75 protein-coding genes (2 of these 75 cut by a window edge) are annotated in these 115343 nt (G+C 70.9%); 32 read left to right on the forward strand and 43 right to left on the reverse strand.

Annotated elements, in window-relative coordinates; all coding sequences use genetic code 11:
• Positions 1-289, reverse strand: partial view of a streptophobe family protein gene (locus OOK40_RS30210; protein WP_266487841.1) — the start only. 980 nt of this gene lie to the left of the window's left edge; the window shows 289 of its 1269 coding nt (coding positions 1-289); it begins with the start codon at positions 287-289; its stop codon lies off the left edge, out of view.
• A gap of 215 nt (positions 290-504) precedes the next feature.
• Here OOK40_RS30210 and OOK40_RS30215 point away from each other — a divergent pair, with 215 nt between their 5' ends.
• Positions 505-1731 (forward strand): DUF6777 domain-containing protein, encoded by a 1227-nt coding sequence (locus tag OOK40_RS30215; protein ID WP_266487843.1) that lies wholly within the window; start codon positions 505-507, stop codon positions 1729-1731.
• A gap of 20 nt (positions 1732-1751) precedes the next feature.
• Here the strand turns inward: OOK40_RS30215 and OOK40_RS30220 are convergent, their stop codons facing one another.
• The 4 genes from OOK40_RS30220 to OOK40_RS30235 all read right to left on the reverse strand — a co-directional run bounded on the left by OOK40_RS30220 (position 1752) and on the right by OOK40_RS30235 (position 6505).
• Positions 1752-2669 (reverse strand): GNAT family N-acetyltransferase, encoded by a 918-nt coding sequence (locus OOK40_RS30220; protein WP_266487846.1) that lies wholly within the window; start codon positions 2667-2669, stop codon positions 1752-1754.
• Positions 2670-2741: 72 nt separating this feature from the next.
• Positions 2742-4280, reverse strand: a complete 1539-nt coding sequence (locus OOK40_RS30225) for an amino acid permease (protein WP_266487848.1) — start codon at positions 4278-4280, stop codon at positions 2742-2744.
• Positions 4281-4351: 71 nt separating this feature from the next.
• Positions 4352-5308: a hypothetical protein gene (locus OOK40_RS30230; protein WP_266487849.1), complete on the reverse strand. Its 957-nt coding sequence runs from the start codon at positions 5306-5308 to the stop codon at positions 4352-4354.
• A gap of 375 nt (positions 5309-5683) precedes the next feature.
• The gene (locus tag OOK40_RS30235; protein ID WP_266487850.1) at positions 5684-6505 is read right to left on the reverse strand and encodes an alpha/beta fold hydrolase; all 822 of its coding nucleotides are present in this window, start codon (positions 6503-6505) and stop codon (positions 5684-5686) included.
• A 379-nt stretch (positions 6506-6884) separates the two neighbouring features.
• On the opposite strand from OOK40_RS30235, the gene OOK40_RS30240 reads away from it, so the two are divergent.
• Both OOK40_RS30240 and OOK40_RS30245 read left to right on the forward strand, forming a co-directional pair.
• Positions 6885-7781, forward strand: a complete 897-nt coding sequence (locus OOK40_RS30240) for a permease (protein WP_266488521.1) — start codon at positions 6885-6887, stop codon at positions 7779-7781.
• The gene (locus OOK40_RS30245) at positions 7778-8560 is read left to right on the forward strand and encodes a TIGR03943 family protein (RefSeq protein WP_266487852.1); all 783 of its coding nucleotides are present in this window, start codon (positions 7778-7780) and stop codon (positions 8558-8560) included. Before OOK40_RS30240 ends, OOK40_RS30245 begins: the two co-directional genes overlap by 4 nt.
• Positions 8561-8614: 54 nt before the next feature.
• On the opposite strand, the gene OOK40_RS30250 is transcribed toward OOK40_RS30245, so the two are convergent.
• From OOK40_RS30250 to OOK40_RS30260, 3 genes are all read right to left on the reverse strand, one after another.
• Entirely contained in the window at positions 8615-9946 is a 1332-nt protein-coding gene (locus OOK40_RS30250) for a carboxyl transferase domain-containing protein (protein ID WP_266487855.1), read from the reverse strand.
• Entirely contained in the window at positions 9939-11348 is a 1410-nt protein-coding gene (locus OOK40_RS30255; RefSeq protein WP_266487857.1) for an acyl-CoA synthetase, read from the reverse strand. The genes OOK40_RS30250 and OOK40_RS30255 overlap by 8 nt, the downstream gene beginning before the upstream one ends.
• A gap of 97 nt (positions 11349-11445) precedes the next feature.
• Positions 11446-12417 (reverse strand): LysR family transcriptional regulator, encoded by a 972-nt coding sequence (locus tag OOK40_RS30260; protein ID WP_266487859.1) that lies wholly within the window; start codon positions 12415-12417, stop codon positions 11446-11448.
• 85 nt (positions 12418-12502) lie between these two features.
• Here OOK40_RS30260 and OOK40_RS30265 point away from each other — a divergent pair, with 85 nt between their 5' ends.
• Positions 12503-13198 (forward strand): type 1 glutamine amidotransferase domain-containing protein, encoded by a 696-nt coding sequence (locus tag OOK40_RS30265; RefSeq protein ID WP_266487861.1) that lies wholly within the window; start codon positions 12503-12505, stop codon positions 13196-13198.
• A gap of 135 nt (positions 13199-13333) precedes the next feature.
• Here the strand turns inward: OOK40_RS30265 and OOK40_RS30270 are convergent, their stop codons facing one another.
• Positions 13334-13786 (reverse strand): SPW repeat protein, encoded by a 453-nt coding sequence (locus OOK40_RS30270; protein ID WP_266487863.1) that lies wholly within the window; start codon positions 13784-13786, stop codon positions 13334-13336.
• 334 nt (positions 13787-14120) lie between these two features.
• On the opposite strand from OOK40_RS30270, the gene OOK40_RS30275 reads away from it, so the two are divergent.
• On the forward strand, positions 14121-15239 hold the full coding sequence (locus OOK40_RS30275) for a sulfite oxidase (protein WP_266487865.1): 1119 nt from the start codon (positions 14121-14123) through the stop codon (positions 15237-15239).
• A 20-nt stretch (positions 15240-15259) separates the two neighbouring features.
• On the opposite strand, the gene OOK40_RS30280 is transcribed toward OOK40_RS30275, so the two are convergent.
• From OOK40_RS30280 to OOK40_RS30305, 6 genes are all read right to left on the reverse strand, one after another.
• Positions 15260-17677, reverse strand: a complete 2418-nt coding sequence (locus OOK40_RS30280) for a SpoIIE family protein phosphatase (RefSeq protein ID WP_266487867.1) — start codon at positions 17675-17677, stop codon at positions 15260-15262.
• Positions 17674-20232: a SpoIIE family protein phosphatase gene (locus OOK40_RS30285; protein WP_266487870.1), complete on the reverse strand. Its 2559-nt coding sequence runs from the start codon at positions 20230-20232 to the stop codon at positions 17674-17676. Before OOK40_RS30285 ends, OOK40_RS30280 begins: the two co-directional genes overlap by 4 nt.
• Positions 20233-20288: 56 nt before the next feature.
• Complete coding sequence (locus tag OOK40_RS30290; RefSeq protein WP_266487872.1) at positions 20289-21104, reverse strand: maleylpyruvate isomerase family mycothiol-dependent enzyme; 816 nt, start codon at positions 21102-21104, stop codon at positions 20289-20291.
• A 109-nt stretch (positions 21105-21213) separates the two neighbouring features.
• Positions 21214-21660: an SRPBCC family protein gene (locus OOK40_RS30295; RefSeq protein WP_266487875.1), complete on the reverse strand. Its 447-nt coding sequence runs from the start codon at positions 21658-21660 to the stop codon at positions 21214-21216.
• A 136-nt stretch (positions 21661-21796) separates the two neighbouring features.
• On the reverse strand, positions 21797-22375 hold the full coding sequence (locus tag OOK40_RS30300) for a YdeI family protein (protein WP_266487877.1): 579 nt from the start codon (positions 22373-22375) through the stop codon (positions 21797-21799).
• A 320-nt stretch (positions 22376-22695) separates the two neighbouring features.
• Positions 22696-23631 carry an NAD(P)-dependent oxidoreductase gene (locus OOK40_RS30305; protein WP_266487879.1) on the reverse strand — a complete coding sequence of 312 codons (936 nt, stop codon included), beginning with the start codon at positions 23629-23631 and terminating at the stop codon, positions 22696-22698.
• Positions 23632-23803: 172 nt separating this feature from the next.
• Here OOK40_RS30305 and OOK40_RS30310 point away from each other — a divergent pair, with 172 nt between their 5' ends.
• The 4 genes from OOK40_RS30310 to OOK40_RS30325 all read left to right on the forward strand — a co-directional run bounded on the left by OOK40_RS30310 (position 23804) and on the right by OOK40_RS30325 (position 26854).
• A complete protein-coding gene (locus tag OOK40_RS30310) occupies positions 23804-24091 on the forward strand; it encodes a hypothetical protein (RefSeq protein ID WP_266487881.1) in 288 nt (95 codons plus the stop codon).
• A gap of 162 nt (positions 24092-24253) precedes the next feature.
• On the forward strand, positions 24254-25177 hold the full coding sequence (locus OOK40_RS30315; RefSeq protein WP_266487883.1) for a MurR/RpiR family transcriptional regulator: 924 nt from the start codon (positions 24254-24256) through the stop codon (positions 25175-25177).
• 427 nt (positions 25178-25604) lie between these two features.
• Entirely contained in the window at positions 25605-26000 is a 396-nt protein-coding gene (locus tag OOK40_RS30320; RefSeq protein ID WP_266487888.1) for a hypothetical protein, read from the forward strand.
• A 143-nt stretch (positions 26001-26143) separates the two neighbouring features.
• Positions 26144-26854: a YoaK family protein gene (locus tag OOK40_RS30325; protein ID WP_266487889.1), complete on the forward strand. Its 711-nt coding sequence runs from the start codon at positions 26144-26146 to the stop codon at positions 26852-26854.
• Between the two features lie 251 nt (positions 26855-27105).
• On the opposite strand, the gene OOK40_RS30330 is transcribed toward OOK40_RS30325, so the two are convergent.
• Complete coding sequence (locus OOK40_RS30330) at positions 27106-28488, reverse strand: FAD-binding oxidoreductase (RefSeq protein WP_266487891.1); 1383 nt, start codon at positions 28486-28488, stop codon at positions 27106-27108.
• Between the two features lie 354 nt (positions 28489-28842).
• On the opposite strand from OOK40_RS30330, the gene OOK40_RS30335 reads away from it, so the two are divergent.
• A complete protein-coding gene (locus OOK40_RS30335; RefSeq protein ID WP_266487893.1) occupies positions 28843-30864 on the forward strand; it encodes a translation factor GTPase family protein in 2022 nt (673 codons plus the stop codon).
• Positions 30865-30901: 37 nt separating this feature from the next.
• Here OOK40_RS30335 and OOK40_RS30340 read toward each other — a convergent pair whose 3' ends face one another.
• Both OOK40_RS30340 and OOK40_RS30345 read right to left on the reverse strand, forming a co-directional pair.
• Positions 30902-31684, reverse strand: a complete 783-nt coding sequence (locus OOK40_RS30340; RefSeq protein WP_266487894.1) for an amino acid ABC transporter ATP-binding protein — start codon at positions 31682-31684, stop codon at positions 30902-30904.
• A gap of 90 nt (positions 31685-31774) precedes the next feature.
• Entirely contained in the window at positions 31775-32128 is a 354-nt protein-coding gene (locus OOK40_RS30345) for a cupin domain-containing protein (protein ID WP_266487910.1), read from the reverse strand.
• 162 nt (positions 32129-32290) lie between these two features.
• Here OOK40_RS30345 and OOK40_RS30350 point away from each other — a divergent pair, with 162 nt between their 5' ends.
• From OOK40_RS30350 to OOK40_RS30360, 3 genes are all read left to right on the forward strand, one after another.
• Entirely contained in the window at positions 32291-33256 is a 966-nt protein-coding gene (locus OOK40_RS30350; protein ID WP_266487912.1) for a DUF3048 domain-containing protein, read from the forward strand.
• 245 nt (positions 33257-33501) lie between these two features.
• On the forward strand, positions 33502-34425 hold the full coding sequence (locus tag OOK40_RS30355; protein WP_266487914.1) for a glutamate ABC transporter substrate-binding protein: 924 nt from the start codon (positions 33502-33504) through the stop codon (positions 34423-34425).
• 100 nt (positions 34426-34525) lie between these two features.
• Entirely contained in the window at positions 34526-35149 is a 624-nt protein-coding gene (locus tag OOK40_RS30360) for an NAD(P)-dependent oxidoreductase (RefSeq protein ID WP_266487916.1), read from the forward strand.
• Between the two features lie 43 nt (positions 35150-35192).
• Here OOK40_RS30360 and OOK40_RS30365 read toward each other — a convergent pair whose 3' ends face one another.
• The 3 genes from OOK40_RS30365 to OOK40_RS30375 form a co-directional block, all read right to left on the reverse strand.
• A complete protein-coding gene (locus OOK40_RS30365; protein ID WP_266487918.1) occupies positions 35193-36212 on the reverse strand; it encodes a zinc-dependent alcohol dehydrogenase family protein in 1020 nt (339 codons plus the stop codon).
• A 155-nt stretch (positions 36213-36367) separates the two neighbouring features.
• Positions 36368-37066: a response regulator transcription factor gene (locus OOK40_RS30370; protein ID WP_266487920.1), complete on the reverse strand. Its 699-nt coding sequence runs from the start codon at positions 37064-37066 to the stop codon at positions 36368-36370.
• Positions 37063-38310, reverse strand: a complete 1248-nt coding sequence (locus OOK40_RS30375; protein WP_266487922.1) for a sensor histidine kinase — start codon at positions 38308-38310, stop codon at positions 37063-37065. The genes OOK40_RS30370 and OOK40_RS30375 overlap by 4 nt, the downstream gene beginning before the upstream one ends.
• 288 nt (positions 38311-38598) lie before the next feature.
• On the opposite strand from OOK40_RS30375, the gene OOK40_RS30380 reads away from it, so the two are divergent.
• Positions 38599-39984 (forward strand): tannase/feruloyl esterase family alpha/beta hydrolase, encoded by a 1386-nt coding sequence (locus OOK40_RS30380; RefSeq protein WP_266487924.1) that lies wholly within the window; start codon positions 38599-38601, stop codon positions 39982-39984.
• 9 nt (positions 39985-39993) lie between these two features.
• Here OOK40_RS30380 and OOK40_RS30385 read toward each other — a convergent pair whose 3' ends face one another.
• Positions 39994-41379, reverse strand: a complete 1386-nt coding sequence (locus tag OOK40_RS30385) for an FAD-binding oxidoreductase (RefSeq protein WP_266487927.1) — start codon at positions 41377-41379, stop codon at positions 39994-39996.
• A gap of 150 nt (positions 41380-41529) precedes the next feature.
• Complete coding sequence (locus OOK40_RS30390; protein ID WP_266488524.1) at positions 41530-43170, reverse strand: helix-turn-helix transcriptional regulator; 1641 nt, start codon at positions 43168-43170, stop codon at positions 41530-41532.
• A 271-nt stretch (positions 43171-43441) separates the two neighbouring features.
• Here OOK40_RS30390 and OOK40_RS30395 point away from each other — a divergent pair, with 271 nt between their 5' ends.
• Positions 43442-45889, forward strand: a complete 2448-nt coding sequence (locus OOK40_RS30395) for a SpoIIE family protein phosphatase (protein ID WP_266487929.1) — start codon at positions 43442-43444, stop codon at positions 45887-45889.
• 4 nt (positions 45890-45893) lie between these two features.
• Here the strand turns inward: OOK40_RS30395 and OOK40_RS30400 are convergent, their stop codons facing one another.
• Positions 45894-48470, reverse strand: a complete 2577-nt coding sequence (locus OOK40_RS30400) for an AMP-binding protein (protein WP_266487931.1) — start codon at positions 48468-48470, stop codon at positions 45894-45896.
• 272 nt (positions 48471-48742) lie between these two features.
• Between OOK40_RS30400 and OOK40_RS30405 the strand changes: the two genes are divergently transcribed.
• Genes OOK40_RS30405 through OOK40_RS30415 form a run of 3 tightly spaced genes read left to right on the forward strand, consistent with a single transcriptional unit; the run spans position 48743 to position 52389 of the window.
• Positions 48743-49762, forward strand: coding sequence for an iron ABC transporter substrate-binding protein (locus OOK40_RS30405; protein ID WP_266487933.1), 1020 nt, complete (start codon positions 48743-48745; stop codon positions 49760-49762).
• 6 nt (positions 49763-49768) lie between these two features.
• Entirely contained in the window at positions 49769-51358 is a 1590-nt protein-coding gene (locus tag OOK40_RS30410) for an iron ABC transporter permease (protein WP_266487935.1), read from the forward strand.
• Complete coding sequence (locus tag OOK40_RS30415; protein WP_266487937.1) at positions 51355-52389, forward strand: ABC transporter ATP-binding protein; 1035 nt, start codon at positions 51355-51357, stop codon at positions 52387-52389. The genes OOK40_RS30410 and OOK40_RS30415 overlap by 4 nt, the downstream gene beginning before the upstream one ends.
• Before the next feature lie 532 nt (positions 52390-52921).
• On the opposite strand, the gene OOK40_RS30420 is transcribed toward OOK40_RS30415, so the two are convergent.
• Positions 52922-54673, reverse strand: coding sequence for a DUF885 family protein (locus OOK40_RS30420; RefSeq protein ID WP_266487938.1), 1752 nt, complete (start codon positions 54671-54673; stop codon positions 52922-52924).
• 209 nt (positions 54674-54882) lie between these two features.
• Here OOK40_RS30420 and OOK40_RS30425 point away from each other — a divergent pair, with 209 nt between their 5' ends.
• Positions 54883-56238: an FAD-binding oxidoreductase gene (locus OOK40_RS30425; RefSeq protein ID WP_266487941.1), complete on the forward strand. Its 1356-nt coding sequence runs from the start codon at positions 54883-54885 to the stop codon at positions 56236-56238.
• A 23-nt stretch (positions 56239-56261) separates the two neighbouring features.
• Here the strand turns inward: OOK40_RS30425 and OOK40_RS30430 are convergent, their stop codons facing one another.
• The 9 genes from OOK40_RS30430 to OOK40_RS30480 all read right to left on the reverse strand — a co-directional run bounded on the left by OOK40_RS30430 (position 56262) and on the right by OOK40_RS30480 (position 88153).
• On the reverse strand, positions 56262-57074 hold the full coding sequence (locus tag OOK40_RS30430; protein WP_266487942.1) for a thioesterase II family protein: 813 nt from the start codon (positions 57072-57074) through the stop codon (positions 56262-56264).
• A 16-nt stretch (positions 57075-57090) separates the two neighbouring features.
• Complete coding sequence (locus OOK40_RS30435; RefSeq protein WP_266487943.1) at positions 57091-57267, reverse strand: hypothetical protein; 177 nt, start codon at positions 57265-57267, stop codon at positions 57091-57093.
• A gap of 35 nt (positions 57268-57302) precedes the next feature.
• Entirely contained in the window at positions 57303-58061 is a 759-nt protein-coding gene (locus OOK40_RS30440; RefSeq protein ID WP_266487944.1) for an SRPBCC domain-containing protein, read from the reverse strand.
• A 36-nt stretch (positions 58062-58097) separates the two neighbouring features.
• Entirely contained in the window at positions 58098-59387 is a 1290-nt protein-coding gene (locus OOK40_RS30445; RefSeq protein ID WP_266487945.1) for a cytochrome P450, read from the reverse strand.
• A gap of 18 nt (positions 59388-59405) precedes the next feature.
• On the reverse strand, positions 59406-59624 hold the full coding sequence (locus tag OOK40_RS30450; RefSeq protein ID WP_266487948.1) for an MbtH family protein: 219 nt from the start codon (positions 59622-59624) through the stop codon (positions 59406-59408).
• Positions 59621-83656, reverse strand: coding sequence for a non-ribosomal peptide synthase/polyketide synthase (locus tag OOK40_RS30465; RefSeq protein ID WP_323136132.1), 24036 nt, complete (start codon positions 83654-83656; stop codon positions 59621-59623). The genes OOK40_RS30450 and OOK40_RS30465 overlap by 4 nt, the downstream gene beginning before the upstream one ends.
• Positions 83657-83760: 104 nt before the next feature.
• Entirely contained in the window at positions 83761-85890 is a 2130-nt protein-coding gene (locus OOK40_RS30470; RefSeq protein ID WP_266487949.1) for an ABC transporter ATP-binding protein, read from the reverse strand.
• Positions 85891-86279: 389 nt separating this feature from the next.
• Entirely contained in the window at positions 86280-86627 is a 348-nt protein-coding gene (locus OOK40_RS30475) for a DUF5132 domain-containing protein (protein WP_266487952.1), read from the reverse strand.
• A gap of 362 nt (positions 86628-86989) precedes the next feature.
• On the reverse strand, positions 86990-88153 hold the full coding sequence (locus OOK40_RS30480; RefSeq protein ID WP_266487957.1) for an alpha/beta fold hydrolase: 1164 nt from the start codon (positions 88151-88153) through the stop codon (positions 86990-86992).
• 280 nt (positions 88154-88433) lie between these two features.
• Here OOK40_RS30480 and OOK40_RS30485 point away from each other — a divergent pair, with 280 nt between their 5' ends.
• The 5 genes from OOK40_RS30485 (at position 88434) to OOK40_RS30505 (ending at position 95745) form a co-directional block, all read left to right on the forward strand.
• Positions 88434-89987: an ABC transporter substrate-binding protein gene (locus OOK40_RS30485; RefSeq protein WP_266487960.1), complete on the forward strand. Its 1554-nt coding sequence runs from the start codon at positions 88434-88436 to the stop codon at positions 89985-89987.
• Positions 89988-90001: 14 nt separating this feature from the next.
• On the forward strand, positions 90002-90988 hold the full coding sequence (locus OOK40_RS30490; protein ID WP_266487963.1) for an ABC transporter permease: 987 nt from the start codon (positions 90002-90004) through the stop codon (positions 90986-90988).
• Between the two features lie 97 nt (positions 90989-91085).
• Positions 91086-92915: a dipeptide/oligopeptide/nickel ABC transporter permease/ATP-binding protein gene (locus tag OOK40_RS30495; protein WP_266488529.1), complete on the forward strand. Its 1830-nt coding sequence runs from the start codon at positions 91086-91088 to the stop codon at positions 92913-92915.
• Positions 92912-93898, forward strand: a complete 987-nt coding sequence (locus OOK40_RS30500) for an ABC transporter ATP-binding protein (protein ID WP_266487965.1) — start codon at positions 92912-92914, stop codon at positions 93896-93898. Before OOK40_RS30495 ends, OOK40_RS30500 begins: the two co-directional genes overlap by 4 nt.
• Positions 93899-94362: 464 nt before the next feature.
• Positions 94363-95745, forward strand: coding sequence for an MFS transporter (locus OOK40_RS30505; RefSeq protein ID WP_266487967.1), 1383 nt, complete (start codon positions 94363-94365; stop codon positions 95743-95745).
• 70 nt (positions 95746-95815) lie between these two features.
• On the opposite strand, the gene OOK40_RS30510 is transcribed toward OOK40_RS30505, so the two are convergent.
• From OOK40_RS30510 to lnt, 4 genes are all read right to left on the reverse strand, one after another.
• Positions 95816-97735 (reverse strand): GAF domain-containing protein, encoded by a 1920-nt coding sequence (locus OOK40_RS30510; RefSeq protein WP_266487969.1) that lies wholly within the window; start codon positions 97733-97735, stop codon positions 95816-95818.
• An 80-nt stretch (positions 97736-97815) separates the two neighbouring features.
• Complete coding sequence (locus OOK40_RS30515) at positions 97816-98631, reverse strand: 3-hydroxybutyrate dehydrogenase (protein WP_266487971.1); 816 nt, start codon at positions 98629-98631, stop codon at positions 97816-97818.
• Positions 98632-98686: 55 nt separating this feature from the next.
• Positions 98687-99169, reverse strand: coding sequence for an NUDIX domain-containing protein (locus OOK40_RS30520; protein ID WP_266487973.1), 483 nt, complete (start codon positions 99167-99169; stop codon positions 98687-98689).
• Between the two features lie 87 nt (positions 99170-99256).
• Positions 99257-100876: an apolipoprotein N-acyltransferase gene (gene lnt, locus OOK40_RS30525; RefSeq protein WP_266487975.1), complete on the reverse strand. Its 1620-nt coding sequence runs from the start codon at positions 100874-100876 to the stop codon at positions 99257-99259.
• Between the two features lie 290 nt (positions 100877-101166).
• On the opposite strand from lnt, the gene OOK40_RS30530 reads away from it, so the two are divergent.
• The gene (locus OOK40_RS30530; protein ID WP_266487977.1) at positions 101167-102246 is read left to right on the forward strand and encodes an O-antigen ligase; all 1080 of its coding nucleotides are present in this window, start codon (positions 101167-101169) and stop codon (positions 102244-102246) included.
• Between the two features lie 22 nt (positions 102247-102268).
• On the opposite strand, the gene OOK40_RS30535 is transcribed toward OOK40_RS30530, so the two are convergent.
• Positions 102269-102835 (reverse strand): hypothetical protein, encoded by a 567-nt coding sequence (locus tag OOK40_RS30535; RefSeq protein ID WP_266487980.1) that lies wholly within the window; start codon positions 102833-102835, stop codon positions 102269-102271.
• 112 nt (positions 102836-102947) lie between these two features.
• Positions 102948-103721, reverse strand: a complete 774-nt coding sequence (locus tag OOK40_RS30540; RefSeq protein WP_266487982.1) for a glutamate racemase — start codon at positions 103719-103721, stop codon at positions 102948-102950.
• 58 nt (positions 103722-103779) lie between these two features.
• On the opposite strand from OOK40_RS30540, the gene OOK40_RS30545 reads away from it, so the two are divergent.
• Entirely contained in the window at positions 103780-104955 is a 1176-nt protein-coding gene (locus OOK40_RS30545; protein ID WP_266487985.1) for a glycosyltransferase, read from the forward strand.
• A 4-nt stretch (positions 104956-104959) separates the two neighbouring features.
• Here OOK40_RS30545 and OOK40_RS30550 read toward each other — a convergent pair whose 3' ends face one another.
• Positions 104960-106264, reverse strand: a complete 1305-nt coding sequence (locus tag OOK40_RS30550) for a TerD family protein (protein WP_266487986.1) — start codon at positions 106262-106264, stop codon at positions 104960-104962.
• 241 nt (positions 106265-106505) lie between these two features.
• Between OOK40_RS30550 and OOK40_RS30555 the strand changes: the two genes are divergently transcribed.
• From OOK40_RS30555 to OOK40_RS30565, 3 genes are all read left to right on the forward strand, one after another.
• Positions 106506-106955: a DUF6643 family protein gene (locus OOK40_RS30555; protein ID WP_266487988.1), complete on the forward strand. Its 450-nt coding sequence runs from the start codon at positions 106506-106508 to the stop codon at positions 106953-106955.
• 435 nt (positions 106956-107390) lie between these two features.
• Positions 107391-107999, forward strand: a complete 609-nt coding sequence (locus OOK40_RS30560) for a hypothetical protein (protein ID WP_266487991.1) — start codon at positions 107391-107393, stop codon at positions 107997-107999.
• A gap of 125 nt (positions 108000-108124) precedes the next feature.
• Positions 108125-110518 carry a right-handed parallel beta-helix repeat-containing protein gene (locus tag OOK40_RS30565; protein WP_266487993.1) on the forward strand — a complete coding sequence of 798 codons (2394 nt, stop codon included), beginning with the start codon at positions 108125-108127 and terminating at the stop codon, positions 110516-110518.
• On the opposite strand, the gene OOK40_RS30570 is transcribed toward OOK40_RS30565, so the two are convergent.
• On the reverse strand, positions 110488-112851 hold the full coding sequence (locus OOK40_RS30570) for a hypothetical protein (protein WP_266487995.1): 2364 nt from the start codon (positions 112849-112851) through the stop codon (positions 110488-110490). The genes OOK40_RS30565 and OOK40_RS30570 overlap by 31 nt on opposite strands.
• 226 nt (positions 112852-113077) lie before the next feature.
• On the opposite strand from OOK40_RS30570, the gene OOK40_RS30575 reads away from it, so the two are divergent.
• From OOK40_RS30575 to OOK40_RS30585, 3 genes are all read left to right on the forward strand, one after another.
• On the forward strand, positions 113078-113941 hold the full coding sequence (locus OOK40_RS30575; RefSeq protein ID WP_266488532.1) for a DeoR/GlpR family DNA-binding transcription regulator: 864 nt from the start codon (positions 113078-113080) through the stop codon (positions 113939-113941).
• A gap of 6 nt (positions 113942-113947) precedes the next feature.
• The gene (locus tag OOK40_RS30580; protein ID WP_266488000.1) at positions 113948-114397 is read left to right on the forward strand and encodes an SRPBCC family protein; all 450 of its coding nucleotides are present in this window, start codon (positions 113948-113950) and stop codon (positions 114395-114397) included.
• Positions 114398-114474: 77 nt separating this feature from the next.
• On the forward strand, positions 114475-114957 hold the full coding sequence (locus OOK40_RS30585) for an SRPBCC family protein (RefSeq protein WP_266488003.1): 483 nt from the start codon (positions 114475-114477) through the stop codon (positions 114955-114957).
• Positions 114958-114961: 4 nt separating this feature from the next.
• On the opposite strand, the gene OOK40_RS30590 is transcribed toward OOK40_RS30585, so the two are convergent.
• Positions 114962-115343, reverse strand: partial view of a PLP-dependent cysteine synthase family protein gene (locus tag OOK40_RS30590; RefSeq protein ID WP_323136133.1) — the 3' end only. Its footprint extends 752 nt past the window's final position; 382 of the gene's 1134 nt are visible here — the last part of the coding sequence; its start codon lies off the right edge, out of view; its stop codon occupies positions 114962-114964.

A 115343-nucleotide genomic window follows, 5' to 3' on the forward strand; every position in this document is an offset into this window, starting at 1 on the left:
CGGCGAGGGTGACCGACAGCGGCAGCACACTGAGGTCGGCCTGGGTGTCGGCGATGAATCCGGCGTCGCCCGAGAGTTCCACGGAGCCGCCGACGGCCATGACGACCACGGCCGCGGCGACGCTCCCGAAGGCGTTCCCGGGAAGGTCGGCGGCGCCGGCGGCCCACAGGCCGAGTGCGGCGGTGGCGTAGAGGGCGATCACCCCTGCGAGCACCGCCACCAGGGCGTCGCCCCAGCCGGGGGAGGCACGTGTCGTACGGCTCCGGCGGCCGGTCTCCTGGAAGCTCACGCTGCCACGCTAAGCAGGGCTGCGGCGCCGCGCCCGCTGTGGTGGGCCGACCGCGTCGGCTTGCGGGCCGTCCAGGTGTGGAGCACACAATGGGCTCGGTATGCGTGATATTGAGCATTTTTCGTTTTTGCCAGCATTCACTGGCATCGCTGTGCCGAGTTTCCGGCGCTGACGCACTCCTGCGCCGGATATTCCTACGCTGGAAGGAAGGGCCTGTGAGCGCCCAACCGCCGTCGTCCGACCGCCCCACAGGACCCCCGTCCGGCCCCCTCTCGGGCCCGACGCAGCAGAGCCCGACGCCTCCGCCCGGCACTCCCCCGGGACCTCCGACGGGTGGTGGCGGCTCCGGAGGAGGCGGCGGTGGACCGGGCGGTCCCGGAGGAGGCGGGCAGGCACAGGGCCCGGGCGGGGAGCCCGAACGCCCCTGGTGGCGGTCGGTCCCCAGAATCGCGACGATCGCCGCCGCGCTGGTCGCCGTCGTGGCGCTGACCCTTGTCCTGACGCGCCCCGGAGGAGGCGGCACGGCCGCGGCCGGGGAGATCGTCAGAGACCCCGTCAACGCGGCGGGCGATGATCCGTACACGCCCCCGTCGACGGACAAGGAGCCCCCTCCCAAGGACCAGCCCGCCTCGCCGACGGGAACGCTGAGCGGCTCGGATGCCGGGGTGTACGGCGGAACACGGCAGGTGGCCAGTTGCAACGTGGAGAAACAGATCGGCTATCTCTCCGCGGCTCCGGCCAAGAACAGCGCGTTCGCCTCGGTCCTGGGCATCAGCCCCGGCCAGGTGCCCGGCTATCTGCGCTCGCTGACACCCCTTCGGCTCAGCTACGACACCCGGGTCACCAACCACGGCTACAAGGACGGAGGCCCCACCACGTATCAGTCGGTGCTGCAGGCGGGTACGGCCGTCCTCGTCGACGACCACGGCGTTCCGCGCGTGCGCTGCGCATGCGGCAATCCGCTGCAGGAGCCGAAAAAGGTGCAGGGCGACGCCCGGCTGACGGGCCCCACGTGGTCCGGCTTCCAGACCACGAAGGTGGTGCAGGTTCAGCCCTCCGTCACCGTGATCAACGTCTTTGTCGTCTTCGACCCGAACCAGGGGGACTGGTTCGTGCGGAAGTCCGGTGACCAGCACGGACGCCACGACAAGAAGGTCCCGCCGCCCGTGACCCGGCCACCCACGTCGCCGTCCCCCAACACGTCCTCGCCGTCGTCGCCCTGCCCGCCCCCCGAAGAGCCCTCGCCCGGGTCGAGCAGCCCTTGCCCCCCGACGTCGCCTTCCTCGAAGCCCCCGTCGCCCGAGTCCCCCTCGTCCTCCTCGCCTTCATCGGAGCCGCCGTCGTCGGAACAACCGGAGTCGGGCGCGTCGTCCCCTGAGTCGCCCAGCGGCTCATCGGCCTCGCAGCCCGACGCGGCCTCCTCGCCCGCGCCTGTCAGCTAGCGCGCAACCGCCAGGCGCCGCTACCCGAGTTCGAGCGTCGTGACGCCGAAGGTCCGCTCCGCGCGGATCTCGGGGACCGGCCCGGTGTACATGCGCACGGTGTGCGAGCGCACTTCGAGACCGCGCGCCGTGGCCAGGGCGCCCGCGGCGCGCTGGGGTTCGGGGATGTCGATGGAGACCTCGTCCTCGGGCCCGAGATGCGCGGTGAGGGCGTCGAAGAGCGCTTCGGCGTCCTCGGGCGTGTCGGCGAACAGCGGCCCGATGCGATGGCCGTCGCGGGCCTGGCGGATCACTCCGTAGCCAGTGATGTGTCCTTCGCGCAGGCGGGCGTAGGCGACATGTCCCGCCGCGGTGAGCCAGCGCGCGACGAAGGCACGCCGGTCGGCGGGGAAGCACTGCCGGTCGTACGCCGCGATCGCGTCGGCATGGGCAGCGGTGACGGGCACGACATCCGGCGCCGGGGCTGCAGACCGCTCGGGGCGGCCGCCGTAGCGGAGGGTGTCGTTGGCGGACTTGAACCCGGCGCGCATATAGGTGGGTTGCTGCTCGGGGACCGCGTCCAGTCCCACGGTGCGGGTCCCGGCGTGCGGGAAGGCGGCCCGCCAGGTCGCCAGGCCGAGGCCCTGCCGACGGTGGTCGGGGTGGACGAGGTAGTAGCCGAGGAAGGCGTACTGCTCCGAGTAGTTGACGATCGAGACGGCGGACAGCGTGCGGTCGCCCAGGCGGCCGATGAAGAAGCCCGCGGGATCGGTGGGGTGGAAACAGGCCACGTCGCCGCGGCCGGGATTCCACCCCTCCTCGGCGGCCCACCCCGCCACCTGGTGCCAGTCCTCCAACGAGGCTGCGGTGACGGTGAGTCCGCCCGCGCCGCCGGGAGTGCTCCCGGCGGCGCGCTCGACGGCGGCAGGTGACTGGGGGGCTTCGCCGAGGGGGTTCATACGTTCTTTCGTCCCTTCAGATGATGGCGGGTGCGGCCGCCGTGCGCGGCCTCGGGGTGGTTGTGCCGGCGCTCAGATCAGGTCCATGGCGGCCACTTCGTCGGGGCTGCCGTAGCTGACCGGCCCCTGGAAGCGTCGGCGGGCGGTGGCGAACCACCACACCGTGGCGATGAACAGCACCACTCCCAGTGCGATCGGCGCGTAGTTGAACGTCGTTCCGGTGATCGGAGAGACCTGGGGCAGCATGAACAGCACGCTGCTGAAGACGATCCAGGTCACGGCGATCACGCCCACCGGCTTGCCCCAACGGCCCAGGTTCCACGGTCCCGGCTGGAAGTCGTCGAGCCGCAGCCGCAGGAAGATCGGCACTCCGTAGGCGAGATAGAGCCCGACGACGTTGACGCTCACAATGGCGGTGAAAGCCGTGTGGGACCACCAGGCGGGAATGATCAGTGCCATGGAGCAGGCCGCGGCGAGCCACACCGCATTGACCGGTGTACGGGTCCGCAGGGACACCGAATGCCACCAACGGGAGCCGGGCATCGCCCCGTCGCGCGAGAAGGCGAAGATCTGGCGCGTATTGCTGGTCATGTTGGCGAGCCCGCAGAAGAGCATGGCGCCGATCACGATCAGCAGAAGCAACTTCGCCGTGCCCATGCCGAGCGCGTCGATGAGAATCTGCACCGGGGGCGCCGCGGCGCTCGCTTCGGCCGCGTAATCCTGGATCGCGTACACCAGGGCGAGCATGAGGATCAGCCCGGCGCCCGCGGAGTAGGAGATCGCCCGCATGATGCCCTTGGGCGTGTTGACCGTCGCCTTCACGGTCTCCTCGGACATGTGGAAACTGCCGTCGAAACCGGTGAAGGTCCAGCTGGTCACGAGCAGACCCAGCATTGCGGCGTAGATGCCATTGGTGAAACCAGTGTTGTTCGCGAAATGGGTGACGAACGAGGCCGACTGATGGTGCGCCGGTTTCACGGTCAGGGCGACGACGATCACCACCATGCCGACCAGCAGCCACCACACGGAGATCCGGTTGAGGGCGGCGACCAGTTGCACCGTGTACGTGTTGGCCAGCGCCTGGAGGACCAGGATCACCGCCGTGATGAGCACCGTGCGCTGCGCCGTGACGTCGTAGCCCGGCCACTGCATGACTATGAACGCCTGGATGAAGGTGGCCGCGGCGTAACCGGTCGCGGCGGTGCCGCCCACCTGGCCCACGAAGTTCAGCCAGCCCGTGTACCAGGACCAGGCTCCGCGGTGCCGCTTGGCGAGCTTGCCCGCGGAGAAGTACAGCGCGCCGCTCGTCGGGTAGGCGGAGGCGATTTCACCCATCGCCGCGCCGACGAACAGCACCATGACCGACACGCCGATCCAGCCGAAGACAAGGATCCGCGGCCCGCCCGCGCCCATGCCGAAGCCGAACGCCGAGAAGATCCCGGAGATGATGTTGATGATGGTGAAGGAGATGGCGAAATTGTCGAACGCCCGGAATCTGCGGGTGAGTTTCCTGGGGTAGCCCATGGCGTGCAGTGTCGCGTCGTCGTCGAGGGTGACCGACTCCGCATCCTGACGGTATTTCGAGCGAAGGACAGACGTACGCTCGGACACAATCGCAGCCTTTCTCATTGGGGGTGAGAGAACTGATCGGCTTCATTGAGGGGACAACTCGTGCGGCAATATCAGGCCGCACTGGGAATGGGGAGCCCGCAGGAGCGTCTCGCTCGGGTCAACTGGTCCGCCGGGGCACCGAATGCACTCCACGGCATACGCGAGGCATAGGGTCCCATCGCCGTGAGCACCTCCCGGGCCTCGAATTCGCGCCTCGCCATGTAGAGCGCGTGGGCCAGATACGAGAGGTCGAGTACGGGAGTGAACCGGTAGTCGGTCACCCGGGGGAACCAGTTGTTGTAACTGCCCGTCGCAGCGGCCAGCCACTGGGGCTGTTCCCAGGTGCGGTCGGCCAGCAGGGCCGAGGCGTCGTAGTCCTCGACGAGGGCGACCAGCGGCAGCAGCCTCAACGCGGATGAGGCAGGGGCCCGGTGGCTGAGGAAGGAGGCGACGTCCCAGCGCGCACTCGCCGTCCCGCCGTGGCGGGTGAAGAAGAAGGCAAGGAATCGGTGGTGCGCCTCGCGGTGCCAGGGGTCGAGCCGGAGGATGTGGGCGAACAGCTGCCAGGGTCCCGGCGGCGCGGTCAGCAAGCCGTTGGGGGCCGGATCCCTGGGGCGCCTGAGGCGGGACAGGGCCAGTTGAGCAACCCACGGAGTGGGGTCCTGCGGCAACATCTGCGCCGCCCGTTCGCTTGCCGCCTGCGCTATCCCGACGAGCGTTCCCGCCCGGCGGTCATGGGCATCGGCCATCCGTAACGCCCGGAGCATCGCCACGCGCGCCCACAGCAGGGCCGATTCCGGGCCCGGCTCCTCGTCCAGCCACCGCTCGGCAAGATCGGAGTCCGCCGCCTCGGACGCCAGCACCAGGGAGCGATGGGCCCGCACTTCGAAATCGTGGCGCGCGTCCAGGAGGGCTTCGTGCGCGCTCAGGTACCGGCCTGCCTTCACATCGATACAGGCCTGAGCCAACTGGCGGTCATCGGCAGCCGGATGCCAGACATACTGCCCCTCGAACGAGCCAGCAGCCATGAACCCCTCCCCGCTCCTGCAGACGACACCACCCATGCACAGATTCCGGCCACGCAGAATTAGCCGGATCCCTTCCATTGATCCACGGCAGCGAGCACACCCTACTCACCAACAAGTCATATCGAAAACAGCAGTCCGGTTGATCCACCGCCAACTCATTCAGGATTGCACTAACCGGACCGCAGTCTCTTTTACACCCCCAACTCGCGGGACATCCATATGGCATATGCGCTTCTCCGTGAGATCTCCGGGCGGAATCCCGGTGCCCCGCCCGACGCCCCGAAGCGCCCGTGCACACTCCCTTGACAACGATGTCCATCAGTGGTCCAGTCCTCCAGGCCGTCGGCGCGCTGCCGCTGGAGGCGGCGCCGACGACTACGCCCGGATGAAGTCGAGCAGATCGGCGTTGAAGGCCTGCTCGTAGTCGCCGGTCAGACCGTGCGGCGCACCGGGGTAGACCTTGAGCGTCGCGTCCTTGACCAGCTGTACGGACTTGTGGGCGGCAGCGACGATGGGCACGATCTGGTCGTCGTCGCCGTGGGCGACGAAGGTGGGGACGTCGATCCGCTTCAGGTCCTCGGTGAAGTCGGTCTCCGAGAACTGGGCGACGCAGTCGTACGCGGCCTTCAGCCCGCACTGCATGCTCTGCAGCCAGAACGCGTCCCGCGTGCCCTGGGAGACGGACGAGCCGGGCCGGTTCGCCCCGTAGAAGCTCGCGCTGAGGTCCTTGCAGAACTGCGACCGGTCGCCCTCGACTCCCGCCCGGATCCCGTCGAAGACGTCGATGGGCAGGCCTTCAGGATTGGCATCGGTCTTCAGCATCAGCGGAGGTACGGCGCCGAGGAGTACGGCCTTGGCCACGCGGGCCGTGCCGTGCCTGCCGATGTAGCGGGCCACTTCGCCACCGCCGGTCGAGTGTCCGACCAGGATGACCTCGTTGAGATGGAGCGACTCGATCAGCTGGGCGAGATCATCTGCGTACGTGTCCATGTCGTTGCCCTGCCAGGGCTGGCCGGAGCGGCCGTGACCGCGCCGGTCGTGGGCGACGGCACGGAAGCCGTTCTCGGCGACCAGCCGCAACTGCCCGTCCCAGGCGTCGGCGTTGAGCGGCCAGCCGTGGCTGAAGACGACGGGCTGCCCGCTGCCCCAGTCCTTGTAGTAGATCTCGATGCCGTCGGTGGTCGTGAAGCTGCTCATGAGCTGCTGTCCTCTCGGTCGGACGAAGCGGCGTACGCAGGTGAGAGCGATTTCGGCGACCTTGGCCTCCGTCCACGGGTTGAGGGCTCCTTCACCTCATCGTCGCTCACGGCGCTCGCGAGCGCGTACTGGGCGGAGACACCTGGTATCGGTCACATGTTTGCGTTTCAACGTATGCAGGACGCACCGATCGCCTGGTTATCGTGATGCCCTGTCACCGACAACCGGAGCAGTTGTGCCCAATACGGAAGAACTGGCGGACCGGCCGCTGAGCGGGCAGGCCGTCGCGCCCATCCCCCAGGCCGCGCCTGACCGCCCCGTGCCCTCTGTCGTCGTCGCCGGAGCGGTCTCGCTGTTTCTCCTCCTCGCGCTCGGCCGACTGCTCGGCGCCGACCAGTGGCTCACGCATCCCGGTTTCCGGGCCTGGCAGACGATCTGCGTGGCCATCGCCGTACAGGCGCTGCCGTTTCTCCTGCTCGGCACCCTGATCTCCGGTGCCGTCAACGCGTTCGTCCCCGCCCATGCCTTCAGCCGGATCCTGCCGCGCAACCCCGCGCTGGCGGTGCCGGTGGCGAGCGCGGCGGGCGTCGTACTGCCCGGCTGCGAGTGCGCCTCGGTGCCGGTCGCGGGCAGCCTGATCCGGCGCGGTGTCACACCGGCCGCCGCATTCGCGTTCCTCCTGTCCGCACCCGCGGTCAACCCGGTCGTGCTCGCGGCGACGGCCGTGGCCTTCCCCGGCAGTCCGCAGATGGTCGTGGCGCGGCTGATCGCCTCGCTGGCCACGTCCGCGACCATGGGCTGGCTGTGGCTCAGGCTCGGCCGCTCCGAGTGGCTGCGGATGCCGTCCCGGCACACCGGGCATCAGAGCGGCCACAGCCGCTGGGACGAGTTCCGGCTGGGCTTCCAGCACGACTTCCTGCACGCCGGAGGGTTCCTGGTGTTCGGCGCGATGGCTGCCGCAACCTTCAATGTCACCGTGCCGCGCTCGGTGCTCGAGACTTTCTCCGGCTCGGCCTGGATGTCGGTGCTGTTCCTCGCGGGCCTGGCCGTCGTCCTGGCGGTCTGCTCGGAGGCGGACGCCTTTGTGGCCGCCTCGCTGACCGGCTTCTCCCCCACGGCACGGCTGGCGTTCATGGTGGTCGGCCCGATGGTCGACCTCAAGCTGATCGCCCTGCAGGTGGGAACCTTCGGCCGGGCCTTCGCCGTACGCTTCTCGACGGCCACGGCGATCACCGCTGTCGCGTGCAGCGCGCTGACCGGGTGGTGGCTGCTGTGAAGCGCACCCTCCAGGCAGGACTGCTCCTGCTCACCGGGGCCGGGGTTCTGCGGGTCTCCCTCTTCAGCGACATCGTCCTGCGGTACGTCAAGGCGGGCCTGCAGCCGTACGTGATCGCCTCGGGCGTCTGCCTGATGGCGCTCGGCCTGATCGGCGCGGTGCGCGACAGGCCCGGACGGGACGGACCCGCCAAGGACGAGCCCGGCCATGAGCACGGGCACGAGCAGGTTCAGGAGAACGAGCACGAGCACGAGCACGGACATGATCACTCGCACGGTCCCCGCATCGCGTGGCTGCTGCTCCTGCCCGCGCTCGCCCTGCTGTTCTACGCGCCCCCCGCACTCGGCTCGTACACGGCCGCACGCGACAACGCCAAGGTCGTCGAGGACTACGACCGCTTCGACCCGCTGCCGTCCCACGGCCCCGCGCCTCTCTCGCTGACGGAGTTCATCGCCCGGGCGCAGCAGGACGACCACCAGGCCCTCAAGGACCGCACCGTGCTCCTGTCGGGCTTTGTCACACCCGGCAAGAACGGCACCTGGGACCTCACCCGGCTGCTGGTGGCCTGCTGCGCCGCCGACTCCCAGTCCCTGACGGTCACGATGCACGGCGTGCAGGCGCCGCCTGCCGACACCTGGGTGAAGGTCACCGGCACCTGGCATCACGAGGGCACTCTCGGGACACCTTCCGCGGCTCTCGCGCTGGACGTGACCTCCCTCCGGAGGATCCCGCAGCCTCCCAGCCCCTACCTGGACCGGGCCCCCGCCATCGACTCCTGAGCCGCGCGATCAGGCCCGCGAGCGCGCCAGAGCACGGCGCTTGTTTCCAAACAGTCAGTCCGTGGGCACGATGCCCCGGGCGATGCCGAGGTCCACCAAGTCCTGCGGGCGCAGCCGGAGTTGTTCGGCGGTCGCGCGCGCCTGATCCGGCCCGCGTTTGAGGATCGCCGCGGCCAGCTCCGGTGCGATGACGGAGAAGTAACTGTCCGGCGTGGCCCAGGTGTTGCCGGGTGAGGCGAGCGCGAGCGCCCCGCCCGATCCGCCCTCGCCGATCACGAGCGTGGTGACCGGAACTCGGGCGGCGGCCACGGCGGCGAAGGCGTCCGCGATCGCGGGTCCCGCTCCCGCGTGTTCCGCCGCGGCGTCATTGGCGGCGCCCGGCGTGTCGATCAGGGTGAGCACCGGTACGCCGAGGCGGCCGGCGAGCCGGATCAGCCGGGCCGCGGTCCGGTAGCCGGCGGGGAGGGTCGCGGTGCCGCACTGGGCCGCGTAGGCGATGGCCCGTCCCTCGCGGAGTCCGAAGCCGCACAGCATGCCCGGGTCTACGCCTCCGCACCTGTCTCCGCTGATGGTCTCGCGTGTCTCGAAGTACGCGTCGAGGTAGGCGGCCGCCCGCGGGCGGTCGGCGGAGCGTGCGTTCTGGACGGCTTCCCAGCCGGTGGCGGGGAGTTCGGCGCGGCCGAGGGCGCGGGGCGGCCGGGCCGGTGCGTCGGACGGGGCGGTGAGCACCGTCAGCCAGCGGCCCAGCTTCTCGCGCAGCTCCTCCTGGCGTACGACCGCGTCGACATGGCCCGCGGCCAGCTGAGCCTCCGCCGTGTACGCAGCCGGGTCGGCGTCCGCCGGGCGCACCCGCGAGCCCGCGAAGCCGATCTGGGCGCCGGGCAGCGCCATGACGACATCCGCGCCGGCGCCCAGGGTGGCCCAGCCGCCGCCCGTCGACGGGTCGCGCACCACCGCGATCTGGGGTAGTCCCGCGGCGCGTGTGAGCGTGGACTGCCGTGCCACGCGCTGGAGTTGGACCAGCGCGCGCATGCCCTCCTGCATCCGGCTGCCGCCGGTTGCGATCAGCGAGACGACGGGCAGCCGCCGCTCGCGCGCATGGGTGTACGCCGCCTCCAGCCGGTCGCCGGTGTGCTCCCCGAGCGATCCGCCGAGGAAGCCGAACTCGAAGGAGATCAGCACCACTTCGGTCTCACCGACGGTGCCGGTGCCACAGGCCACCGACTCGTTCTCGCCGGTGCGCAGCGCGGCGCGGGCGTGCTGCTCGTCGTAGCCCTGCCAGGCGATCGGACCGTCGGGCGCGGACGTGCCGTCGGGCGCGGGCAATTCGGCAAAGGCGGAGGCCACCCGGGCGATGGCTTCGCGTGCCGTGAGCCGCTCAGCCATGGAGCGCCCGCTTCATGATCTTGCCCATGTCGTTGCGGGGCAGGGTGTCGAGGAAGCGCACGTCGCGCGGGCGCTTGTGCGGGGCGAGTTGGGCCGCGACATGTGCGGAGAGCTCTTCGGGGGCGGGTGGCTCGGCGGGGTCCGCCGGCACGATCCAGGCGACGATCCGCTCGCCCAGATCCGCGTCGGGCTCGCCGGTCACGGCTGCCTCGCGGACGCCGGGATGGTCGAGCAGCGCGTTCTCGATCTCTCCCGCGCCGATCTTGTGGCCGCCGCTCTTGATGAGGTCGGTGGCCTTGCGGCCGACGATCCGCACATAGCCGTCGGCGTCTAGGCTCGCCATGTCTCCCGTACGGAACCAGCCGTCGTCGAAGGCCGCCTCGGTCGCGTCGGGCCGGTTCAGATACCGCGTGAAGAGGTTGGGCCCGCGCACCTGGATCTCGCCGATGCCGTCGCTCTCGTCGACCAGCCGGAACTCAACTCCCTTGAGGGGCAGACCGACCGTCCCCGGGCGCGGCTCGCCGTCGGCGCGTACGGAAGTGCTCATGAGCGTCTCCGTCATCCCGTAGCGCTCTATGACCCGGCGGCCGGTCGCCGCGGCGATCCGCTCATGGTCGTGCACGGGCAGCGCGGCCGATCCGGAGACCAGCAGCCTGGCCCCGGCCAATGCCTTCACCAGCTGCGGATCGCCGGGCAGTGCCTCGGCGATGCGGTGGTACATCGTCGGTACGCCGAAGAGCATCGTGGCGCCGGACGCCAGTTCGCGTGCCACGCCCTGCGTGCTGAACCGCCCCAGGTGCCGCACCTCGCCGCCGCGGCGCAGCGGCCCCAGGATGCCGAGGATCAGTCCGTGGACGTGGAACAGCGGCAACCCGTGCACCAGAACGTCGTCGGCGGTCCACTGCCAGGCGTCCTCCAGCGCGTCGAGTGTGGAGGTGATCGCCCGGCGCGGCAGGACGGCGCCCTTGGGCGGTCCGGTGGTGCCCGAGGTGTAGACGATGAGGGCGGGCGCCTCGGGTGACAGCTCGGGCGGCAGCGGTGTTTCCGGTCCGGTGAGCTCCACGTCCCTGCGCGGCAAGGCGCCCAGGGCCGCCGGCAGTTCGGCGCCCGGCTCGGCCAGCACAAGCGACGGCTCGCTGTCGGCGAGGATGTGCGCCAGTTCGCGCTCGCCGGTCTTCGGATTGAGCGGTACGGCGGGCACGCCCGCGAGCAGCGCCGCGACCACACCCACCGCGGTCTCCGGAGTGGGCGTCGCCCACACCGCGACCCTTCGCGCGCCGGCCAGCCCTGCGGCCAGTGAGCCCGCGGCCGCGGCCAGTTCGGCATGGGTCAGGGACCGGTCGCCGAAGCGGAGAGCCGGCAGCGCAGACCTCGCGGCGAGTGCGGGGAAGAGAGGGGACACGCGTCGTACTCCTTGCTGTCGTCGGACCGCTGTCACGATGATCCCTCCTTACGCCGCCCGGCGTCGAAGGAATCGTTCACCGGCCAGGGGCCTCGGCTCACCAGCCGCGCGCCTCCCGCAGCAGCCGGTCGCGCACCAGTGTGAGGTGCGGGTTGTCGGTGGCGCCGGGGCGCTGGACGAGATAGCCGGTGTTGATGGGCGGGTCCTCGGGCGCCAGCAGCGTCACCACCACGCCGGCGGTGAGTTCGCCCTGGCAGAGATAGCGCGGCAGCACGCTCATTCCGGCGCCCGCGGCGACGGCCGAGAGTACCCCGCGCAGATCGGGGACGGTCAGTGCGGCCTGCGCGTTCAGGCGCGTGCCGAAGACATGGCGCCAGTAGCGGCGGGCTATGGGCAGGTCCTCCGCGTAGGTGACCAGCGGGACGCCGCGCAGGGCGGCGGGCCCCTCGTCCGCCACCCGCTCCTGCCAGTCCCCGTCCCGGCCGATGCGTTCGGCCCACAGCGGCGATGCGACCAGCACGAATTCCTCGTCCATCAGCGGTACGGCATTGAGCGTGCGGCCGCGCGGGCGGTGGGTGGAGATCACCAGGTCGTAGTGGCCCTGGCGCAGGCCTTCGAGCAGTTCGTCGGTCAGCCCGGTCGTGACCCTGAGCCGTACGCCCTGCTCGACCAGCGGCGCGAGGGCGGGCAGGGCGCGTACGCACAGGAGCTCGGCCGGACCCGCGAGGTGCACGGGATCGGCGGGGACGGTCTCGTCGAGATGGCCGCGGTCGGCGACGGCGGCCAGGGCGTCCAGGGGCCCCGCGATCCGTGCGGCGAGGCCGTCGGCGACCGGGGTCGGAGTGACGCCGCGGGGCAGCCGCTCGAACAACTCGCGGCCCAACTGCCGCTCCAGGGAACGGATCTGGGTGGTCACCGTGGGCTGGGACAGACCGAGGAGACGTGCCGCCGCGGTGAATGAGCCCGCCCGGTGGACGGCGAGGAAGGTCCGCAGCAGGGTCAGATCGAGGGGTGCGTTCGACGCGGCCTCCCGCATTCCCGTCGATCCATTGGATTCTCTATGGCTCATGATGGTGAGCCTATTGGATCCGAATGACCCGGCGATTTAGGTTCGAAGACGTCAGCAAGAGCGAAACCCAGCGGAGAGATGTGAGATGGCGAAGATCCTGTTCGTACTGACCGGCGCGGACCACTGGACGCTGGCGGGCGGCACCCGGCACCCGTCCGGCTACTGGGCCGAGGAGGCCGTGGCCCCCTACCGGGCGCTCACCGCCGCGGGCCACGAGGTCATGGTCGCCACCCCCGGCGGCGTCGTCCCCACCGTGGACGCCGGGAGCCTGGCCCCCGAGGTGAACGGCGGCCCCGAGGGCGCCGCCGCCGTGACGGCCGCACTCGCCGAGATGTCCGCCCTGGAGCGCCCCATCAAGCTGGACGAGGTCGACCTCGCCGACTACGCGGCGGTCTTCTACCCCGGCGGGCACGGCCCGATGGAGGACCTGGCGGTCGATGCGGACTCGGGCGCCCTGCTCACGTCCGCGCTGGACTCCGGCAAGCCGCTCGGCGTGGTGTGCCACGGCCCGGCCGCGCTGCTCGCCGCCCGGCGCGAGGACGGCACGTCGCCGTTCGCGGGCTACCGGCTCACCGGCTTCACCAATGCCGAGGAGACCCAGGCCGGTCTCGCGGACAAGGCGAAGTGGCTGCTCCAGGACCGGCTCGTGGAGATCGGCGCGGACTTCCAGGAGGGCGAACCGTGGGCCCCGCATGTGGTCACCGACCGCAATCTCATCACCGGCCAGAACCCCTCGTCGTCCGCCCCGTTGGCCGTCGAGCTCCTCAAGGCGCTGGGCTGACCCGTCTCATGCCGCGCCGTCGGCCGCATAGCTGACGAGCAGTTACGCCCCCTTGGCGTAGGCACCGCGGTGGGGTGCGGCAGCCGCACCCCACCGGGCCCTTCCGTTTCGGAACGTGCGCGTCAGCGCCGGGGATCACATGGCCGCGTTCCTGCGAGCGCGGAGGCGGCTGGGACGGCGGACGTCCATGGCGGCCATTGCGAGGCCGAGCAGCAGGGCCACGGCTCCGACAATGACGTTGCTGACGATCGTGCGGGTCGTGTCGACACTGCCTGCCACGACCCACGGAGCGATGATCGTCCACGCTCCGATGGCGATGGCACACCATGCCATGGCGTGAGTCCGCTCGTAGGCCGAGCCGAACCCTCCCATGCACAGGCAGTAGGCGGCGCCGGTGATCAGGTTGCAGACGGTCAGCGTGCTCAGGTCGTTGAACCCGACTATCCAGGGCGAGGCGGCCAGGTACAGACCCGTCAGGAGGGCCAGTGTCTCGATCGCCTGGGCACGGGGGGTCGTGGTCGCCCGTTCGAACCGGGAACGCATCTCGGCCAGATCGGGGTGTTGCTCAATGCTCGGGTGGGTGGTCATTGCGGGCTGCCTCCTACTCAGAAGCCTTTATCTGCCCTTTATCTCCGATATAACGCTTGCCAGGGCATTCCAGTCAACAGGCGGCCCATGAGCAACTAGGGCCTGTCGTTTGGATCAGGCCGGATCAGTGAGCGGGGTCTGGTGCGTGCGATCGCAAGGCGGAGGAAGGAGCCGACGCGGAGCGTCGGCGACTGACGACAACGCGGCGAGCGTGCGTGCCAGGGCACGCGAACCCGGCAAGATCCGAACGACAGGCCCTAGGTCCGTCCGGCGGAGATGTGCTCACGTCCGCCCGCAAGGTGCCCGGGACCCGCCCGGAGAGCACCATGAAGTCATGGACGGACGCATCGCCGACCTCAGCACACCAGGGCGTCTCGCGGAGCCCGGCGAGGGCATCGGCCTGGACGAACTGGCCCTCGCTGCCCGCAATCACGGGCTTCCGCTGGAGGCGCTGCGCTACGACCTCACCCCCGCCGGACTGCACTACGTGCTCGTCCACTACGACATCCCCGCCGCCGATGCCGACGAGTGGAGGCTGACCGTGAGCGGCCGGGTGCGCACCCCGCTGACCCTGGACATGCCGAGGCTGCGATCGCTCCCGTCCGCCACCCACCGCGTGACGATGGAATGCGCCGGAAACGGCAGGGCACGCCTCGATCCACGGCCGGTGAGCCAGCCCTGGCTGGTCGAGGCGGTCGGAACCGCCGAGTGGACGGGGGTGCCGCTGCGCACCCTGCTCATCGAGGCAGGAGTGGAGCCGGACGCCGTCGAGGCCGTCTTCACCGGAGCCGACCACGGCGTCGAGCGCGGCATCGAGCAGGACTACCGGCGCAGCCTGCCGCTGGCACTCGCACAGGGCGAGGATCCCGAGGTGCTGGTCGCGTACGAGATGAACGGCCTTCCCCTGCCGCCGCAGCACGGCTGTCCCCTGCGGCTGATCGTCCCCGGGTGGTACGGCATGGCGCAGGTGAAGTGGCTGCGCGACATCGCGCTGACCGACACCCCGTTCACCGGATTCCAGCAGGCGGTGGCGTACCGCTTGAAGCAGTCTCCCGACGAGCCCGGCGAACCGGTCGACAAGATCGCCCCGCGTGCGCTGATGATCCCGCCCGGGTTCCCGGACTTCATGTCCCGGGCCCGTGTCGTACGCCCCGGCGAGGTGCCGCTGGAGGGCCGGGCCTGGTCCGGTCACGCCCCGGTGACCCACGTGGAGGTCAGCACGGACGACGGCGGCTCCTGGAGCGAGGCCGCTCTCGGCCCGGCGGACGGACACGGCTGGGCCTGGCGGCAGTGGCGGACGGTCTGGACCGCGACGCCCGGCAGCCACGTGCTGAGCGTCCGTGCCACCGACGCCGCCGGCCGTACGCAGCCCCTCACCCAGCCCTGGAACCGCGGCGGGTTCGCCAACAATCTGGTCCAGCGGATCCCGGTCCTGTGCCTGGACGGCGACTGAACGCCCTGCCCGCTCGGCCTCTACGGCAGTGTCTGCTCGGCCCAGATGGTCTTGCCGCTGTACGCATGGCGGGTCCCCCACCGCTGGGTCATCTGGGCGATGAGGAAGAGACCCCGGCCGCCTTCGTCGTCGTATCCCGCCCGGCGCAGGTGGGGTGAGGTGTGGCCGTTGTCCGAGACCTCGCAGATCAGCGTCCGGTCGCGGATGAGCCGCAGACGGATCGGGCCGGAGGCGTACCGCAGGGCGTTGGTGACCAGCTCGCTCACCACCAGTTCGGTGGTGAAGACGAGGTCGTCCAGTCCCCAGGCGCCTACCTGAGCGGCGGCCTCCGCACGGGCCCGGGCGACCTCCTGGGGATCGGGTGTCAGCTCCCAGGTGGCCACCTGACGGCTGTCCAGCGTGCGGGTCCGGACGAGCAGGAGCGCGACGTCGTCGTCGACGGGACCGGCAAGCAGGGTTGCCAGTGCCCGGTCGGCCAGCTCGTCCAGCGGGCGCCCGTGCTCCGCGAGGACGGCCCGCAGCCCGTCGAGACCGGCGTCGACATCCCGTTCGCGGGTCCGCACGAGGCCATCGGTGAACAGCGCGAGGAGGCTCCCCTCCGGCAGTGTCAGTTCCCGTGTCTCGAAGGGAAGGCCCCCCAGGCCGAGGGGCGGTCCCGCCGGAATGTCGGGGAACGTGACGGAGCCGTTCGTGGGATCGACGACGGCGGGCAGCAGATGCCCGGCCCGCGCCATGCGGCACAGACCGGACACCGGGTCGTAGACGGCGTACAGACACGTCACGCCGAGCGCCGCGTCGTCGGGCAGTTCGTCGCCCTCCATACGCGCGGCCTCCTGCTCGTGGGCCCCCTGCCAGAGCAGGTCGTCCAGGCGGGCGAGAAGTTCGTCGGGTGCGAGGTCGAGCCGCGCAAGCACTTGTACGCTCGTGCGCAGCCGGCCCATGGTGGCGGCGGCCCGCAGCCCGTGCCCGACCACATCTCCCACGACCAGGCCGACCCGCGCGCCGGACAGGGCGATGGCGTCGAACCAGTCGCCGCCGACTCCGGCGCTGCTGTCCGCGGGCAGATAGCGGTGGGCCAGCTCGACTCCGGTCAGCCGTGGCAGTTTCTGCGGGAGCAGACTGCGCTGAAGCATCAGCGCAGCGGCATGCTCTCGGGTGTAGTGGCGGGCGTTGTCGATGCAGACGGCGACCCGGGCCGCGAGTTCCTCGGCAACCGCCTGTTCGGCGGGGTCGAACGGGCTGGGCAGACGGTTCCGCGTGAACGTGACCACGCCCAGCGTCGCGCTTTCGACACGCAGGGGCACGGCCAGGCACGAACGCTGGGGCAGTGGCTCGTCATCGTCCTCCGAGCCCGCCGGGCCTTCCAGCACGGGGCTGCCGGAGGCGAGGCTGCGGGCCTGTGGCGAGTCGGGGGCGTAGTAGATCCGCTTCCCCGGTACGGGCATTTCACCCGCCGCGCCCGTGACTTCCTCCGCCTCCCACAACACCCGGACCACACTTCCCGCCCGCCGCGCGCCAGGCGTGGCCTGATCGCCCTCAAGGACCTCCTCCAGGAGATCGACCGTAACCTTGTCGGCGAACTCCGGTACGGCGACCGCGGAGAGCTCCCGAGCCGTGCGGGTGATGTCCAGGCTCGTGCCCAGATGCGCCCCGGCGCGGACGAGCAGATCCAGTCGCTGCTGCGCGAGATAACGATCGGTGATGTCCACCGTCTCTTCGCACACACCCAGCGAGACCGATCCGGCGTTCTGCAGCCGGTAGTAGGAGCACGACCAGACGTGATCACGCTCCGGGTCCGAGGGCGGGCGGCCCCGGTAGTGCAGGTCGACGACCGTCTCGCCGGTGGCGAGCACCCGCCGCATCATCTCTTCGAGAGTCTTCGGATACGACGCGGAGAGCACCTCGCCGTGGGTGACCATGTCGTCCGGGCCGACGCCCACGTACTGCGAAGGGCCCATCTCCTCGTACAGGGCGGCGTTCGTCCACACCACCCGCAGATCCGTGTCGTAGATGGCCAGACCGACGGGTGACTGGGTGGCGAGTCCCCGGAGCATCGACTGGAGGGCCTCCCACTGCTCGGTCTCCTCGGCGTCGGCCAGTGCCAGGAGCCGTGCTGGACCGGGGCCCGTGTGGGCGAGCGGCAGCTCTGTGGTGGTCACGCGGAGGGCGCGGCCGTCCTGGTGGCGCATACGGAGCGTCCGGGCTACGCGTCCCATGGCCGGCGCATCAGGCGCCGCGTGATCCTCTGCCGTTCCGTCCATCACCAGGGTGTCGATCGGGCGCCCGAGCACGTCCTGTGGTGCGTATCCCAGCAGCCCCTGAGCCGTCGGGCTCCAGCCGACGACCGTGCCGTCGGCGTCCAGGACTGCCGTGGCGGCCCTCGTGGCGTTGAGTGGCCCGCGCACGCTGTGGTGCTCGGCGCCGTACACGCTGCTCATGGCGGGTTCCCGGTGCCGGATTCCGTCCAGCGGGCGGCGAGCAGCAGCGCGATGTCGTCGGGCCGGTCGGTGGCCTGCCGTGCCTCGTTCATGAGGCGGTCCGCCGTTCCGGCGAGCGAGGACGAGCCGGCCTCGGCGAGCGAGGCGCGCAGCCGCTCGACGCCGAGGTCGATGTCGATTCCCGCCTGTTCCACGAGTCCGTCCGTGTACAGCGCGAGGACATCGCCGGGCCCGAGCCGCAGTTCGGTGACGGGGTACGAGGCCTCCACATCGATGCCGAGCACGACCCCGCCGGCAAGGTCCAGGACCTCGGTCCTGCCGTTGGAGTGGCGCAGGAGGGGCTGCGGATGCCCGGCCCGCACCGCCTGTACGGAGCCGGTCGCCGGGTCCAGGACTACGTAGCAGCAGCTGGCGAACTGGCCGGGATCGAGGTCGATGAGCAGCCGGTTGGTGCCGGTCATCACCTCCTCCGGGTCGTGCCCGCTCAGCGCGAAGGCGCGTACGGCGCTACGCAGTTGGCCCATGGTGGCCGCGGCGGAGACTCCGTGTCCCTGTACGTCGCCGATGACCAGGGCCAGCCCGCGGTCGGTCTCGACGACGTCGTACCAGTCGCCTCCGACCTCCATGCCCTGGGTGCCGGGCAGATACCGGCCCACGGTGTCGACCTGGTCGAGCACGGGAAGCCGGTGCGGCAGCAGGGCGTCCTGCAGTCCGCGGGCGAGCGCCGCTTCGGTGTCGTAGCGCTGTGCACGCTGGAGGGCCTGCGCGATGAGTCCGGCGAGCGCGGTCAGCACCGTGCGCTCCTCGGGGCTGAAGCCGCGCGGCCGGTCGAAGCCGAGGATGCAGGAGCCGACGGGCCTCCCGGAGGCGATCAGCGGCAGGAAGGCCCGGGCGCCGACGTTGGCGTCCAGGGGGATGCCGGGGTAGGCCTCGGCCAGGTGCTCCATGGACTCGAAGAAGATGGGACGGCCGGTGGTGAGCGTCTCGACGCCGGGCAGCCGGGCGTCGAGCGCAACACCGTCGAAGCGGTTCAGGAAACCCTGCGGGAACCCGGTCTCCCAGGCCAGATAGAGATGGCGCTCGTTGAGCAGGTAGATCGCCAGCTGACGGCCGCCGAAGGCGGGCAGCAGCTCCTCCGTGACCACGGCGGACACCTGGCGGGCCGTGACGGCCTCGGTCAGCGCGATGGCCAGGGCAACCGGGCGGTACAGGGCCGATGCCCGGTCGACCGCGGAGCCGAGCCCGGCGCCGGGCAGGGCGACGGACCCCGGCGTGTACGACGGCTGATCGGACGGGGAGACGGTGACGGTCAGGCCGTCGTGACCCGGGTAAAGGGTGACCGACAGCAAGTCCTGGCGCGAGCGGCGGGCCATGAAGTGCACGGGGTCGTGGGAGAGCAGCGCCGCCCGGTAGTGGTCCTCGTATGCCGGGTCCCCGAACCACGGCAGGACCTCCCACAGGACACGTCCGAACAGCTCCGACCGCGGCCGGCCGAGCAGGCTCTCCGCGCTGTGGTTGACATAGGAGATCCGCCCGAGCCGGTCGAGCGCGAGGAAGCCGCGCGGGAGGCGGTCGGTCGCCTCTGCCACGATCGGTCCGGTGCCGAGGTCCACCAGGAATCCGGTCAGACGGCGGCTCTGGCCGTCTCCGGGTGGTTGCGCCTGGGCGGAGAGTTCGAGCAGGTGAGGCCGTCCGTCCGGGCCGCGCAGGCGCATTCTGCGGGAGACGGTCCTGCCCGTCTCCATGGCCTGGCGGGCGATGGTCCACAGCCCGTACATGTCTTCCGGTGCCAGCCGTGCCGTCAGCGCGTCGACGGTGTCGCCGAAGTCCGCACGATTGGTACCGAGAATCGCGCACAGGTCCTCGTCGGCGGATATGGCTCCGGTGCCCAGGTCCCAGTCGAAGCGGCCGAAGCGCACGGGCGGCGTGGTGACCGCGGGCAACTGGACCGACACCGGTTCGCCGTCCCACAGGACCGGCACCCCCCGCGCGCCCAGCGTGACGAGGGTGGTGCCGAGCCGTGCCGCGGCGTTGTGCATCCGCAGCCGGTCGGCGTGCGTCACCGGTTGTCCGGGCGTGGCCGGGCGCAGCACGACCAGCACCCCGAACTTCTGGCGGCCGCTGACCACGGGCGCGTACAGCGAGCCGAAGGGGAACGGCAGACCCGCCATGAGCTGCGGATATCGCCGCATGGCTTCCTCGGCGTCGCCGAGGTGAATGGCTTGGCCCGAACGGTGCGCGTCGGCCACAGGGAACGGCCGGTTCACATGCATCCGCCACCAGGGCCTGAACAGCCGGTTGGGCAGCCCGGCCATCACGGCCAGCCGCAACAGCCCTTGCGTGCGCGAGGGCAGGTAGACGCCGCCCGCGTACCCGCCGACAGCCTCGGTCGCCCCTACGGCAGCGTGCGCGAGCACCAGGGTCAGTTCGTCCGGAACGCGGTCGGTGCCGTTCGGTCCCCCGGGTTCCGCCCCGCCCACGTTCACCGCGGCGCGGCCGGCCGCGCGGTACCAGGTCACACAGCCAGCATGCTCCCCGGCGGGCGCCCCGCGCATCTCCTTGCCACCCGGCGCCCCACCGCGGCTGCCTGCCCGGCGCGCGCCCACGTTCCTCAGAAGGCGGAGTTGGCGAACCAGCGGGCCAGCAGATCCTCGTCCCCGGTGATCTCGAAGGCATCCGCGCCGCGGTCGAGGCGTCCGTACAGGAGCAGCAGCAGATCGGCCGCGGCCGCCTGGACCGTGGCGTCCGCCGATGTGTCCGCGGAGTCCTGGTCGTCGACGCCGAAACCGTCGGGCCGCAGGCGGACGAGCCAGTCGCCGTCGGCGTCGGTGCAGCGGAAGCGCAGGGTTTCGCCGCTGCCGCGCAGCTTGGCCACGTCCGGTGCGAAGGGTGTGGCGAAGGGCAGGTTGACCAGGAACTCGTCCACTCCGTCGGCCGCGAGGTCGCGGTCGATCGCGGGCCGCAGTCCCAGGGCGAGTTCGGCGTCGACGCGGTGCACCAGGGTCTCGAACAGCATCCGCCGCTCCCAGAACCTGGCGTGGTGGTCGGCGCCCCACACCCACATCGGGGCGCCCGGATCGGTGACCGCGAAGGCAGCGGCCGCCTCGGCCGCGCTCGCGGTCAGCCAGTCGGCGAACCCGCCCTCGTCCGCGGGAAGCCGCAGCTCGACATCACGGCTGCGCGGCGGTTCCTGGACGAGCTGACGGAGCAGTACGGAGAACCAGCGCTGCACGCTCCCGGCATGACGTACCAAGTCGCGGAGCGTCCAGCCCGGACAACTGGGCACCGGGGTGGCCAGGTCGGCTCCCTTGACAACCGTCACGAATCTGGCGGTCTGCGCCGCGACGGCTTCACGATGAGCCGCGGACGTCAAGGCGGAACTCGACGGCGTCTCCGACTCCGGCCCGGAATGATCAACTATCGCCATGGGCTGCGCTTCCCGATCCGTCCGGCCCGGCGACCCTGTCCGGCCGGGCGTTCGCAGGAAGCCTGTCACAGCACTGGGTGCCGCCAAGGACCTCTGGGTCGGGCTCCCGTCAGGACGCCTCGACGGCCGCCTTGATCCGCTGCCCGAACGCGTCCGCGTCCTTGCGTGCCGCGCTCAGGGCGAGGCCCACGATGAGCTTGCCGATGCCATGGCCCTCAAGGCTGTTGAAGATACGCAGGCGGGTATTGCCCTCCGGCGTGGGCTCGAGGTCGTAGCCGCCTTCCTTGGACACGACGATGTTCTTGGAGGTCTCGGTCCAGCGGAGGGTGCTCGGCGGCACGAACTCGCTGATCCGGATCTCACGCTTGGTCGTCATCCCGGCGTCCTTGACCGTGCTTCTGAAGAGGGTGCCCACTTCCGTCGGCCCGTCCGGCGTCTTCGTCATCTCAAGGACCCTGGGGCTGAACTTGGGATCGTTCGTGCCGTCCGCCAGGAAGGCGAAGACTTCCTCGACGGGGCGGCCGATCTCGACCGTTGCCTCGAACTGACCGGCCATGCTTCCTCCAGTGATCGCTCGCGCCGGGGTGCGGCGTGCGGGCATCATCCCAGAGAGCCATGGTGTGCATACCGGCTTCGCGGCGGCCAGCGGAAGGCGCGCGGACGGCCCTCGCACGGGCCCCTTACGCGCAGGACTACCCGATGGGCTGACCCGCTTCCAGCGCGGTGATCATCTCCCGGAGCCGAGCCGCCCTGATATCGGGGGTCCTCGCCGTCAAGAGGCGATGGATCACGGCGTATCTCTTCGTTTTGTTGAGTTTCCCGAAGGCGGTATTCGCCGGCTCATTTCCGTCCAGCGCGGCTTCGAGATCGGACGGGACGGTGGCTTCCTTCTGCGATGCGTACGCCGCGGCCCAGCGTCCGTCCGCCTGGGCGGCCTCAACCTGGGCAAGGCCGGGCCCCCGCATCCGACCTGCCCGCGTCAGCGCATCGACCTTGCGGATATTGACCTGCGACCACATGCTCCGCGGCCGTCGTGGCGTGATCTTCTGCAGGAAGTACAACTCGTCCAAGGACCGGCGCTGACCATCGATCCAGCCATAGCACAGTGCGACATCGATGACCTCCGCGGCCGTCACCGAGGCGATTCCGGAATTCTTTTTGGCGAGCTTCAGCCATATGCCGGACTGCAGCCCGTGATGGCCGGCGAGCCAGGACTCCAGCTCCGCTGCGTCCTCGAAAGCGCTGACTTCCAGGCCATTGAACGATTCCATCGTGGCGCCTCCCGGCTGCGAATGCCTCACGTGATTGCCACGTTAGCCATCCTCTAGGCCAGCTCCTGTCCTAGGTCCTGTCCGGTCGATCAGGCCGGATCAGTGAGCGGCCCGCCGCGGAGCGGCTGATGTCACTGTGGTGCGTGCGATCGCAGGCCGGAGGATGGGGGTCCCCCCGCCGAAGGCAGGGTGGAGAGCCGACGCGGAGCGTCGGCGACTGACGACAACGCAGCGTGGGGGCACCTCCCGTGCCCGAAGGGCTACGGGGGAGTGCGTGCCAGGGCACGCGAACCCGGCAAGATCGGCCGGACAGGACCTAGCTAGTTGCCGCCTCCTTGAGCCGAAGGCTCCACGCCGTCGTCGAAGGAGGCGAGATAGGTGGCGGCCATGTCCCGCTCGCCCAGGCCGCGCCGCTCCAGCCGCTCGAAGCGCGCCACTCCCGCCCTCGCGAGATCGAGCCGTACGCCCGCGCGCTCCCCCGCCTCGACGATCAGCCGGGAGTCCTTGAGCGCGTTGTTGACCGCAAAGCTTGGCGTGTAGTCACCGCCGAGGATGGCCTCGGCCTTGGCGCGCAGGTATCCGCTGTCGAGCGGGCCGCCGGACACACTGTCAAGGAAGGCCTGCGGATCGACACCGAGCACTCTCGCCAGCGTGAGCGCCTCGCCGGTCGCATGGGTCAGCGCGGCGACCCAGCTGTTCAGTACGAGTTTGAGCCTGCTGGCGGCCGCGCGGGAGCCGTCGTCGTCGACCCATGTGGTGCGCCGGCCCACGGCATCGAAGACGGGCGCGAGTACGGCTCGCGCGCTGTCCGGCCCCGCCGCAAGGACCAGCAACTCCCCCGCCTCGGCGGGCTGGCGCGTGCCGAGCACGGGGGCGTCGACGAAGACCAGGGAGTTCCGCCGGGCGAAGTCGGCGAGTTCGGCCGTCGCGGCTTCCCCGACGGTGGCCGACTGGGCCCACACCGTTCCGGGGGCCAGGCCCGCGCTCGCCGCCTGCATGGCGGCGAGCACCCGCGGCCCGTCGTTGAGCATGGTCAGCACCACGTCCGCGCCCGCGACGGCGTCCTGCGGGGACTCGGCGCAGTACGCTCCGTCGGCCACGAGGGCTTCGGCCTTCTCCCGCGTACGGTTCCACGCCCGGACGGACAGACCGGAGCGGAGCAGACTGCGGGCCATCGCGGCACCCATGATGCCGGTGCCGAGCACCGCCACCACGGGAGGATTCTTCTCGCTGCTGTCTGCCGGCGATGTGGTCATGGGTGCCGCCTCTCCATGCTGGGCTGCTGACACCTCGTAGCCAACCAGCCGATCGCACCCCTCGCAGCCGGTCACCGCAGCCGCGGCGTCATCAGGGCATCGTGCGATACGGCCCGCGGGTGAGTGAGGCCGTTCGGCCGTGTCCGCCCGTCATGTCAGCCGTTGCCAGGGCATGAACAACACACGACGCGTTCTCGCCGCCGTAGCCCTTGCCACCGGCGCCACTGCGCTGGCCGCGCCCGCAGCGAGCGCCGATGTCGCCACCGACCACAAGATCCCCGTCATGAGCCAGGTCGATTCTCTCGCCGAGAGCAGCATCCCTTCGGAGCACCGGGCCGAACTGCCGTCGGTGTCCGGTCAGTTCCGGGGAGCGGACAAGGGGCTCGCCGAGTTGAACCAGCTGCACCAGCTCACCGACCTGGTCGCGCCCGTCACAGGGCTGCTTCCCTCCGTTCAGTAGCAGGTCGGGATCTCCGGCTGGAACACTCCGACGACGACGGTGGACGCACGCTGATCCGAGAAGGGGCAGCCGCCGGCGGCTGCCCGTTCTCGTTCTCGACCCCTTGCGACCACGGTGAGTGAGCTATGTTGAGCGGAAGTGGGACGAGAAGGAGTGACACCGGTGCCATCAGATCAGCAGGCACGCGCACAGGCGTCTGCGATCACGCCGGGAGGGCAGTCTCCCGAGACGGAAGCCGCCCCCACGGACAGGGTTCTGGCCCTGTTCGGCGGCCACCGGCTGTCGCCCGCGCAGCGGCGCATCGCCCAGTACCTGGTGGACCACCTCACCGAGGCCGCATTCCTTTCGATCACCGAGCTCGCGGAACGCGTGGGGGTGAGCCAGCCGTCGGTCACCCGCTTCGCGGCCTCGCTGGGTTTCAGCGGATACCCCGCGCTGCGGGAGGCACTTCAGCCCATCGCCCTCAGCGCGGTCGCCGGTTCGCCGGACACCCGGGAGGAAATCCGCCGCAACGAACTGCAGGCCGCGGTCGACGCCGAGATTGAGAACCTGGAGAGCCTGCGCCGCCTGCTCGCGGACACCAATCAGGTCCTGGACGTCGGCCGGGAACTGGCGCGGTCCGTTCCGCTGACGATTCTGGGCCTGCGGATCTCGGTGTCCCTCGCGGAGTACTTCGCGTACGCGGCGAGACGGATCCATCCCGATGTGCGCACGGTGACCCGCGGCGGCAGCGTCGCCTATGACGCGCTGTTGCAGTCGCACGAGGCGGGCGGGACCTGGGTGCTGGCCTTCGCCATGCCGCGGCACGCCAACGAGACGCTGGCGACAATGCGTACCGCCCGCCGCATCGGACTGCGCGTCGCGCTGATCACCGACCTCGCCTTCGGGCCTCTGGTGGACGAGGCCGATGTGGCGCTGATCGCCGGCACCGGCTCACGTCTCGTCTTCGACTCGTACGCGGCACCGGGCGTTCTGTCCGCGGCCCTCCTCCAGGCCATGGCGGATGCCGACCCCCAGCGCACGCAGGTCCGGCTCGAGGGCTACGAGCAGGTCGCCGATCAGCACAACTTCTTCCTCGAGGACTGAATCCCGGGGCTGGCCCCGGGGACTGGACCAGGCACTGGTCCGGTGCTTCGCCCGCCGTCCGTGCCGCGTCGCGCCCGGCGTCTGCGCCGCCGTCGAGGAATGCCGCAGACCAGGCGTTTTCACCTTTATTCATGCATGAAATTTTTCATACCCTTGCTTACTCGACGGTATATATATTTACTGCTCCGGTGGCCCCGGGTTTCCCGGAGCCGCACGCCGGAACCACGGCCCTCACGGGCCACAGAACCGGACACCATGGGACGACGCCTCCTCTCGTCGGCCCGGGGTGATCCAACAGGGCGCTCCGTTTCCCCTCGGACGCCCGTCCATCGGCGGCCCCGGTCAACCCCTGGGCCGGGGCCGCCGGAAATCCCCTCGACCAGAGCCCATGCGTACGACATCCGCACGACATCCCAAAAGGACGACGATGTCCCAGACGACCTACTCGCCGATCAACGCGGACTGGCCGTGCCAGGTCAAGGCTCCCGGCAGCGCTGACTGGGAACGAACGGCCGCCCGCTGGCTGCGAGACCTCCTGCCGGCCCGCTACGCCGGCTACTCGCCGCTCACCCGCAACCCGATCCTGCTCGCGCGCCACGCACACTTCCAGGTGCAGCACGAGATGCGGGCAGTGCGGACCGCGTTGCAGACCTGCAGGGCCGAGCTGCCGACGCTCGGAGTGGCCGAGACGATCATCGAGAGCACGATCAGGATGTACGCGATCGAGCTGGAGCAGCTGAACCGCCTGGCCCGCGGCGTCCGGCTGATCAGCGAAGCCCTTCAGGCAGCCGGCGCGGTACCGCGCAGACGGTCGCACGTGTAGGTGCACGTCCAGTTGTACGTCTCGAGGCGCCCTGGTCGCTCCGGCCGGGTTCGGCCCACGGTTGGCCCAATGGTGCGGTCGGTGGCACGCGGATGCGGACACTGGCCCGACACCCCAGCCGCGGCCGCAGCCGAGGAGCGCGCTTGCAGACGAAGCCCGGGCACGAGCTGACGTCCCTGATGGCGGCGCTGACGCTGACCACGGGCATGGTCGAAGCCGTCAGCCTTCTCGCTCTCGGTCCCGTCTTCACCGCGGTGCAGACGGGCAACACGCTCTTCCTCGGTTTCGCGCTCGTGGGCGAGGGCCCGGTGTCCGCCGTGGCAACGTCCGTGTCGCTCGGCTCGTTCGCCGTCGGAGCGCTCATCGGCTCACGGATGGAGTCCATGGCCGAGGCTCGCGGCTACCGCTGGTTCGTCCTCGCACTCTTCGTGGAATCGGCGCTCGTCGCGGGCGCCGCCTTCATCGCCTGGGGTCTTGAGCGGGCGGCCGGTTCACCGTCCGCCCGTCATATCGCGACGGCGTCCGTGGTGGCGATCGCGATGGGCATGCGCAATGTGACAGCGATGCGTGCGCGCGTACCGGACCTGCCCACCACGCTGGTGACCCGGACGATCACCGCGCTGATCAGCGGGTCGCCCCTCGGTCACGACGCGTCCCTGGGCTACGGCAGCCGTGCCTCCGTCCGCAGGAGCGTCGGCGTGCTGGCGCTGTTCGCGGGCGGCGTTCTGGGTGCGTGGCTCATCCGGCTGGAGTGGCCGCCGACGGGGGTACTGCTTCTGGTGGCCGCCCTCATCCTCGCCATCGCGACCGCGACGACAGCCGCACCCCGGCACGCCCAGCCGGTCGGGACTTAGGGCCTGTCGTTCGGATCTTGCCGGGTTCGCGTGCCCTGGCACGCACTCCCCCGTAGCCCTTCGGGCACGGGAGGTGCCCCCACGCTGCGTTGTCGTCAGTCGCCGACGCTCCGCGTCGGCTCTCCCCCTGCCTTCGGCGGGGGGACCCCCATCCTCCGGCCTGCGATCGCACGCACCACAGTGACATCAGCCGCTCCGCGGCGGGCCGCTCACTGATCCGGCCTGATCCAAAAGACAGGCCCTAGCCTGCCTCAGCCCTTGGCCGGCTCGATGTTCTGGTTCGCGCGGAAGAGGTTGTGCGGGTCGTAGGTCCGCTTGATCTCCGCGAGCCTGTCGTAGTGGTCGCGGTAGGTGGCCCTGACCCGCTCCTGGCCCTCGCCCGCGCCGATGAAGTTCACGTACGAGCCGCCCATGGAGTAGGGGTGCAGCTCTTCCCAGTAGTCCACGGCCCACTGCCTGATCGCCTCCGCGTTGTCCGGCTCGGGGTCGATGCCGCCGATCACGCCGGACCAGACGGCGTCCCGGTACGCCCACGCGGTGTCGCCGTCGGCGACCCGGCCCGCGGCGCCGTCGACCGGGTAGAGGTGCATGGTCGACAGGCCGGTGGGGAGGTTCTCGCCGTACTTGAGGTGGACGTCCATGGATTCGTCCGTGATCCGGTCGAAGAAGTCTCCGCGCCAGTACCACTGCAGTCCGGTGGGAATCAGTTCGTCGAACATGCTCTGGAGCGCGGGGTAGGGCATCGGCGTCGTGAAGTGGAAGGTGGGCCTGCCGGGCTCGTTGACTGCGGTGAGGGCCTCGTCCAGCTGGGCCAGGTCCCCTGTCCAGCACCACACCACGCCGCACATCTTGTGTCCGTGGATCTCTTCCGGGAACGGCGGGCCGGGAGGCACAGCCAGCAGTGCGAAGAAGCCATTGAGGTCATCGGGTGCCTGTGGCTGGAACTCGCGGTACCAGCGCAGGACTTCGCGTGTCTGGTCGACCGGCCAGACGGTGATCCCCACACCCACGGTGTGCACTGGGTGCAGCCCGAAGGTGAAGGAGGTGACAATGCCGAAGTTCCCGCCACCGCCGCGCAGCGCCCAGAAGAGGTCCGGGTGCTCGGTCTTGTTCGCGGTGACGAAGCTGCCGTCCGCGAGCACGACGTCGGCGGAGAGCAGATTGTCCACCGTCAAGCCGTACTTGCGGGTGAGGTAGCCCATACCGCCGCCGAGTGTGAGGCCGCCGACGCCCGTCGTCGACATGATGCCGGCGGGGGTGGCGAGACCGAAGCCGTGAGCGGCGTGGTCGAGGTCGCCGAGCTGTGAACCACCGCCGACCGTGGCGGTCCTGGTGGCGGGATCGACGCGCACCCAGCGCATGGGCGACAGGTCGATCGTGACGGCGTCGTCCACGAGACTGAGACCAGGTCCGCTGTGTCCGCCGCCCCTGACGGCGAGTTCGACACCGTGGTCGCGGACGAAGTCGACCGCGTTCATGACGTCTGCCGCGTCCGAGCAGCGCACAAAGGCCGCCGGGCGCCGATCGATCATCGCGTTGTAGATCTTGCGGGCCTCGTTGTACTCCGGGTCCGTCGAGCCGATCACCGGACCGCGCAGGGCGGACCGCATCGCTTCCAAGGTTGTGCCGTCCATCGCCGTCTCCCACGCGGGGTGCGGACCGCGGCCCACCCGGCCTCCCGGCCGTGCCGACCGCGGCATCCAACGCCTCGCCGCCGCGGTGTCCCCCGTCGGCGGAGTCTTGGCGCCCGGGCACTTCACGGGCCGCAGGCACAATCGGGCGCCGCGGGGCTGATACATCAAGCCTCACGCCGGGCCGGGGACTGCGCAAACGCGGGGCGCACCGGAGCCCGGCAAATCGGTTGCCCCTCGGTGCAGTCGTCTGCTGGACTCGCGATGACAGCTGATCGACCAAGGAGATGATTATGCGCGGAGCGTTCACGTCCATCCAGAAGGCAATTGACACCTATCTTGAGGACCTGACGCTCAGTGCGAACGTTGAACTTGGGAATTCTGGCGCATGTCGACGCCGGTAAGACAAGCCTGACCGAGCGGCTGCTGCACGCCGCCGGAGTCATCGACGAGATCGGCAGCGTCGACGACGGAAGTACGCAGACCGATTCACTGGACCTCGAACGACAGCGCGGAATCACGATCAAGTCCGCGGTCGTGTCCTTCGTCGTCGACGACATCACGGTCAATCTGATCGACACACCCGGTCACCCGGACTTCATCGCCGAGGTGGAGCGGGTGCTGAGCGTGCTCGACGGTGCCGTGCTGGTCATCTCCGCCGTGGAGGGCGTGCAGGCGCAGACGCGTGTGCTGATGCGGACGCTGCGGCGGCTGCGCATCCCGACCCTCATCTTCGTGAACAAGATCGACCGCCCTGGAGCACAGTACGAGCAAGTGCTGCGGGGCATCGCCGAGAAGCTGAGCCGGGACATCGTCCCGATGGGTTCGGCCGCCGGCCTGGGCACCCGTAGCGCGCTGCCCACGCCCTACACCGCAGCCGACGCGGGTTTTGTCTCCGCGCTGGTCGATCTGTTGTCGGGCCATGACGACGCGCTGCTCGCCGCCTATGTCGACGACGAGAGCACCCTCTCGTACGCCCAACTCCGCGGCGAACTCGCGGCGCAGACGCGAGAGGCGCTCGTGCATCCCGTGTATTTCGGCTCGGCCATCACCGGCGCGGGCGTGGACGCGCTGGTCGCCGGTGTCCGGGAGCTGCTGCCCGCGAGCGAGGGCTGCGCCGAAGGCCCGGTCTCGGGCACCGTGTTCAAGATCGAGCGCGGCCCGTCCGGCGAGAAGATCGCGTACGTACGCATGCTGTCCGGAACCGTACGAACCCGAGACCGGCTGCGGATCCGCGGCGACGGCGAGGAGAAAGTGACGGCGATCAGCGTCTTCGACCGTGGTGCGGCCGTCCGGCACACCTCGGTCACCGCCGGACGGATCGCGAAACTCTGGGGGCTTGGGGACATCCGGATCGGCGATGCGATCGGCGACGCGTCGAGGCCCGCACCCGAGCAGGCAGCCGGGCAGGGGTATTTCGCTCCGCCGACACTGGAAACAGTCGTGGTTCCCGGCCGGGCCAGCGACAAGGGGGCGCTGCATCTCGCGCTGGCCCAGCTCGCCGAACAGGACCCGCTGATCAATCTGCGGCAGGACGATGTCCGCCAGGAAGTATCCGTCTCGCTCTACGGAGAAGTGCAGAAGGAAGTCATCCAGGCGACGCTGGCGAACGACTTCGGCATTGACGTCACTTTCCGCGAGACGACGACGATCTGCTTGGAGCGGCCCATCGGCACAGGGGCTTGTGTCGAGATCATCGACAAGGAGCCCAATCCGTTTCTCGCCACGGTCGGGCTGCGTATCGAGCCCGCTCCGATCGGCAGCGGTGTGGAATTCCGGCTGGAAGTGGAGCTCGGGTCGATGCCGTACTCCTTCATCAAGGCGGTCGAAGAAACCGTGAAGGAGACGCTGCGGCAAGGGATTTACGGTTGGCAGGTCACCGACTGCACCGTCGTCATGACGCACTCCGGCTACTGGGCGCGGCAGAGCCATGCACACGGCACCTTCGACAAGAGCATGTCGAGCACGGCCGGGGACTTCCGCAATCTGACGCCGCTGGTCCTGATGAGCGCACTGCGACAGGCAGGGACCACGGTCTACGAGCCGCTGCACCGCTTCCGGTTCGAGCTTCCGGCGGACGCGCTCGGGCCGGTTCTGCCCGTGCTGGCCCGGCTGGGTGCCGTTCCGCAGACACCGGTCGTGCGGGGTTCCGCCTGCGTATTGGAGGGTGAGATTCCGGCGGATCGGATGTATGCGCTGGAGCAGCAACTGCCGGGGCTCACACACGGCGAGGGCGTACTTGAATACGCCTTCGAACGCTACCAGCCGGTCCGGGGCGCGATCCCGAGCCGGCGGCGGACGGACCACGATCCCCTCAACCGCAAGGAGTATCTGCTGCATGTCGTGCGCCGGGTCGGTGGCCACCGGGAAGGCGAGTAGTCGCACTGCGACCTTACGCAGGGTGGGTGGGCCGGGCTCAGTGGTGAAGGATCTTTGAGAGGAAGTCCTTCGCGCGGTCGCTGCTCGGATTTGTGAAGAACTCCTCCGGCGTCGTCTCCTCGACGATCCGGCCGTCCGCCATGAAGACGACACGGTTGGCGGCCGATCGGGCGAAGCCCATCTCGTGGGTGACGACGACCATCGTCATGCCGTCACGGGCGAGCTGCTGCATGACCTCGAGAACTTCGTTGATCATCTCGGGGTCGAGAGCCGACGTCGGCTCGTCGAAGAGCATGACCTTCGGATCCATCGCCAGTGCACGCGCGATCGCGACGCGCTGCTGCTGGCCGCCGGAGAGTTGCGCGGGGTACTTGTCCGCCTGTTCGGCGACCCCCACCCGGTCGAGCAGGGAGCGCGCCCGCTGCTCGGCGTCCTTCTTGTCCTTCTTGCGGACCTTGATCTGGCCCAGCATCACGTTCTCCAGCACCGTCTTGTGCGCGAAGAGGTTGAAGGACTGGAAGACCATGCCGACGTCGGCCCGCAGCCGGGCGAGCTCCTTGCCCTCGGCGGGCAGCGGCTTGCCGTCGATGGCGATCTCGCCGGAGTCGATGGTCTCCAGGCGGTTGATGGCGCGGCACAGCGTCGACTTCCCGCCGCCGGACGGCCCGATGACGACCACGACCTCCCCACGGGCGATCGTCAGGTCGATGTTCTGGAGCACATGCAGCGCGCCGAAGTGCTTGTTGACGTTGCTCAGCGCGATGAGGGCGTCGCTCCTGGCCTGCGTGGCATTTCCCATGGTCACTGTTGCTCCGCTCATCGGCTTCCTGCTCCGTGCGCCGCCGGTCCGCCGCATGCCGAGCGCCCCTAGGTCTACGCAGCAGCGTCGTACTGCTGCCAAGTTACGCCGTCAGGCCGTCGTGATCTGGTACGCCTTCCGCAGTGTCTCGTGGACGGTCCAGGTCGTCCGGTCGCCCTCGCGCAGGACGCACGCGTCGCCCGGGCCGACGTCGAACGTGGGGCCGCCCTCGACCGCGATGGTTGCCCGGCCGCTGACGACGACGAAGAGCTCGTTCGCCTCGGTGTCGGTCACCACGCCGGGGGTGATCTGCCAGATTCCCCGGATGTTCTTGCCGTCCTCCGACTCCCAGAGCACCTTGCCCGACACCTCGGGGGTGCCCCGGACGATCTGTGCGGGGTCGAGCGGGTCCGGCTCGAGGTCGGCGTCGGGGATGTGTACGGCGAAACTGTTGTACGTCGTCATGATCGCGACGTTAGGCCATACCGGGTGGCGCGGGGCAGGGACACAGTGCCGCTCTCGTCCCCGGTGCGCCGTATTCTCGGACTACAGAGAGTGCGTGCATCATGACGCCGCTGCCGACGGTTCCCCACGGGCGCCGGCGGGTGACTCGAAGGGGCGTCCGCCATGCCCGCGAAGACGAAGAAGAGATCGGCCGCCGCCGTCGCGATGCTGTTCGTGACGCTCGCCCTCGCCGCCTCCGGGTGCGAGGGCGGCGACGGCAGCAATCCCCCGGCCCGTGACCGTACGCCGTCCACGAGCGCGTCCGTCCCGCCTGCGCATGTACTCGCGGTGAAAATCGACAACGTCGCTCCCGCCCGGCCACCGACGGGACTCGACAAGGCGGACATCGTCTATGTCGAGCGGGTCGAGGCGGGCCTCAGCCGGATCCTCGCCGTCTTCTCCTCCCAGCTTCCGCCCGTCGTCGGCCCGGTACGCAGTGCCCGTGAATCCGATCTGGAACTGCTGAGGCAGTTCGACCGGCCGACCCTCGCCTTCTCCGGGGCGCAGAGCAAGCTCCTGCCGGTCATCGAGGCGGCCCCGGTGAACGCGGTTCCGCCGGGAAAGGCACCTGGGGGCGCGTACTTCCGCAGCCAGGACCGGGCCGCCCCGCACAACCTCTATCTACGGCCCGCGCGCGTTCTGCGCGACACCTCCGGCGTCAACGCGGCCACGTACGCCGGCTTCACCTTCGGTGCCGAGCCCCCGGGCGGGAAACCGACTGCCGCGTACACCGTGCGCTATCCGGCCGCACGCTTCGCCTTCACATGGTCGCCACAGAGGGCTCAGTGGCTGGTGGCCATGGACGGCACCCCTTCCCGCACACAGGCGGGGCAGCAGCTGGGGGCCGCCACCGTCGTCGTGCAGTACGTATCCGTGCGCCCGTCGAAGTTCCACGACCGGTCGGGAAACATTTCTCCGTACACCGAGACCGTGGGCTCCGGCACGGCGCTCGTCCTGCGTGACAGCAAGGCGCACAAGGCCGAGTGGAAGCGCCCGACCACCGAGTCCGGGACGACGTTCACGACACCGGACGGCAGGCCCATGGCGTTCGCCCCGGGACAGGTCTGGATCGTGTACGCAGCTCGCTGATCCGGGCACGCGACCGGTCCGGGGCCGCGACGGGTCTTCCGTGGCCGGACTGTAATGCTCAAGTTCCGCTCAGATGTGATGACGATGCGAGGACTCAGGCTTATCGTCCTCCCAGCTGTCTTCCCATCGAGAAGGCCGGAGCAATGCACCGATGACGGACATTTCGACGGCCTGAGGGCGCCGTCCCGTCATTCAGCCTCCTCGCGCACTCTGCTCAGTCTGTTGATTTTTGAGGATGTTCCACCATGAAGTCGTGCAAGTCCGCCGCGATTGCGGCGATCACTGTGCTGTCGGTCGCCCTCACCGCCACCGCCTGCAGCGGCGGGTCCGGTAATGCCTCCGGTGACGAGCCCACCAGCAGCTCGAACGGGAGTAACCCGAGGCTGCCCACGTACACGGTCGCCAAGGACGTCAAGATCGACTCCCAGACCCTGAAGAAGGCGCAGAGGGCCGGCAAGCTCATCATCGGCGCGAAGAACGATCAGCCGTTCCTCGGCTTCGAGGAGAAGGACGGCAGGCGGTCCGGCTTCGACATCGAGATCGCCAAGATGGTCGCGGCGAGTCTCGGGTTCTCGCCCGACAAGATCGAGTTCAAGACGGTCGACACGAAGAACCGCGAGGCCGCCATCTCCAGCGGCCAGGTCGACCTCTACGTCGGCACCTACACGATCAACGACGAACGCAAGAAGAAGGTGGGCTTCGCCGGGCCGTACTACAGGGCCGGCGCCGACCTCCTGGTCCGTAAGAACGACGGCACGATCGGGGGCCCGTACTCCCTGGAGGGCAAGACGGTCTGCTCGGTCAAGGGATCGACCGCCCTCCGGGAGATCAAGAAGCCCGACTACAACACGACGACGGTCGAGACGTCCAAGTACTTCGAGTGTGTCCAGAAGCTGCTCGACAAGAAGGTCGACGCCGTCACCACGGACGACGCCATCCTCATGGGCTACGCCGCCCAGCGCCCGGACAAGCTGAAGGTCGTCGGCAACCCGTTCACCGAGGAGCCCTACGGCATCGGCATGAACAAGGACGACAAGGCGCTGCGCGAAGCGGTGACGGAGGCGCTCGAGGCGCACGACGAGAACGGCGACCACAAGAGGGCGTACGCGGCGACGCTGGGCCTTTCCGGCTCGAAGTACGGCGGTGCGCCGGTGGTCGAGCGCTACTGACGCCTGGCCGGCACCGATGCCGAACCGGCTTCCGGAAGCCGGTTCGGCGCGTCACCGGGCTCTGTAGCGCCCTGCCCCCAACTGGCCCAGGCTGGAGGGCATGAGACTGCTGCTTCTCGGCGCGACCGGCCCCACCGGCCTCCAGCTGGTCGGTCAGGCCCTTGACCAGGGGCATCACGTCACCGCGCTCGTCCGCAGTCCGGAAAAGCTGCCTCGGGTCGACGGCCGTCTGACCGTGCTCGTCGGTGATGTCGCCGACGAGCAGGAGCTCGCGACTGCCGCCGTGGGCCAGGACGCCGTGCTGAGCACGATGGGAACGGGGAGGAGCCTCACGTCCGACATCGTCAGCCGCACCGTGGACGCGCTCGTCCCCGCCATGCACGATGCGGGAGTCGACCGCCTGATCTTCCTCTCGGCCTTCGGCGTCAACGAGACCTACGCCCAGGCTTCGCTGCCGCAGCGGTTCTTCTACCGCACGATGCTGAGGAAGATCTACCCCGACAAGGGGAAGGCGGACCGCAAGCTCCTCGCCGCCGACCTCGACGTGACCCTCGTCTATCCGGTGACGCTGACCAACCGGCCTTTCACCGGCACCTACCGCGTGGGTGACCATTTCGAATTCAGGGGCATGCCCAAGATCAGCCGGGCGGACGTTGCCCACTTCATGCTCACGCAGCTCACGGACCCGACCTGGTCCCGGCGCACCGCCATCCTCACCAACTGATGTGGCTCAACCTCCCCCCGGTCACCGGTTCCGGCACCTCTGATCAGTCCGTCACGAGTACGGCCACGCCCGTGATCCGTCCGACCGCCAAGTCCTCCAGGGCCCGGTCGGCCCGTCGCATCGGGTAGCGGGTGACCCGCACCGTGGGCCGCAGACGCGCCGCCTCGGCCAGGAAGGCGCGGCCGTCCTCACGGGTGTTGGCGGTGACGCTGCGCACGGTCCGATCCTGGAACAGGTGCCGGTCGTAGTCGAGCGGCGGGATCTCACTCAGATGAATCCCGGCGATCGCGAGGGTGCCGCCGCGGTCCAGCGCCGCGAGCGCGACCGGCACCAGGCTCCCGGCAGGGGCGAACAGGATCGCCGCGTCCAGAGGCTTCGGGGGCGCGTCCGCTCCGGCCGATGTCGCCCCCAGCTCCAGCGCCAGCCGCTGCGCACCCCGCGAGCGGGTGACGACGTGGACCTCGGCGCCCCGGGCGATGGCCAGCTGGGCGGTCAGATGCGCGGAAGCGCCGAATCCGTAGATGCCGAGCCGGCCGCCGGGAGGCAGGTCTGCCCGCTCCAGCGCCCGGTAGCCGATGATGCCCGCGCACAGCAGGGGCGCTGCGTCCTCGTCGCTCCACCCTTCCGGCAGGCGGTAGGCGAAGCGCGCGTCCACGAGCAGGTGGTCGGCGTAGCCGCCGTGGATGTGCCAGCCGGTGTAGCGGGAGTCGGGGCACAGATTCTCGCGCGCGCTTCGGCAGTAGCGGCACTGCCCGCAGGTCTCCGCAAGCCAGGCCGCGCCCGCCCGGTCGCCGACGCGGAAGTCCTCGGCATCCGGCCCGGTGGCGATGACCTCGCCCACGACCTCGTGACCCGGCGTACACCGTGGCTTGTGGGGTGGCAGGTCGCCCTCGGCCAAGTGCAGGTCGGTCCGGCAGACTCCGCAGGTGCGTACGCGCAGCAACAGTTCGCCCGGGCCGGGCGCAGGCGTCTCGCGCTCGACCAGCCGCAGCGGGGCGGACGTGATCGGTCCGGGGTGCTCGACCACCCACGCGGATGTGGCCGCGGGGCTCGGGGATGTCATCGGTCTCCCTCCTGTCCGCGCAACGTATTCTCTCGTAACTCCTCCCTGCCCCGCCGCATGGTGGTGACCAGGTTGGCCACCTCCAGCATGGCCAGATGCTTGCTGACGGACTGCGTCCGCCCACAGGCACCCACGCCCACGTACCGGCCGGGCGTCTAGAGGAGTCCGTGGTCGTGCGCGTAGATCGCCGCCTGGGTGCGGTCGCGAAGCCCGAGCCTGCCCAGGATCCGTGAGATGTGGTTCTTGACGGTGCCCTCGCTGACGTAGAGCCGGGACGCGATCTCACGGTTGGTGGAACCGGCGGCGATCAGCCGCAGCACCTCGACCTCACGGGCGGTCAGACCGCCGGGCGGAGCGCCGTTGGAGGACGCAGCGGCTGAGTCCCCAGCGCCCCGGCCGGGCTCGGCGGGCAGCAGCGCGCCGGTGAGAATCCGGGCCACCGAGGAGTCGAGCTGGGTGACCCCGGCATGCGCAAGACGCACCGCGTCGGCCAGTTCGGCCGCGGGCAGGTTCTTCAGCAGATAGCCCGCCGCCCCCGCGCGCAGTGCCCGCACCACGTACTCGTCGTCGTCGAAGGTCGTCAGCATGACGACCTTGCACGTCGGGGCCCGTGTGCTCAGCTGGGCCACTGCCTCGACACCGTCCATCACCGGCATACGGACGTCCATCAGGATCACGTCGGGCGAGTCCCTCACGGCAGCCTCGACGGCCTGTCGTCCGTCGGCGACCGCGCCGACCACGGTGATCCCGGGCTGCAGGGTCAGCAGGGAGGCGATCCCTTCCCACACCAGCTCCTGGTCGTCGACGACCAGCACCGCCACCGCGTCGCGGGCCCCCGGTGGTCGCGTGCTCATCGCACCGCCTTTGCCGGCGCGCCCGGCGTGCCCTGAACCTCGGGCGGCGAGGCGACGGCCCGCGGCAGCGTCACGGTCACCGCGGTCCCGGCATCCGGTGCCGAGTGGATGTCGACCGTGCCGCCGAGCAGCGCCACCCGCTCCCGCATGCCGCGCAGGCCGTATCCCTCGCAGGCACCGTCCGGAAACCCGCGTCCGTTGTCGGTGACGGCGAGCCGCGCGCCGTCACCGCCGAACGTGACGGCGACGGACACCCGGGTCGCGTGCCCGTGGCGATGGGCGTTCGTCAGCCCCTCCTGGGCCGCGCGGTACAGGGCGGTGAGCGCCCCGGTGCAAAAGCCGCGCTCGTCGCCGCTCACCTGCGCGACGATCTTCAATCGGCCCCCGTCGGCGTGCCGGGCGAGGTCGGCCAGGGCGCGGGAGAGCGAGAACGGCTCACCCTCGTCGCGCAGCGCGCGTACCGAATGGCGCACCTCGTCGAGCGCGCGCACCGCCGACCAGTGCGCATGGCCGACCGCCTTCCGCGCGATCTCGGCGTCCCGGTCGTGAAAGGCCTCGGCCTTCTCCAACTGGACGGCGATCGCCGTCAGATGGTGCCCAAGACTGTCGTGGATCTCCCTGGCCAGCCGGTTGCGTTCCTTGGCCGTCGACAGCTCCGCCACCCGCTCGGCATGGTCAGCCAGCCGCTCGTGGGAGTCGCTCAGCTCGCGCAGGGCGTGTTCCAGCCGCGCCCTGCCTTCCTGTTCGCCGACCGCCACCGCGGCCATGGACACGGCCAGCACCAGACCGATGCCGAGCATGAGCAGGTCGGAGATGTGCTCGGCCGTCGCCCACCACCGCGGCACCCACAGCACATTGCCCGTCAGCAGCAGCCCGAGGCATCCGGCGCTCGCGACCAGGGCCGCCTTGCGGCCCAGGGCGAAGTAGGCCGTGAACGGGACCAGTACGAACAGTGCCCGTGAGACGCCTGCCTCGTCGAAGACGCTCACTGCCGCGTACAACCCGAGACGGGCCGCCAGCAGGAGGACCGCGGGGCGAGTCGGCGTGTGTTCGGAGTAGCGGCCGCGCTCGAAGGCTTCGAGCGCGAAGAGCAGCAGCAGGCAGGTCACGAAGCCCGCCGTGCCCGCGAGTCGGAGGCTGCCCTCTCCGAGAGTCTCGTAGTACAGCCCGCCGGCCAGCACCGCGGCGTAGAGCGCGGACGGGACCCAGCGCAGTGGCCTGGGGGGTGTCGGTGGTGCGGCCATACCAACCCCCTGCGGAACTGCGGCACTTGCTCCCTGGCATAAGGCGAGCTGCGCTGCTGCGCTGCGCCGGTCGTGTCCCAGCAGGATACGTCGCGGTCACGACCGCGCCCCCGACTCCCGCCCGGCCCGGGGCAGATGTGGCCAAAGGTCATGTGCCGTCCGGCCGGGCGGCTGCGGCAGGGCGCGTGACCCTTCGCTCCTCGGTGTGGCCGCAGGGCACTCACCGCGCGCTCCCATGCCTTTCTACGGTCGTCCTGTTCACGTCGGACATCCCGGAAAGGACACCGCATGACTGTCTTCGGCCGTCTCGCCGCACTGACCGCGCTCGTGCTGGCGGCGACCTTGACCCCGGCCCTCGCCACCGGCGGCGGGACCGCAGGCACCGCGGCAGGAGGAGGATCGCGATGCGGCGGGCATCCGCCGCGCGTGCCGGGAGCGGAATTCATGATCTCCGCCTGCCTGCCGGATCTCACCACCGGTGGAACCGTCGCAAGCGGTCACACCGACCCGGCCGACTGGGCCGGTCTGGAACCGCCCGGCACGGTCAGCCCGCCCGCCGTTCCTGGGCTCCAGCTCGACGGCTACTTCCCCGACTCCTCCACCACCAATCGGACCCACGGCTGGAACCACGACAGCCAGTTCGTGATCAGACTCCCCGAGCGGTGGAACGGCGGCTTGATCGTCGCGGGCCCGCCCGGCATCCGCGAGCAGTACGCCAATGACCGCATCATCGGCGACTACGCGCTCTCCAGGGGATTCGCTTTCGCCGCCACCGACAAGGGCAACACCGGACCGCAGATCTACAAGGACGGCCGCCGCCCGGGCAACGCCATCCTCGAGTGGCACCGGCGCGTCACCCAACTGACCGTCGCCGCCAAGCGCGTTGCGGCCCAGCGGTACGGACACCCGCCCTCCCACACGTACGCCGCGGGGGCATCCGCGGGCGGCTACCTCGTGCGCTGGCAGCTGGAACGGCATCCGGGGCTCTACAGCGGCGGTATCGACTGGCACGGCCTGCTGTTCACCCGCGACGCGCCCAATCTGCTGACCACCCTGCCACCGGCGCTGCGCGCGTATCCCCGCTACGTGGCCGGACGGCCCGGCGCGCACGAGGAGATGCTGGCCGCCGGTTACCCGGCAGGCACCGAGCCGCTGTGGGGCCTGCACCACCGCACGCAGTGGGACACGCTCCAGCGCATCGTGCGGGAGGAACTGGACCCCGGCTACGACGGCGCGGCCGAAGGCGGTACGCCGTTCTGCCCCGAGGGCACCGGGCCCGGCTGCGACACCGACTACGACTACGCCTCGCGCCCCCGCTCGGTGCACAAAGCCGTCGAACGGGTGTCGCTGACCGGGCGCATCGGCAAGCCGCTGATCACCGTGCACGGCACGCGTGACGTGCTGCTGCCGATCAGCCGGAGCGGGGATGTCTACACCCGGATGGTGAAGGACGCCGGCCGCGGGGACCTGCACCGGTACTTCCGGATCACCGACGGATCCCACACCGACGGTCTGTACGCGGCCCATCCGGAAACGGTCCGGCCGATGCTGCCCTGCTTCCGTGCGGCGTTCGACGCGATGGTCGACTGGACGCAGCGGGGTGTCACCCCGCCCCGTAGTCGCACGGTGCCCCGGCCGGACGACGACGCAGGCGTGGACTCCTGCTCACTGTGAACCGGCGGCTCACGGCGCGATGTTGTGGTTCAGGCGGAACAGATTGCCGGGGTCGTAGCGCCGCTTGACGGCCGTCAGGCGGTCGTAGTTCTGACGGTAGTTGGCCCGGACCCGGTCCTGGTCGTCGCTGTCCATGAAGTTCACATATCCGCCCTCCAGGGAGTGAGGCGCGAGCGCCGCGGCGAAGGCCCGCGCCCAGGGGACGTTGGCCGCGCAGTCGGCGCGGGTCATGAGGGTCGGGCTGAGTGCCGTCGCGAAGTCGGCCTCCCTGTAGGTGAACGCGGTCTCCTCGGGGCCCACCCGGTGGCAGGCGCCGTCGATGGGGAAGATCACCGTCGCGCTCTGGATGGTGGGCGTCGAGGCGCCGTACTCGACGTACGCGTCGACGGCTCCGTCCGGCAGACCGCGGCTGAAGGTGCCCTTCCAGTAGTGGAAGAGACCCGCAGGGAGCAGTTCGTCGAACAGCGTGTTGATCACCGGATACGGCATGCGTTCGACGTACTGCCCCACCACCGGACCGAGGTCGCTGAGACGGGCACGGATCCGGTCGTCCTCGTCCTCGGCACCGGTCCAGCAGGTGACCACTCCGCAGAGCGGCCGCCCGTGCCAGCGCTCCGGCAGGAACGGCACGGGCGGGCCGAGCGCGACGACGAGCAGAGCACCGAGCTTCTCCTCGGAATCGGCGATCAGCTCGCGGTATCGCCGTATGACGTCGCCGTCGAGGGGATAGAAGGTCGGCCCGCCGAGAATGTCGGCCACGGGGTGCAGCCGGTACTCGAAAGACGCGACGACCCCGAAGTTCCCGCCTCCGCCGCATACCGCCCACAGCAGGTCGGCGTTCTGCTCCCGGGTACAGGTGCGGAAGGATCCGTCCGCCGTGACCAGGTCGGCCGAGAGCACGTTGTCGCAGGCCAGCCCGCAGCGCCGGGCCAGATGGCCCATGCCGCCTCCGGTGGTCAGCCCGCCGATACCAGTGCTGGACACGATTCCGCCCGTGGTGGCCAGACCGAAGGCATGCGTGGCGTGGTTGACATCGGCCCAGGTACATCCGCCCTCGGCCCGGGCGGTACCCGCCTGCGGGTCGACCCGGATCCCGCGCATGCGGCCGAGGTCGAGTACAACGCCGCCGTCGCAGGTGCCGTAGCCGGGGACGCTGTGGCTGCCGCCTCGCACGGCCAGCAGCAGATTCTGCTCCCGGGCGAAGTCCACGGTGGCGACGATGTCGCCCACGTCGACCGCCCGGACGATGATCGCCGGGCGCTTGTCGTGCATCGCGTTGTAGACCTTGCGGGCCTCGTCGTAGTCGGGGTCGGCAGGCTGGATGATCTCGCCGCGTACCGCCCCCTGCAGCCGCTCCAGCAGCTTGCCGTCGAGGGCTGGTGTGTAGGTGGTCATGACCGCCACCCGCTTTCCACGTCGTCGGGGATCAGGGGATGGGTACAGCTCTGTTGTAGGCACGGGGCCGGGCAGGGCTCATCGCCACAACCGCCCATGTCGGTTGTCCGGGCATGGGCAGAACAGCCCATGCGCCGCACCGTGCAGGGGTCACGCGAGGCCGTGTGTGCACGCGTAGGCCGTGGCAGCGGCCCTCGATGACACATCAAGCTTCGCGAAGATGTTGTTGAGGTGGCGGGCCACGGTGTGCTCGCTGATGACCAGCTCGGAGGCGATGGAGCGGTTGGTCCGGCCCGCGGCCACGAGGCGCAGGACCTGGACCTCGCGCTCGGTGAGCTCGCCGGGGAACCGATGGCGCACGGTGTTGAGCAGGGCCGCCGCCCGCCGTTCGTCGGGCACCGCGCCCAGTCGCTCGAAGACCGCCCGGGCGGCCCGGAGTTCCAGCCGTGCGCCTTCGTCGTCCCCGGCGGCGCGATCGGCGGCGGCCAGCGTCATACGGACCTGCGCGGCCTCGTACGGCACTCCCAGGTCCAGCCACAGCGAAAGCGCCCGGTGCAGCAGAGGCAGGGCGCCCTCCAGGTCACGCTCGGCGAATGCCACCGCGCCGCCCGCCGCGGCGGCGATCGCATGCAGCACCGTGGTCTCGGACTCGCGGAGCTGCTGCCACTCGCGCGCGGCCGCCTCCAGTTCGCCCGCTGCCGCACGGGCCTGGTCGAGCCGGCCGAGGGCGAGCGAGACCTCGACCTGGGCCGCGAGCAGCCGGCAATGCCCGAGGCGGCCGGGGCCACCGCCTGCGTCACCACCCTCATCGGCCGCGAGTGCGAGCCGCAGGGCAGCTGCGGCGGAGTTGGCCTTGCCCTGAGCCAGGCGCAGCAGCGCGAGCCCCGGCTGCGGGTCGCGGCCGAGCTCGTGCGCGCGGTCGTACGAGGCCTCGGCCGCGGCCGGCTCGCCACGCCGCCGCTGGATTCCGCCGGTCAGATAGAACGCCTCCGCGGCGGCCCGCGCCTCGTAGGGAAGCAGTTCCTCGCAGGTCAGGGCGGCCTCGGTCGCGGCCCGGGACCATTCGCCGGACAGCTCGAGCACCTCGACCCGGTGCACTCGGCACAGACCCCGGAAGTTGTTCTCCTCGGGCATCGACGCACACCAGGCCATGGCCGCGTCGGTCCACTCGGCGGCGCGCTCCAGGTCGGCGGAGGCCATGCACTGCTGGAGGCCGAGGCAGTAGATCCACCCGGTGAAGAAGGAGCTGAGCTCGCCCGCCATGGCCGAGCACATGGCGTCGTCGAGCAGTGCGAGCCCGCCTGCGATCCGACCCTCGGCCAGCAGCACGCTCGCCTGCGCCTGGGTGCTCATGGCGAGGAGATCCTGGCTGCCGCAGCGGCGCGCGATACCGGCCATGCGACGGGCACAGCTCATGGCCTCGTCGTACGCCCCGCGCCGCTGCGCGTCTTCTGCCTCGACCCAGGCGAGATAGCACTGCTCGACGCACTCGGGCTCGCCGCCGAGGTGCTGCCGCGCCCGGCGCAGCCAGCCGGCGGCCGCGGCCGTACGCCCTGCGAGCTGAAACTCGTAGAAGAGCATCCAGGCGCTGAATCCGGCCCGGCGGGCGGCACCGGCGGCCACATACCCGGAGTAGGCCTTGGTCCGCGCGGCGATCGATTCCTCGACGCGGCTGGTCCACCAGGCGGCGTCGGCAAGTGCGGCGAAGTCGTCCGGGCTCATGCGGTCGTGGTCGAATTCACGCAGGGCGGCGTAAGCGTCGGCCCAGGCCTCCCGCGCCACAGCGTCCATCGCCCGCTCGGTCGCATGATCGACGGCTTGATCTCTGCCGGTGATCTGCTCAGCCACGGCGGCTCCCTTCTCGCTGTCCGCGAGCCGGACCACCCCTCACCAGCATAGGAGCGCGCGGCTCCGAGGGGGCGGCAGGGACCGGACGGCTCCGCTCCGGGCAGGCCGCGCACCCGGCCCGCCTGGCCCCCACGGCTCACAGCGGCCTCTGGGGGCGCATATATAGACTTGACGCTGACCGTTTTGGTCTCAGATCACTCTTTTGGTGCTCTCTATGGCGACACAAGAGCCCGGCCCGTCGTCCGCCACGCAGCCGGACGATGCCCACCTCCTTCAGCAGGCGCTCGACGCGGTCAGGGTCGGGGCCTGGAACTGGGACATCCGCACCGGCGACCTGACCTGGGACAAAGAGATGCCACTGGTCCTCGGCATCGGCCCGGACGTCTTCGACGGGCGGATCGAGACCTGGCGGAGCCTGATCCACCCCGATGATCTGCCCGTTGTGCTGGCGCAGGCCGAGCAGGCCCTGCGGGAAGGCGCCGAGTACAACACCAAACACCGGGTGCGCCGACCGGATGGCACCGTCGGCTGGGTCGCGGTCCGCGGCCGGATCGTCCTCGGCGAGGACGGCGCACCCGCCCACATGGTGGGGCGGCTCTGGGAGACCACCGAGAGCCTGGCCGCCCTGGACTCGGTCGGCCGCGCCCTGCGGCACATGAGCGACGGATTCCTCGCCGTCGACGCCGACTGGAGGGTCCTCTACGTCAACGGCCTGGCCGAGCGACTCCTCGGCCCTTCCCGGGAACTCGTCGGCCGGACACTGTGGGACATCCCGCAAGTCAGTGCGCCCGGCCTCGAATCGGGGTGCCGCCAAGCCGTCGCCGACCGCAGGCCGGCGGGGCTGGATCTGCGGTTGCCCGCCGACGGCCGCTGGTACCACCTGCGGCTGATCCCGGTGCCCGACGGACTGACGGTCTATCTGACCGATGTCACCGAGAGACGCCAATTGGAGGAGGAGCGGCTGGCAGCGGAACACGCGGCCGCCGAACGAGCCGCACGCATTGGGGAGCTGACAGCGGCGCTCGCCGAGGCACTCACCGCGGAGGACGTGGTGGCCGCGGCCGCCGAGCGGGTGCTGCCGCTGTTCGGCGCGACCGGGCTGATCGTGCAGGCCCGTGAAGGCGGCCGGGTACAGCCCGTCGGGTCGGTCGGATACCCGCGCGCGTTTCTCGACCAACTGGCCCGGGGCGGCATCCCCGCCGGCTCCCTCAGCGAACTCGCGCTGAAGGACGGTATCCCGAGGTTCATCGCCTCGCTGGAGGAGATGGAGGCCGACTACCCGGGGATGAGCGGCATCCCGAGCATGAGCGGGAAGCAAGCCTGGGCATTCCTGCCGCTGATGGTCTCCGGCCGCGCGGTCGGCGGCTGCGTGGTCTCCTTCGACCGGCCCCGCCGGCTCACCGGGGAGGAGCGCACCCTGCTGGTCGCGCTCAGCGGACTGGTCGCCCAGGCCCTGGAACGGGCCCGGCAGTACGACGCCGAGCACGGCCGAGCGCAGGCGTTGCAACGCGGCCTGCTCCCCCGGGCGCTGCCGTCCCTGCCGGCCGTCGCCGCCGCCGCCCGCTATCTGCCGGCCAGCGAGGGCACCCTCGGCGGCGACTGGTACGACGTCATTCCGCTCTCCGCCGACCGCGTCGCGCTGGTCATCGGCGACGTGATGGGCCACGGCCTCCCCGAGGCCGCCACCATGGGCCGACTGCGCACCGCCGTACACACCCTGGCCGGTCTCGAACTGCCTCCCGACGAGTTGTTCTCCCACCTCAACGACCTGGTCAGCGAGCTCGGCGACGATTTCTACGCCACGTGCCTGTACGCGCTCTACGATCCCGCCTCCGGCCTCTGCACGTTTGCCGGCGCCGGACACCCTCCACCGGCTGTCGTCCACCCCGACGGCACGGTGCACTTTCCCGATGTCGCCGCCAACCCTCCGCTCGGCGCGGCCACGCCGCCCTTCGAAACCACGGAGCTGAAGCTGCCCGACGGAAGCCTCCTCGTGCTCTACACCGACGGTTTCGTGGAATCCGCCCGGCGCGACATCGACAGCGGCATCGAGCAGTTGGCCAAGGCACTCACCGTCGGCCTCGACGGCGCGCGGGACACGGGACCGGCCGAGGTCGGGGAGGCCTCACCGGGTCCCGAGTGGCCGGCGTCCCACCGCCACAGCGAAGCCGGGCATCTCGACCGGCTCTGCGATTCGCTCGTCTCGGCTCTCCTGCCCGCCCAGGAGGAGACCAACGACGATGCCGCTCTGCTCGTTGCCCGCACCCACACGCTCGCGGCCGAGGACATGGCCACCTGGCCCCTGCCCGAGGACCCCCTCGCGGCGGGCCTGGCCCGCGACCATGTCCGGCATCAGCTGGCCGCATGGCGGCTCGACGATCTCGTCATGACCACCGAGCTGATCGCCAGCGAGCTGGTGGGCAATGTGGTGCGCCACGCGAAAGGACCCGTCCGGCTGCGCCTGCTACGGAGCCGGACTCTCATCTGCGAGGTCTCGGACGGCAGTCTCACCACGCCCCGTATCCGCCGTGCCCTGGACACCGACGAAGGCGGCCGCGGACTCCAACTGGTGGCCGCGCTCAGTCATCGCTGGGGCACTCGTTACACCTCCGACGGCAAGTGCATCTGGACCGAGCAGCCATTGGCCGAGCCCCCGCGGTGACAGCTCAGTGCTTGCCGGCGGCCACCGTACGACCGAACCGGCGAAAGGGCCGCCACCGCATCACCCGGGTTGCCACGGCGGCGTATGCGATGCCGACGACGAGTGAGACGATCATGGACACCACCGCGAACTGGTCCTCCAGGCGCGGGAAAACCTGCCAGTGCGTCACGTAGATGTAGAGCGAACTGCCGGCCAGTACGCCTGCCACGCGGTTGACGGAGGCCAGACTCGGCAGATTCCGCACCCACACCAGGAGGGCGAGGCCGCCGATGATGACCGCCTCGCGGGCCGGCTGTCCGAAGAGGCCCGGAACCGTCGTCAAGGCTGCGGCCGTTACCAGCAGCCGCTGCCGCACAGTGATCGCCTTCGCGGCGGCCCACCCCATGGCGAAGAGCCAGAAGACGGTGACAGCCAGCGGAATGTGGCCGCGGGCGTCGAGGCCGAGGAGGTCATAGCGCCCGATCAGACCGAGCGTCATCAGGGCCACGGGAAAGGCGAAGGGGAAGCGCCTCTCGGTGCGGTCCACGAGCGGTACGGCGAGCACGGCGGTGGCCGCCGCCAGGATGTAGACCAGGGCCTCGATGAACCAGAAACCGGTGTGCGGTCCGAGGAGGCTGGTGAGCAGCAGGACGTCGGTGAGCCGATAGTCGTCGGTGACCAGCAGCATCAGTGCCAGCCAGGCCACACTCGGCGCGGCGATCCGTGTGATGCTCCGCCCGAGGTTCCGCAGGCGCTCTGGGCGGTCGGCCGAAGTGAGGTGGAAGCGGGCGAAGTTGTACCCGGCGACTCCGAGCAGCACGTGGGCGCCGCCCTTGACCATGAAGAGATGGATGTGCGAGCCGACGATCAGCACGATGGCGACGGCGCGCAGGGCGACCCCGGTCTCCAGGGTGCGGCGGCGGGTCTTCGGCCGGTCCTCGGCCGGCTGCCCCGACGACTTGCTGAGCTCACGGATCGGGAGCGTGTGCCAGTTGTCGGGCAGCCGGCCGAGCGCCTCCTCGAGGTTGAGCGACATCTCGACGTAGCTCAGCGAGTCGCCGCCCAGGCCGACGAAGCTGCTGTCCTCGGTGACCTGGTCCCGGTCGAGAATCTCCGCGTACAGCCGGCACAGGTCAACGGGTCCGGTGGGCGTCGTCCGCCCGGCCGGCCCGGATGTCGCCGCGTCTGCAAGGGACTCGGGCCGGGACAGTTCGCGTACGGCCCGGTAGTCGGCCTTTCCCGTGGCGAGCCGGGGCAGTTCGGACAGGACATGGACGCGTACGGCGCGGGCCGGCAGGCCGCATTCGCCGGTCACCATCCGCCGCACGCGTACCGGGTCGACAGCGTCCGGATCACCCGCGACGGCCACCACCAACTCGTCGTCGTCACCGGTGCAGCAGGAGGTGATGCCGTGCTTCTCGAGCATCGCCTCGACTTGTTGCGGATCGATCCGCAGGCCGAGGATCTTCGCGAACCGGCTTCGCCGCCCGCGCAGTTCGTACAGCCCCTCGGGGGTGCGTCGGGCGATGTCGCCGGTGTGCAGCTCGTCGATGGACCGGCCGAGCGCGAGGTCGTCAGGGCTTTCGGCGTAGCCGAGCATGACGTTGGGGCCCGCGTACACCAGCTCGCCGGTGTCCTGGCCGGGCCAGTCCGGCAGCGGCTCCAGCCGGAAGGAGCCGCCGGGGATGGCGACTCCGGCTGCCTCGGGATGCGAGTGAGCGAGGTCGGGTGGCAGGTACGCCATGCGGGCCGTCGCCTCGGTCTGGCCGTACATGACGAACAGGTCCCAGCCGGCGGCCCGGCCCAGGGCCGCGTAGTGCGCCACCCGGTCGGGTGCCAGCCGCCCGCCTGCCTGGGTGACGTAGCGCAGGTGCGGCAGCTCCATCGAGGCGAAGCCGACCCGGTCGAGCAGATCGAAGGTGTAGGGGACCCCGGCGAAGGTCGAACCCCGGCCTGCCTTGAACAGCTCCCAGAAGCAGGCGTCGGCGACCGAGAGGTCGGTGAGGATCACGCCGGCGCCGCGCAGCAGATGGCTGTGGATGACGGAGAGCCCGTAGCAGTAGTGCATGGGCAGGGTCGTGACCGCGCGGTCGCTGTCGCGGATGCCCAGGTATTCCGCGATGGATTCCGCGTTGGCCTGCAGGTTCTCGTGCGACAGGCGGACGAGTTTGGGTGAACCGGTGGAGCCTGAGGTGCTGAGCAGCAGCGCGAGGTCCGGGTGCAGGGTGTGCGCGGAGACCGCGCGTCGCTCGTCGAGCACCCATGCGCCGCCGTCGGGGCGCGCCACGACATCCGGGTCGTACGCGTCGGTCAGCGACTGGACGGCATCTGCATGGTCGCCGGGCACCAGCAGGACGGGGTGCCCCGCCGCCAGCGCCGCGAGGTGGACGACGAGGGCGTCGACCGTGTTGGCGCCGACGAGGAGGATCAGGCGCCGTTCCGGGCCGAGGCGGTGTGCGGTCTCGGCCACCCGTTCGGCGAGCTCACCGTAGGACACCGAGCCATCGGCGGTGATGACCGCCGTGCGGTCACCGTGGGCCGAGAGACTGCGGGCGAAGGGGACGGTCTTGGTGCCTGGGAGCAGGCCGGAAGGCGCTATCACGAGCGCATCTTAGGAAAGCCTTACTTTATTTGATAGTCACAGAGATGTCACAGCCGATCCACCGAAGATCCACAGGTCAGCGGCGGGTAGGGTCGGCTGCGCCGACAGGTCACCGGCGCTGGGGCTGTTGTGTACGTCACTCTTGACGTTTAGGTTAGCTTTACCTTATTCATAGGGCGTTCAAAGGTTCCTCCGCGGCACCGTCACGCCGCTCGCTCCCTGACGACGCGACGCGCGGCGACGGAAGTGAGCCATGCAGGAAGGCTTCCCTCATGCGACGCCCCTTGGTCCGACGTCTGACCGCGCTCGTCGCGGCAGCTCTGCTTGTGCCCGCGCTCGCGGGCTGCGGCAACGACGAGGACGACGCCGGGCTCGTCATCTACTCCGGCCGCAACGAGAAGCTGGTCAAACCCCTGCTGGACGAGCTGGAGAAGGCTGTCGGCACGAAGGTCGCCGTCCGCTACGGCGACAGCGCCGAGCTCGCTGCCCAGATCCTGGAGGAGGGCGACAAGACCAAGGCCGGGCTGTTCTTCTCCCAGGACGCCGGAGCGCTCGGAGCCCTCTCCACGAAGGGCCTTCTGCAGAAGCTGCCGCAGGCGTCGCTGGACCAGGTCGACGCGGCGTTCCGCGGCGGCGCCGGCGACTGGGTGGGCACCTCCGGGCGCGTGCGTGTCCTCGCGTACAACCCCGGCAAGGTCGCCAAGGTGCCGGACAGCGTCCACGAGCTGACCAAGCCGGAGTGGAAGGGCAAGATCGGATACGTTCCGACCAACGCCTCCTTCCAGGCCTTCGTCACCGGCATGCGCGTCCTGGAGGGCGACGAAGCCACCCGCACCTGGCTCAAGGGCCTGAAGGCCAACGACCCGAAGGTGTACGAGAACAACCTCAAGGTGCTGGAAGCAGTCGGTGAGGGCGAAGTCTCCCTCGGCCTGGTCAACCACTACTACTGGTACGAGCAGGTCGCCGAGAAGGGCGAGGACAAGGTGGGCGCAAAGATCCACTTCCTCCCCGGCGGCGACCCGGGCGCCCTGGTGAACACGGCCGGAGTCGGCATCCTCAAGGGCAGCGACCAGGCCCCGGTGGCCCAGAAGGCCGTCGACTTCCTCCTCTCGAAGAAGGCGCAGACCTACTTCGCCGAGGAGACCAAGGAGTACCCGCTGGCCGCGGGCGTCACCAGCACGGTCAAGGACCTGCCGCCGCTGAAATCCCTCGACGCCCCCAAGATCGACCTCGGCAAGCTCGATTCGCTTCAGGAGACGCTGAAGATGCTGCAGGACGTCGGGATGGTCTGAGCCGTCATGCGCACCAAGGATCCCGTCGTGCGGACGGATCCCGCAGCCCGACCGCCCGGCACTCCCGCGCCGACCGGGCGGCCGGGTGCCGGGCGCCGTCCGCCGGCCGTCCTGCTGGTTCCGGCCACTGTCGCCGCGGCGTTCGCGCTGCTGCCGCTCGGCTATCTCGCGGTGCGCTCCCTGGAGCGCGGCCCCGGCTTCGCCTGGGATGTCGTCGCCCATGAGCGCACCGCCCAGCTGCTCGGCCGCAGTCTCGGACTCGCCGCCGTCGTTGTGACGGCATGTCTGTTTCTGGGTGTCTCGCTGGCCTGGCTGACCGTGCGGACCTCGCTGCCCGGTGCACGCGCGTGGTCGGTGCTGGTGACCCTGCCGCTGGCCGTGCCCAGTTACGTCGCGGCCTTCGCCTGGCTCTCCGCCTTCCCGGAACTGGCGGGCTTCTCAGGAGCCGCGCTGGCGCTGACACTGGTCAGCTTCCCGTACGTGTACCTGCCGGTCACCGCGGCGCTGCGCGGCACCGATCCGGCGCAGGAAGAAGTGTCCCGCTCGCTCGGCCTCGGGCCGCTGCGGACCTTCCTGCGTGTCACGCTGCCCCAGATCCGTCCTGCGGCGGCGGGAGGCGCGGTGCTGGTCGCGCTGTATGTGCTGTCCGACTTCGGCGCGGTCTCCCTGATGCGCTACGACACCTTCACCCGCGGCATCTACACGTCCTACCGGGCGAGTTTCGACCGCACCCCGGCCGCCGCACTGAGCGTCGTACTGGTGGTGATGACCGTGGCACTGGTCGCCGTCGAGGCACGTACGCGCGGCCGTGCCGGGCACGCCAGGACCGGTACCGGCACGGCACGCCGCGCCGTCCGCACACCGCTGGGGCGATGGCTGTTGCCCGCGCTGGCCTGGTGCGCGACGGTCACGGCCGTCGCCGTGGTCATTCCGCTGGCCACGCTCGGATACTGGCTGGCCGTCGGCAACTCCGCGACCTGGGACCCGGCCGGACTTCTCGACATCGCAGCCACGACGCTCGGCATCGCCGCCGCGGGCGCCGCGCTCACGGCGCTGCTCGCCCTGCCCATCGGGGTGATCGCCGCCCGCCACCGGGGCCGGACCGCGCATCTGCTGGAGCAGTCCGCCTACGCGGGCCACGCCCTGCCGGGTATCACCGTCGCGCTGTCCCTGGTCTTCTTCGCCGTGCGCTACGCCGAACCGCTCTACCAGGAACTCCCGTTGCTCGTCTGCGCGTACGCCGTGCTCTTCCTGCCCGTGGCGGTGGCCGCCACCCGCGCCGCCGTGCTCCAGGCCCCACCTGTCCTGGAGGACGTCGCACGCTCACTCGGCCGCAGCCCGCTGCGCGTGCTGCGTGAGGTCACCGTGCCGCTGGCCGCACCCGGCGTCGCCGCGGGGGCAGCCCTGACCTTCGTGGTCTGCATGAAGGAACTGCCCGCCACCCTGCTGCTGCGCCCCACCGGCATGGACACCCTCGCCACCCGCCTGTGGACGGAGACGGGAAGCGGATCGTTCGCCGCGGCCGCCCCGTATGCCGCAAGCCTGATCCTGCTGGCCGCCGTCCCCTCCTACCTCCTCGGGAGGCACCGCACATGACCGCTCTGCAGATCACCGGAGTGTCCAAGGCCTACGGCCCGGACGCGGCCGTCCTCGACGGCCTCGACCTCACTGTGCCCGGCGGCGCGCTCGCGGCCGTGCTCGGCCCGTCCGGCTGCGGCAAGACCACCCTGCTCCGCATCATCGCGGGCTTCCTGCGTGCCGACTCGGGCACCATCACGGTCGCCGGACGCACGCTGACCGCCCCCGGCCTGAACCTGCCACCAGAGAGCCGCAGCATCGGCATCGTCCCGCAGGAGGGCGCGCTCTTCCCGCACTTGAGCGTCGAGCGCAACGTCGCCTTCGGCCTGTCCGGCACCGATCGCGGCACGCGCCGCAGCCGGACCGAGGAGATGCTCGAACTCGTCGGACTGGGCGGATACGGCAAGCGGATGCCCCACGAACTCTCCGGCGGTCAGCAGCAACGCGTCGCCCTGGCCCGGGCGCTGGCACCACAACCCGCGCTGGTCCTGCTCGACGAGCCGTTCAACGCCCTCGACAGCGCCCTGCGTGCGGGAGTCCGGGCAGACGTCCGCGCCGCCCTGCGCGCCACGGGCGCCACAGCCGTTCTGGTCACCCACGACCAACAGGAAGCCCTCTCGACGGCCGACCTCGTCGCCGTCGTACGGAACGGGAAGGTCGCCCAGTGCGACACGCCCCAGAAGGTCTACCAGCACCCCGTCGACCCCTGGGTGGCGCGCTTCGTCGGCGACGCCGTACTCCTGCCCGCAACCGCCGCCAACGGCACAGCCACCACCGCGCTGGGCCGGCTGCCCCTTTCCCCGCCCGCCGGGGACAGCCGCAGTGGGACCGTTCTCCTGCGACCGGAGCAACTGCAACTGACCGAACCCACCACGGCAGTCCAGGGCACCGTGACCGAGGTGAGCTTCTACGGCCACGACGCCATGGTCACCGTCGACGTCGACGGACTGGCGAGCCCGGTGGACATCCGGGTCGCCGGACCCGTTGCCGTACACCCAGGCCAGCGCACCGGCATCCACGTCACGGGCGAGGCGACCCTGCACTTCTGAGTGCACGGCCCCTCATGGGCGCTGCATGCACACTGGGCGACTTAAGTATGGTGTCCCACCACATGTGCCCGTGACCTGCGCGTTTCTACGGTGTGGCGACACAGCGACATCCCCGTCCCCGCCCGGAAGAGATGACCATGGCCTCGGCATCCGCCCCACCAGCCACCGCCCCCACCTCCCTCAAGCGCATCGTCACCGCGAGCCTCATCGGCACCACCATCGAGTGGTACGACAACTCATCGGATCAGGGCTACGACCTGCGGTTTTACCTCATCGGTGGGCCGAGAGTCAGCACCGAACCAGCACCGGAGCCGGACCGTGCTCACGGGCGATCCGAGAGCCGACCCCACCACCGTCCATGATGACGTGCTTCAAGGCCGAGCAGCTTCACTCGCCGTAGTCGACCGCGTCAGGTCGACCCTTGATCGCCTTACACGGGTGGCGTCGGCCAGGATTCCGGGCGCCGGGCAGCACGTTCGCGCCGTCCATCTCCGGACGCATCCCCCGTCTCGGCGCACCGCTCGCGGGGCGGTCACGAGGACTGTCCCGACGCTTCGGGAGCAGGGGCACCGAACCGCCGCGCGGAATGACGCGCCACACGGCGTCGCAGATCGGCAAGGGGCAGCGCGCCGCCGCTCAGAACGGTCTCGTGGAACGCGCGCACATCGAACCTGGCGCCCTCGCGCTGCTCGGCCGCCGACCGCAGCGCCTGGAATTCGATGTAGCCGGTGCGATAGGCCAACGCCTGACCGGGGAGGTCGGTCGCGTAGCGGAGCAGTTCCGTGGTGATCCGGGCCTCGGACTCCATCGAGTGGGCCCGCAGGTACTCGGTCGCCTGCTCAAGGTTCATCGTCCCGAGGTTGAGACCGGTGTCGACGACCATGCGGGCAGCGGTGAACCGTTCGCCGGCCAGCCGCCCGTACGCGTCCCACGGATCGTCGTACAGGCCCATCTCCCAGCCAAGTCCGGCCGCGTACTCCGCCCAGCCCTCAAGGAATCCGCTGCATCCGGTCAGCTCCCGCCGCAGGTCCGGAAGGGAGGCGTTCTCGGCCTGGCGGGCCAGTTGGAAGTGATGTCCGGGCACGAGCTCGTGATAGATCAGGTTGGCCGCACTCAGCAGGGAGCGGTTCGCCAGGTCCGAGGCGTTGTAGCGGTACCGGCCGACCGGTCGCACCGCAGTGGGCCCGTCGTAGTAGCCGAACGTCATGCGTGGCTCCAGCGCCGGGTCGAGGCGTGCCACGTCGTACGGGGCCCGAGGCAGGGCGGCGAACCAGCGCGGCAGCAGAGGCTCGAGCCGGTTGAGGTGATGACGGTAGCGGGCTTCGACCTCCTCGGGAGTGCGGGCGTACAGGACCGGCTCGGTCTTGAGCCGCGCGTGGAATTCGGTCTCTGACCCGGTGAAACCCATCACCGCACGGATCTCACGCATGCGCTCGGCCAATTCGCGGCAGTGCTCGCGGCCAAGGTCGTGCAGCCGTTCCGGGGACATGTCCGTCGTGGTGTGCGCTCTCACGAAGAACCTGTATGCCTCCTCTCCGCCGTCGTAATGGGCCCATCCCACGCGCTCCGGGGGGTCACCTCGGTAGGCACGGTCATCGACGGCTCCGAGCAGCTGGTCGAACGCCGGTTCAAGTTCCGCAGCGACCAGGCGTGACACCTCGTCCTCCAGACGGCCGTGGTGCGCCCGGTCGAGTGCGACGAGCCGGGCCTCGTCCAGGACGACGGCCGCCACGACCGAGGCTCGCAGCCCCCTCAGTGTGGTGCGTACGCCCTCCAGGGCCCGAGCGGGGATGCGGCAGCCTCGTGCTGCCTGGCCGGCCACCTTTTCGGCAAGGGACCCGACATGACGTGCAAGGCCGTGGACCAGTGAGGCGTAGCGCTCGGCGTCCGCCGGCCCGTCGAGGACGAAGGGGCGGAAGACGGTATCGGCGTAGAGCGACAGGGGCAGCAGCTGGTAGGGCGTCGCGCAGGGCGTCAGCCAGTAGAACCGTGCGGCCCCGATGTCCCGCTCGGCCAGTTCGGTGAGGTAGCCGAGGGTGTCTGCGTCGTCTCCGGAGAGACCGGTGGGGTGCAGCGCCCGGACCTGGTCCAGGATGCCCGTCGCAAAACGGGCGCGGTCCTCGGTCTGAGCCACAGACACGTCCGGCAGCCACTTCACGGGCATGCCGCGCCGGCTCCTGAGGAGGGGGTCGCGCTCCAGCAGGAAGGTCCAGTAGGAGTCGGCGAGGCGGCTCAGTTCCGCGGTGGCTGAAGGGCCGCCGGGATGCCTTTGAGATGTCGTCATGCCGAGAGTCTGGTCATGTGAACGCCATAGCAGACAGCCGAATGTCCGAATGGGGGAACCGTCAGGGCGGTGCATTGGCCCGTGGCAGCTCTCACGGGCACGATGAGGGTCATGCGGCGCATCGTTCCGGTCTTCCGACGGTGGCCGGCCGCGCGAGCGTCGGCCGTCGCGCCGGCGAGCGTCGCCGAGTTCATGGAGGATCCGTCCTGGTGACAGCCGGAGGAACGGAACCGGACACGGTGCCGACCGGGGCGGACGCGGTGGTCGTGGGCGCCGGCGTGATCGGAGCTGCCGTCGCGCTCGAGCTGGCACGCACCGGCCGGAGGGTCGTCGTCGTGGACAAGTCGGGCAGTGCCGGGCACGGATCGACCAGCGCCTCAAGTGCGATCGTCCGCTTCGACTTCTCCACGTGGGACGGCGTTGCCACGGCCTGGGAAGCCGCCCACATCTGGGCCGGCTGGGACACGCACTTGGGCCACGGTGGCCCCGGCGCCCTGGCGAGGTTCCGGCGGACCGGAGCGGTGCTGCTCGACTCCCCCATGTCCCGCACCTCGACCGTCGTCGACTTGTTCGACCGGATCGGTGTGCCGTACGAGCGATGGGACGCTGCGACGCTGCGGAGCCGCATCCCGGGCATCGACCCGGGCCGGTACTGGCCCCCGAAGCCGGTGCACGACGAGGCATTCTTCGCCGAACCCCGCGGCGAACTGGGTGCCTTGTTCACGCCCGACGCCGGATTCGTCGACGATCCCCAACTGGCCACACAGAACCTTGCCGACGCGGCGGCCGGACTGGGCGCACGCTTCCTTTTCCATCGCACCGTCGTCGGTGTCGACCGGCGCGCGGGGCGGGTGTCCGCCGTCCGCCTCGCCGACGGCAGCCGGATCACGACCCCGGTCGTGGTCAACGCCGCCGGTCCGTGGTCGGGCCGCTTCAACCGTATGGCAGGAGTCGGCGGCGACTTCACCGTCGGCGTGCGTCCACTGCGCCAGGAGGTCCATCAGGTCGCCTCACCCGGTGGCTCCGGCTACGGCTCCGGCTGCGCCTCCGACGAAGCCCTCGGCCCGGTGATCGCCGACCCGGACCTCGGCATCTACATGCGTCCGGCAGCAGGAAGAAACGTCCTTGTCGGCGGCACCGAACCCGAATGCGACCCACTGGGCTGGATCGTCGATCCGGACGTGGCCAGCCCCTATCCCACGCCCAGCTCCTTCGAGGCCCAAGTGACCAGAGCGGCACGCCGGTTCCCTCTGATGACGGTCCCGAACCGGCCCACCGGCATCGCCGGCGTCTACGACGTCGCCGACGACTGGACCCCCATTTACGACCGTTCCGATCTGGACGGCTTCTATGTGGCCATGGGTACCAGCGGCAACCAGTTCAAGAACGCTCCCCTGGTGGGCCGGTTTCTCGCGACTCTTGTGGACCGCGTCGAGGCCGGACACGACCACGACCGTGAGCCGTTGCGCTGCCGGGGCTCACACACCGGTCACATCGTCAACCTGGGATCGTTCCGGCGCAAACGTCCCTTCGACGGAGCTTCTTGCCACACAGTGATGGGGTGATGTCTGCTCCCTCGGAGACCGGCTCACGGCGATGAGCGGTGCTCGAGCCGCACCGGGTGTGGCGAAAGGAGTCCCACGACGTCTGCGACCACGGACGCCTCTTCGGAGGCGAGGTAGAAGTGGTCGCCTGGGAACGTCCTCCACGCGAATCCGCCCGGTGGGGCGAGGACGGCCCAGCTGTGTACGTCCTCGACACAGACGCCCGGGTCGGACTCTCCGGCATAGGCCGTGATCGGTACGCGGACGGCCGTGGGCCTGGACGGACGGTAGTTCTCCAGCATGCGGAAGTCGGCGCGCAGCGCGGGCAGCAGCAGCTCGCGCAGTTCCGGGATGTCGTAGGCCTCCGATCCGTACTCGCCGAGCCGACGGACCTCGGCGATGAGCGTCGCGTCGTCGCAGTGCGAGAGCAGCCGGCGCCGTGCCCGGTGTGGTGATGCGTGCGCGGAGACGAAGAGACGCTCCACAGCGGTCCCGCGTGCCTGGAGCCGCAGGGCGACCTCGTACGCGGCGGAAGCGCCCATGCTGTGCCCGAAGAGAGCGAGCGGCCTGTCGTCGTAGGCCCGGAGGGCGTCGGCTACCGCGGTGGCGAGCGCGGCCATGTCCGTCATGCACGGCTCGACGAGCCGATCATGGCGGCCCGGATAACGGACGGCGAGCAGTTCGATGTCCGGCGGCAGGTGGGCGGGCCAGCCGTGGAAGAGGTGGGTGGTCCCGCCGGCGTGCGGGAAGCAGACGAGCCGCAGCCGCGGCTCGTCCTCCCGCCGGTGGACGCGGAACCACTCCCCCGGGACGGCCGCCGTACGGACCGGCCCGCCAGTCGCGTGGATGGACGTCATGGTGACGGTTCTCCTGCTAGCTGCAGCCGCTGAGCTGCTTGGCGTTGAGCATGGACAGGAACATGGGCAGCTTCTCCACGGCCTTCTTGGCCACGTATGCCACCTGCACGGTGCCGTGCCGATGGTTCTTGACGACGAGCTTGTACTCGCCGTCCTCGAAGACGAGCTCTGCGCTGTACAGCACGGTTTCCATGGGTTCTTCCAGGGGGAGCGGGTGTCGAGGGGGGCTCATGCGGAGGGCCGGGAAACGGCCTCGTCCAGCCAGGTGGTCCAGGCCTGCGCGGCTGACTCCTCGTCGACACCACCGGAGAAGATGTGGTGTCCCGCCCAGATGGGCCAGTTCCAGGTGCTGCCGTTGAAGAACCGGTAGAGGGCGTCGCTGGTGCGCAGGCCGAGGAAGTCGGCGGTCAGGTAGTCGACCACCGCGCTCTGCGGCCCGCCGAGGACGTCGTCGAGGCGGATCTTCACACTGTCACCGACGGCGACGCCGTCGGGCAGCCCGAGGTGGCGGCGCAGGGAATCGAAGTCGCCCGGGTCGGAGGTCGGTTCGGGCCGGGAGGCACGGACATAGGCGGCCGTGCGGCCGGCGAAGTGGGTCAGGTACTCGGCGAGGCTGTGCTGGTAGAAGTCCACGTGCTTCTCGGCCGCGTCGGACTTGTTGTCCCAGTTGGAGTCGGGGACGCCCTCGTGCACCCAGTGGATGCTCATCCGCAGGTGGGACCTGTCGCCACCGTCCCGTTCGCCGACGAGGTAGGTGAGCGTGTTGGAGAAGCCGGTGTCGTCGGAATAGCGGCAGACGAACCGGTGCGGCGGCTCCCAGGCGAGCACCGTGGATGGCCCCCGGGACACGGTCCCGCCGACGCGGGATTCCACGTCCATGGGGTACAGCCAGCCCACGTTGCCGTCGCGGGTCGCGACGGCCTTCCAGACCTGCTCGGGGGCGGCGGGCAAGTCCTGTTCGCGTTCTACCTTGAATTCCGTGGCCATGGACGAATGTCTCCTTCTCGGAAAAGGGGTCGGGAGTCAGTAGGTGAGGGGAAGTGCCCGTAGTCGGCGCTGCAACGGGTTGGTGTGCCAGGCGAGCGGCGTGCTGTCGTCCAGGCACAGTCCCGGCAACCGGCGCAGGACTGTGCCGATGGCGATCTCGGCCTGGAGGCGCGCCAGTGGGGCGCCCAGGCAGAAGTGGGGGCCGTTGCCGAAACTCAGATGCCGGTTGCCGGGCCGCACGAGGTCGAGCCGGTCCGGGTCGGCGAACCGGTCGGGGTCCCGGTTGGCCGAGGCGAGGACCAGGTACACCAGGTCACCCGTACCGAGTGTGCGGCCGCCGACGGTGACGTCCTGCGCGACGACCCTGACGATCGACTGCGTGGGCGTGTCGTAGCGCACCAGTTCCTCGACGGCCTGCCGGATCAGTTCCGGCCGGTCGCGCAGCAGGGCGAGCTGTTCGGGGTACCGCAGCAGGGCCAGTGTCCCGTTGCCGATCAGGTGGGTGCTGGTCTCGTCACCTGCGGTGATGAGCATGAAACAGGTGGACAGCAGTTCCTCGTCGGTGAGGTGGTCGCCGCACGCCTGCCGCGCCACGAGTGCACTGATGAGGTCGTCGCCGGGGGTGGCCCGCCGCTGCCGGACGAGCCCCATCAGGTAGTCCTCGAACTGGTCCACCGCGGCTTCCGCCTGCTCGATGTCCTCGCCGAGCAGTCCCAGCCGTTGGAACCACAAGGTGACCCGCCCCCGGTCGGCTTCGGGAATGCCGAACAGTTCGCAGGTGACCGTGTGAGGCAGGGGCGCGGCGACAGCCTCGATGAGGTCCGTCGACCGGCCGTCGGCCACGGCGCGGTCGAGCAGGCCGTCGACGATCTGCTGGATCCGCTCCCTCAGGCCCTCGACGCGGCGCGCGGTGAATGCCTTGTTCACCAGCTTGCGCAGCCGGGCGTGGTCGGGCGGGTCGGTGTTGGTCATCACACGTCCCAGCCGCGCGGTCAGCCTGCTCAGGTCACGGAGCCGGCCGTCGCGGGCGGTCAGCGAACGCGTCATCCGTTCACGGTCGTTGGACAGCCGCAGGTCCCCGAGTGCCGTCTCCACCTCCGCGTGACGCGTGAGATACCAGATGCCCTGCGGGCTGCGGTGCACCGGGCACTCCCGGCGCATGCGGGCGTAGAGCGGATAGGGGTCCTGAAGGAACTCCGGGGTGCGCATCGCCGCCGTGATGTCGGGTACTGCCACAGTGCCCTGCGCCGCAGCGGCGCCGGGGGCCGCCGGGGCCCGGTCCGCTGCGCGCGGTACGGCCTCGGCGGCGTCGGTGGTGGTGCTCACTGGTCTGCGTCCGCCGTCTCAGCCACGCTCGCTCATGGCCTCGACGAGGCTCCGTGGCCGCATGTCGGTCCAGTTGTGTTCCACGTACTCCAGGCAGGCCTCCCGGCTGTCCTCCGGGTGGGCGACGCTCCAGCCGTCGGGCACCTCGGCGAAGGAAGGCCACAGGGAGTGCTGGCCCTCGTCGTTGACAAGCACCAGGTACCTGCCGTCCTTGTCCTCGAAGGGGTTGGTGGTCATCGGTTCTCCTCTTTGTCGGTGTGGATCCGCTCGTGAATCCGCTCGGTGATGTCCGCGATCCTCGCTGCCAGGACCGGACCGATCTGGACGAGTGATCCCGGCTGGGTCATGCGGTCGTGCCGGGTGGTGATGTCGTAGGACTCGACACGGCCGGTGACGTAGGGCCGCCAGACGTCGGCGTCCGGCCCGTCCTCCTGGCGGTCGATCGTGGAGTTGAACAGGAGCATGTCTCCGTCGAACAGGCCGGGGATGAAGTCGAGTGCCAGACGCGCGTTGTTGATCATGATCTGGACGACGGCCTCGATGTGGCGTTCCTGGAGGCTGGCCAGGGCGCTGCCGCGTCGCTGGAGGATGTCGGCGACCTCGGTGTAGGTCAGCGGGCCGTCGCCGAGTTCCTCCGCGTCGCAGTCCAGCATGCCGACGAGGACGTCCCGCTCGGTGGGGACGGGGGGCTCGTCGAAGGAGACGTCACCGACCGGGTAGGCGTCGAGGACCGCCAGCAGCGCGGTTCGCTCCCCCTGGCGCTGCAGCTCCGTGGCGATCGCGTGGGCGATGAGCCCGCCGGCGGACCAGCCGAGCACCTGGTACGGCCCCGCGGGCTGGACCTTGCGCATCTGCTCCACGTAGTCGGCCGCCATCTCCTCGATGGAGGTGGGCCGGGGCTCGGGCCGGCCGAGGCTGCGCGCCTGGATGGCGTACACCGGGTACTCGGGCCCGAGGTGGTTCATCAGTCCGCAGTACGACCAGCTGATGCCGCCGCCCGGGTGGACGCAGAACAGCGGGTGATACCGGCCGGTGGTCCGCAGCGGCAGCAGCACGTCGAACGCGTCGTCGGGGTCGTCCATGGCCAGGCGTCCGGTGAGCGCGGCCACGGTCGGCGCCTCGAAGAGAGTGCGCAGCCCCAGCTCGATGCCGAGGGTCTCGCGGACCCGGGACACCAGACGGGCCGCCAGCAGCGAGTGGCCACCGAGGTCGAAGAAGCTGTCGTCGATGCAGACCTGCTCCCGGCCGAGCACCTCGGCGAACAGGTCGCACAGCAGCTGCTCCCGCGGTGTCCTCGGGGACCGTCCGGTGCCGGCGGAGCCGTACTCGGGTGCGGGCAGCGCCGCGCGGTCCAGCTTGCCGTTCCTGGTGAGCGGCAGCGCCTCGAGGGTGACGAACGCGGACGGCACCATGTACTCGGGCAGGCGGCGCAGGAGCCGGTCGGACAGCTCCAGCGCCTCCCGGGCCCCTTCGGGCGCGGGTACGAGGTACGCGACGAGCCGCTTGTCCCCGGGCCGGTCCTCGCGGGCCACGACCGCCGCTTGGGCGATACCCGGGCAGTCGGCCAGCGCGGCCTCGATCTCACCGGGCTCGATGCGGAACCCGCGGAGCTTGACCTGGTCGTCGGCTCGGCCGACGAACTCGAGCTCCCCTGCGGCGTTGCGCCGCAGGAGGTCGCCCGTACGGTACATGCGGGTGCCGACGGGACCGTACGGGTCGGCGACGAAGCGTTCCGCAGTCAGGGCGGCCCGGCCGTGGTAGCCACGGGCGAGGCCCGTCCCGGCGATGTACAGCTCGCCGACGACACCGGGCGGCACGAGTCCCAGGCCGGCGTCGAGGACGTACAGCCGCATCCCGGTCATCGGCCTGCCGATCGGGACGCAGTGCGCCCCTGCCGGGAGGTCGCCCACCCGATGGCAGGCGGCGAATGTGGTCGTCTCCGTAGGCCCGTACCCGTTGACCACCTCTGTGCCCGGGCAGGCGGTCCGTACCCGGTGGACGGCGGACACGGACACGACGTCGCCGCCCGTCCAGATCTCCCGTACCCCGGCGAAGGTGTCGGGGCGTTCCTCCGCGACGAGCCGGAACAGACCGGCCGTCAGCCACAGCCCCGTCACCTCGTGCTCGGCGACGACGCGGGCGAGCGCGGCCGTGTCCAGCTGTCCCGGCGGCGCGACCACGACGCAGCCGCCATTGAGGAGCGGCACCCACATCTCGTACGTGGAGGCATCGAAGGCCGTCGGGGAGTGCAGCAGCACCCGCTCATGGGCGCCGCCGCGCCAGCACGGCGCGAGCGCCAGGCCCGCCACGTCGTGGTGGGTGACGGCGATGCCCTTGGGCCGGCCGGTGGAGCCGGAGGTGTACATGATGTACGCGAGCCCGCGGGGGTGGCAGGTGACGGCCGATGCCCCGGTCACGGACAGTCCCTGGACCAGCGCGGTGAGCACGTCGTGTGTGAGCACCAGCCCCGCACCCGTCTCCCGGACGATCAGGTCGACCCGGCTGGAAGGGAAGCGCGGGTCGAGGGGTACGTAGGCGGCGCCCGCCTTGACGACGGCAAGGATCGCCACGAGGAGCTCGGCGGAGCGCTCCAGCATCACCGCCACCGTGTCGCCGGGCCGCACGCCCTGCCCGGCCAGTGCGTGCGCGACGCGGTCGGCACGCTCGTCGAGTCGGGCGTACGTCAGGGTGGTGTCCCCGGCGACGACCGCGACGGCGTCGGGTGTGGCGCGCACCTGCCGGGCGAAAAGCTCCGGCAGCCCGGTGGCGGGGAGCTCTTCGGCGGGCTCCTGCGGGCCGGCCAGCAGCTGGTCTCGTTCCTCCGGGGACACGACGTCGATGCGGCCGACCGGCCGGCCAGGGTCGGCGACGACCGCTTGGAGCAAGCGCACCCACCGGGCGAACAGCGCCTCGACCGTGGGGCGCTCGAACAGGTCGGTCGCGTACTCCACCGCGCCGGCGATCCCGTCCGGTCCGCCGTCCGGCCGGTGCTCCTCGGCCAGGCTGAAGGTGAGGTCGACGCGTGCCGTGCCGGTGGGGGCGGAGACGAAGCCGGTCCTCAGACCCGGCAGCTCGAAGTCCCCTGTGGGCGCGTTCTGCAGAGCGAGCATGACCTGGAAGAGCGGGTGGTGTGCGAGTGAGCGTGCGGGGTTGAGAGCCTCGACAAGGTACTCGAACGGCACGTCCTGGTGGGTGTACGCGGCGAGGGCCGTCTCCCTCACGCGTGCGAGCAGTTCGGTGAAGGAGGGGTCGCCGGACGTGTCGGTGCGCAGGACGAGGGTGTTGACGAAGAAGCCGACGAGGTCGTCGAGGGCTTGGTCGTTGCGTCCGGCGATGGGGCTGCCGACCGGGATGTCGTCCCCGGCTCCGAGCCTGCTGAGCAACGCCGCGAGACTGGCCTGCAGCACCATGAACATGCTGGCGCCGTGGGCCGCGGCGAGCCCGCGCAGGCCTTGGTGGAGTGCGGCGTCGATGCGCACCGGCAGCTGGTCGCCGCGCTGGGAGGCCGCTGCGGGGCGTGGCCGGTCGGCGGGAAGCTGGATCTGCTCCGGAAGGCCGGCCAGGGCGTCCGTCCAGTACGCCAGCTGGGCGGCGAACAGACTGTCCGGATCGGAGGCATCCCCGAGGAGCTCGCGCTGCCACAGGGTGTAGTCGGCGTACTGCACCGCCGGCGGCAACCCCCGCGGCTCCTCGCTCCGGCAGCGGGCCGCGTAGGCAGTCGCCAGGTCCCGCGACAACGGCCCCATCGACCAGCCGTCCCCCGCAATGTGGTGCACGACGACCAGCAGCACGTGGTCGTCCGGGGCGATCGCGAACAGCTCGGCGCGCACGGGCGTTTCGGAGGCGAGGTCGAAGCCGCGGCGGGAGGACTCCGCCAGCCGGTCCGCGAGGCCGGACTCGTCCGTCTCGACGACGGGCAGGGCAGGGCGCGCCTCTTCGGGCGTGAGCACGTGCTGGTACGGGGTGCCGCCGAAGGCGCGGAACACGGTGCGCAGGCTCTCGTGGCGCGTGACCACGTCGCCGAGCGCGTCACGCAGCGCACACCGATCGAGCGGGCCGGTCAGCCGAAGTGCCAGCGGCATGTTGTACGTGGCCCCGGGACCGTCCATCTGGTGCAGGAACCACAGGCGGCGTTGGGCGAACGACAGTGGCATCCGCTGCGGGCGCTCCCGGGCCGTCAGGGCGGGCCGGGCGCGGCCGGCCGCGTCCAGCCGGGCCGCGAGCGCGGCCACCGTCGGTGCCTCGAACAGACTCCTGACATCGAGCTCCGCTCCGAAGACGGCGCGGATCCGGGACACCAGCCGGATGGCGAGCAGCGAGTGCCCGCCCAGGTCGAAGAAGCTGTCGTCGACACCAGCCTCGGCGAGGCCGAGGACCTCGGCGAACAGATCGGCGAGGAGCTGTTCCTGCGGGGTGCGCGGGGCGTGGCCGCGTCCTGCCGTTCCGAGGTCGGGGGCGGGCAGGGCGCGCCGGTCCAGCTTTCCGGCTGCGGTCAGCGGCAGGGCCTCCAGCGCCACGAACGCCGACGGAACGAGGTGTTCGGGCAAGCGGGCGCGCAGCCATTCGCGCAGCTCGGCGGCCGGGGCCCCGGTGACGTGAACACCGGTCGGGCGGTTGGTGAGCCCGGACAGCGGCGTGTCCGTCGTCCGCCGCGGACGGTAGAGACCGTCGGGCACGGCGGTGGAGGCGTCCGTGGACGCGGCGAAGACGACGTCGAGGGCGTCGTCCGCGGTGGGCGACCAGGTGACGCCGACCCATCGCCCGTACGCCTCGCCGAGGGCGTGGAACTCCTCCGGGTCGACAAGGCCCTTGTCCTCGGGGCCGTGCAGCCGGGCGAGCAGGTCCGGCAGGGTGGCGTCACCGCGGCGCACGGCCTCGGCGACGGCCGCCTCCCGCACGACGCGGCCGTTCGGCACCCCGGTGACGCGGAGCGCGGCCGCCGGGGGCAGATCGTTGAGCAGCCCGCGCAGCGCGTCGAGGCCGGAGATCTGCCGACCCCATGCCACTTCGGCGGGTGCGTCCAGCGCGCGTGGGGTGACGGGCGGCTTGCGCAGGGTGACGTCGTAACGGTAGCGGGTGAGCTCGTTGTGGTGGCCGCCTCGCTTGACGTGGACGGCCACCGCGCCGATGTCGTTGCTCGTGTCGCGCAGGGTGGTGAAGAAGTCGGGGTCGACGAGGAGTTCCTTCTCGACCAGCAGGGCCTGCTCCACCGCGCGCCGCACGGTCACCAGGTCGGTGTCCTCGCCCGCCTTGTGCAGCTGTACCGCGGTGGCGAACGGGCGCAGCAGCCGCAGGTTGCGTACGTCGCCGAGGAAGAGGGTGCCGCCGGGCGCAAGCAGGGCCATGAGCCGTCCCACGACGTCGGCGAGGTAGTCGGCGCCCGGGAAGTACTGGACGACCGAGTTCACGACGACCGTGTCGAAAGTGCCGGCGGGCAGCCCGTCGGTGTCGTGCGCGGGCTGGTTCCGCAGGACGACCCTTCCGCCGAGGTCCGGTCGGTCGCCGAGCCGTTCCGCCAGCGCGTCGATGGCCGTGGCGGAGAAGTCGGTCGCCCAGTAGGTCTCGCAGTGGGGCGCGACCCGGGAGAGCAGCAGTCCGGTGCCGACGCCGACCTCCAGCACCCGCCGGGGACGCAGTGACAGGATGCGGTCCACGGTCGCGTCGCGCCACTCCCGCATCTGCTCCACGGGGATGGGCTCGCCGTCGTAACTGCTGTTCCAGCCGGTGAAGTTCTGGCCGAAACCGGCCGGGGACGCCGTGATGGGCAGCGCGTCATAGATCTCCCGCCACTCCCCGACGTGATCCTCTTCGAGCCGGTGGTCCCGTCCGGTCCCGGCGTCGTTGCTCGCGACGACGTACGCGACGAGCTGCCGGCCTTCGGGCGTGTCGGTACGGTCCTGCCGGGCGACCACCGCGGCCTGGCCCACCCCCGGGTGGGTGGCGAGGACCGCCTCGATCTCGCCGGGTTCGATGCGGAAGCCGCGCACCTTCACCTGGTCGTCGGCCCGGCCGACGTACTCCAGGCACCCGTTCGCGTTCCACCGCACCAGGTCGCCGGTGCGGTACATCCGCGCACCGGCGGGCCCGTACGGATTCGCCACGAAACGCTCGGCGGTCAGACCGGGCCGGTTCAGGTAGCCGCGGGCGAGGCCGCCGCCGGCGACGTACAGTTCCCCGCTCACGCCTTCCGGCACCGGGCGCAGGGCACTGTCCAGCACGTACACGCGGGTGTTGGCGATGGGGCGGCCGATCGGCGGGACTCCGGCGCCGGAAGTGAGCGGGTCGCTCATGGTCGCGCAGACCGTGGTTTCGGTGGGACCGTAGGCGTTGATCATCCGCCGCCCGGGCGCCCACCGTGCCACCAGCTCGGGCGGACACGCCTCGCCCGCCACCACCAGCGTCGACACCGACAGTCCGGCGTCGTCCGGCAGGGCCGCCAGCACCGACGGAACCAGCGTCACATGGGTCACGCCGAGGGCGTCGCCCCTCAGGGCGTCGAGCGGCGGTCCGGGGGGCGGCAGCACCAGCGTCGCGCCTGTCAGCAGTGCCGTGTACAGCTCGGAGACGGAGGCGTCGAAGCTCGGTGAGGCGAACTGCAGGACTCGGCTGCGGCAGTCGATCGCGAACCGGTCGACCTGGGCGGCCACCAGACCGGCGATCCCGGCGTGGCTCACCACCACGCCCTTGGGCCGTCCGGTCGAGCCCGAGGTGTAGATGACGTACGCGGGGTTGCGCACGTCGGTCGCGACGACCGGATCGGTCTCCGGGAAACCGTCCGTCCCTGTGACCATCGCCGGGTCGTCGACCACGAGGACCGGCCGGGCGTCGTCGAGCATGAACGCGATCCGGGACTGCGGGTACTCCGGGTCGACGGGGAGGTAGGCCGCGCCCGCCTTCATCGTCCCGAGGACCGCCACGACCAGCTCCACCGAGCGGGGCAGGGCGAGGGCCACGATCTGCTCGCCGCCCACTCCGCGCCCGATCAGGGCGTGCGCAAACCGGTTGGCACGCGCGTCGAGTTCCGCGTAGGTGAGGGTGGTGCCGCCGCAGACGAGGGCCACAGCGTCCGGCGTCGCCCGCACCTGCGCGGCAAAGGAGACGGGGAGCGGGACGGCGTCCACGGGGACGTCGGTGTCGTTGTAGGTGGCCAGCAGGCGGTTCTGCTCATCGGCGGACAGCACGTCGGCCTGGCCGACCGGCCGTCCGGGGTCGGCGACGACGGCCTGCAGTAGCCGTGTCCAGCGGGCGACGAGGGTTTCGACCGTGGCACGGTCGTAGAGGTCGGTGGCGTACTCGACGGTACCGATGACCCCCTGTGGCGTGCCGTCCTCGCCGTACCGCTCGGACAGGCTGAAGCCCAGGTCGAACTTGGCGGTGCCGGTGGGGGCCGGGGCGGGCGACACACGCAGCCCGGGGAGCTCGAAGTCACCGGCGGGTGCGTTCTGCAGGGCGAACATCACCTGGAACAGCGGGTGGTGGGACAGCGACCGCGCCGGGTTGAGCTCCTCCACCAGGTGCTCGAACGGCAGGTCCTGGTGGGCGTAGGCGGTCAGGGCGTTCTCCCGCACCCTCCGCACTAGCTCGTCGAAGGTGGGGTCACCGGAGGTGTCGGTGCGCAGGACCAGCGTATTGACGAAGAAGCCCACGAGGTCGTCGAGCGCGTCGTCGGTGCGCCCGGCGATGGGGCTGCCTACGGCGATGTCGGTGCCCGCGCCGAGCCGCGTGAACAGGGCGGCCAGCCCGGCCTGGAGCACCATGAAAAGGCTGGCACCGCACCGGCGGGCCAGTGCCGCCAGTCCGGCGTGCAGCTCGGGGCTCAGTTCCGCGATGAGGCGCTCGCCCCGGTACGAGGCCACGGCCGGACGTGGCCTGTCCGTCGGCAGCTGGACCTGCTCGGGCAGGTCCGCCAGCCGCTCTGCCCAGTACGCGAGTTGACGGGTGAAGAGGCTGTCCGGGTCGTCGGCGTCACCGAGGAGGTCACGCTGCCAGAGGGTGTAGTCGGCGTACTGCACCACGAGCGGCGACAACTCCGGCTTACCTCCCCCTGCGCGCGCCGCGTAGGCAGTGGTCAGGTCACGGGAGAGCGGACCCATGGACCAGCCGTCACCCGCGATGTGATGCACCACCACCAGCAGGACGTGCTCGGTGGGAGTGAGGGCGAAGAGCTCCGCCCGCAGCGGGGCCTCGGCCGACAGGTCGAACGCGTACCGCGCCGCCTCCGCCAGCCGTTGCGGCAGTTCCGCCTCCTCCGTGTCGGTCACCCGCAGCCGGGGGCACGCCTCCTCGGGGTCGAGAACGCTCTGGCAGGGCACACCGTCGACGTCGGTGAAGACCGTCCGCAGGCTCTCGTGCCGCGCCACCACGTCGACGAGCGCCGACCGGAGGGCCGTACCGTCCAGCTCCCCCGACAACCGCAGCGCCAGCGGGATGTTGTACGTCGCGCTCGGGCCCTCCAGCTGGTGCAGGAACCACAGCCGCCGCTGCGCGAACGACAACGGAACGACGTCGGGACGCGGGTACGCCCGGAGCGCGCGGCGTGGGCGTCCGAGGCCGTCGAGCCTCGCGGCGAGTCCGGCGACGGTCGGTGCCTCGAAGAGGGTCCGTAGTCCCACTTCCACGCCGAAGGACGTACGGATGCGGGCGATGAGGCGGGTGGCGAGGAGGGAGTGTCCGCCCAGGTCGAAGAAGCTGTCGTCGATGCCGATGCCGGGCACCCCCAGCACCTCGGCGAACAGCTCCGCCAGCACCTGCTCGCGCGGGGTACGAGGCACCCTGCTCCGCTCCCCGGTGCCGAACTCCGGGTCCGGCAGCGCCGCCCGGTCCAGCTTCCCGCTCGGCGTCAGCGGCAGCCCTTCCAGCACCACGAACGCCGCCGGAACCATGTACTGCGGCAACCGCTCACGGACATGTGCCCGCACCCCCTCCGAATCCACAGCAGCGCCCACGCAGGCCGGCACGAGGTAACCGACAAGACGCTCCTCGCGGACCACAACCGCACACCGCCCGACATCCCGATGGGCGCACAGCACCGCCTCGACCTCACCAGGCTCGATACGGAAACCACGCACCTTCACCTGCTCGTCGACACGCCCCACGAACTCCAGACAACCGTCCCCACGCCACCGCACCAGATCACCCGTGCGGTACATCCGCGAACCCACCGGCCCGAACGGATCCGCCACGAACCGCTCCGCCGTCAACCCAGGACGATTCAGATACCCACGCGCCAAACCCCCACCGGCAACGTACAACTCACCCGCAACACCCGCCGGAACCAGCCGCAGACCACCGTCCAGCACATACACCCGCGTATTCACCACCGGACGCCCGATCGGCGGCACCCCCGACCCCGGCGACAACGCATCACTCATCGTCGCGCACACCGTCGCCTCGGTCGGACCATACGCATTGATCATCCGACGGCCCCCCGCCCAACGATCCACCAACTCCGCCGAACACGCCTCACCGCCGACCACGAGGGTGGTCGCCGACGGCACTTCGCTTGCTGCCAACGCCGCCAGGGCGGACGGCGGGAGCACCGCGTGGGTCACGCCGTTGCGGCAGTCGGCCAGGCCGGACAGCGGCTCGTCGGCCGGGGCCAGGACGAGGGCGGCTCCCGAGAGCAGCGCGTTCGACAGATCCCAGAAGGAGGCGTCGAAGCTCGGCGACGTGAACTGCAGAATGCGGCTGCCGGTGCCGATCCCGAAGCGCTCGACGGTCGCGGCGTGGAGCCCGGCGATACCGGCGTGGCTGACCACCACGCCCTTCGGCCGTCCCGTCGAACCCGACGTGTAGATCACATACGCCGGATGACGCGGATCCAGCCCCACCCCCGGATCCGACTCCGGATACCCGGCCGTCTCCGACACGAAAGCCGCATCCTCCACGACCAGCACCGGCCGGGCATCATCCAGCATGAACGCGATCCGCGACGCCGGATACCCCGGGTCCACCGGCAAGTACGCCGCGCCCGCCTTCATCACGCCCAGCATCGCCACGACCAGCTCCACCGACCGCGGCAGAACCAGCGCCACCACACGCTCCGGCCCCACCCCACGCTCCACCAGCACATGCGCAAACCGATTCGCCCGAGCGTCAAGCTCGGCATACGTCAACGACGTGTCCCCCGCCACGAGGGCCACCGCACCCGGCGCCGCCCGCACCCGCCCCGCGAAGAGCGCGGGGAAGTTCGCCTCGGAGACGGGAAGGGAGGTGTCGTCGTGGTCGGCGAGCAGGCGGCGGTGTTCCTCGGCGGAAAGGATGTCGATGTGCCCGATCCGCTGTCGCGGGTCGGCGGCCATCGCGTCCAGGAGCCGTGTCCACCGTGCGACGAGCGACTTGACCGTGGCCGGGTCGTACAGGTCCGTGCTGTACTCGACGACGCCATGGAGTCCGCCCGGGGTGCCGTCGTCGCCGCGCCGCTCGGCGAGGCTGAACGTCAGATCCACCCGCGAGGTGCCGGTGGGCACCGTCAGTCCCGAGACACGCAGGCCGGGCAGCTCGAAGTCGCCGGTGGGCGCGTTCTGCAAGGCGAGCATCACCTGGAACAGCGGGTGGTGGGACAACGACCGCGCCGGGTTGAGATCCTCCACCAGGTGCTCGAACGGCACGTCCTGGTGGACGTACGCGGCCAGCGCGCCGTCCCGCACACGCCCGAGCAGCTCGGCGAACGTCGGATCGCCGGAGGTGTCCGTCCGCAGGACGAGGGTGTTGACGAAGAAACCCACGAGGTCGTCGAGCGCCTGATCGGTGCGCCCGGCGACCGGGGCGCCGACGGCAATGTCGGTGCCCGCGCCGAGCCGGGTGAACAGCGCGGCCAGCCCCGCCTGCATGACCATGAACAGACTGCTGCCGGTGCTCCGGGCCAGGCCCGTCAGACGGGCGTGCAGCTCGGCTCCCATGTCCACGGTGAGCAGGGCACCCCGGTGGGACATGGCCGGGGGCCTGGGCCGGTCGGCCGGCAGCTGGATCCGCTCGGGCAGGCCGGCCAGCCGCTCGGTCCAGTGGGCGAGCTGCCGCGCGAAGAGACTGCCCGGGTCAGAGGCGTCGCCGAGGAGCTCGCGTTGCCACAGCGCGTAGTCGGCGTACTGCACGGGCAGCGCGGTCCAGGACGGCTCGTCGCCGCGACGGCGGGCGGCGTAGGCCGTCGTCAGGTCGCGGGCGAGGGGTTCGAGGGACCAGCCGTCGCCGGCGATGTGGTGGACGACCACCAGCAGCACGTGTTCCTCGGGTGAGACAGCGAGGAGCTCGGCCCGCAACGGCGCTTCGGCGGCCAGGTCGAAGCGGTGTGCGGCCGTCGCAGCCAGCCGGTCGGCGAGGTTCTCTTCGGCGACCCGTGTCACGGCCAGCCCCGGGCAGGCCTCCACCGCGGTGACGATCCGCTGGTACGGCTCGCCGTCGTCGGTGTCGCCGATGAGCGTGCGCAGGCTCTCGTGCCGGTGCACGACATCGCGCAGCGCGGACCGAAGCGCCTCCTGGTCCAGTGAGCCCGACAATCGGAGGGCCAGGGGCATGTTGTAGGTGGCGCTGGGGCCCTCCAGCCGGTGCAGGAACCACAGGCGGCGCTGGGCGTACGACAGCGGCACGCGCTCGGGGCGCGGGAGGCGGGCCAGGGCCGGGCGGGCCTGTTCCGCCTCACCGAGCCGGGCGGCGAGTCCGCCGACGGTGGGCGTCTCGAAGAGGCTGCGCAGGTCGAGCTCCACGCCGAGCGTGGCGCGGGCCCGGGAGACGAGACGCGTGGCGAGGAGTGAGTGTCCGCCGAGGTCGAAGAAGCTGTCGTCGATGCCGACCCGCTCCACCCCGAGGACTTCGGCGAACAGTTCGCACAGCACGTGCTCGTGCGGGGTGCGCGGTGCCCGGCCGGAGGCGGCGGGTGCGAGGTCGGGGGCGGGCAGGGCGCCGCGGTCGAGTTTGCCGTTGGAGGTCAGCGGCAGTGCGTCGAGGGTCACGAAGGCTGCGGGCACCATGTACTCGGGGATGCGGTCACCGAGGTGGGCGCGCAGCCGGCGGTACCACTCCCCGTCGGGTGCGCCGTCGGCACGGTCCACGGGACCGTCACCGGTGGGCACGACGTAGGCGACGATCTGCCTCTCGCCGGGGCGGAACTCGTGGGCGAGCACGGCACACTGCGCCACTTCGGGGCCTTCGCTGAGCGCGGCCTCGATCTCGCCCAGTTCGACGCGGAAGCCACGGACCTTGACTTGGTGGTCGACGCGGCCCAGGAACTCCAGGGGGCCGTCGGCGGTCCACCGCACGAGGTCGCCCGTGCGGTACATCCGGGTCCCGGCCGGGCCGTACGGGTCGGCCACGAACCGTACGCCGGTGAGGCCCGGCCGATGCAGATAGCCGCGTGCCAGGGCGACGCCGGCGATGTACAGCTCGCCCGGCACACCGGCGGGCACGGGGCGCAGCGCGGCGTCCAGGACGTAGACCCGGGTGTTCGCGACGGGGCGGCCGATCGGTGGGGTCCTGGGGCAGCCGGCGAGGTCGGCGGGGAGGGTGCAGGCGGTGACGACATGGGTCTCGGCAGGCCCGTAGTGGTTGTGCAGCACCCTTCCAGGGCTGCTCGTGTGGAACGCGCGGACCTGCCCGCCGAGCCGCAGTGCCTCGCCTGCCTGGGCAACGGACCGCAGCGACGGAAGGGTACGTCCGCTCTCGAGCGCCGCCTCGGCGACCGCCTCGACGACCAGGTTCGGTGCGAACAGTTCCGTCACCTCGTGCCGGTCCAGCCAGGAGACCAGGAGTTCGGCGCTGCGCCGCTCGTCCTCCGTCGGTACGACGAGGGTCTTGCCGAAGGCCAGCGCGGACAGAATCTCCTGCACAGAGACGTCGAAGCTGATCGCGGTGAACTGGGCGGTGCGAGCGGGCGCGGCGGCCGGTGCGGTCGCGTCGCCGCCGAGGGCATGGTGGTGCCACAGCAGCAGGTTGTGCACGGCCCGCGCCGGCATGGTGACGGCCTTGGGCCGGCCGGTGGAGCCGGAGGTGTAGATCACGTAGAGCGGGTGCTGCGGGAGCAGCGGCGTGGTGCGGTCGGCGTCGACGGGATCGGTCGTGGGGAACGTGTCCGGGACTCCGGCGGGCCGTGCCGGGTCCAGTTCGAGCCGGGGGGTGGCGAGATCCGCGGGGACCAGGGTGTCGGTGTCCGGGGTGGTCAGCAGCAGCGCCGCCCGTGCGTCGTGGAGCATGAAGGCGATCCGGGCCTTCGGGTACTCGGTGTCCACCGGCAGGTATGCGGCGCCGGTCTTGAGTACGGCGAGCATCGCGGTGACGAACCGGGCGGAGCGGGGCAGGGCGAGTGCCACGACGCTCTCGGGCCCGACGCCCCGCCGGATGAGAGCGTGGGCGAGCCTGTTGGCGTGTGCGTTGAGCTCGCCATAGGTGAGGGTGGCGTCCTCCGCGACGACGGCGACCGCGTCAGGTGTGGCCCGGACCCGGGCCTCGAAGAGTTCCGGCACGCTGATGTCCGGGAGCTCGACAGTCGTGTCGTTGCGGGCCTGAAGGAGCTCGTGCCGTTCCGCTGCCGTCAGGATCTCGATGGCGCCGATGGGGCGCTCCGGGTCCGTGGCGGCCGCCTCCAGCAGCCGTGCCCAGCGCGCAACGAGTGACTCGACGGTGGCCGCGTCGAACAGGTCGGTGGCGTACTCCACAGCTCCGGTGAGACCGCCCGGGACGCCGTCCGGCCCGTGCCGTTCGGACACGGCGAAGAACAGGTCGAACTTGGCGGTGCCGGTGGCGACCGGGACCGTGGACAGCCTCAGATCAGGCAGGTCGAACTCGGCCAGCGGCGCGTTCTGCAGGGCCAGCATGACCTGGAACAGCGGGTGGTGGGACAGGGACCGCGCAGGGTTGAGCTCCTCGACGAGGTGTTCGAAGGGCAGGTCCTGGTGGGCGTAGGCGGCGAGGGCGTTGTCCCGTACGCGTCCGAGCAGTTCGGCGAAGGTGGGGTCGCCGGAGGTGTCCGTCCGCAGGACGAGGGTGTTGACGAAGAACCCGACGAGGTCGTCGAGGGCCTCGTCGGTGCGCCCGGCGATGGGCGTGCCGAGCGGGATGTCGGTGCCTGCACCATGGCGGCTGAGCAGGGCGGCCAGCCCTGCCTGGAGCACCATGAACAGACTGGTGCCGTGCCGGCGGGCCAGACCGGTCAGCGCCGCGTGCAGCTCGGGGCTCAGGTCCACGCCGACGTGGCCGCCCCGGTACGAGGCGAAGGCGGGCCTGGGCCTGTCGGTGGGCAGCTGGATCCGCTCGGGCAGCCCGGCGAGGTTGTCCGACCAGTGGGCGAGCTGCCGTGCGAACGCGCTGTCCGGGTCCGACTCGTCGCCGAGGAGCTCGCGCTGCCACAGCGTGTAGTCGGTGTACTGGACCGGCAGGGGGCGCCATGACGGCTTCTCACCGCGGCGGCGCGCGGTGTAGGCCGTGGCGACGTCGCGTGCCAGCGGGCCCGCGGACCACCCGTCGCCGGCGATGTGGTGCAGGAGGAGCAGCAGTACGTGCTCCTCCGGGCCGACTGCGAACAGTTCGGTGCGCAGCGGCTGCTCGGAGACGAGGTCGAAGCAGTACGCGGCGGCCTCGGCGAGCATGCCGGGCAGGGAGTCCTCGTCGGCCGGGGTGACCGTCAGTCCTACGGGCAGGGCGTCGCCGTGCGCGATGTGCTGGTAGGGCGTCCCTTCGTGCTCTCGGAACACCGTGCGCAGGGTCTCGTGCCGTTCCGTGACATCGCGGAGGGCCGCCTCGAGCGCCTCGCGGTCGAGGTCCCCAAAGAGGCGGAGCGCCACGGGAATGCTGTAGGTGGCGCTGGGGCCTTCGAGCTGGTGCAGGAACCACAGGCGGCGCTGTGCGTGGGACAGCGGCACCCGGTCGGGGCGCTGCCGTGGGGTGAGGGCGAGCCTGGCCTGCTCGGCTCCGGCGAGCCGGTGCGCGAGGGCGGCGACGGTCGGAGTCTCGAAGAGCGCGCGCAGTTCGATCTCCACGCCCAGAGCCGCCCTGATACGGGCGACGAGGCGGGTGGCGAGGAGGGAGTGCCCGCCGAGGTCGAAGAAGCTGTCGTCGGCGGCGATTGCGGGCAGCCCGAGGACGTCGGCGAACAGTTCGGCGAGGAGCTGTTCCTGCGGTGTGCGCGGAGCCCGGCCGGGCTCCGCGGGGAGGTGCTGCGGGGCGGGCAGCGCGGCGCGGTCCACCTTGCCGTTCGGGGTGACCGGCAGGTCGTCGAGGGGCACGAGCACCGAGGGGACCATGTGCCCGGGGAGCCGCTGCTGGAGGTGGTGGCGCAGCTCCGCGGGGCGGGGCGTACGACCGGTGACGGGCACCACGTAGCCGACCAGCCGGTCGTCCCGGACGGTCACCACGCTGCGGTCGACATCGGGATGGGCGCAGAGCGTGGCCTCGATCTCGCCGGGCTCGATGCGGAACCCGCGGACCTTGACCTGGTCGTCGGCGCGGCCGACGAACTCCAGGTATCCGTGGGCGGGTCGGCGGACCAGGTCGCCGGTGCGGTACATGCGGCGGCCGGCCGGGCCGAAGGGGTCCGCGGTGAACCGTTCGGAGGTGAGGCCCGGCCGCCCCAGGTATCCGTTGGCGAGTCCGGCGCCCGAGATGTAGAGCTCGCCCGTGACTCCCGGGGGCACCGGTCGCAGGTTCGCGTCGAGCACGTGGACACAGGTGTTGGTGACCGGCCGTCCGATCACCGGCCGGGGTGACCAGTCGGTGCGTGCGGTCACGGCGTCGACCGTGCATTCCGTCGGTCCGTAGAAGTTGAAGCCGACGGTCCCCTCCGTGGACCTCAGGCGCCGCCAGAGCGGCTCGGGGACGGCTTCGCCGCCGACCACGATGCGGGCCGGACGCCACCTCGGGTCGTCGAGCAGCCCATGGGAGACGAGGACCTGGAGGTAGGACGGGGTCACGTCGACGACGTCGATGCGGTCCCGGATCAGGTGTTCCACCAGCGCGTCGGGGTCGGTCCACGTCTCGCCTTCCACGACGTGCAGTTCGTGGCCGGCGAACAGGCACAGCAGCTGGTCCCAGGAGGCGTCGAAGGATACTGACGCGGTGAGGGCGACGCGCAGCGGCCGGCCGGCAGACGTCCCCGTGCCGGGGGCGAACAGTGTCGTGCGGTGGTGTTCGAGGAGGTTGACCAGGCTGCCGTGGCCGACCACGACACCCTTGGACCGCCCGGTTGAGCCGGAGGTGTACACGACATAGGCCGGCTGCTGAGGCAGCGGAACATGAGTGGGCCGTGCAGCGGGCTGCTGCTCCGTGCCGCGGACGGTGTCCGGGTCGTCCACGACGAGAACCGGCCGCGCGTCGTCGAGCATGAACGCCTTGCGAGCGTCGGGGTAGTCGGGGTCCACCGGAAGGTAGGCCGCACCGCTCTTCAGGACGCCGAGGATCGCGATCACGAGCTCCGCCGACCGGGGCAGCGACAGCGCCACCACGGTTCCGGGCCCCGCCCCGCGCTCGATCAGGAAGTGGGCGAAGCGGTCGGCGCGCACGTCCAGTTCGGCGTATTTCAGCCTGGCGTCCCCGGCGACGACGGCCACGGCATCCGGCGTCGCCTCCGCCTGAGCCTCGAACAGCTGCGTCACGCAGGAATCACTGCGGTCCGCAACGGGTCCGCATCCGGCGGCCGTGAGCTCACGCCGCTCCTGCGGGGAGAGCACATCGATCCGGCCGATCGGCCTGTCCGGGTCGGCGGCCACAGACTCCAGCAGCCGGAGCCACCACGCGACGACGGACTCCACGGTCGACGGATCGAACACGTCGGCCGCGTACTCGACGCTTCCGCCGAGCCCGTCCGGGCCACCGTCGGAGGTGCGGTGTTCGACGACGTTGAAGGTCACGTCGCACTTGGCCGTACCGAGATCGACGGAAAGGGGGCACACCTGCAGTTCCGGCAGCACGAGGTCGTCGCCGACGGCGTTCTGCATCGCCAGCATGACCTGGAAGAGCGGGTGGTGTGCCAAGGAGCGGGTGGGCTTCAGCACCTCAACCAGGTGCTCGAACGGGACGTCCTGGTGGGCGTACGCGGCCAGTGCGTTCTCCCGTACCCGCCCGAGCAGGTCGAGGAAGCCGGGGTCGCCGGAGAGGTCCGTCCGCAGCACCAGCGTGTTCACGAAGAAACCGACCAGGTCGTCCGCGGCCTCGTCGGTACGCCCCGCCACCGGCGTGCCCAGCGGGATGTCCGTGCCGGCTCCGAGCTTCCCGAGCAGTGCCGCGAGTCCCGCCTGCAGGACCATGAAGAGGCTGGTACCGGTGCGGTTGGCCAGCTCGGCCAGAGCCGTGTGCAGCTCCGCGCCGACCCGCAGAGGCACCCGGCCCCCGCGGGAGGAGGCCACGGCGGGCCGCGGCCGGTCGAACGGGAGCTCCAGCGATTCCGGGACACCTGTCAGTGCCCGGCTCCAGTAGGCGCTCTGTCGCGCGAGGACGCTGTCCGGGTCGGAGACATCGCCCAGCAGCTGACGCTGCCACAGCGCGTAGTCGGCGTACTGCACCGGCAGCGACGGCCACTGGGGCTCCTCACCCCGGCGTCGAGCGGCGTACGCGGCCGCCAGGTCACGGGAGAGCGGACCCATCGACCAGCCGTCGGCGGCGATGTGGTGGACCAGGAGCAGCAGCACATGCTCGTCGGGGGCGAGCGCGAAGAGCCGCGCCCGCATCGGCGGTTCGCCCGCCAGATCGAAGGCATACCGCGAGGCTTCCCCCAGCAGCTCCGGCAGTTCCGTCTCCGCGGCCTCGGTGACGTCGAGCCGTGGCCGGGCCTGTGCCGGGTCGAGGACGTGCTGCTCGGGAATGCCGTCGACGACGGGGAAGACCGTGCGCAGGCTTTCGTGCCGGGTGACGACGTCGCCCAGGGCCGCCGCGAGCGCCGCCCGGTCCAGGGGGCCGGACAGCCTGAGCGCCCAGGGGATGTTGTACGTCGCGCCGGGGCCCTCCATCTGGTCCAGGAACCAGAGCCGCTGCTGCGCGAAGGACAGCGGCACCCGCCCGGGACGTGCCACGGCGGTGAGCTTCCGCTGCGCCCGGGCGGCGTCGCCGAGGCGGCCCGCCAGGGAGGCCACCGTTGGCGCCTCGAACAGGGTCCGCAGCTCCATCTCGACGCCCAGCCGACCCCGGACACGGGCGGCCAGCCGGGTGGCCAGCAGAGAGTGCCCGCCCAGGTCGAAGAAACTGTCGTCGACGCCCACTGCGGGCAGCCCGAGGACGTCGGCGAACAGGCCGGCGAGCACCCCCTCCTGCGGAGTCCGTGGCTCCCGGCCGCCGCCCGGGGTGAACTCCGGGACGGGAAGCGCGCGCCTGTCCAGCTTGCCGTTCGTCGTGAGCGGCAGCGTGCCGAGGACGACGAAGGCGGCCGGGACCATGTACTCCGGCAGCCTTTCGCGTAGCCGTTCGCGTAGCTCCTCCGCCGCGAGGGTCCACCCGGCCGCGGGCACCACGTACGCGACGAGCCGGGTGTCGTCGGCGCGGTCCCGGCGTGCGACGACCGCGGCCTGGGCGACGTCCGGGTGCTCCGCGAGCACGGCCTCGATCTCACCCGGTTCGATGCGGAAACCGCGGACCTTGACCTGGTCGTCGGCACGGCCGACGAACTCCAGGCCGCCGGCCGCGTTCCGACGCACCACGTCGCCCGTGCGGTACATCCGCTCTCCGGCCGGCCCGTGGGGGTCGGCCACGAACCGCGCAGCGGTCAGACCCGGTCGGTGCAGATACCCGCGGGCCAGGCCCGCCCCGGCGACGTACAGCTCTCCCGGCACACAGGGCGGGACCGGCTGCAGGGCCGCGTCGAGAACGTAGGTGCGCAGGTCGGGGATCGGCTCGCCGATCACACTGGCCGTGGCTTCGGCGGCGGTGCGCCGATCCAGGGAGACGTGGGTGACGTGCACCGTCGTCTCGGTGATGCCGTACATGTTCACCAGGACCGGCACGTCGTCGGCGTGGCGCTCGTACCAGTCGGCGAGGCGTCCGAGGTCCAGTGCCTCGCCGCCGAAGACGACGGTGCGCAGGGCCAGGCAGGCCCCTGTCTCCGGCTGCTCCCGGTCCGCCTGCATCAGCTGGTGGAACGCGGACGGCGTCTGGTTGAGCACGGTGACGCCTTCCCGTACGAGCAGCTCCAGGAACCCGCGCGGGGAGCGGCTCACGTCGTGGGGCACGACGACCAGGCGGCCGCCGTGGAGAAGCGCGCCCCAGAGTTCCCAGACGGAGAAGTCGAAGGCGTACGAATGGAACAGCGTCCACACGTCGTCGGCGCCGAACCCGAACCACTCACGGGTGGCCGAGAAGAGCCGTACGACGTTCCGGTGCGGGACAACAACGCCCTTGGGCTGTCCCGTCGAGCCGGAGGTGTAGATGACGTAGGCGGTGTTCTGCGGCGCAACGGCGGTGACCGGGTCGGTGTCCGGGCAGGCGGCCAGGGCGGTGACCGTCGCGGGGTCGTCGAGCAGCAGCCGCCCCGTTCCTTCCCCGCCGGGCAGGGCATCGGCGGTCGAGGACGTGGTGACGAGCAGCGCCGGGCCGGCGTCGTCGAGCACGGCTGCGATGCGGGCGGGCGGATACTCCGGGTCCACCGGCAGGTACGCCGCTCCGGACTTGAGGACGCCGAGGACGGCGACGACGAGGTCGGCGGAGCGCGGCAGGGCCAGCGCCACCAGCTTCTCGGGGCCCGCGCCGCGCGCGATCAGGGCGTGCGCGAGCCGGTTCGCCCGGCTGTTGAGTTCCGCGTACGTGAGGGTGGTGTCGCCGCTGACGACGGCCACGGCGTCCGGCGTCGCCGCCGCCCGGGTCTCGAACAGTGCCGTGACGGTGGTGTCGGCAGCCTCGGCAGGCGCGGTGCGGGCGGGGGCCAGGAGCTGCCGCCGCTCCTGCGCGGACATGACGGCGACCTCACGGAGGGGCCGGTCCGGTTCGGCCGTGACGGCCTCCAGAACCCTCACCCAGCGTGCCACGAGCGACTCGACCGTCCGGGCGTCGAACACGTCGGCCGCGTAGTCGACGATGCAGTCGAGGCCGCCCGGGCCGCCGTCGGCAGTGTGCCGTTCGGTCGCTGCGAAGAACAGGTCGAACTTGGCGGTCCCTGTGGAGACGGGCACGGAGGACAACCGGAGCCCGGGGAGTTCGAAGTCGCCGGCGGGTGCGTTCTGCAGGGCGAACATCACCTGGAACAGGGGGTGGTGGGCCAGTGACCGGACCGGGCTGAGTGCCTCGACGAGGTGCTCGAACGGCAGGTCCTGGTGGGCGTAGGCGGCGAGCGCGTTCTCCCGGACCCGCTCCAGCAGGTCGCGGAAGTTCGGATCTCCCGAAAGGTCCGTCCGCAGCACGAGTGTGTTGACGAAGAAACCGACGACGTCGTCCGCGGCCGCGTCGGTCCGCCCCGCCACCGGCGTACCCACCGTGATGTCGGTGCCGGCACCGTGCTTGCCGAGGAGCGTGGCGAGTCCCGCCTGGAGCACCATGAAGAGGCTGGAGCCGGTGTCCCGTGCCAGCGCGCCCAGGGCCTGCTGCAGCCGCGGCTCGATCCGCACCGTCACCCTGCCACCGCGGTGGGACGCGACCGCGGGCCGCGGCCGGTCGAACGGCAGCTCCAGCTGATCCGGCGCCCCGGCCAGTGCCTCGGTCCAGTAGGCGAGTTGACGGACGAGGAGGCTGTCCGGGTCGTCGGCGTCACCGAGGAGGTCACGCTGCCAGAGGGTGTAGTCGGCGTACTGCACCGCGAGCGGCGCCCACTGCGGCTTACCTCCCCCTGCGCGTGCCGCGTAGGCAGTGGTCAGGTCACGGGAGAGCGGACCCATGGACCAGCCGTCACCCGCGATGTGATGCACCACCACCAGCAGGACGTGCTCCTCCGGGGCGATCGCGAACAGCTCCGCCCGCAGCGGGGCCTCGGCCGACAGGTCGAACGCGTACCGCGCCGCCTCCGCCAGCCGAGCATCGAGCTCCCGCTCGCATGTCTCGGTCACCCGCAGCCGCGGCCACGCCGCCTCCGCGTCCAGCACCCACTGGCACGGCACACCGTCCACCTCGGCGAACACCGTCCGCAGGCTCTCGTGCCGCGCCACCACGTCCACCAGCGCCGCCTGCAGCGCCGCCCGGTCCAGCTCCCCCGACAACCGCAGCGCCAGCGGGATGTTGTACGTCGCGCTCGGGCCCTCCAGCTGGTGCAGGAACCACAGCCGCCGCTGCGCGAACGACAACGGAACGACGTCGGGACGCTCGCGGACCGCCAGAGCGGGCCTGGCCGTGTCGGCACCTTCCATGCAGGCCGTCAGCGAGGCGACCGTCGGTGCCTCGAAGAGGGTCCGTAGTCCCACTTCCACGCCGAAGGACGTACGGATGCGGGCGATGAGGCGGGTGGCGAGGAGGGAGTGTCCGCCCAGGTCGAAGAAGCTGTCGTCGATGCCGATGCCGGGCACCCCCAGCACCTCGGCGAACAGCTCCGCCAGCACCTGCTCGCGCGGGGTACGAGGCACCCTGCTCCGCTCCCCGGTGCCGAACTCCGGGTCCGGCAGCGCCGCCCGGTCCAGCTTCCCGCTCGGCGTCAGCGGCAGCCCTTCCAGCACCACGAACGCCGCCGGAACCATGTACTGCGGCAACCGCTCACGGACATGTGCCCGCACCCCCTCCGAATCCACAGCAGCGCCCACGCAGGCCGGCACGAGGTAACCGACAAGACGCTCCTCGCGGACCACAACCGCACACCGCCCGACATCCCGATGGGCGCACAGCACCGCCTCGACCTCACCAGGCTCGATACGGAAACCACGCACCTTCACCTGCTCGTCGACACGCCCCACGAACTCCAGACAACCGTCCCCACGCCACCGCACCAGATCACCCGTGCGGTACATCCGCGAACCCACCGGCCCGAACGGATCCGCCACGAACCGCTCCGCCGTCAACCCAGGACGATTCAGATACCCACGCGCCAAACCCCCACCGGCAACGTACAACTCACCCGCAACACCCGCCGGAACCAGCCGCAGACCACCGTCCAGCACATACACCCGCGTATTCACCACCGGACGCCCGATCGGCGGCACCCCCGACCCCGGCGACAACGCATCACTCATCGTCGCGCACACCGTCGCCTCGGTCGGACCATACGCATTGATCATCCGACGGCCCCCCGCCCAACGATCCACCAACTCCGCCGAACACGCCTCACCCGCGACGACCAGGGTGCGTGCGTTCAGCCCGCCCTCCGGCACGGCCGCCAGCACCGACGGCACTACGGTGACATGCGTGATCCCGGCCGACGGGTCGGTGAGTGCCTCGAGCGGAGACCCCGGCGGCGGCAGTACCACCGCGGCGCCGGCCAGCAGCGCGGTGTACAGCTCGGACACCGAGGCGTCGAAGCTCGGCGACGCGAACTGCAGCACCCGGCTGTCGGAATCGACGGCGAACCGCTCCACCTGCGCCGCCACCAGCCCGGCGATACCGGCGTGGCTGACCACCACGCCCTTCGGCCGTCCCGTCGAACCCGACGTGTAGATCACATACGCCGGATGACGCGGATCCAGCCCCACCCCCGGATCCGACTCCGGATACCCGGCCGTCTCCGACACGAAAGCCGCATCCTCCACGACCAGCACCGGCCGGGCATCATCCAGCATGAACGCGATCCGCGACGCCGGATACCCCGGGTCCACCGGCAAGTACGCCGCGCCCGCCTTCATCACGCCCAGCATCGCCACGACCAGCTCCACCGACCGCGGCAGAACCAGCGCCACCACACGCTCCGGCCCCACCCCACGCTCCACCAGCACATGCGCAAACCGATTCGCCCGAGCGTCAAGCTCGGCATACGTCAACGACGTGTCCCCCGCCACGAGGGCCACCGCACCCGGCGCCGCCCGCACCCGCCCCGCGAAGAGCGCGGGCAACGGAACGGCATCCACGGACAGCGACGTGTCGTTGTACTCCTCCAGCAGCCGATGCCTCTCCTCTGCCGACAGCACCTCGATCGCGCCGACCGACAGCTCCGGGGCGACAGCCGCGAGACCCTCGAGGAGCCTCATCAGCCGCTCCTGGTGGGCCTTGAGGGTCGCGTCGTCGTACCGGGTGCTGTCGCCCCTCAGTGCGATGCGGGGCGCGGACCCGTCACGCCTGTCCCATGCAACGACCGCCAGGTCGGAGACGGCGAGGGCCGAGAGGTTGTGCGCGGTGGCGTGGTGGCCGGCGAACCGCAGGTCGTAGTCGAAGGACATGATGTTGACGACTGGCGAGAAGGCCGTGCCGATGGTGCCGGGCAGCGACAGATCCCGGTGGAGGTCCTCGCCGCGGTACCGCTGGTGTGCGACGGCATCGCGGACCTCGTCGACGACGTGGGCAACCAGTTCTGCCACCGTCATGTCCGGCCGGACGGACAGCCGCAGCGGCACCACGTTGGAGACCGCACCGGGCACGCGGGTGAGGACGGGATCCCGGCGCGCGGAGACGGCGAGTCCCAGCACAACGTCCGGCGAGCCCGTGAGGCGGTGCACGTACAGGGCCGTCGCCGCGATGAGGAGCCGGGACCAGCGCACCCCGGCCCGCTCGGCCGCCGCCGTCAGGTTGTCCGGCCGCTCCGGTGCCACCGGTTCGGTCCCGCGTACCGTGCCGTTGGCCAGCATTTCGGGTGTCCGGCCCGAAAACGTGGTGACCTCCGGCAGGTCGGCGAAACGCGACGTCCAGTAGGAACGATCGGCTGCGAACCGTTCGGAGGCGCGGTAGGCGGAATCGCTTTCCAGCAGGTCCCGGAAGGGTCCGAATACGGCCTGTTCGGCCGGCCGTCCCTCCATCAGCGCCGTGTACGTGTCCGCGACCGCGCGGGCGATGAGGGAATAGCCGTACCCATCCATCACGATGTGGTGATAGGCGTGGTACCACAGATATAGATCCGTCCGGAGTTTCAGAAGTGTGTGACGGAACAACGGCCCACGGGCGAGATCCATCGGACGGGACATGTCGGCGGCCATCCATCGGCGCGCCGCCGCGCCCGGGTTGTCGTCCGCGCTGACATCGACGACCGGGAATTCCCAGTCCCCCGGCGAGTGGACGACCTGCACCGGCCCGTCCTCCCCGAACCGTCCCTCCTGGTCGTCCGGGAAGCGGACATGCAGGGCTTCGGCCTGCGCGACGACCGCGCGCAGCGCGGTGGAGAAGACATCCACGTCGACAGGTCCGTGGATTTCCAGGTACTCGCCGATACGATAGGCCGCATTATCCCCACCGGCGCATTGTTCAGCGAACCAGATTTCACGCTGAGCGGCCGTCAGAGGACGTGCGACCTCGTCGCGACGAGACATGGGGGTACCTTCCGGAGAATTACTGCCGTGGGCACTGCACGTCCCGGCCGCGGCCGCCTCGGAGTGCCTTGCAATGTGGTGAACTGCGGCTCGGCCCGGTGCGTTTATGCGACCTTGTCGCCGGCCTGAAGCTGCCAGAGGGATGCATACAAGCCGTCACGTCCAAGGAGATCGGCATGGGTGCCCTCCTCCGCCACCACACCGCCCTTGTCGAGGACGTGGATCCAGTCGGCCTGACGGATCGTGGACAGACGGTGCGCGATGACGACCAGGGTGCGGTCGGCGGCAAAGACCTTGAGGGCGCGCTGGATGGCCGCCTCGGTCTCGTTGTCAACCGCGGAGGTGGCCTCGTCGAGGATGACGACAGGGGAGTCCTTGAGGATGGCCCGGGCCAGGGCGATGCGTTGCCTCTGCCCGCCGGACAGTGCGGCGCCGCGCTCGCCGATGGGAGTGTCGTACCGCATCGGCATGGCCTCGATGAAGCCGTGGGCCTCGGCCATGCGTGCGGCCTCGACCACGCGGTCGTGGGTCGCGTCGAAGGTGCCGTAGCGGATGTTCTCCTCGACGGTCCCGTCGAAGAGGAACGGGTCCTGGGCCACGAACCCGACCGCTCTGCGTACGTCCTTGCGAGGCAGATCGCAGATGTCCTGCCCGTCGATCAGCACCCGGCCGGATCCTGCGTCCTGGAAACGCATGATCAGCTTGGCGACGGTGGTCTTGCCGGACCCCGTGGCGCCCACGATGCCGGTGACCCTGCCCGGCGCGATGCGCAGGGAGAGGTTCTCCAGGGCGGGCGGGCGTCCGGGGTAGGCGAATGTCACCTGGTCGAGGACGATGTCGCCCGAGACGTCGCGGGGGTCGAGCCGCTTGCCGTTGCCGTCCGGTTCCACGGGGAGACCGCGAAGGCGCTCCACCCGATCGAAGGCCACGAGAGTGCGCTGGTACTGGTCGACCGTGCCCCCGAGCCGGGTGAGCCGCCACAGCACCTGCTGGGGCAGCCCGATCAGCGGGCTGAACACCTCGAAGCACAGTGTGCCGTTCAGCACGGCACGGCCGCCCAGCAGCATCATGCCCGCCATGGAAGCGGTGGTGCACACGCGCACGTTCTCCGTGTGCTGCACGGTGCTGCGGTCGGTGCGGTGGTTGCTGCGCCGGTAGGTCTCGCTGAGGTCCCGGATGCGCTCCGCCTCGTAGTCCTCCGCGCAGAAGCTCTTGACCGTGGCGCTCGCCTCCAGGCTGTTGACCAGCCGGCTGTGCAGCTTCGTGCGGTTCTCGTTGGAGACGGCGTAGTCGGCGGCGACGCGGTCGTGGTAGTGGAAGGAGAGCCAGGCCACGATCGGTACGGGCAGGAAGGCGATCCAGGCGATCTGCGGGGCGAGCGTCAGGAAGACGGGTACCAGGACCAGGAAGCTGGTGACGATCTGGACCACTTCGTTCGCCGAGTGGGCGAAGAAGTTGCCAAGCTGGTTGACGTCGTCGGTCAGCGCGCCGGCGATCCGGGTCGTCCGTTCGCCTTCCAGGTGGCGCAGTTCCAAGTGCTGGACGTGCGCGTAGGTCTCGTTGCGCCAGTCGTGCTGGACGGCCTGGCCGAGCCCGCGCCACTCCATGCCCGAGGCGTACGACAGGCCGGCCACGGCGAGGCAGACGAGGGCCGTCACTCCGGCGAGGAACCACAGCTGAGTCGCCGCGCCGACGAGGCCCATCCGCGTCAGCAAGGCACTCTCGCCCTTGATGAGGACGACGGCGATCCAGCCGATGAAAAGGCTCAGCGCCATCTCGGTGATCTGGCATACCGCGGACAGCACGGACGCCAGGACGAGCCGCGGTCGGTGTCGTCCCACGATGCGGAGCAGCGGGTGGGAGGCGCGCTCGTGTTCACCGTCGTCGGCGTGTTCCCTGGCGGGAACGGACCGGCGCCAGGCGCGCCGGATGATCAGGGCCGTCGCCGTGACCACGCCCCCGAAGGCCAGCAGCGACTTGTTCAGCACCGTCCTGGCTCCGACGGCGAGCACGGCCGCCGCCCCGCCGGCCACAGCGATCCCTGAAGCTGTACCACGGGACACCGCTGGTGCGTCGGCCTTGGGAGGACGCGTGCTCCCGTCGGTCACAGTGTCCGTGCCGACCACGAGTTTCCCAACGCTCTCGGCGACGAGAGCGACGGCCCTTCGCACCAGGTGCGCAACGTCCGCCGAACTCACCGTCGCGTCGTGGAGGACGAGGACTCCCCCGGTCACCGGATTCACCTGGGCCCTCGTAACGCCCCTGCTTCTGCTGAGTGCCGCCTCCAGAATTCTCGCCAGACGGGGTCGCCTCAAGACCAGCCCGGCCTCCCAGCGCTGACGGCCGGGAATGACCGATCGCGCCTTGACACCGGCGTAAATGGGCGGGCGCACTACCGCGTCCGTGAGAGTTGCCATAAGAGACAGTCACCTGTTTGTCAGCGGTTCGCCTTCGCCACCGAGGAGAACCATGGAGAAATGGGAGATTGAAAAAGAAACGCTCTGCTCCGACATAAGAAGCCCGCCGCAGCCACGGTCGTCTGCACGGCGGGGGCACCCCTTCCGGGCGTTCCCCCAACCGGCAGCCCGTGGAGGGTGCGGCCGCGACACCGGGGTGACCCGGCTCAGTTCCCCTTGGCGGCGATGGTGGCCGCACGCGGCTTTGCGCTGCCCTTGGCCTCACGCGCTCCGTGGGGCGCGGCGTCCCCATCGCCGCCGGCGTCATCGTGGCCCTCGACCTCGCCGTCGGAGTGGAGGCGCGCGTCCCTCGCCATCTGCGCGGCGATCACCTCGGCGCTCACCTCGGCGGCGAGGTCCTGGATGCCCTCATTGGCTTCACTGGCGGCGCGCTTGACTTCCAGCACCAGGCCGACCGAGGTCTTGACGATCCCTCGCAGCAGCGGCTTGGCAACGCGCCTGGCCAGGGGGGCTGCGATGAGACCGATCAGGAAAGGCGGTACTACAGGCGGCATGTGTGAACCTCTCTTTTTGTGCGCCGGGCAGCTGCCCACCGCTGTACGCATCTGAAAAGGCGCAGGGGTCAGCGGCAGGGGGCACCCTGCCGGAATTCGCGCCGCACGTGCGATGGACGGCTGTCACCGGCACGGATCACGGAAGAACTCACCGCTTCTCCCTGTGGATTCCTGGCCGGCGCGGCACCACCGTCGACTACGTCACGACTGTGCTTTTCCCACGCCGGAAAGCTACCACCGCTGAACACACACAGTAGCCGGGGCGTTACAGCCGAACCCAAATGGAAGCGGGTGCTTTCATCCGTTTCGAGTAGCCGGGCCGCGGAATTCCGCGACTTCCTTGCCAGGGCCCGGCGCGCATATCACCGCGCCGAAGGCGGTCCCGCGTCCTGTCCGTCGGCCATGGAGCGCACCACGTCGACGACGAACTCGGGAACCTCATCGGGGAAATCGTGGCCGGTGCCCTCCGGGGTCAGGACCCTCCATGCCCTGCTGGAAGTGGTGAGATACCGGCCCCGGACCGTCGTGTAGAAGCGGCGCAGCCTGATGGACTCATCGGGGTTCCCCGTCGCGGTGAGCGCCTCCTCGGCCGTCGTCAGATCACGGGGAGTCACGACCACCACCGGCAGAGTTCCGAGGTCCCCGTCGTGCAGCGCGGTCTGCCAGCCCACCCTGGCCATCCCTTGGGGTGACAGCTCACGGAAGATGGACGCAGCGGCGCACGCCGCCCTGGTACGGCGCTCGATGGCGTCCAGCACACCGACTGCGCCGTCCGTCCCCGTCGAGCCTTCCCCCTGGAGGGGTGCCGTCGCACGGGCCTGGCTCTTCCCGTGGACGCCGAACAGATGGCGTACGGCCTTCCACCATTGACCGGACGCGGTGCGCCGAAGGGCAGGGACCGGCGGGCCGAAGGCGATGACGTCGGGGGGCGTGGGGTCGAGCAGGACGAGCCCGGCCACGAGGTCCGGCCGGCGTCGGGCAGCGTTTGCAACGAGCAGCCCGCCGAAGGAGTGCCCCACGAGCACGAACGGGGGCCTCTCACCGGACCTCTCCAGGGCGGTCAGCAATTCGACGGCCTCGGTCGCCGTTGTGCGGGGGAAAGGGCCCGGATCGCTCCACCCGGTGCCGGGCCGGTCGACGAGGACGGAACGTACCTCCTGTTTCATGAGGACGTGCAGGTGGTGCATGGCGTAGCCGCCGACGTGCCCACCGGGCATCCACACCACCGTGGCCCCCGCGGCGCGGTCACCCTCGGCCAGGACGTGCATGCGGTGGCCGCCGACGTCGACCATTCGCCCCGGGGGCGGATAACGCCTCGCGACCCTGCCAACATCCACGAGGTGGTGCACCGATCCCGCGCAGAGCGCGGCGGCGACGACAAGAAGGAGGGCTCCCACCACGGGAAGCCCGCCGAGGGCGACGCACCACGCCCCGGCCGTCGCGAGCGGCAGGACGACAAGGACTCCGGCCCAGTCGCGGCTGAGCAAGGTGAGCGCCAGATGGACGGCGCGGGAACTGGGACGCATCCGTTCCTCCCTCAGCACGTTGCTGTTCCGGGTGGCGCCCGTACGGGCGGCCCGGACGACCACGCGGCGTCGGCAGGGGCATCGTCGCGCGCGAAGGGCGCGACCGCCATACGACGGACGGCTTTGAGGAACGGTCCCCCACCCAAAGAGGTGAACCGGCGGCGACTTCCTGCTGGTGTGCGCCGTGGAGGGGGATCGGTGACCGGCAGCCGATGGCACGATGAGCGTCATGCAGCGTCGGCCCGCGTCGTTCCCCCCGCCGAGGAGACGGAGGCCGACGTTGGCTTTTCTTGCCGCGGCGTCGGTCCTCCTGAGCGGGTGCAGTGGCGACGCCCGGCCGACAGCGCGCTCCCCCGTCGTCGTGGACGGAACGGTCAGGGTCGCCGCCGTCTTCGAGATCCCGGACTTCCATCCGTACTCCCAGTTCGGATCGGGCGCCGCGCAGTACGCGTACGACCCGCTGGTGCACGTGACCTCGGGCGGTGAGGTGGTGCCGGGTCTGGCCACAAGCTGGCGGGCCACCTCCCGGACCGCGGACTTCACGCTTCGCCGGGGCGTGACGTGTTCGGACGGTACGGTGCTGAAGGCGTCCGACGTGGCGCGGTCGCTGACCCACGCGGCCGACCCCCGCAGCCGGTTCGTCGGCGCACGGTCAATACTGCCGAGTGTGCCGTTCACCGTGACCGCGGACGACAGAGCCGGCACGGTGTCGGTGCGAATGTCGTCCCCGTACAGCTTCGTCGTCCGGAGCGTCGGGACGCTTCCCGTGGTCTGTCCCGCAGGGCTCAGGGACCCTCATTCGCTGGCGCGGGGCACGAACGGTACGGGCCCTTACGTTCTCAGCTCCTACGCGTCCGGAGGTCCGTACGTGTTCGTGCGGCGGAAGGGCTACGCGTGGGGGCCGGGCGGCGCACGGACCGGGGTGCGGGGACAGCCGCAGAGAATCGTCCTGTCGGTGGTGTCCCAGGAGTCCACCGCGGCGAACCTGCTCCTCACCGGTGGGGTGAACATCGCACGGTTGACCGGGCCCGACCGGGCACGGCTCGCCGGGCACGGTCTGACCGCGGCGGACGTGCCCGCCGTGGTGGGGCTGACCTTCTTCAACCAGCGCCGCGGCCGCCCGCTCGGCGATCCGGCGGTCCGGCGGGCCCTCGTGGCCGCACTCGACCGCCAGGGGCTGGCCAACGTGGCCGTCGGCGGCAGCGGCCGGCCGGCGGCCGACCTCACGGCGGCCGACGCCGTCTGCCACGCGGACCTGGCCGCCGCCCACCTGCCGTCGGGCGCTGCCGCGCGGACACTGCGCGACGCGGGCTGGACGAAGGGCGCAGACGGCACGCTCGTGAAGGACGGCCGCCCGCTGCGGCTTCGCGTGATCAGCAGCCCCGACCTCGGCTCCACACTGCCGGCGGTGGGGGAGCTCATGGCCGCCACCTGGGAGGGGCTCGGCGTGCGCGTCGAGCTCGTCAGCGAGAGCCTCAACGCGCTGGTGAGCGCGATGTACCAGGACGGCAACTTCGACGTGGTGGTCGGCACCTCGCCCGGCCCCGCCCTGCCCGCAGGGCTGATCCCCTACCTCTCCGGCCCTCCCCCGGCGCGCGGGCTGAACTTCGCCCGCATCGCCAACCCGACCTACGCCCGATTGGTGGCGCAGGCCCTCCGTGAGCCCGAGGAGGCCTCGTGCCCGACCTGGAAACGGGCCACGGCGGAGGTGTTCCGGGCCGCGGACGCCCTGCCTGTCGCGGACGGCACCAGCACTGTGTACGGATACCGGACCACGTTCTCCACGGGTTCCGGCGGCGATGTCGTGCCCACCAGCATCCGACTTCACCGCTAGCCGGAGGTTCACGCATGTCCACCGTGTCCCGGCGGCTCGCCGCCATGAGGAGGCGTCACCCCTGGCCGGTGTTCTGCTGCCGGCGCGCAGCGCGACTGGCCGTCTCGCTCTTCCTCGTCGTCACCGGGTCGTTCGTGATGATCCGGATGGTCCCGGGCGACCCGGTGCGCGCTGCGCTCGGCGTGGACGCGGCAGCTGACCTCGTGGCGGCGCGGCGGCACGAACTGGGCCTGGACCAGGACCTGACGAACCAGTACGTCCGCTATCTGAGCGACCTGGCCCAGGGACGGCTGGGGGTGTCACTGGTGACCGGCGAGCCCGTCGCCGAGCTGGTCCGGTCGCGGCTGCCGGCGACACTGGAGATCGCGTTCCTGGCGTTCGGCTGTGCGCTGGCCGTCGCTCTGCCGTTGGGGCTGGCCGCGGCGGTCCTCACGCGGGACGGTCGGCGTCCCCGCGCGGAGACGGGGTTCACCGCCGCGACGGGCCTGGTGGCGGCACTGCCCGATTTCGTCCTCGCCGCGGGACTGACGGCCGCGTTCGCGGTGGGGCTGCGGCTGTTCCCCGTCGCTGGTGACGCCACGGCGGCCTCGTACGTCCTCCCCGTGCTGGCACTCGCGCTCGCCCCGGCCGCCGCCCTGACGCGGCTCGTGCGCGCGGAGACACTGAAGGTGCTGGGTGAGGAGTATGTGCGGACAGCGCGGGCCAAGCGCCTGCCCGCGGCGTACGTTCATGTGCGCCACGTGGCGCCGAACATGCTGACCGCGACCCTGACCGTCGCGGGCAGCCTGCTGCCGGCCATGATCGCCGGTACCGTCCTCGTCGAGAAGGTGTTCGCGTGGCCGGGCATCGGGTCAGCGGTCGCCCAGTCGATCGTCGCCCAGGACTACGCGGTCGTACAAGCGGCCGTGCTCATCCTCGGTTCGTCCGTGCTCGTCGCCGGCTTCGCGGTCGACGTACTACTGGCGCTGCTCGATCCCCGCTCCGCCATCCGGGAGACCTGAAGACATGACATCCCCGCCCCGGACGCGTTGCCCGGCCGTGCCGCCGGCCTCATATGCGTCGCCGCGTCTGCCCCCCACAGCCTTTCTGGCCGTGTTGATGCTGGGGACACTGGTCGTGGCGGCCGCCCTGGGGCCGATGATCTGGGGGCCCCCGGCGGAACATGTCAACCCGTCGGACGTGCTTCGTGGGCCCTCCCCCGCCCATCCCCTCGGCACCGACCACTTGGGGCGCGACCTGCTCGCCCGGGTGCTCGCCGCGACGCGGCTCTCGCTGCTGCTCGCGCTGGCGGCGACGCTGCTGGGGGCGGTGGCGGGCATCGGTCTCGGCGCCTTCACCGCCGTCGTCGGCCGCCGTGCCCGGCGGCGGCTCGGCGCGCTCATCAGCCTCCTGCTGGCCCTCCCCGCCCTGCTCGTCGCGGTCTTCCTCGCCGTCGTCCTCGGGGCGGGGCCGGTCGGGGCCGTGTGCGCCCTGGCTGTCGCCTCGGTGCCCGGGTTCGCCCGGCTCGCACAGACACTGGCGGCCGGGGTCGCCGGCACCGACCATCTGGCGGCGGCCCGCGTGCTGGGCCTGCGCGGCCACCGGTTGCTGCTGCGGCACGTGCTGCCCAACATGGCCGAACCACTGGCACTCAACGTGACGACGGCGGCAGGCGCGGCGCTCGTCGCCCTGTCCGGGCTGAGCTTCCTGGGGCTCGGTGTCCAGGCGCCGGCCTACGACTGGGGGCTCCTGCTCAGCCAGGGGCTGGACCGCATCTATGTCGACCCCGTGCCGGCGGTGGCGCCGGGCGTCGCCATCGTGTACGCGGGGCTGACCTTCCAATTGCTCGGTGAGGCGCTGGCCGCACGACTGGCCCGGCGGCCCGGCGGCCCGATGCCGGCGGGCACCCCCGAAGAGTCGGCGCCCGCACAGGATGTGCCGCCCGTCGACGACGAGGTTCTTCGCGTCCAGAACCTACGGATCCGCATCCCGACGGCGGACGGGGCTCTGCACCCCGTAAAGGATGTCAGTCTGACACTGGGACGCGGCGAGATCGTCGGCATCGTCGGAGAGTCCGGCTCCGGAAAGTCGCTGACCGCGATGGCGATCGCGGACCTGCTGCCGTCGCAGGCACACGCCACGTGGGGCACCCACCGGTTCCTCGGCGACGACGTCGCCGCACTGACGCAGAAGCAGCGTCGCGCGCAGCTGGCCACCGGCATGGCGGTGGTCTTCCAGAACCCTGCCTCCGCCCTCAACCCTTCACTGCGCATCTCGACACAGCTCACCGAGGCGGTAAGGACCCACCTCGGTGTGTCCCGGGCAGAGGCACTCGATCGCGCCGTGGAGATGCTGCGCCGGGTCTCGCTGCCATGCACGCACAGGTTCCTGGGGTCCCGCCCTCACCAACTGTCGGGCGGACAGCGACAACGAATTCTGATCGCGGCCGCGTTGATGACGGACCCCGATCTGATCATCGCGGACGAGCCGACGACAGCACTCGACGTCACCGTACAGCGGCACATCGTCGGTCTCCTCTCGGACATCCGGCACAACGCCGGCACCGCGATCCTGTTCGTCAGCCATGACATCGCCCTGGTGGCGGAGCTGTGTGACCGGGTGCTGGTGATGCACGAAGGACTCGTCGTGGAAAGCTTGCCGGCCTCGCACCTCGCAACCGGTGCCCGGCACCCGTACACGCGCGCGCTCGTCGCGTCCGTACCCGACCTGGTCGGGGACGACGACGTATCACTGCCTGACGCGGAACATCCGCCGGCCGGGGCACCGCAGTCGGCTCAGGGGTGTCTGTACCTGAACCGCTGCGTGCTCCGGCAGGACCAGTGCCTCAAGGAGCGCCCCGTGCTGTCCGCCGTCGCCGCCCACCACGCGGCCGCGTGCTGGAAACCCTGGCCCGGCGCATCACCAGAACCCGTCCGGGAGGTGCCATGACGGCGCTGTCTCTGTACGACGTCACCGTTCGGCACCATCAGCCGGGGGCCGTGGTCACCGCGGTGGACGGGGTCTCGCTGGAGGTTCCTTCCGGCGGCGCCGTGGGGCTGGTGGGCGAGTCCGGCTGCGGCAAGTCGAGTCTGGCCCGCGCGATCGTGGGGCTGACACCGTACGACGGGCGCATTCTGCTCGACGGGCACGAGGTCCGGACGAGAACGCTGCGCGACCGGCGCCGGCTCGGACAGCTTGTCCAGATGGTGTTCCAGGACCCGGACACGGCACTGGACCCGAGAATGACGGTGCGTCAGACCCTGATGGAAGCACTGTCCGTCGGCCGACGGACGTCCGGGCTTCCGCGGATGGAACAGGTCGTCGAGCTCCTCACCACGGTCGGACTCCCGACCGACCTCACCGACCGTCTGCCGTCCCGGCTGTCGGGCGGACAGCGGCAGCGTGTGGCGATCGCCCGAGCCCTCGCCGTCGGGCCCGGGGTAGTGGTCGCCGACGAGGTCACGTCAGCGCTCGACGCGACCGCCCAGGCGTCGGTCCTCGGTCTGCTGCGCGGTCTGCGCGCCCGGCTCGGCCTGTCCCTGCTCTTCATCAGTCACGACCTCGCCGCCGTCCGGTGCGTGGCGGACATCATCGCGGTGATGTACCTCGGGCGCATCGTGGAGACGGCACCGACCGAGACTCTGCTCCGCCACCCCCGGCACCCGTACACGCAGGCACTGCTGGCCTCCGTGCCGTGCCTGCGTGGGCCTCGGCGGATCCTGGACGAGCCGGTTCTGCCGCAGTGGGCCGCCGACCCACTGTTTCCTCCACCCGGATGCCGTTTCCACCCACGCTGCCCCGTCGGGCCCCGCCGACTGCCCGAGCGGACGCTCTGTGCCACTGCTGCCCCCGGGCAGACACCCGTCGATCACGACCAGCGGCACCACGTGGCCTGCCATTTCCCCGTAGCACCGGACAGCCGCCTCCGATGAGCCGCAGGCGTGCGGGCCATTGCCGGGGAGCCGCGGTGGCCCAGGGGTGCCCCTGGCAACTCCTTCGCCACTCTCAGTCCCCGTTGTCTCCTGCGCTGTCACGCCTACGCCAGCAGCAACGCGCCTACCGGGCACGGACATTGTGCCCGTCGCGGAGCGCACCGGGGGAGCCGCACACCGACCCGGCGAACCAGAAAGCCCGCGTGCGGCAGGGCAGCCTCGCGGCGACCGGCCGGGACACCGCGACGGTGGCGCGTGTCAAACTGCGCCGAACTACGCAAGTCCGGCAAGCGGGTTTCGCGGTGTCGTCCGGCCCTGGATCAGCCCACGCACGCCCGTCATGGTTGCGCCACGCACACCCGGTCGTCGAACTGTGGTGTCCCAGCACATGTGCCCCTGACCTGCGCGTTCCTACGGTGTGGCGACAAACAGACGTCCCCGCCAACTGTCCGGAAGTGGTGTCCATGGCCGCCCCCGCAACCGCTCCACCAGCTCCCAGTTCACTCAAGCGCATCGTCGCCGCGAGCCTCATCGGCACCACCATCGAGTGGTACGACTTCTTCCTCTACGGATCGGCCGCTGCGCTGGTCTTCAACAAGCTGTTCTTCCCCGGCTCCGACCCGCTCGTCGGAACCCTGCTCTCCTTCCTCACCTACGCCGTCGGGTTCGCCGCCCGCCCCCTCGGTGCGCTGGTCTTCGGGCACTACGGCGACCGGCTCGGCCGTAAGAAGCTGCTGGTGCTGAGCCTTCTGCTGATGGGTGGGGCGACCTTCGCGATCGGGCTGCTGCCGACGCATGCCACCGTCGGGAGCGCCGCGCCCGTGCTGCTCACCGCGCTGCGGCTGGTGCAGGGATTCGCGCTCGGCGGTGAGTGGGGCGGTGCCGTGCTGCTCGTGTCGGAGCACGGGGACGCCAAACGGCGCGGGTTCTGGGCGTCCTGGCCGCAGACCGGCGCTCCGGCCGGGCAGTTGCTCGCCACCGGGGTGCTGTCGGCGCTCACTGCGCTGCTCTCGGACGCCGCGTTCACCTCATGGGGCTGGCGCATACCCTTCCTCCTCTCCGGTGTGCTGGTGATCGTCGGTCTGTGGATTCGTCTCTCTGTCGATGAATCACCGGTCTTCAAGGCCGCGCTGGCACAGGCCGAGGAGCGCAAGGCCGTGGCCGGGCAGGCCGAGAAGATGCCGCTCGTCGCTGTGCTTCGGCACCACTGGCGCGATGTGCTGGTCGCGATGGGCGCCCGCATGGCGGAGAACATCAGCTACTACGTCATCACCGCCTTCATCCTCGTGTACACGACGACCGCCGTGGAGATGAGCAAGCAGACCGCGCTCAATGCCGTACTCATCGCCTCAGCCGTGCACTTCGCGGTCATCCCGGCGTGGGGCGCGCTCTCGGACCGGATCGGGCGCAGGCCGGTGTATCTCATCGGCGCGATCGGCGTCGGCGCATGGATGTTCCCGTTCTTCTCGCTCATCGACACCGGCAGCTTCGGCAATCTGCTGCTCGCCGTCACGGTCGGGCTGGTGTTCCACGGAGCGATGTACGCACCGCAGGCCGCCTTCTTCTCCGAGATGTTCGCGACCCGCATGCGGTACTCCGGTGCCTCCATCGGCGCGCAGTTCTCCTCGGTCGCGGCCGGTGCCCCGGCGCCGCTGATCGCCACCGCGCTGCTCGCCGACTACGACTCGTCGACCCCGATCGCCCTGTATGTGATCGCCGCGGCGCTGATCACGGTGGTGGCCATCGGGTGTGCCCGCGAGACCCGGCAGCGGGACCTGAACGCTGTCGAGGCGGAGCCGGCGGAGGAAACGCCCGCTGCCCGCCCGGCGGATGTGCGCACCGCCTGACGGACGCAGGACACGGACTCCCGTCTGCCGCGCGGACTCCCGAGGGGGTCCGCGCGGCGGCGCGTCCGGCTCATCGGGCGACCGGGACGGACATGGCGTGCAGACGCAGCGCCAGCTGGATCTCGAGCGCACGGCCGGGTGACTGCCAGTCGGGGCCGAGCAGCCGGCCTATTCGCTCCAGGCGCTGGGCCACGGTGTTCACATGAACGTGCAGATCGTCCTTCGTACGGGCAGGGCTCATGCCGCTCGCGAAGTACGCGTCGAGCGTGCGCACCAGGTCCGTGCCGCGCTTGCGGTCGTACTCGACGACCTCGCCCATCGTCCTCCGGACGAAACCCTCAATGTCGCCGGGGTCGGCGAGCAGCAGACCGAGGAAACCGAGGTCCTGCGCCGCGGCTCCCTGTCCGGAGCGGCCGAGCAGACGCAGAGCGTCCAGGCAGCGGCGCGCCTGTTCATACGCCCCCGCTATCGGGCCGGGATCGCCGGCGGGCGCTGCGACCGGCGAGGAAGCGCCGACCGTGACCAACTCCCTGAGCGTGCCGCCCAGTTGTCTGGCTGTCTGGCAGGCGAGATCGGAAGCGCTGTCGCGGGGGCCGAGCGGCAGCAGCAGGACGGCGCCGCCGTCGCGGGCGGCCGCCAGACCCGAGCGGGTAGCGGCCAGATGCGAGGCGGCCGACCACAGCCGCTGCCGGTCCGCGGTCTCCCGCTCCCCGGTGGCCGCCGCGTCGCTGCCGCGCCCGCCGGTGTCCCGGCCTGAGCCGTCCGCCCCGGCTGCGTCGATCCGTGCGGCCAGCACCACATGCGGCACGTCGAGATCGGCATGCAGGCGGGCCGCCCGTTCGCGCAGCAGCCGCGGGTCCCGGTCCGCCGCATCGAGCAGGTCGTCGAGCAGCTCGCCCCGTACCCGCTGTTCGGCCTCGTGGGCGGAGCGCCGGGCGAGCAGCAGAAGTGAGGTGACCATGGCGGCGCGCTCCAGGGTGCGCCGGTCGACGGGGTCGAGGTCGCGGTGCCCGCGGAGGACCAGGGCCCCCAGCAGCTCACCGCCCGCCGACACCGCGGCCACCCAGTCGTCCCCGTGCCGTATGGCGCGCCCGTCGGCGCCGGCCGCTTCGAGGTCGTCGTCCGTGAACTCGACCGTGCCGTCGAGGACTTCGGACAGCGCGGCAGCCACATCATGGACGCCGCCACCGCGCAGGACGACCTCGGTCAGCCGGTCGTGGACCTCCGACGCCCGCTCGATGACGCCACTGTGGTCCCGGATGATTTCGTTGGCCCGCTCCAGCTCGGCGAGGGCGGAGCGGGTTTCGGCCAGCAGGTTCGCGGTGTCGATGGCGACGGCGGCATGCGCGGCGAACGAGGCGAGCAGCGCGACCTGTTCCCGTTCGAAGACTCTCGCGCGGCGGTCCGCCGCGAAGAGCACGCCGATGACCTGGCTGCCGAGCATCAGCGGCACTCCGAGGATCGCGACCAGGCCCTCGTCACTGACGGCCGTGTCGATCGTTCTGGTGTGCTCGAAGCGGGCGTCGTCGAAATAGCTGTCGGTGACATACGGCCGTGCGGTCTGGGCGACGAGCCCGCCGAGCCCCTCCCCCATGCCCAGTCGCAGCTGCTGGAAGCGTGCCGAGACCGAGCCTTCGGTGACACGCATATAGGTGTCGCCCGCCGACGGGTCGTTCAGGCTCAGGTAGGCGACCTCGGTGCCGAGCAGTGAGCGCGCGCGCTGCACGATCGCGCGCAGCACGGCGTCGAGATCGCGCAGTCCCGCCAGATCGTGCGCGGTCTCGAAGAGCGCGGACAGCTCGGCCTCACGCCGTCGCCGCCCCTCCAGCTCGGCCCGGACCCGCAACGCGAGCTGCTTGGCCTGGTCGAGTGCGGCGAGCTCGTCCGGTCCGGCGCCGCTCGCGCGGGCGAGCAGCAGCGGCCGGTCGTACGCTTCGGCGGCGGCACCGCGGGCGAGGAGCTCCAGGTAGGAGGCTTGATCGTGGGACATGGACACAGGATTACCTGCCGTACGGGTGGGCGCACCAGACCTGTGGACAACGAAGCCGTTGTGGACAACCTCGTCACCCACTAATGAGCGGTCCAGCCGCCGTCGAGGGTGAGCGAGGTGCCGGTGATGAAGGACGCCTGCGGGGTGCACAGATACAGCACCGCTTCGGCGACCTCCTCCGGCTCGATCAGCCGCTTGATCGCGGAGTCCTTGAGCAGTACGTCGGTGAGGACACGCTCCGCGGCCACGGAGTGGGCAGCGGCCTGGTCGGCGATCTGCCGCTCCACCAGGGGTGTGCGGACATAGCTCGGATTGACGCAGACCGATGTCACCCCGTGCGGGGCGCCTTCGAGTGCCGCGGTCTTGGAAAGCCCCTCAAGACCGTGTTTGGCGGCCACATAGGCGGACTTGAAGGCAGAGGCGCGCAGCCCATGGACGGAGGAGATATTGACGATGCGGCCCCACCCCTGCGCGTACATGTGCGGCAGCGCGCCCCTGATCAGGCGGAACGGCGCTTCCAGCATCACGGTGAGCACGGTGTGGAAGACGTCCGGCGGGAACTCCTCGATGGGCCGGACCAGTTGCAGCCCCGCGTTGTTGACCAGGATGTCGGCGCCGGCCGCGGCCGCCTCGGCCGCGTCGAGATCGGTGAGATCCAGGACGTCCGGTTCGAGGGCGCCCGCCAGCCCGTCGGCGTGCGCGGCTAGGGCGTCGAGGCCGTCGGCGTCCCGGTCGACGGCCGTGACCTTGGCTCCGGCGGCCGCCAGCCGCAGCGCACACGCCCGGCCGATACCGCCGGCCGCGCCGGTGACGAGTGCCGTACGGCCGCCGAGGTCGAGAGCGACCGAAGGGGCAGCGAGGTGGAGTGCGGGACCTGGTGTGGTGGGGGCGGTCATGCTTCGCACCCTAGGCAGTGATGATCAGCCGACCGATGTGGTCAGCGCCCATACTTCACCGCTGGGTGGTGGGTTGGAACCATGCAGGACCCTCGGTCAGGGCCTGCTTGATCCGGAAGAGGGCGAAGTCCTTGAGCTCCGGCAGGGCGTCCGCGGAGAACCACCCCACCTCCAGCGACTCGTCGTCGTTGACACGCGCCTGTCCTCCCACCGCGCGGCAGCGGAAGGTGATGTCCATGAACTGGCACCGGTCGCCGTTCGGGTAAGTGACGGGCTTGGGCAGCCCCTGGACGAGCACGACCCGTTCGGCGACACAGCGCACCGCGGTCTCCTCGTACACCTCGCGCACTGCCGTCACGGCCGGCTGCTCCCCCGGCTCGGGAATCCCGCCGATGACCGACCACTTGCCGGTGTCGACACGTCTGCCGAGCAGCACACGGCCCTTGTCGTCGAAGACGACCGCGCTGACGCCGGGCAGGAGGAGCAGCTGATGGCCCGCATCGGCCCGGATCTGGCGGATGAAGTCAGGGGTTGCCATGTACTCGACCCTAACCGGCGCCGGCTGAACTCACCGGCGGAGGCGTCCTCACGGGGGTCACCCTGTTCTCGCCGACGTCACGGTGTCCTAGCCGGCGTCGACCGTGCCTTGCCCCGCCTTCCGCAGCCTGCGGGCCTGCGCCGCACCGGCCACGGCCCAGCCCACGCCGCCGGCCGCGACCAGCAACAGAATCCGCTCGGGCCAGGTACCGAGCCGGGTCGCCGGAGTGAGCGAGGAACGCAGCGGCACCTTGGCGACCAGGGCGTCCGGCGTGAACATCTCGGTCCTCTGGACGATCTTCCCGTCCGGCATGATCACCGCGCTGACACCGCTGGTGACGGGGACGACGACGGAGCGCCCGTGCTCGACGGCCCGCACCCGCGACATGGCCAGCTGCTGATAGGTCATCTCGCTGCGGCCGAAGGTGGCGTTGTTGCTGGGTACGGAGATCAGCTGCGCGCCGTGGGTGACCGTGTCCCGCGCGGCGTCGTCGAACGCCGCCTCGAAGCAGGTGACAAGTCCGACCCTGGTGCCCGCCAGATCGAAGACACCCACCTTGTGGCCGGGGCCGAAGTCGCGCCGTACCCGGTCGACGTCGGCGCTGAAGAGCCGTACGAAGGAGCGCATCGGGATGTACTCGCCGAACGGCTGCACATGACGCTTGTCGTAGGTGTTGACGGGCCCGCCCGCCGGGTCCCATTCGATCAGGGTGTTGCGGAGCTTGCCGGTGTCGGGAGTGACGACGGCGCCCACGACGGTCGGTACCCCGATCGCCTTCACCGCCCGGTCGATCACGAGCTTGGCGTCGGGATTGCGGTACGGGTCGAGGTCCGAGGAGTTCTCGGGCCACAGCACGAAGTCCGGTTTCGCCACCTTGCCCGCCGTCACATCGGCGGCGAGCTGCTGGGTGCGGCGGGCGTGGTTGTCGAGGACGGCGCGGCGCTGGGAGTTGAAGTCGAGCCCCAGGCGCGGCACGTTGCCCTGGATCGCGGCGACGGTCGCGGTGCCGTCCTCGGCGGTGTCGTCCACGAGCGGCAGGGCGGCGAGGCTCCCGGCGACCGGGACGAGCACGGTGAGGACCGCTGCGAGCGCCGCACCGCGCGGCAGTTCGCGGGTGCGCCTGTACGCGTGAACGCGGCGGGCGGTCTCGTACAGACCGAAGCCGCACAGGACGACTGCGAAACTGAGCAGCGGTGTCCCGCCCACCGCGGCCAGCGGCAGAAAGACGCCGTCCGCCTGGCCGAAGGCGATCTTGCCCCAGGGGAAGCCGCCGAACGGCATCCGCGCGCGGGCAGCCTCGCCCACGATCCACACGCCGGCGGCCCACACCGGCCACAGGGGCAGCCGGGACACCGCGGCGATGCCCATGCAGGCGAGGGCGACGAACACGGCCTCCGCCGCCGTCAGGGCCACCCACGGCAGGGCGCCGACCTCCTCGCCCGTCCAGACGAGCAGGGGCAGCAGAAAGCCGAGGCCGGTGAGGTAGCCGAGGCCGAAGGCGGGCCGCAGCCTGCGCCCGTACAGGGTCCAGGCGAGCAGGGCGAACGCGGGCAGGGCCAGCCACCACAGGGGCCGCGGCGGGAAGCTCAGAAACAGCATCACCCCGGACAGCGCGGCGGCACCCGGCCGTACGGACCGGCGCAGCAGCGGGTGGCCTGCGGCGGTGGCGGGCTGGGGGGTGTCGACGGAGGTGACGGTGGCGCTCACCCAGCGGAGTCTACGGCGGGTTGCTGTGCTCTCGGCAGTCCGGTCCGGATCACCGGATCAGTTGACGCGTCTGCGGGTCGGGCCGCCTGCCGCCGCTGCCGCAACTCCGGGACCGCCTGCCCCCACCGCTGCCGCGACTCCGGGACCGCCTTCCGCCCCCGCTGCCGCAACGTTCCTGCGCAACCCATCCACAAACACCCGCATCTGCCGTTACCGTGTGCGCCAGTCCTGCCACCCGATCCGGTTCGGCTGCTGCGGCAGGGCCCGTCACAGGTCGGGGGGTCGACGGGATGGCTGCACCGGACAGCCGGTCCGCGGCGCGCGAGCGCGGCAGCGCGACCGACATCGCCGGCGTCGTCGTCCTCAGCGGATGTGTCGTGTGGTCGCTCGTCAGCGCGGCCGGGCGCGAGGCACGGCCTGAGGGCGTACTGCTCGCCGTGTTCGCCGTCGCCGCGGGCTACGCCTGCGGCCGTATCTGCGGCACACTCCTGCCGGTCGCCGCCCCGTCCGCGGCGGCGCTCGCCGCGCTCGGTCTGGCGCTCGCATCGCGGGAGGGCGTACCCGGTGCCAACGCGGGCGCCCCTATCCAGCCGGGTCACACCGGGGCGGCCGCCGCCCTGCTGGTACTCGCCGCGGGCGCCGGCTGCTGCGCCGCCTCCGCCGCCCGCCCGCCGGTGCTGCGTCTCGCACTGCGTCTGCTCGCTCTCGCCGTCGCCTCGACCGCGCTGGCGCTCGGTTCCGTGACCGCTTTCGCCGCCGCGATCGGCGTGCTGCTCTGCTCGCTCGCGGCGGCCCGGATGCGCTGGCGGACCCTGGCCCTCGGCGGACTCGCCGTCGCCACCGCCCTGGTCGTCGCCACCACATGGGGCGTGGCCGAGGACGCCCTGCCGGAGGGACTCACGGTCTCGCTGGAAGGCCAGCTGACCCAGAACCGCGTGGCGCTGTGGCAGGACGCGGTCACCCTCGCCAAGGAGGATCCGGTACGGGGCGTGGGCCCTGACCGCTTCGGCACGCTGAGCACCACCGCGCAGCAGTCGCTGGGCTCCGACGGCAAACCGCACTCCGCCTCGCTGCAGCAGGCGGCCGAGCAGGGTGTCGTGGGGGTGGCTCTGCTGGGGGCCGTCTTCGGCTGGTTGCTCTACGGCCTGTGGCGCTCGCCCCGGTCCACGCCCGTGGTGCTGAGCGCGGGCGCCACGTTGACGGCGCTGGCGTTCCTGGCGAGTGTCGGCAACGCTCTGAGCTTCACCCCGGTGACGGCGGGTGCGGGGCTGCTCGCAGGTCTGGCGACTGCCCGCATGCCGGGCGAGGGCAGCACGGGAGCGCAGCGGCACGCGGCACGGCAGAGGCACGCGGACAGCCCGGTGCTCTAGGGCCCTCGCGGCAGCCGGAGGCTCAGGCTTCCGCGGGCCGGCCCGCTCCGGCGCCCGCCAGGCCGAGACAGTGGCGGATCACCCTGACGGCCTCTTCCGCGTCGTCGACAGTCACGGTGAAGGTCCTGCCGTCACCCAGCGTGACGACGATGCCCTCACCCCGGCGTACGACCACGGCCGTGCCCTTCTCCGGGCGCCAGCGATAACCCCAGCCACCCCAATGCCTCGGATTGACCTTCGGGTCGAACTCCGCGCACACGACATGGGAGAGCGGGATCCTTCGCCGCGGCAGGCCCATGTAGCCGCAGCGCACCTCGACGGCATCGCGGTCCACCCGTACGGCCACATGGACGAAGGCGAGGGTCCCGTACAGGATGAACAGCCCCGCCGCGACACAGCCGATCACGGACATCAGCAGGGCGACGATGCCCGAGGTCCATGTGGAGTCGACAGCGAGCTCGACACCCAGCGCCATGCAGGCCGCGCCCGCCGCGGCGAGCAGCCACTGAATGCGGTTGGTGGCACGCCCGGTCCAGACCGCTGGCCGCGGCTCCACGGTGGGCGACAAGTCGTGGGGGTGGTCCGTCATGGACGCAGAGTACCGAGCTTCCGACGGCTCGGCAGAGACTCGGGAATCGAGATCGGGCCAAGGACGGGGGCGGCTCGCGGGCGAGGGCGGCGGGCCGGACGGGCGGTCACCGTCAGTGTGCGGGGGTCACTGCCTGAAGCAGACGGCCTTCGGCATAGCTCATCGACTGCCCGGGAAGAGCGGACTCACGGCCGCTGAGCAGCACCGTGAGCCGGTTTCCCGGAGTGGCGTCAGGGGCGGGCAGTTCGCCGATACGACGCAGCGCCTGCGCCGCGACGGCCTCGGCCGAACCGTGCAGGACAACCTGCCCGCCGACAGCTGCCCTGATGCGGTCGGCGACCAGCTCGTAATGGGTGCAGCCCAGGACGACGGCCCTTACATCGCCGGGAGTGAGGGCAGCCGCTGCCGCAACCGCCGAGTCGATGGCCGTCTCGTCCGCGTGCTCCACAGCGTCCGCAAGTCCCGGGCAGGGCACCTCTGTCACGGTGACCGAGTCGGCGAAGTCCCGGATGAGGCCGCGCTGGTAGGGGCTGCCGGTCGTGGCGGGCGTCGCCCAGATCGCGACGGGGCCGCCGCCAGCCGACGCCGGCTTGATCGCGGGCACCGTCCCGATGACCGGGATCGCGGGCTCCAGTTCCGCGCGCAGCGTGGGCAGGGCGTGCACGGAGGCCGTGTTGCAGGCGACGATCAGCGCGTCGGGGCGTTGCGCGGCGGCCGCACGGGCCACGGCGAGCGCACGCTCGGTGAGATCGTCGGGTGTACGCGGCCCCCAGGGCATGCCGTCGGGGTCGCACGACAGGACCAGATCCGCGTCCGGCCGCAGCCGGCGCACCGCAGTGGCCGCCGCGAGCAGGCCGATTCCGGAGTCCATAAGCGCGATCTTCACCCGGTCACCTTAGTCGACTGCCCTTGCGGTACCGGCGTGGTGGGGCAGACTGCGGCAAATGAGCGCCATTGCCTGGATCGCCGTCGGATCGCTCGCCACCTGGGGATGGCTGCTGCTCGGGCAGGGCTTCTTCTGGCGTACCGATCAACGGCTGCCCCGGCGCGAGGCCCCCGCGGACTGGCCGGATGTGGCCGTCGTCGTGCCCGCGCGCGACGAGGCGGAGGTCCTGCCGGTCAGCCTGCCCTCGCTCCTCGCCCAGGACTATCCCGGCCGCGCGGAGATCGTTCTGGTCGACGACGGCAGTACGGACGGAACCGGGGAGGTGGCCCACGCGCTGTCCGGGCAGCACGGCGGGCTGCCCCTTCGGGTGGTCTCCCCCGGTGAGCCGGAGCCCGGCTGGACCGGCAAGCTCTGGGCGCTGCGGCACGGCATCGCCGTGGCCCGGGCCGCACGCGAGCCCGAGTATCTGCTGCTGACCGACGCGGACATCGCCCATGATCCGGACAGCCTGCGCGAGTTGGTGGCCGCCGCCCGCACGCAGGGTCTCGACCTGGTTTCCCAGATGGCCCGGCTGCGGGTCGCGAGCGGCTGGGAGCGACTTGTGGTGCCCGCCTTCGTCTACTTGTTCTCGCAGCTCTACCCCTTCCGGTGGGTCAACCGCCCGGGTGCCCGCACGGCGGCCGCCGCCGGTGGCTGCGTGCTGCTGCGCACCGAGGCAGCCGAACGGGCGGGCGTACCGGAGTCGATCCGGCAGGCGGTGATCGACGATGTGTCGCTGGCTCGGGCGGTACAGAGCGCGGGCGGGCGGATCTGGCTGGGCCTTGCGGAGCGGGTGGAGAGCGTGCGGCCGTATCCGCGGCTGGCGAACCTGTGGCGGATGGTGTCGCGCAGCGCGTACGCGCAACTGCTCCACAGTCCCCTGCTGCTGGCCGGAACGGTGGCGGGGCTCGCGCTCGTCTATCTCGTGCCACCCGTCGCACTGTTCTTCGGAGTGTTCGGGAACGACGCGGCCGCGGGCTGGGCCGGGGGCCTGGCGTGGGCAGTGATGACGGGCACGTATCTCCCGATGCTGCGCTACTACCGCCAACCGCCGCTGCTCGCCCCCCTGCTGCCCTTCACCGCGCTGCTGTACTTGCTGATGACGGTCGATTCGGCGGTACAGCACTACCGCGGCCGGGGAGCCGCCTGGAAGGGACGTACATACTCACGTCCCGAGACGGCTCCCGACCGCTGAGGATCTACTTCCTGCCGGGCGTCCAGTTCATGCCCCAGCCGTACGTGTAGTCGATGGTGCGCTGCGGGCTCACGCCACGCTCCGGGACCAGGAAGCGGGCCTCTCGCTGGACGACGAGATCCGAGCCGGTGTTGGTGATCAGCGCGAGCGCGCAGACCGTCGACGGCACGGTGCACTCGCCGAGCGAGAAGTCGATCGCGGCGCCGTGCTGCGGTTGGAGTGTGACCGTCGCGTCCAGATCGGCGAAGCTGCGCGCGCCCTGGTAGATGGTGACGAAGATGACGACGCGGCGCAGCTGGTCCTTGTGATCGAGGTTGATCGTGAGGTTCTCGCCGGAGGTGCCGCCGGTGCGGTCGTCCCCGTCGAGATGGATGTACGGAGGCTGGTTCAGCGCGCCGAAGGCGTTGCCGAGGGCCTGGACCACGCCCTTGCGGCCGTCGGTGAGTTCGAAGAGCGCGCACAGATCGAGGTCGAGGTCGCCGTGCATGGCGACTGCTCTGCCGAGTTTGGCGCCCCAGCCCTGGAACTGCTTGCGCACCTGCCAGCTGAGGTTCACGCGCATCGCGCCCGACGTGCCGCCCTGTTTGGTGAGGGAGACGGACGGGGTGTCCTTCGTGAGCGTCACCTTGGTGAGGCGTACGGGAGCGGAGGGCGCGGCAGCGGGCGCAGGCGGCGCCGGAGCCGGAGGCGCCACGGGCTGCGGCATCGGTGCCGGTGGTGCCGGAGGCATGACGGGCTCGGCCGGGGCAGCCGGCGCGGGTGCCGCCTGCTGCGGCTCGTCGACCGTGATGCCGAAGTCCGTCGCAAGGCCCTCGAGTCCGCTGCTGTAGCCCTGCCCCACGGCACGGAACTTCCACGCGCCCTGACGCCGGTACAGCTCGCCCAGGACAAAGGCCGTCTCCACGGTCGCGTCCTGGCTGTCGTAGCGCGCGATCTCGGCGCCGGAGCCCGCGTCGAGCACCTTGATGTAGAGCCCGGGCACCTGCCCGAAGCTGCCGCTGTCGGCCGAGGCGGCCAGCACGATCTTCTCGATCGCGGGCTCCACGCGCGCGAGGTCGACCGACATCTGGTCCCTCACACCGTCCGGTGCGGTCTGCTTGCCCTCGTGGCGTACGGCCCCCGAGGCGTGCGAAGGCTGGTTGTAGAAGACGAAGTCGGCGTCGGAACGGACCTTTCCCGACGCCAGGAGGAGCGCCGAGGCGTCGACGTCCGGCACACCCGGCCCTGAACGCCAGCCCAACTCGACGCGAACCTGCGGCGCCGAAACCGGAGTATTGGCTCCTTTAAGCATGGACATGCTCGCCCCCATCGCGAGTCGGGGTGTCCGGAAAGTTCATCTGGCGACCACCTAATCATCCGAGAGGCCCGAGCACCCCGGCCGACCCGTGGGTAACCCGCTCTCAGCTTGCCCTTTACACGATCTCAGCACTTGCCTGCGACCGATTTCCCCAGATTCGCTCACATTGGGGATCCATGGTCACTCGCATCTCCCGAAACAACCCTCTTATCGGACTCCCCAACCAGCACATCGTGGGCTTAACTTATGTGCCATGACCTCCCCCCGCGCCACCTACGGCGGCGGTTACTACTCCGCTCCGTCGTTCCCCGACACCCCCATCTACGACTCCCTGGTCGCGGAGCGGGGCACACCTCAGATCGCGCCGATCCGAGTGCCTTCCGCGTACGACACCGGCAACAGCTACCTGCCGGCGCTCCCCGCGGCCCTGCCCGCCCTCCCGGCGGCTCCCTCTCCCTCCTACGGCTATCCGCAGCAGATGCAGCAGCCCATGCCGCTGCAGCACGCACCTGCTCCGTACATCCCGCAGCAGCCCCAGGTGCCGCGCGGGTATCCCGGACCCCAGGGCTACTCCCAGCAGCAGCCCCGTCCGGTTGCCACCGGTTACGAGGCGATGCGGCCCGCGGCCGCCCGTCCCGCTCCGGCGCCCACGCCCTACGACGACCCGTACAACCGGCCGTACCAGGGCGGCCGGGGGTACTGACCGACCGACTGTCCACCCGGTCCGATGCGGACGCGGGGTGCGCACCGGCGAAACGGCTGAACAGCCGCGGGAATTCGCCGGGGGACCGTCGGTGGACACTGATCGACCCTTCGGCCAGGGTGGCCGACCAACGCCGGCAGCGACTGCCGGCGTTGGCGCATGTCCGGGCCCTCGAGCCCTCCGGCCGGGCGGCGGATTCCGGCCGTTCAGCGCCGATTCCCACCGATGGGCGCCGATCCGCGACGATCCGGCCATTCCGGGCCGATGAGCGCCGATGAGCGCCCAGGGGAACCCTCCGTGGTGCCGCGCGCGTTGGACGGTTGGCGGGGGCCGGAGCGTGTCGGGGGCAGGGGTGACGTTGCTCTCTCTTCGCACCACCCGCGCCTGTGCCGTGCCGTACCGGGCTACGACGGATGCGGAAGGGGGTGCAGGACCGTGCGAACAGCCGCAGGAGTCTGGCGCTGGCGCCGCAATCCCCTGCGCCGTGCGACCGATCTCGTCGAGGCATGGCTGGCGCTCGTCGCCGCCGTGCTTCTCGTCACCGCCGCTCCGGCCGTCGGCTGGCTCTGCGGCAGTCTGACCGACGACTCGCTGCGGCAGTCGGTGCGGATCCAGCGCCAGCAGCGTCATCAGGTCACCGCGACGGTGCTGAGACCGGCCGAGGAGCCCAGGCCCGCGGCCTACGACCCCGAGGGTGCGGCGGCCCGTGAGCAGCGCCGGCCCGTCGTGGCGAAGTGGACGGCGGTGGACGGCAGTCGGCACACCGGCACGGTCTCCACGGTGCTGCGTAGCGCGCGGGCCGGTGACACCTTCACCATCTGGACCGACCGTACGGGCCGGATCGTCAGTCGTCCGATGGACGCGGCGACCGCGCGGGTGCACGCCGTTCTCGCGGGCATCGCAGCCGCCCTGAGCGCCGCGGGGCTCGTCGAAGGTGCCAGACGGCTGGTCATGTGGCGGCTGGTACGACGCAGACACGCGCGCCTGGACCGGGCCTGGGCCGCGGCGGGCCCCGACTGGGGCCGCACCGGCGCGGGCAGCTGACCGGTCACATCTCGTCAACTCCCGCTCGCCGCGCGCGCTACGGTGGTGCGACCCCTCGGGGGTGAGGGGGCGTCCCCTCAAAAACGCGGCTGAGCAGTTTCACGAGGTGGGGGCAGAGCAGCACGATGGCACAGGGCACGGTCCAGGTGACGCACACCGGCACATCGCGGTGGCGGCGCCGCACGGGCGAGTACCCCTCACTGGCCGCAGCCCTGGAGGCCGCGGGTGACGGCGACATTCTCACCGTCGCGCCGGGGACGTACCGCGAAAACCTCGTCGTCCAGCGGGCGGTGACCCTGCGCGGCTCCGAGGGCGCGGTCGGTTCGGTGCGCATCGCGCCCGCCGACGGGGTCGCGCTGACCGTGCGTGCCTCGGCCACCGTCCAGGACCTCCATGTGGAGGGGCAGGACTCGGCGGCCCCCGCGCTGCTCGTCGAGGACGGCACACCCGAGCTGATCGATCTGCGGATCGTGACCCGTTCCGCGGCCGGTCTCGAGGTGCGTGGCGCGGCCCGGCCGACCGTCCGCCGCTGCACCGTCGACAATCCGGGGGGCGTCGGCATCGGCGTTCTGGACGGCGCGGGCGGGGTGTTCGAGGAGTGCGAGGTCGTCGCGGCCGGCCAATCGGGCATCTCCGTGCGCGGCGGCGCGCATCCGCGTTTCGAGCGCTGCCGGGTGCATCACGCCTCGGGCGCGGGCCTGAGCGTGACGGGCGAAGGCAGCGGATTGGAGGCGATCGGCTGCGAGGTGTACGAGATCAAGGGCACCGGCGTCCAGATCGCCTCGCGCGCCTCGGCCCATCTGACGGACTCCACCGTGCACCGCACCTCGGCGGACGGCATCACGCTCGACACGGACTCCGTGCTCACACTCTCCGACTGCGATATTCACGACATTCCGGAGAACGCGATCGATCTGCGCTCGCGGTCGGTGCTCACGCTCACCCGCTCCACGGTGCGCCGCTTCGGGCGCAACGGCCTGTCGGTGTGGGATCCGGGCACGCGGGTGGATGCCAACCAGTGCGAGATCCACGACAGTACGGGCGACTATCCGGCCGTCTGGGTCAGCGACGGCGCGAGTGCCGTCCTCGACTCGTGCCGTGTCCACGACGTCCCGGACGCGCTGTTCGTCCTCGATCGCGGCTCGCGCGTCGATGTCGTCGACAGCGATCTCTCCCAGATCCGCAACACAGCCGTGTCGGTGAGCGACGGCGCGACCGCGCAGCTCGACGACTGCCGGATCAGAGAGGCCTCCACCGGCGCCTGGTTCCGCGACCACGGCAGCGGCGGCACCCTCAACGGCTGCACCATCGATGCGGCGCAGACCGGCGTGATCGTCACCAAGGGCGCGGATCCGGTGATCGAGCGCTGCACGGTCACCTCGCCCGCCGAGGCCGGTTTCTACGTGTCGGCGGAGGGCCGCGGCACCTTCCGCGGCTGCCGGGTCACCGGCAGCGGCGGCTACGGCTTCCATGTGATGGACGGCTGCCGTACGACCCTGAGCCGCTGCCGCACCGAGCGCTGTGCGCGCGGCGGTTACGAGTTCGCCGAGTCCGACGGCGTGGTCGCCGAGGACTGCACGAGCGACGAGAGCGGCGTACGGACCGCGGCCGAGCCGACGACGGCCGTGCTGACCGCGACCCAGTCCCCCGGGCTGCTCACCACGGTCCCGGGGCAGCCCGCCCCCGAAGCCGTGCCCGCCGAGCCCGTACGGGCCTCGGGTGCCGTGCTCGGCGAACTGGACGCGCTCGTGGGTCTGGAGAGCGTCAAGCGTGAAGTCCGCACACTCACCAACATGATCGAGGTCGGCAGGCGCCGCCAGGAGGCGGGCCTGAAGGCCGCGTCCGTCCGCCGCCATCTGGTCTTCACCGGCTCCCCCGGCACCGGCAAGACGACCGTGGCACGGTTGTACGGCGAGATCCTGGCCTCGCTCGGAGTGCTGGAGCGCGGCCATCTCGTCGAGGTCTCCCGCGTCGACCTGGTCGGCGAGCACATCGGCTCGACCGCGATCCGTACGCAGGAGGCGTTCGACCGGGCGCGCGGCGGTGTGCTCTTCATCGACGAGGCCTATGCCCTCTCCCCCGAGGACTCCGGGCGGGACTTCGGCAAGGAGGCCATCGACACCCTGGTGAAGCTGATGGAGGACCATCGCGAGGCGGTGGTGGTGATCGTCGCCGGATACACCGCGGAGATGGAGCGGTTCCTGTCCGTCAACCCCGGTGTGGCATCCCGGTTCTCACGGACCATCACCTTCCACGACTACGTGCCCGAAGAACTGCTGAGGATCGTGGAGCAGCAGGCCGAGGACCATGAGTACCGGCTGGGCACGGGCACGGGTGAAGCACTGCTGAAGTACTTCACCGCGCTGCCCAAGGGGCCCGCCTTCGGCAACGGCCGCACCGCCCGCCAGACCTTCGAGTCGATGGTGGAGCGGCACGCGGGCCGGGTCGCCGAGCTCACCGAGGTGAACACCGACGACCTGACCCTCCTCTACCCGGACGATCTGCCCGAACTGCCCTGAGCCTGACGGGGAACGACAGGCGTGAGCCGGTCGAGCAGCTCGCGCCGTTCCCTTTCGAACTCCGGGTCGGCCTGGTACTCGGAGTGCCCGAGGATCGGCTCGGGCAGGGGATGCAGGTTCGAACGCCCGTACACCAGCGGGTCCTTGAACGCCTTGCAGTCGACTCCGGGGCGCGCGCCGTCGGCGGGGACCCGGACGGGCCCGCCGATCGGGTCGGTGAGCCGCCACAGATTGCGCCAGGTGCTTACCTGGCCGCTCAGCTCGGCGAGAGCGACGGGCCCGAAGTAGGCGGGGAACCACCGGCCGTACAGGCGCTCGAGCGGCGATCCGTACGTCAGCAGCGCCACCCGGCGCCGGGTGGCCGCGGGCAGCTGCCAGACGGCGGCTGCCGCCAGCACGCTGCCCTGGGAGTGGCCGGAGATGACGAGCCGCCCGCCGGTACGTGCGGTCCAGGTGCACATCCGCCACGTGAGGTCGGGGACGGCGCGCTCCGCGTAACAGGGCGGCGCGAAGGGGTGGGCGGCGCGCGGCCAGAAGGTGCCGACGTCCCACAGGATGCCGATGGTGCGCCGGGCGGAGGCGTCACGGTAGGCGCGGCGGCCCCAGGTGACGAACAGTATGAAGCCGAAGCCGATCAGCCAGGAGCCGGCGGACTGTGCGGCCTCGGCAACGGACTGGGCAAAGCCGTCTCCGAAGGCCTCGCCGGGCACGTCGCCGTTCACCCACGCGCCGGCGACCGCGCCAGCGCCCAGGAGCAGGGTGGCGCCGGAGACGATGCCGACGATCCAAGGTGCCGCGTCGGTGAGGGCGGCCCGCGCGCGGGTGCCCGCGATGCGCCGGGTGCGGCCCTCGTCGGGACGGCCGACCTCATACTCCGTCTCCACTCCTTTCCCGAGACCGCGGGCCGTCCGCCAGGTGCGTACGGCCAGGACGACGGCGGGGACGAACACGACGATCAGCAGGACGGGGATGACCGAGGCCTGCCAGCTGAGCAGCACGGGCGGCCCCGGAATGGAGCCTTCGCCGTCCATGCCGGGCGTGCCGGGGCCGTCCAGCCAGTCGGCGACGCGCTGGGCGACACCGCCGGTCATCACCCCGCCGAGGGCGCAGGCGAGCATCGCGACGGCCGGCCCGCCCAGTCCGAACAGGGCGGTGCGCGCATGACGCGCGCGGCGGTGCAGGATCCAGGCGACGACGCCCAGGGCGATGACCAGGGCGCCCTGGGCGAGGGCGATGACGCGGAAGGTGACATCGCCGGGGAGGGTGGCGGTGGAGGCCCAGCCGGGCCGCGACCACGAGGCGTACAGCAGCGACAGGGCTAACAGCGCGAGTGCGGCACCCGGCAGCCAGCGCACGGCGGCGCGGTCGACGCGGACATCGAACCGCTTCTCGCTGCGGCCCCTGCGCACCACGACCCACAGCACGCCGAGCAGCCCGATGACGAGGGCCGCTTCCAGCAGCCATCCGCAGACTTCGAGCAGCGCGTCGTCGCCGCGCCGGTCGTGGCGGGCGGCGGCTCCGCCGACGGCGGCTGCGACGGTGAGGAAGCCCGCGGCGGTGTGCACGGCGCGCAGCCTGGCGACGAGCCGGCGGCCGTACCAGAATCCCGGGCGGCCGAGCGCGGGCCGTACGACGGGGTCCTTCGGCCCGGCGGCGTCCTCCTCGATCTCCTGCAGGCCCTCCTCCTCGCCCATGTCCTCGCCGGTCGGCGGCCGCTGTGATTCGTACGCGCTCCAGGTGCGGTTGGAGAGGTACCAGAGCAGTCCGACCAGCGCGGCCGGTACGACCGAGGCGAGCGCGAGGCGCCTGCCGGGCTGTGACCACCAGCCGCCCTGAGCGGCGGACACGAATCCCAGCCAGGACCTTTCCCGAGTGCATGCGGCAGAGCCGGCGCACTGCCAGGCCAGCAGATCGAGCGCGACCTCGCAGGCGGCGGCCGTCAGCAGCACGGTGAGGCTGAGGGCGACGAGCCGCACAAGCACGCCGTACAGCCGTGTCGTGGTCCTGCGGCCCTTCGCGCGCGGGCGCATCCAGTGCGCGAGGTTGGCCACCATGAAGGGGAGCAGCAGCAGCCACAGGGCACGTGCGCTGTTGCCGGAGGTGAGATTGGACCAGCAGTACGCCTCGGGGACGGGCCGGTCCTCGTACCGTTCGGGGTGGCTCTCCGCCTTCTCGTCGTCGGTGCGGCGGAACACGGCGGCTTTCTCGTCACCGGAGATCCGGATCGTGCGGGGGTCGCCGAGCATGTCCTGCGGGGTGGCTCCGCCGACGCCGTGGACCAGCAGTTCCAGCGCGGGCCCTCCGTTCGGCGGGACCGGAGTGGCAGAGGACACTTCTGTGACTCGCTCTCTCGATGTAAGGCTCTCGATGGGAGGATCGATCAGTGCGCGGCCGCGCGGTGGCTCATGACCACCATCCCGGATCATGGCAGTTCACCGCACGGCACTTACGGAATCTCCCCGAGCCCCGGCGGCACCGGCCGTGCGAGGATGAGCAGCCTTGGCCACAGGCGGTGTACGACACCCGGTGTACGACGAGATGGAAGGACCGGCCCCGGCAGTGACCGACAACCAGAACCTGCTCGCGGAGCAGCGGCGCGCCCTGATCCTCGACGAGGTGCGCAGGCGCGGCGGGGTGCGGGTCAACGAGCTCACCCGCAAACTCAATGTCTCCGACATGACAGTGCGCCGGGATCTGGACGCTCTGGCCCGGCAGGGGGTCATCGAGAAGGTCCACGGCGGCGCGGTGCCGGTGGTCGAGGCGAGCACGCACGAGCCCGGGTTCGAGGCCAAGTCGGCGCTGGAGCTGAGCGCCAAGGAGGACATCGCGCGGGCGGCGGCCCGGATGGCGGTGCCCGGCACCGCGATCGCGCTGTCCGGCGGCACCACGACCTATGCCCTGGCGCACCACCTTCTCGACGTGCCCGATCTGACGGTGGTCACCAACTCGGTGCGGGTCGCGGACGTGTTCCACGCGGCGCAGCGTGCGGGTGCCGCCGGCGGCCAGCGGCCCGGCGCGGCCACGGTGGTCCTCACCGGAGGTGTGCGTACGCCATCCGACTCACTCGTGGGCCCGGTCGCCGACCAGGCGATCCGTTCCCTCCACTTCGATGTGCTCTTTCTCGGCGTGCACGGGATCTCGGTCGAGGCCGGGCTGTCCACGCCGAATCTGGCGGAGGCGGAGACGAACCGCCGCTTTGTCCAGGCGGCGCGGCGGGTCGTCGTGGTCGCCGACCACACCAAGTGGGGGACGGTGGGCCTGAGTTCCTTCGCCGCGCTGGCCGAGGTCGACACGCTGGTGACGGACTCGGGGCTGTCCGAGGAGGCGCGCGAGGAGATCGCCGAGCATCTGCCGGGTCTGGTGGTGGCGGGCGGTCCCGAGAATTCCGGCGGTCCCGAGAGCGTCGGCGGACAGGACGGCTGACGCCAGGTGGGCGCCTTCCGGCTCACGCGGGCCGTCGCGCTGCCGGCCGGCGAGGTCTGGTCGCGCGTCACCGACTGGCGCGGGCACGCGACCCAAGTGCCGCTGACGGCCGTCCGGGTCGTGACGCCGCCGCCGACCCGGGTGGGCACCCGCTTCGTCGCACGCTCCGGAGTGGGCCGCGTCGGCTTCGACGATCCGATGGAGGTCGTCCGCTGGGAGCCGCCCGCGAGCGGCAGGCCGGGGCGCTGCCGTCTGGAGAAGCGTGGCTCCGTCATCACGGGCTGGGCCGAGATCGAGGTGCTTCCGGAGGGTCCCGGCGCCGTGGTGGTCTGGGTGGAGGAGCTGCGTATCCGCTTCCTGCCCCGGCTGCTGGATCCGCTGGTCGCCCGGGCGGGGCGGCTGGTGTTCGGCCGCGCCCTGGACGGACTCCTGCGGAGATCCTCGTCTCATGTCTGAAGCACCTGCCGACAATTGACGGCCTGTCAGCTATGGTGTGCGCCCCCACCCCTTTTCCCGCCGGAGGTACGGTCCCCATGGCACGCCGACTGAGCCCCGTGGAACTCGACTTCGTCGAGTCCGCTCCCCTGCGCCTGGTCTTCTCGGCCGAGGTGTCGGCCGCGCCGAAGGCGGTGTACGAGGCGCTCGCCGAAGATGTCGCGGGCCTGCCCACCTGGTTCGACGCGGTCGCCTCCGCCACTCCGACACACGGGGGCGCCGGCCGCGAGGTCAGGCTCAGAGGCGGGATCTTCTTCGCCGAGACGATCCTCGCCACCGACCCCGGCGAACGCTACGCGTACCGCGTGGACCGTACCAACGCCCCTGGGCTGCGTGCCCTGTTGGAGGAGTGGCGGCTCACGCCCGGCACGGCCGGCACCCGGGTGCAGTGGACGTTCGCGGTGGACGCCCCGGCGCCGATGCGCGGCGTACTGAAGCTGAGCCGGGCGGGACTCGCCTCGTCCTTCAGGGGCGCGGTGCGCAACCTCGACCGGAAGCTCGCCCGCTCCGCAGCGCAGTGAGAGATCAGCGGGGCCACTCCCCCGTGGCCAGGAACTGCTCGATCGTCGCCGTGTACGGGGCGATGTCCAGGCCCTGTTCGCCCAGCCAGGCATCGGAGTAGTACTTGTCGAGATAGCGGTCACCCGGGTCGCAGAGCAGCGTGACCACACTGCCTCTGCGGCCGTCGGCCACCATCTCGGCGATGATCTTCAGCGAGCTCCACAGTCCGGTGCCGGTGGAGCCTCCCGCCTTGCGGCCTATGGCCTTCTCCAGGGCCCGTACGGCGGCGACACTCGCCGCGTCGGGCACCTTCATCATCCGGTCGATGGCGCCGGGCACGAAGCTGGGCTCCATGCGCGGCCGCCCGATGCCCTCGATACGGGAGCCGCAGTCATTGCTGGCGCCC

The organism is Streptomyces sp. NBC_01481, from assembly GCF_026339995.1.
Taxonomy (GTDB): Bacteria; Actinomycetota; Actinomycetes; order Streptomycetales; family Streptomycetaceae; genus Streptomyces.

Bases quoted from the DNA above. Each gene is read 5' to 3' on its own strand.
- OOK40_RS30220 (WP_266487846.1), bottom strand. From the start codon at position 2,669: ATGAACCCCCTCGGCGAAGCCCCCCAGTCACCTGCCGCCGTCGAGCGC.
- OOK40_RS30230 (WP_266487849.1), bottom strand. From the start codon at position 5,308: ATGGCTGCTGGCTCGTTCGAGGGGCAGTATGTCTGGCATCCGGCTGCC.
- OOK40_RS30235 (WP_266487850.1), bottom strand. From the start codon at position 6,505: ATGAGCAGCTTCACGACCACCGACGGCATCGAGATCTACTACAAGGAC.
- OOK40_RS30250 (WP_266487855.1), bottom strand. From the start codon at position 9,946: ATGGCTGAGCGGCTCACGGCACGCGAAGCCATCGCCCGGGTGGCCTCC.
- OOK40_RS30260 (WP_266487859.1), bottom strand. From the start codon at position 12,417: ATGAGCCATAGAGAATCCAATGGATCGACGGGAATGCGGGAGGCCGCG.
- OOK40_RS30265 (WP_266487861.1), top strand. From the start codon at position 12,503: ATGGCGAAGATCCTGTTCGTACTGACCGGCGCGGACCACTGGACGCTG.
- OOK40_RS30270 (WP_266487863.1), bottom strand. From the start codon at position 13,786: ATGACCACCCACCCGAGCATTGAGCAACACCCCGATCTGGCCGAGATG.
- OOK40_RS30275 (WP_266487865.1), top strand. From the start codon at position 14,121: ATGGACGGACGCATCGCCGACCTCAGCACACCAGGGCGTCTCGCGGAG.
- OOK40_RS30280 (WP_266487867.1), bottom strand. From the start codon at position 17,677: ATGAGCAGCGTGTACGGCGCCGAGCACCACAGCGTGCGCGGGCCACTC.
- OOK40_RS30285 (WP_266487870.1), bottom strand. From the start codon at position 20,232: ATGCGCGGGGCGCCCGCCGGGGAGCATGCTGGCTGTGTGACCTGGTAC.
- OOK40_RS30290 (WP_266487872.1), bottom strand. From the start codon at position 21,104: ATGGCGATAGTTGATCATTCCGGGCCGGAGTCGGAGACGCCGTCGAGT.
- OOK40_RS30295 (WP_266487875.1), bottom strand. From the start codon at position 21,660: ATGGCCGGTCAGTTCGAGGCAACGGTCGAGATCGGCCGCCCCGTCGAG.
- OOK40_RS30300 (WP_266487877.1), bottom strand. From the start codon at position 22,375: ATGGAATCGTTCAATGGCCTGGAAGTCAGCGCTTTCGAGGACGCAGCG.
- OOK40_RS30305 (WP_266487879.1), bottom strand. From the start codon at position 23,631: ATGACCACATCGCCGGCAGACAGCAGCGAGAAGAATCCTCCCGTGGTG.
- OOK40_RS30310 (WP_266487881.1), top strand. From the start codon at position 23,804: ATGAACAACACACGACGCGTTCTCGCCGCCGTAGCCCTTGCCACCGGC.
- OOK40_RS30320 (WP_266487888.1), top strand. From the start codon at position 25,605: ATGTCCCAGACGACCTACTCGCCGATCAACGCGGACTGGCCGTGCCAG.
- OOK40_RS30330 (WP_266487891.1), bottom strand. From the start codon at position 28,488: ATGGACGGCACAACCTTGGAAGCGATGCGGTCCGCCCTGCGCGGTCCG.
- OOK40_RS30340 (WP_266487894.1), bottom strand. From the start codon at position 31,684: ATGAGCGGAGCAACAGTGACCATGGGAAATGCCACGCAGGCCAGGAGC.
- OOK40_RS30345 (WP_266487910.1), bottom strand. From the start codon at position 32,128: ATGACGACGTACAACAGTTTCGCCGTACACATCCCCGACGCCGACCTC.
- OOK40_RS30350 (WP_266487912.1), top strand. From the start codon at position 32,291: ATGCCCGCGAAGACGAAGAAGAGATCGGCCGCCGCCGTCGCGATGCTG.
- OOK40_RS30355 (WP_266487914.1), top strand. From the start codon at position 33,502: ATGAAGTCGTGCAAGTCCGCCGCGATTGCGGCGATCACTGTGCTGTCG.
- OOK40_RS30360 (WP_266487916.1), top strand. From the start codon at position 34,526: ATGAGACTGCTGCTTCTCGGCGCGACCGGCCCCACCGGCCTCCAGCTG.
- OOK40_RS30365 (WP_266487918.1), bottom strand. From the start codon at position 36,212: ATGACATCCCCGAGCCCCGCGGCCACATCCGCGTGGGTGGTCGAGCAC.
- OOK40_RS30370 (WP_266487920.1), bottom strand. From the start codon at position 37,066: ATGAGCACGCGACCACCGGGGGCCCGCGACGCGGTGGCGGTGCTGGTC.
- OOK40_RS30375 (WP_266487922.1), bottom strand. From the start codon at position 38,310: ATGGCCGCACCACCGACACCCCCCAGGCCACTGCGCTGGGTCCCGTCC.
- OOK40_RS30380 (WP_266487924.1), top strand. From the start codon at position 38,599: ATGACTGTCTTCGGCCGTCTCGCCGCACTGACCGCGCTCGTGCTGGCG.
- OOK40_RS30385 (WP_266487927.1), bottom strand. From the start codon at position 41,379: ATGACCACCTACACACCAGCCCTCGACGGCAAGCTGCTGGAGCGGCTG.
- OOK40_RS30390 (WP_266488524.1), bottom strand. From the start codon at position 43,170: ATGGACGCTGTGGCGCGGGAGGCCTGGGCCGACGCTTACGCCGCCCTG.
- OOK40_RS30395 (WP_266487929.1), top strand. From the start codon at position 43,442: ATGGCGACACAAGAGCCCGGCCCGTCGTCCGCCACGCAGCCGGACGAT.
- OOK40_RS30405 (WP_266487933.1), top strand. From the start codon at position 48,743: ATGCGACGCCCCTTGGTCCGACGTCTGACCGCGCTCGTCGCGGCAGCT.
- OOK40_RS30410 (WP_266487935.1), top strand. From the start codon at position 49,769: ATGCGCACCAAGGATCCCGTCGTGCGGACGGATCCCGCAGCCCGACCG.
- OOK40_RS30415 (WP_266487937.1), top strand. From the start codon at position 51,355: ATGACCGCTCTGCAGATCACCGGAGTGTCCAAGGCCTACGGCCCGGAC.
- OOK40_RS30420 (WP_266487938.1), bottom strand. From the start codon at position 54,673: ATGACGACATCTCAAAGGCATCCCGGCGGCCCTTCAGCCACCGCGGAA.
- OOK40_RS30430 (WP_266487942.1), bottom strand. From the start codon at position 57,074: ATGACGTCCATCCACGCGACTGGCGGGCCGGTCCGTACGGCGGCCGTC.
- OOK40_RS30435 (WP_266487943.1), bottom strand. From the start codon at position 57,267: ATGGAAACCGTGCTGTACAGCGCAGAGCTCGTCTTCGAGGACGGCGAG.
- OOK40_RS30440 (WP_266487944.1), bottom strand. From the start codon at position 58,061: ATGGCCACGGAATTCAAGGTAGAACGCGAACAGGACTTGCCCGCCGCC.
- OOK40_RS30450 (WP_266487948.1), bottom strand. From the start codon at position 59,624: ATGACCACCAACCCCTTCGAGGACAAGGACGGCAGGTACCTGGTGCTT.
- OOK40_RS30465 (WP_323136132.1), bottom strand. From the start codon at position 83,656: ATGTCTCGTCGCGACGAGGTCGCACGTCCTCTGACGGCCGCTCAGCGT.
- OOK40_RS30475 (WP_266487952.1), bottom strand. From the start codon at position 86,627: ATGCCGCCTGTAGTACCGCCTTTCCTGATCGGTCTCATCGCAGCCCCC.
- OOK40_RS30480 (WP_266487957.1), bottom strand. From the start codon at position 88,153: ATGCGTCCCAGTTCCCGCGCCGTCCATCTGGCGCTCACCTTGCTCAGC.
- OOK40_RS30490 (WP_266487963.1), top strand. From the start codon at position 90,002: ATGTCCACCGTGTCCCGGCGGCTCGCCGCCATGAGGAGGCGTCACCCC.
- OOK40_RS30495 (WP_266488529.1), top strand. From the start codon at position 91,086: ATGCTGGGGACACTGGTCGTGGCGGCCGCCCTGGGGCCGATGATCTGG.
- OOK40_RS30500 (WP_266487965.1), top strand. From the start codon at position 92,912: ATGACGGCGCTGTCTCTGTACGACGTCACCGTTCGGCACCATCAGCCG.
- OOK40_RS30505 (WP_266487967.1), top strand. From the start codon at position 94,363: ATGGCCGCCCCCGCAACCGCTCCACCAGCTCCCAGTTCACTCAAGCGC.
- OOK40_RS30510 (WP_266487969.1), bottom strand. From the start codon at position 97,735: ATGTCCCACGATCAAGCCTCCTACCTGGAGCTCCTCGCCCGCGGTGCC.
- OOK40_RS30515 (WP_266487971.1), bottom strand. From the start codon at position 98,631: ATGACCGCCCCCACCACACCAGGTCCCGCACTCCACCTCGCTGCCCCT.
- OOK40_RS30520 (WP_266487973.1), bottom strand. From the start codon at position 99,169: ATGGCAACCCCTGACTTCATCCGCCAGATCCGGGCCGATGCGGGCCAT.
- OOK40_RS30530 (WP_266487977.1), top strand. From the start codon at position 101,167: ATGGCTGCACCGGACAGCCGGTCCGCGGCGCGCGAGCGCGGCAGCGCG.
- OOK40_RS30535 (WP_266487980.1), bottom strand. From the start codon at position 102,835: ATGACGGACCACCCCCACGACTTGTCGCCCACCGTGGAGCCGCGGCCA.
- OOK40_RS30545 (WP_266487985.1), top strand. From the start codon at position 103,780: ATGAGCGCCATTGCCTGGATCGCCGTCGGATCGCTCGCCACCTGGGGA.
- OOK40_RS30550 (WP_266487986.1), bottom strand. From the start codon at position 106,264: ATGGGGGCGAGCATGTCCATGCTTAAAGGAGCCAATACTCCGGTTTCG.
- OOK40_RS30555 (WP_266487988.1), top strand. From the start codon at position 106,506: ATGACCTCCCCCCGCGCCACCTACGGCGGCGGTTACTACTCCGCTCCG.
- OOK40_RS30565 (WP_266487993.1), top strand. From the start codon at position 108,125: ATGGCACAGGGCACGGTCCAGGTGACGCACACCGGCACATCGCGGTGG.
- OOK40_RS30585 (WP_266488003.1), top strand. From the start codon at position 114,475: ATGGCACGCCGACTGAGCCCCGTGGAACTCGACTTCGTCGAGTCCGCT.